Here is a 111662-nt window from a genome sequence, read left to right as displayed (position 1 = left end):
CCTGTTCAAGACCTACGGCGAGACCGGCCAGGGCGAGAAGCGCTACTACCTGCATTCCGACGAGGAAGCCGCGCAGCACAACGAGCGCCTGGGCACCAACCTGGGCCCGGGCGAGTTCACCCCCTGGGAAGAGATCCAGCCGGGCACCGACCTGATGTTCTACGAGGGCCTGCACGGCCTGGTCGTTGACGGTAACGTGAACGCCGCGCAGCACGTGGACCTGGGCATCGGCGTGGTGCCGATCGTGAACCTCGAGTGGATCCAGAAGATCTTCCGCGACAACGCCGAGCGCGGGTATTCCGCCGAGGCCATCGTGGACACGATCCTGCGCCGCATGCCGGACTACGTGAACTACATCACCCCGCAGTTCGGCTACACCGACATCAACTTCCAGCGCGTGCCGACCGTGGACACCTCCAACCCGTTCATCGCCCGTGCGGTCCCGACCCCGGACGAGTCCATGGTGGTGATCAGCTTCAAGGACCCGACGAAGTTCGGCATCGACTTCCCTTACCTGCTGAACATGATCCCGGACTCCTTCATGTCCAACCCCAAAACCCTGGTGGTCCCGGGCGGGAAGATGAGCTTCGCGATGGAGGTCATCCTCGGCCCGATCATCCACGACATGCTGTCGCGTCGCGGCTGATTTGCCGGGAGGCGCCCGCCCGGCGTCTCCCCGGCTCCCGGGAAGTTCCCCAGCCCCGCTCCGGCGGGGCTTTTTTCGTTTCGGGCCCGCCATTCCGCTAGGATTCAGGCTTTAACGGACAGGACGGAGTAGGCGTGTTCGGACTCTTCGGGCCGCGGCCGGCCCAGCAGATGGAGCGCTTTCGCGGCCGCTACACCGGTCGCTCGCTGATCGTTCACCAGGGCTTCACCGGCGACTGGCTGGAGGAGCTCCTGAAGCAGCCGGGCGGCGGCGGGCACTTCCGCATCGACAGCCGCCCGCTGCCACGACGGCGGCCGAGCCCCGTGGAGTGGCTGGTGCAGACCCATATCCTGCCACTGGAGCTGCCGCAGCCCCTGTTTCTCGACGTGCGCGAGGACGCCATCCTGGTCCGTCACCTGATGCGCGGGGACCACGCGGTGCATCCCTCGGAAATCGCCTGGTTCCTGGAAGAACTGGACACCCGCCACCACGCCCGTCTGGTCTTCACCGAAGACGGCGGCCTGAACGCGCACCCCGGCCTGCCGGTCGACGACAACGAGGCCCTCAGCATGCTGGAGCAACTCGGTTTATGACCAATGCCTTTCGCAGTGCCACCGCCCGCGGCGAGGAACCCCGGGCCCTGGCCGACGCCCTGATCGCCGAGCTGGGCGAACAGCCGCCGCGCGCCGGGGATCAGGTGCGTGTCGGTTTCATCTACCTCTCCGATGCGCTCAGCCGCCACGCCCGCACCCTGCTGAAACACCTGCGCGAGGGGCTGGGGGTGGATCACTTCGTCGGCGGCATGGCCATGGCCGTGATCGGCCCGCACGACGAGCTCTACGAACAGACCGGCGCGACCCTGATGATCGGCGAGTTTCCGGCCGCCAGCGTCCGCGTGATCTATCACCCGGTGCGCGGCTTCGACGAGCTCGTGAAGGAACTCGACGGGTTCCTCGACCCGCAGACCCCGGGCCGGCTGATCCTCAACGCCGACCCGCGCATGGAAGGGCTGGAGGGCATCCTGACCGAGATCGGCGAGCGCACCGCCTGGTTCGCGACCGGCGGCGTCAACTCCGGGGACGACGGCGTGGTGCAGATCGCCGACGGCGTCGCCGCCTCCGGCATCACCGGGCTGGCGCTGCGCGACGATGTCGCGATCGCCGCACGCCACAGCCAGGGCTGCACGCCACTCCCGGGCCAGCACGAGCTGACCGAGACCTGGCGCAATATTATCGTGCGCCTGGACGGCCAGCAGGCCCTGCCGGCGTTCAAGGGCATCATCGGCGATGTGCTGTCGCGCGACCTGGAGCGGGCGCTGGGCTACATCCTGGTGGGCTTTCCGATCCCGGGGTCGGACACCGGCGACTACCGCGTGCGCAACATCATCGGGATCGACCTGGACCAGCAGGTGCTGGCCGTCGGCGAGATGCTCGAGCCGGGCTCGCAGATCCTGTTCGTGCGCCGCGACGGCCAGGCGGCCATCGAGGACCTCGAGCGCATGCTGGAGCAGATCCGCGCCCAGGCGCCCAACGGGATTCGCGGCGCGATCTATGTCTCCTGCGTGGGGCGCGGGCGCCACCAGTTCGCCCAGGAAGGCACGGAACTGGGCATCGTGCAGAAACACCTGGGCGACGTGCCCCTGGTCGGCTTCTTCGCCAACGGCGAGATCTTCGCCAACCGCCTGTACGGCTATACCGGGGTCCTGACCCTGTTCACCTGAACCGCCAAGGGGACCGCATGCAATACCGCAAACTGGGACGCACCGAGATCGAGGTCAGCCTGATTGGCCTGGGCACCATGACCTGGGGCGAGCAGAACACCGAGGCCGAGGCCCACGAGCAGCTGGACTACGCCCTCGACCAGGGCGTAAACCTGATCGATGCCGCCGAGATGTACCCGGTCCCGCCGCGCGCGGAGACCCAGGGCCTGACCGAGAGCTACATCGGCAACTGGCTGGCCAAGCGCGGCAACCGCGATCAGGTGGTGCTGGCCAGCAAGGTCGCCGGCCCCGGCATGATCGACTACCTGCGCGGCGGTCCGCAGCTGAATCGCGAACACATCGAGCAGGCCCTGAACGACAGCCTCCGGCGCCTGCAGACCGACTACCTGGATCTGTACCAGGTCCACTGGCCGGCGCGCGCCACCAACTTCTTCGGCCAGCTCGGCTACGCCCACAAGCCGGATGATGCCGCGACCCCGATCGAGGAGACCGCGGCGGCACTGAAGGCGGTGGTCGAGAGCGGCCGCGTGCGCACCATCGGCATCTCGAATGAGACCCCGTGGGGCTTCATGGAGTGGATCCGCGCCCATGACCGTGGCCTGTCCGAGCGCATCGTCTCCATCCAGAACCCCTACAACCTCCTCAACCGCAGCTTCGAGGCCGGGCTGGCCGAGATGGCCATCCGCGAGGATGCCGGCCTGCTGGCCTACTCGCCGCTGGCCTTCGGCATGCTCTCCGGCAAGTACCTGGACGGGGCAAAGCCTGCGGGGGCACGCCTGACGCTGTTCGAGCGCTTCCAGCGCTACAGCAACGAATCCGGCCTGGCCGCCACCGCGGAGTACGCACGTCTGGCGCACGAACATGGCCTGACCCCGTCCCAGCTGGCGCTGGCCTTCGTCAACCAGCAGCCCTTCGTGACCAGCAACCTGATCGGGGCGACCACCATGGAGCAGCTGCGCGAGAACATCGCGACCGTGGACATCACCCTGTCCGACGCCGTGCTGGAGGCCATCGAGGCCATCCACGACCGCTATACCTACCCCTGTCCGTAGGCCACCCCCCATGAACCTGATCGATACGCATGTCCACCTGGACCTGGACGCGTTCGATCCGGATCGCCCGGCCGTGCTGGACCGCGCCCGCGCCGCCGGGGTTCAGGAGCTGGTCCTGCCCGGCGTTACGCGGGCACGCTGGCCGGACCTGGAGGCCCTGTACCGCCAGCACGCGGGCCTGCATGTCGCCTACGGCCTGCACCCGATCTTCCTGCAGGACCATGCGGACGCGGACCTCGACGCCCTGGAGGCCTGGCTGGACACGCACCCCGAGACCATTGCGGTCGGCGAGATCGGGCTGGACGGCTATCAGGAGGGTCTCGACTGGGACCGCCAGTGGCGGTTCTACACGCGGCAACTGGCCATCGCGCGCGAACGCGACCTGCCGGTGATCATCCACAGCCGGCGCGCGCTGGACGCGGTGCTGAAGGGCCTGCGCCAGCAACCAGGCCTGACCGGCATCCTGCATGCGTTCATCGGAAGCCCGCAGCAGGCCCGCCAGGCGGCCGACCTGGGCTTCTGCCTGGGCATCGGCGGCCCGGTGACCTTCGAGCGGGCGAAGAAGCTGCACCGTGTGGTGCGCGACGCGGCGCTGGAGGCCCTGGTGGTGGAGACCGATGCGCCCGATCAGCCCCTGGCCGGACATCAGGGTGAGCGCAACGAACCGGCGATGACGGCCGAGGTCAATCGCCGGCTCGCGGCCCTGCGGGACATGGATCCCGAAGAGATGGCTATAATCACGTCACAAAACGCACGCCGGGTCCTCCGGCTTCCGACCGGTCCCGACGCATGAGTCCCGCCGCCCCCCACAATCCCTACACCGAACGGACCGACCTGCTGCTGGGGCACGAGGTTGCGGCCGGCCTGCGGGACCGGCATGTGTTCATCGCCGGTCTCGGCGGGGTCGGCAGCTACGCCGCCGAGGCCATCGCCCGCGCCGGCGTCGGTCGCATGACCCTGGCGGATCACGACGTGGTGGGCGCCTCCAACCTGAATCGCCAGCTGGTCGCGCTGCGCTCCACCGTGGACCGACCCAAGACCGAGATCATGGCGAACCGCATCCACGACATCGATCCCGAAATCGAGCTCACGATCCGCCACGACTTCCTCCAGCCCGATACCGTCGGCGACCTGGTCCCGGAGGATGCCGACTTCGTGCTCGACGCGATCGACTCCATCGTCTGCAAGGCCGCGCTGGTCGCGACGGCCCAGGCGCGCGGGCAGGGCGTGATCTCGAGCATGGGGGCCGGCGGGCGCATCGACCCCACCGCCGTGCGCGTGGGGCCGCTGGCGGGGACGCGCGTGTGCCCGCTCGCGCGCCAGATGCGCAAGCGCCTGCGGCGCCTGGGCGCGCATCTCGACTACCCCGTGGTGTTCTCCATCGAACAGCCGCGCAAGGGCACCGAACACCGCCCGGTGGGGGACGGCGGCCGGCCGCGTTCGGTCAACGGCACGATCTCCTACCTGCCCGCGATCTTCGGCCTGACCGCCGCCGGCCACGTAATCCAGAGCCTGATCGCCCGCGCCTGACCGCCATACACGGCTCGCTCCGTGACCCCTGCAGCCACAGGTTCCGTCCTGCCCTGTGGGAGCTCAGCCCCCTGAGCGATACGGCGCGGCCCGACCTCATCGGCCAGAGGGCTGGCCTCCTACAGGCCAAGACAACCCAACCCCTACGAAGATGCTATTCGTCGAATACCGCCTCGATGCGGGCCTGGATGTGCTGGTCGGCGTCCGGGCCATACTGCGTGGTGGCGGGATCGAAGCGGTCGCAGAAGGCATAGGCAAACTTCAGGTCCTTCACGCCCAGGGCGCCGAACAGGCGCGCCTCGAAGGAATGGTCCTCCGGGTTCTGGGTCAGCGTGGGCCAGCCATCCGCCCCCGGGGCCAGCGCCGGGCCGAAGAACACCACGCCCGGCAGGTTCTTCAGGCGCAGGGCACAGGTGCCCTCGGTCACCCCGGCCATCGGCAGGAAATCGATGGTGCGCGAAAGGCGCTGCTTGCGGTTGAAGGCGATATCGACCTCGCCGCCGGCCGCGCGGATCGCCGGGGCCTCCGCCTCGAACGCCAGGGTCTCGAGGCCAGCCGCCCGCCAGGCCTCCAGGTCTTGTGCCCCATGGCGGCTGGGCAGGAACAGGTAGGCGGGCCTGGTGATGGCCCGGATCGCCGCCAGCAGGGGTTCCGAATACGCCGGCGCGTTGACCAGGATCCCGCCCAGTTCGAGGTCGTCGATCAGCCAGACCGCCGGCGAACCATCCCCGATGCGGTAAATGGTCCGGTCACGCAGTTCGACCAGCGGCGCGCTGATCACGGGTTCATTCGCCATGTGCGGGCTCCGATGACGGACGGGCGGGACGCGGCTCGATCCCGGCCATGGTGGTCTCGATCCATTCTTCGGCCTCGGCCAGCACCTCCACCGGCTTGCGCCCGGCGGTCTCGATCGGCGGGCCGATCACCACCTCGATGGTGCCGGGGTAGCGGCGGATGCCCTTCTTCGGCCAGAAGCTGCCACTGTTGAGCGCCACCGGCAGCACCGGGTAGCCGGTACGCGCGGCCAGCATCGCGCCGCCCTGACGGTAGCGCCCGTGTTCGCCCGGGGCCACGCGCGTGCCCTCGGGGAACACGATCACCCAGCGGCCCTCGTCGAGGCGCTGCCGGCCTTCGGTGACCAGATTCTCCAGCGCCTGGCGCCCGCCTTCGCGGTCGATTGGCACCGGATCGATCATCGCCAGCGTCCAGCCGAAGACCGGGATGCGCATCAGCTCGCGCTTGAGCACCCAGGTCTGCATCGGGAAGATCGCGACGAAGGCGACGGTCTCCCAGGCCGACTGATGCTTGGACAGCACCACATGCGGGCGCGACGCATCGATGTGTTCGGCGCCACGCACCCGGTAGTCCACGCCACAGGTGACCCGCAGCCACCAGACATTGAAGCGCCCCCACTGCGTCAGCACCCGGTAGCGGATGCGGCGCGAGAACGGCCAGATCAGCGGTGGCACCAGCACGCCGAAGACCAGCATCGAGCTGATGAACCCGAGCTGGAACAGCAGACCGCGGATCAGGGGCAGCATGCGGCGGCGCTATCCCGTGGCCAGGCGGCCGATGTCGGCCACGGTCTCGAACGCGCGGCGCAGTTCACGCAGCAGGGCCAGACGGTTGCGCCGCTCGGCGGCATCTTCGGCCATCACCATCACCTGGTCGAAGAAGGTATCGACGCGATCGCGCAGGCCCGCCAGCTCGCCCAGGGCGTGCAGGTAGTCACCATCGGCCACCGCCTGCTCGACGCCGGGACGCACCGCCTGCAGGCCCTGGTAAAGCTGACGCTCCTCGTCCAGCGCCAGGGCCTCCGGGTCGAGGTCGGCCTCGGCCTCCTCGCCGGCCTTGCGCAACAGGTTGTGGATGCGCTTGTTCGCCGCAGCCAGGGCCTCGGCCTCCGGGCGCTCGCGGAACAGGCTGACCGCGCGCACGCGGCGGACGAAGTCCAGCGGGGTATCGGGCGCGACCGCGGCCACTGCCTCGATGGTCTCGTGCGCCTGGCCCTGCTCCAGCAGGTAGCCGCGCAGGCGCTCCAGGATGTACTCGCGGACCGGCTCCACCGCCTGGTCGGCCTCCGGCACCCGTTCGCGGATCGGCTCCGCCGCGGCCTGCAGCAGCGGGGTCAGGGCCAGCGGCAGTTCGCGCTCGACCAGGATGCGCACCAGCCCCAGCGCGGCGCGGCGCAGGGCGAACGGGTCCTTGGTGCCGGTGGGCTGCTTGCCGATCGCGAAGATCCCGACCAGCGTATCCAGCCGGTCCGCCAGCGCCAGGGCCTGGGCCAGCGGGACGTCCGGCAGTTCGGAGCCGGACTGACGCGGCCAGTAGTGCTGCTCGATCGCGGCCGCAACCGCTTCGTCCTCGCGGTCGTGCAGGGCGTAGTAGCGGCCCATCGTGCCCTGCAGCTCGGTGAACTCGAACACCATCTGGGTCACCAGGTCGCACTTGGCCAGGCGCGCGGCGCGCGCGGCCAGCCCGGCATCCAGCCCCATCAGGCCGGCCAGGCGCTGCATCAGGGCCTCCAGCCGCACGGACTTGTCGCGCAGCGTGCCCAGGCGCTTCTCGAACACCACGGAGTCCAGCGCATCCAGCCGTTCCTCCAGACGCTTCTTGCGGTCCTGCTGCCAGAAGAACTCGGCATCGGCGAAGCGCGGGCGCAGCACGCGCTCGTTACCGTCGCGCACCGCATGCGGGTCCCGCGACTCGATGTTGCTGATGACGATGAAGTGCGGCTGCATGCGCCCGGCCTCGTCGACCACCGGGAAGTATTTCTGGTTGTCCTGCATGGTGGAGATCAACGCCTCCTGCGGGACATCCAGGAAACGCGGGTCGAAGCCGCCGGTCAGGGCCACCGGCCACTCTACCAGTGCGGTCACCTCGTCCAGCAGGTCGGCATCCACCAGTGCGCGCCCGCCCAGGGCCTTGGCCTGTTCGTGCACCTGGGCCAGGATGTTCTCGCGCCGCGCCTCGAACGACGGCTCGACAAAGCCGGGGCTGCGCAGCCGCTCGGCGTAGTCGTTGCCGCGCTTCAGCTCCAGCGCGCCGGGCTGGTGGAAGCGGTGACCATGCGTGGCCCGCCCGGCGGTCTGTTCCAGCACCGTCATCTCCAGCACCTCGGTCCCGTGCAGGACCACCAGCCAGTGCGCGGGGCGCACGAACTCGGTGCGGCTGCTGCCCCAGCGCATGCGCTTGGGCGTGGGCAGGGCTTCGAGCGCGGCCTCCAGCATCTCCGGCAGCAGCTCGCCGAGGGCGCGCCCCGGCTGCATCTGGCGAAAGACCAGGTATTCGCCCTTGTCGGTGGTCTCGCGCTCCAGGCGCTCGACCTCCACGCCGCAGGAGCGGGCAAAGCCCAACACCGCCTTGGTCGGCTCGCCGGCGTCATCGAAGGCGGCGGCCACAGCCGGGCCGCGACGCTCCTGCAACTGGTCCGGCTGCTGCCCCGGGACGTCCGGGAACAGCACCGCCAGCCGGCGCGGGGTGGCGAAGGTCTCGGGCACGCCCGGCTCCAGCCCGGCCTCGCTCAGCCGGTTGGCCAGACCCTCGGCCAGGGCATCACGCAGGCGCGGCAGGGCGGCGGGGGGCAACTCTTCGGTGCCCAGTTCGATCAGGAGTTCGCGGGCTTCAGCCATGTCGGGTCCGTGTCGGGTCCATCACGACCGCGCGCAAGGGCGCGCGATCCGGGAAATAGGGTTCAGGCGGCGTCGGGCTTGTTGGTGTCGTCATCGGCGCACAGCGGGAAGCCCAGGGCCTCGCGCGACTCGTAATACTTCTGCGCAACGTTTCGCGACAGCTCGCGTACGCGCAGGATGTAGCGCTGGCGCTCGGTGACCGAGATCGCACCGCGGGCATCCAGCAGGTTGAAGCTGTGCGAGGCGCGCAGCATCTGTTCGTAGGCCGGCAGCGGCAGGCCCAGCTCGATCATGCGGTCGCTCTCGTTCGCATGCTGATCGAAGGCGGCGAACAGGGCGTCGCGATCGGCATGCTCGAAGTTGTAGGTGGACTGCTCCACCTCGTTCTGGTGGTAGACGTCGCCGTAGGTCACCGGGCGGCCGTCCGGGCCGACGGTCCAGACGAGGTCGAACACGCTCTCCACCCCCTGCAGGTACATCGCCAGGCGCTCCAGTCCGTAGGTGATCTCGCCGGAGACCGGATGGCAGTCCAGCCCGCCGACCTGCTGGAAGTAGGTGAACTGGGTGACCTCCATGCCGTTCAGCCAGACCTCCCAGCCCAGGCCCCAGGCGCCGAGGGTCGGAGATTCCCAGTTGTCCTCGACGAAGCGCACATCATGGGTGAGCGTGTCGAAGCCCAGCGCCTCCAGGGAGCCGAGGTAGAGGTCCTGGATGTCCGGCGGCGACGGCTTCAGCAGCACCTGGAACTGGTAGTAGTGCTGCAGGCGGTTGGGGTTGTCGCCATAGCGACCGTCGGTAGGACGGCGGCTGGGCTGCACGTAGGCCGCGCGCCACGGCTCCGGCCCGATGGAGCGCAGGAAGGTCGCCGGATGGAAGGTGCCGGCCCCCATTTCCATGTCGTAGGGCTGCAGGACCACGCAGCCGTGGTCGTTCCAGTAGTCCTGCAAGCGACGGATCAGGTCCTGGAAGGTGGGGCTGCTGCTGGACGGGGTGCGTTCGTGCGCCATGCGGGATCCCGGGTCAGGGCAAAGCGGACAGTATATCGGCCCGGCTTCGGCCGCGGCCACCGTCAGGGTCAGCGCGAAACACGGAGACGCCCGCGCGAGTCGGCGCTTTCCCTGTGGCGGCAGTCGGTTTTGCGCCAGCCGGGAAGGCGCCCATACTGGAGGCTTGATCCGGTTCGGGAGAGCGGCCCTGAGCGAGCCCCATTCCAATTCGGAACCGACGGTGACGGCGGAGAACGGCCAGCGCTATCGGGATACGCGCCGGGTGACGCTGGTGGGCGCGACCGTGAACAGCTTCCTCGCCCTGGCGCAGCTGGTCAGCGGCTGGCTGCTGAACTCGCAGGCGCTGGTCGCGGACGGCGTGCATACGCTGTCGGACCTGATGACCGACGGTGTCGTGCTGTTCGCCGCGCGCAAGGCGTCCGCCTCCCCTGACCAGGACCACCCCTACGGGCACGCCCGGATCGAGACCCTGGCAACGGTGATCGTCGGGGTCTTTCTGGCGCTGGCGGGCCTGGGAATCGCGTGGGCGGCCGGAAGCCGACTGGTCGAACCCGAGGCCATGACCGGCCCCGCGAACATGGCCATCTTCTTTGCCGCGCTGACCCTGGTGGCCAAGGAAGGCCTGTACCAGTACACCCATCGGGTGGCGAAGCGCCTGCGCTCGCGCATGCTGGACGCCAACGCCTGGCACCACCGCACCGATGCGATCTCGTCGCTGTTCGTGCTGGTCGGCGTGGGCGCGGCGGTGGCCGGCTACCCGTGGGCCGACGCCCTCGCCGCGCTGATCGTGGCGCTGTTCATCCTGCACATCGCCGGGCGCCTGATCGTGCGCGCCGCGGCGGAGTTGATCGACACCGCGCTGGAGCCGGAGAAGGTGGATCGCATCCACCGCACCATCCTGGACGTGCCCGGGGTGAAGGATGCGCACATGCTGCGCACCCGCCGCCACGGCAGCGACGTGGTGGCCGATGTGCACATCCAGGTCGCGCCGATGATCTCGGTCTCCGAGGGCCACCGCATCGCCGACGCGGTGTTCCATTCGGTGACCGACGAGCATGACCGGGTCAACGACATCACGGTGCACGTGGACCCGGAAAATGACGCGGAGCAGGCGCGCAGCTCGACGCTGCCGTTACGGCCGGTACTGGTGGAGGCCCTGCGCGAGGCCTGGGCCGACACCCCGGAGCTGGACGCGGTGGAGCACCTGTCCCTGCACTACCTGGGCGGCCGCGTGCACATGACACTGACCCTGCGCCTTGACGGGGCAACCGCGGCTCCGGACCTGGAGGCGCGGGCCCGGTCCCTGGCCGACCGGCTGCACGCCCACCCGCAGGTGGGCGACATGCTGGGCGAGGTCACGCTACTCTATCGTCCGTGCACTCATTAGGTGCGGCACACCCCGGCAAGCACCATCATGGTGCCTACAAAGCACCATGATGGTGCAGAGCGGATGCGGCGTGGCACCCGGGGTGCCCGTTTTTCGCGCGCCCGGGCCGAATCGGGCCGGATGGCATGATGCCTGCATAATGACCCACGAAGCCGTGCAGGGGCCAACAGGCCGGCCGGTCAAAATCGAAGACTCAAGTGAAGACCAAGGAGATCCCCATGTCCGCAGCCGACGTGCTGAACCAGATCAAGGAAAAGGAAGTGCGCTTTGTCGACTTCCGCTTTACCGACTCCAAGGGCAAGGAACAGCATGTGACCATGCCGGCCCACGACATCGACGAAGAGACCTTCGAGGAAGGCAAGATGTTCGACGGCTCCTCGATCTCCGGTTGGAAGGGGATCAACGAGTCCGACATGATCCTGATGCCGGACGCCGAGTCGGCCGTGATCGACCCGTTCTTCGAAGACATGACCATGAACATCCGCTGCGACGTGGTCGAGCCGGCCACCATGCAGGGCTACGACCGCTGCCCGCGCTCCCTGGCGCGCCGCGCCGAGGCCTACCTGCAGAGCACCGGCATCGCCGACACCGCGCTATTCGGTCCGGAGAACGAGTTCTTCATCTTTGACGACGTGAAGTGGGGTACCAGCCTGTCCGGTTCCTACTGCCGCGTGGACTCCCAGGAGGCGTCCTGGAACTCCGAGCGCGTCTACGAGGACGGCAACATCGGACACCGCCCGGGCGTGAAGGGCGGCTACTTCCCGGTCCCGCCGGTCGACAGCCTGCACGACATCCGCTCCACCATGTGCGAAGTGATGACCGAGATGGGTCTGGAGACCGAGGTGCACCACCACGAGGTGGCCACCGCCGGCCAGTGCGAGATCGGCGTGGGCCCGGCGACCCTGACGCAGAAGGCCGACGAGGTGCAGATCCTGAAGTACGTGGTGCAGAACGTGGCCCACATCCACGGCAAGACCGCGACCTTCATGCCCAAGCCGATCGTCGGCGACAACGGCTCCGGCATGCACGTGCACCAGTCGCTGTCCAAGGACGGCAAGAACCTGTTCTCCGGTGACCTCTACGGCGGCCTGTCCGAGACCGCGCTGTACTACATCGGCGGCATCATCAAGCACGCCCGCGCGCTGAACGCCTTCACCAACCCGTCCACCAACAGCTACAAGCGTCTGGTGCCGGGCTTCGAGGCGCCGGTGATGCTGGCCTACTCCGCCCGCAACCGCTCGGCCTCGCTGCGCATCCCGTTCGTGATGAACCCGAAGGCGCGCCGGATCGAGCTGCGCTTCCCGGACTCCACCGCCAACCCGTATCTCGCATTCGCCGCGATGCTGATGGCCGGCCTGGACGGCATCCAGAACAAGATCCACCCCGGCGACGCGATGGACAAGAACCTCTACGACCTGCCGCCGGAAGAGGAAAAGGGCATCCCGCAGGTCTGCCATTCGCTGGACCAGGCGCTGGAAGCCCTGAACCAGGACCGCGAGTTCCTGACCCAGGGTGGCGTGTTCACCGACGACATGATCGATGCCTACATCGACCTGAAGATGGAAGACGTCACGCAGATGCGCATGACCACCCATCCGATCGAGTTCGACATGTACTACAGCCTGTAAGGCGTCCGCTTCCGGCCCCTCGGGGCCGCGAGGCCATCCGCCGCCGCGCCCTCCGGGGCCGGCGGCTTTTTTGTGTCTGGGGGGTTCCACGGGGACCGGCGGGCCAAGCCCCGTTCGTCATCACCGCCGGCGATGCCGGATCGGGCATTTCGGGCAGCACAAATGAAAGGCCCCGCGGATGGTCGATCCGCGGGGCCTTCTCGTGTGGCACCGGAAGGACTCTCCCGGGCCTCTGACCGTTCATCGGCAATCAGGCGTGCCAGCCGAACTCCTCGGCCTTCTGCTGTGCCAGCGCCGGGATGTCGGTGGCCACGAACTTCTCGTACAGCACCTGCACCCCGATCATGTGGTTGATCACCGCGTCCAGCTGGACCTGGGTCGCGGCCGGGGTGGCCTCGGACTCGTGCAGCTCGAACACTTGGCGCACGCCCTCCGGATCCAGCAGACCGGCCTCCTCGACCTTCTCCGGCGCGAGGTAGCGATCGGCCAGGGCCTTCATCGCCGCCCACTTGACCGGATCGGTATGCGCCGGCGGGGCCATGAACGCGAACTTCTCGCGCTCGTAGAGCACCTTCGGCAGCAGGCCCTTCATCGATTCGCGCAGCACGTACTTCTCGGTCGGGCCCTTGATGCGCATGGTCGGCGGCAGGTGGGCGGCGAACTCGGCCAGGTGGTGATCGAGGAACGGCGGGCGCGCCTCCATCGAGTTGGCCATGTCCATGCGGTCGCCGCCCCAGGTCAGGATCTGGCCTTCCAGCATGGTCTTGATCCAGACGTACTGGGCCTTGTCCAGCGGGTGCCGGCCTTCCAGCATGTCGTTGTCCAGGGCATCGGCGATCGCCTTGCCCGGCTGGTAGCCCTGCATGCGCTCGCGGCGCTTCGGATGCAGCAGGCCCGGCACGTGGTCAGACGCGGCCAGCCACGGCTGCAGGCAGGACGGGGTGAAGCCCATCATTCGGGTGAACTCGGGGTCATCCACCTCGTCCTCGGCCAGCATCGCGCCGGAGACCAGCTCGTTGGACTCGTTCAGCATCTGCTGCCAGGCCTGACGATCGGCCTCCGGCAGGGTATCCAGCCCGTGCAGGAACATGTCGCGGCGGAACGCCGGGTAGCCGCCGAACAGCTCGTCCGAGCCCTCGCCGGTGACCACCACCTTGTAGCCGGCCTTGTTCACGTGGCGGCTCATCAGGAGCTTGGCCACGCCGAGGGTGTTGTAGATGGTGCGCTCGGCGTGCCACAGCGCCTCTTCGAAGTTGTCGTAGAGGTGGTCGGCGTTCAGGGTCATGATGTCCTGATCGGCGCCGACACTCTCGGCCATCTCGCGGGCGATCGCGGTCTCGTCGTAGTCGTCGTTGTCGAAGCCGATGGTGAAGGCCTTGACCGGCGACTGCTGGCTGGCCGAGGCCAGCCCCAGGGTGATGCAGGAGTCGATCCCGCCGGAGAGGTAGCAGGCCACCGGCACGTCGGCCTCCAGGCGCAGCTGGACGGCCTCCATCAGCTTCTCGCGCACGCCCTCGATCCAGTAGTTCTCGTCGGTCTCGCTCTCGGGCGGGCGCTCGGAGGCCAGCGGGAAGTCCATGTCCCAGTACTTCTCCTGGCGGATCTTCAGCTTGCCGTGGGCGCGCTCGACGATGACCATGTGGCCCGGCTTGACCTGCTGGATGCCCTCGAAGGCGGTGGTGCCGGGCACCATGGTCTGCATCAGCTGGTGGTACAGGCCATCATCGGAGAACTGGCGCGGCACATCGGGGTTGGCGAACAGCACCTTCAGTTCGGAGCCGAACACGAAACTGCCGTTGGCCTCGGTGAAGTACAGCGGCTTGATGCCGAAGCGGTCGCGGATCAGGATCAGCCGGTCGTGCTTGCGGTCATACAGCGAGATCGCGAACTCCCCGCGAAAGTGCTTCACCGCGTCCTCCAGCCCCTCGCGCTGGTACAGGTGCATCACCATCTCGGAATCGCTCTTGGTGCGGAACTTCACCCCGCGCGAGGTGAGATCGGTGCGGATGCGCTTGTAGTCGTACAGCTCGCCGTTAACCGCGGTCATAATCTCGCCGTTGGTCATGCAGAACGGCTGGCGCCCGCGGTTCTCGTCGAGGTCGATGATCGACAACCGCGCGTGGGAGAATCCCACACCACGGTCGTCCTGCGTCTTGTAGCCAAAGCCGTCAGGACCGCGGTGATACTGGATCGCGGCCATGTTGACCAGGGTCTGCGGGTCGACCTTGCGGTCCGGGTCGGCGTGAAAGATTCCGGCGATGCCACACATGGCATGTCTCCTTGGTTATCCGTTCGGTGCGAGCGGGGCGCGGCCCGGTCCGTTCCGGCGCGCCACGCCACTCGCGGTTCAGTTCAGTGCGAGGTTCAGTCTTCCGGGGTGTCCATGACCGCGCTGATACGGCGGACCACGCTGGTCAGCAGCGCCATGCGCACGAACACCGCCCCGCGCGCCTGGGCGAAATACCAGTTGTGCGGGGTGTCATCGAGGTCCGTCGACAGCTCCGCACCGCGCGCCAGCGGGTGCATGATGATCGCGCCCTTTTTCAGCGGGGAGTTGCGGTCCAGCTTCAGGCCCTCACCCATGGACTCGAAGGTATCGCCCACCCAGGCGATGGCGTTGATGTACACCACGTCCAGCTCCGGCAGCACCGGGTCCAGCTCGTGCACCACGCGCAGGTTCAGGCCGGCCTCCGCCAGTTCCTCGCGCTGGCCGGGATCGAAGTTCTCGTCCTCGCGCGAGATGATCACGACCTCTTCGATCGCCTCGGGGAACAGGCTCAGCAGGCGCAGCAGCGAGCGCACCGTACGCATGCGCGAGGGCACCCCGATGATGCCGACCTTGATGCGGTCCTCCGGGGCGACCGGGCCGGTAAACAGCTCCGGGCGCCACTTGGCCAGGGTGTAGACGTCCGCCAGCGCCTGGGTCGGGTGCTCGTCGATGCCGTTGCCGGCGTTGACCAGCGGGATGCGCAGGTTCTCCAGCATGTTGTGCGCGGCCTCGCCATCGGAGGAGCGCAGCACCAGCACGTCGCCGTAGTTGTTGAACATCTCGGCGATGTCCGCCAGCGACTCGCCCTTGGCGATGCCGGTGCTCTTGGGGTCGGTGATCGACATCACCGCGCCGCCAAGCCGGTGCCAGGCGCTCTCGAACGACAACCGCGTGCGGGTGGACGGCTCGTAGAACGCGCTGATCAGGATCTTGCCCGCCAGTGGCAGGTGCATCAGGGCAGGCGTGGTCTCGTACTGCGCGGCCAGCCGGAACAGCTGCAGCAGTTCCTCGCGGTTGAACTGCTGGCTGGAGACCACGTGTGCGGCGGCCAGCTTCAGCAGCGGATCCGGGTCTTCCTCCACCGCATCCAGCAACGCCCGCGGCCGGTCGGTACCGGCGGCGCCGTCTTTCGGGTGGAGCACGTGCAGGGGATCTTCGGTGTAGTTCACCAGAGGCGTCCTTTTTTCCAGTCGCGGATAAACAGGGCAATCAGCAGGATCGGGGTCAGCGTCGCCACGCTGGTGGCGATGACCACGATCACGGACAATGCGGTTGTCGAGATGGTCATGCCGGCACCTCGGCGTCGGAACGGGCCAGCCGGCCCCAGTCGAACGGCCGCGGCATCAGCCAGGTGGTCAGCACCATCACCGCCAGCGAGACGGCGGCCCCGACCAGCGCGGCCACGTAGAACCCGATCAGGAAATAGCTGGCCAGCCCGATACCGGACCCCAGTATCATCGACCAGGCGGCACCCTGCGGGTTCGCCTGCTTCCAGTACAGGCCGGCGACGATCGGCCAGATCGCGGAGGCCACGAAGGCCCCGGTGAAGTACAAAAGCTCCGCCAGCGAGCCGACGATCGGGATCTCGCCGCGGTAGCTGGCCGCCAGCCAGGTCAGCAGCCCCAGTAGCACCACGATCACCTTGGTCGCGTGGAACTGGTGCTGCTCGCTGGCCCGCGGACGGATGTGGCCGCGGTAGATGTCGCGGGTCACCAGATCGGACGTGGCCGCCAGCAGCGAGTCGAGGCTGGAGGCCAGCGCGGCGAAGACCACGATGAACACGACGATCGCACCGGTGAGACCCAGCACCTCGGCGGCCACCAGCGGCCCGACCATGTCCGCGGCGGGGACGTTGATCCCCAGCGCCGGCGTAGCCAGCGCGATAAAGCCGGCAACAATCGGGATCGGCAGCCACAGCAGGCCGCCGAAGAGATAGGCCCGAAAGCCCACGTTGCGGCCGAAGGCGAAGGCGCGCGACCACCAGACGTTGGAGTGGAAGATCTCGCCCACGCCGAACAGCAGGTTGTTGAACAGGAACATGATCGCGGCCGGGAACAGCAGGCTCAGCAGTTCCGGGCGCTCTTCCATCAGGTTGAAGTGGATCGCCTCGAAGCCGACCTTGTCGATGGTCAGCCAGGCGATGAACGCCGCGCCCGCGACAATGATGACCGTCTGGATGAAGTCGGTCCCGATGACCGCGCGCAGACCGCCCAGCAGGGTGTAGATCACGCAGACGGTCAGGATCACGGTCATGCCCACGCGATAGTCGATCCCGGCCAGGGCATTGATCAGCACCCCGCCGGCCATCGCCATCGAGACCAGCCAGCCAAAGGCGTAGATCAGCGAGACCACCAGGAACACGCGCCAGGTGAAGGTGCCGAAGCGCAGGCGGATGAAGTCCCCGGAGGTGAAGCCGCGCGGCATCAGCTCGCGGATGCGTCGCGCCAGCGGCGCGAACAGGATCAGGCCCAGCGCACCCAGCGAATACCCGAGCATGCCCCAGACACCAAGCTGCAGCGCCAGTTGCGGGGCGGTCATCGTGGTATTGGCGGTGACCCAGGTGGCCATCGCGGTCGCGGTGGCGAGCGCCAGGCCGACATTGCGGCCCGCCAGCATGTGGTCCTCGGCGGTCTTGTTGCGACGACCCAGCCACCAGCCCAGCACCACCCAGAGGACGCTGAACGCCGCCAGCAGCCCCCAGGCAAGGGAGGTGGGCAGGATGGGGTCGTCGAGACCGGTCACGAGGCCTCCTGCACCTTCTTGATCTCGCGGATCGCCTCGTCCGTGGTCATCACCCGGGCGTAGCGGTCCTTGATGGTGGTGATCGTGGCCTTCTGCATCTCCGGCGTCACCGTGGCCGTGGCGTCGTCCATCAGGGTGACATAAAAGCCCAGGTCACAGGCATCCCGCACGGCCGTGGAGACGCACTCGTTGGAGTACACGCCCACGATGAACAAGGCGGAGATGTTCAGGTTGCGCAGGATGTAGTGCAGGTTGGTGGAGTTGAAGACCCCGCTGGCGGTTTTGTCCAGCACGATCTCGTCCCCCACCGGGGCCACCTGCTCGACGAACTCGGCGTCCTTGGAGCCGGGAGCCGCGTGCAGGTTCAGGCGCTTGTGGCCCGGGCTGCGGTCGCGGCCGTCGCGGGTCAGCGAGCGGATGCGGGTGTGGATCACCTCCAGCCCCTCCTCGCGGAAGGCGTCCTGCAGGCGGCGCACATTGGGCAGCACGGTCTGCTCGAGGCGGTTGAAGTAGTACTCCTGGGCCTCCAGCGGCACACCGGATTCGGCGGAATCCGCGAACACGCCGTGGCCCCGCGCGGCATCCAGGTACTGGAGGTCGATACACAGCAGCGCGACGTGGTGCTCCCGCAGCTCCTGACGCAGGACCGGCGTGGTGATCAGGCTCTCCTGGTACTGCTCGCGAAGCGGGTCCAGGGAGTCGTAGTCGGTCAGGCGGGAGACGTTGTTGTTGTCGGCCATTCCGGGCGTTTCCTTTCGTCGGGGTTTATTGCCGGGCCGCCAGCGCCAGGGCACTTTGCAGGGCCACGTTGGCGCCGATCTCGATGTCCTCCCAGTTTGTCCATTCCGCGGCGGAATGGCTACGCCCCTGGAGGCTCGGCACGAAGATCATGCCGGTACGGGTGATCCGGCTCATGCTCTGGGTGTCGTGGGCCGCGCCACTGGGCATGGTGATGTACTCCAGACCCATGCGCTCGGCCTGCGCCTCGATGGTCTGCACAATGCCGGGATCGCAGCGCACCGGGTCGATCTCGGAGAGCACGTCGAACTCGAACATCAGATCACGCCGACGGGCCAGGCTCGACAGGGTGCGACGGGCCGCATGCGCCAGCGCGGTCAGCACCTTTTCGTCGGTATCGCGCACCTCGAAGGAGAAGGTCGCCACCCCGGGCACCGTGTTCGGCGCCCCGGGCGAGAGCTCTACGCGCCCGATGGTGGCACGCGAATTCGGGCTGCCGTGCTCCTCCAGCAGGCGATCGATCTCGCCGCCGAACTCGGCCAGGCCCTGGAAGGCATCGATGCGCATGTCCATCGGCGTGGTGCCGGCATGGTTCGGCTGCCCCTTCAGGCGCACCTCCCACTTGAACAACCCGGTAATCGCCTCGACCACGCCCACGCTCAGGCCGCGCCGGTCGAGTACCGGCCCCTGCTCGATATGCGTCTCGATGAAGGCATGCAGGGTGTGCGGGTCGCGCCGTGCGCTCAGGGCGTCGTCGGCATTCAGGCCCCAGTTGGCCATGGCCTCGACCAGGGTCACGCCCTCGAGATCCCGGGCATGGCTGATACTCTCCGGGGTCAGCTTGCCGGCCATCGCCTGGGAGCCGAACATGCCACCGAAACGACCCTCTTCGTCGGTGAAATCGATCACCTCCAGAGGGTACTGCAGATCGACCGCGTTCTCCTTGGCCGTGCGCAGCACCTCCAGCCCGATCAGCACGCCCAGCGCTCCGTCCAGCGGGCCGCCCCCGGGCACCGTGTCCAGGTGCGAGCCCATGGCGACCACCGGGCGCTTGCCGTCATAGTCCAGCCGACCATGCAGGTTGGCGGCACCGTCCTGCCAGACGTCCAGGCCGGCGGCCTCCAGGCGACCGCGAAACCACTCGCGCCCGGCGCGGTCGCCCTCGCTGAAGGCGCGGCGATGCAGGCCGCGGTCGGCATCGCGGCCGATCTGCCCGAGGTCGTTGATGTCCTGCTGCAGGCGCTGCATGTTGATCTTGAGATCCGTCATGGAACCCTCCGGAAACGGGTCCGTCCCTGCTACGCGAGGGCGGGGCCTCGAGCGTATCGGCAGGACGGACCGGGTGAATCAGTCGCGCGGACGCCCGCGCAGGATGGCCCCGATCAGGACCAGGAAGACGATCGCGCCCACCGCGAAGAAGCCGAAGGCGCGGGTCAGGCTGTGATGCTCCACCGTGACGGTGGTCTGGTCGGCCCAGGCATCCGCATCCGCGGCGCGCAGGCGGAACCGGTACTCGCCATCGGGCAGTCCGCTGATGACGGTGCTGGTATCACCGCCCTGGTAGATCACGCGGGCATCCGCGTGATCCGGCCCCGAGGCCTGCTCCAGCACCACCGCCGCATCCGCCTCCCAGGCGAGGGTGAACCCGCCATCGGTGGCGCGCTCCGGCGGGGCGTCGAATGCCGGCTGGGCGCCCGCCGCAAGCGGCAGGAAGAACAGAATCGGCAGGAGGGAACGAAGGATGCGCATCGGAACCTCCGGACGGGCCCGGGCTCAGGCCTTGCCGTCGAACGGTTGCAGCCCGGCCCGAGGCTCGGTGGTGTTCATCGCCTCGACCAGCAGGTCGAGGTTCTGGTCGAGTTCCTCCAGACACCCCTTCGGCAGCGACTGCAGGGCCCGGTTCAGTTCGCCTTGCGGCGCGGCCGGGGCCTGGTCCAGCAGTTCGAGGCCGGCATCGGTGACATAGAGCCGCACGATGCGCTGGTCCTTTTCCGGACGGCGGCGCTCGATCAGCCCGCGGTGCTCCAGCTTGTCCAGCAGGTTGGAGGTCGTGGAGGCATGCACCGAGAGCCGACGCGACAGGTCGCTGACGTTAAGCCCCGGCGTGCGCTGCAGCTCCCACAGGGCCCACAGCTGCGAGGCGCTGATCCCACAGGCCCGCTCGACCGTGCGCGAGTGCCCCTGCAGCGCGCGGATGATCACCCGCAACTGGCGGATCACCGAGCGCGCCAGATCCGGCTCGCCACTCGTGCCGGCGGCGGCACCGGATTCGTTGTCGTGTGCCTGGGGCACGGCCTGGGTGGATGTCATCAAAACTTCCCGCAATTGAATCACTCGTTTAGTTATTTTTGTACAAAAATAGTTCCATTGCAACTTACGCACCGGCTGGCGAAATCCCGCCATGGGCTCTAAACAAGTGGATTGGGGAGCCTGCCCCAGCCAGAAGGCCGCCCCGGTAGGCCGGGCGCCGGTCGGCTGAAGGCCCTCGCGCGAGAAAAGGAACACGGGGCGGGTGTCGTGGTCACACCACAGTGCGCCGGGGCTGCGTATCGTGTTTACAACGCATCGGCCCGCGTGGTCCGCAGACCACCGGTTGCAGCCCGGGACGCACCGTGCACTTCGTGTCCGCCCGGTAAGGCCACTGGCGACACCCGAACCGCCTGACCAGAAGAGGAATCGCAATGAAGAAGACGATGAGCTGGACCCTGGCACCCCTGTCCGGTGCCGTTGCCCTGGCCCTGTTCCTGGGCCCGAATGTCGCTGCCGCCGAATACGACAGCATCCAGGTCGGCAACCTGTCGATCGGCGGCGCCCTGCGCGCCAACTACACCGTTGGAGACTACCCAGGCGATGACTATCGCCGGGACTGGGACAAAGGTGGAAATTTCCTTTTAGACACGGCCCGGATCAACCTGGACTACGAAAATGGTCCATGGCTCGGGAAGCTGGAGTATCGCTGGTACAGCGCAGCGGGAGACTCTTACAACATGCTTCACACTGGTTGGGCCGGTTACAACTTCGAAAATGGAAGCCAACTCCAGGTTGGGGTTAATCGTGCTCCCTTTGGCCCAGGCGCCTACGGCGTCTCGAAGAGTTGGTTCTTCGACCAACATTATTACATCGGACTTTCCGACAACATGAATCTTGGTGTCAAGTACACGATCCCGTTCGGCGACTGGACTTGGGATGCGGCATACTATTATTCCGATGCGGGCCATTATTCAGGAAGCTCCAATGACAGTGCCCGGTATTCGTATGACATAGTCAATGAACTTGGCAATGGGTACGAAGAACGAAACCAAGCCAACATTCGGGGCATCTACGCCATTCCAGGAACCAGCCATGAGGTTGGCTTCTCGGCTCAGTACGGCGAACTTGATAGTCAAGGGCCGCAGAGCGACGGGGACATGTTCGCCGTGTCTGGCCACATGTCAAACACTTGGGGCAACTGGACACTGGACAGCCAGCTTACTTACTACAAGTACGACGTTGATGAACACGAAGTGTTCAGCAACAATGGGGAAGTCGTAACAACGGACAAACTTGTACAGTTTGGAGCATACAACTTCGCCAATTCGGTAGCAGCCGAGGGCTGGGTCCCCGCATTGTCACTCAGCTACTTTAAAGAAACACCCTCAATTTCTTGGCTTGACTCGGTCACCCCATATGCGGAATACAGCTCCGTGATCAAAAGCGAGAGCGGCTTCAACGATAGTGAGCTCTTGGTGCTTGGCGCCGCGTGGTCTCGGGGGAACTGGTATATCTATACTGACGTAGCATTCTCCAACGGCAACGAGTTTGTCGGTTTCGACGCGGACTTCTTTGATCGTTTCGGCGAAAACCAAGACGATAATTGGCAGACTCGAGTGAACATCAATTTCGGGTATTACTTCTAAACGGGATAGGTAAAGTTGTCACCCAACGGCCTCGGCCATCGGCGGTGGAGCCCGCACCAACTGGTGCGGGCTTTTTTGCATCCGCGAGATGCAGTTTGCGTGCGACGCGGTTATTCGCGGGCATGGACCGCGGCGAGGTCCGAACGCCCGGGCTGGGGCATGCGGTCGGGATTGGCCCAGCGCATCAGGGCGAAGGCGAGCAGGATGGTGGGGATGCCGATCAGGGCGGAGCTGGCGAAGAACCAGACCCAGCCGATGTGCTCGGCGAGTACGCCCGTGAAGCCGGCGAGGAACTGCCCGGGCAGGGTCATGATGGAGCTGAACAGGGCGTACTGGGTGGCGGTGTAGGCGCTGTTGGTGAGGCTGGAGAGGTAGGCGATGAACACCGAGATCGCCATGCCGCCGGAGAGATTGTCGGCCATGATCGCGAACACCAGGCCATAGGTCTCCGGCCCCAGGGTCGCCAGCCAGGAGAAGGTCAGGTTGGTCAGCGGGGCCAGGATCGCGGTGGCAATGAGCATGCGCATGATGCCGAAGCGCACGACCAGCAGCCCGCCGAGGGCCGCGCCGGTCAGGGTCATGGCCAGGCCGAAGGCGGCCGCGATGTTGGCGATCTCGTCCTTGGTGAAGCCGATGTCCAGATAGAACGGATTGGCCATTACGCCCATGAAGATATCGCTGATGCGGAACACGGCGATGAAGGCGATCACCACCAAGGCGATCTTCCCGAAGCGCTGCCAGAATTCGACGAACGGGCAGATCACCGCGCCGATGAACCAGGCCTTCAGGCCGCGCCACCAGCCCGTATCGGAGGTGTTGTTGAGGTAGTGGACCACGCGGTCCTCGAGGCGGGCCGTGGCGGAGTCGCGCCGGGCCACCTCGGGTTCGCGGACGATCAGCGTGCAGACGACGCCCACCAGCATCAGGGCGGCCATCGCGCCGTAGGAGAGGCTCCAGCTGCCGATCGCAGCGATATGCAGCGCCCCGGCCCCGGCGGTCAGCAGGGCCACGCGATAGCCGAACACGTAGGCGGCGGCCATCGCGCCCTGGCGCTCCTGGCTGACGGCCTCGATGCGGTAGGCATCGATGGCGATGTCCTGGGTCGCGGCGCCGAAGGCCGTGAGTACGGCCCAGACGGCCACCAGCCAGAGCTGCTCCGTCGGGTCGGTCAGGGCGATCCCGGCCAGGCCCAGGATGATCACGGCCTGGGCGAACAGCATCCAGGCACGGCGACGCCCGAACACTCGGGTCAGGACCGGCAGGGCGAGGCGGTCGACCACCGGGGCCCAGAACACCTTGATGCTGTAGGCCATGCCCACCCAGGAGAGGAAGCCGATGGAGGCCAGCTCCACACCAAGGTCGCGCAGCCAGGCGGTGAAGGTGCCGCCGGTCAGCAGCAGCGGCAAGCCCGCGGCAAAGCCGAGGAACAGCATGCCGATGACCCGCGGATGGCGGTAGACCGCCAGGGCCGCGCGCCAGTCGCGGCGCGGGGGCCGTTGCGCTTCGGCGGCGTCGGTCATGCGCGGCACAGGCCCCGGTCAGGGCTGGTAGTCATAGTCGATCCAGAACGGCGCGTGGTCGGAGAAGCGATCGTCGGTGTGGATGTACGGATCGCGCGCGGTGGCGGCAATGCCCGGGGTGGCGATCTGGTAGTCGATCCGCCAGCCCACGTTCTTGGCCCAGGCCTGGCCGCGGTTGGACCACCAGGTGTACTGCTCGGGGCGCTCGTCCAGTCGGCGGAACACGTCGACCATGCCGATCTCGTCGAACAGGTGGTCCAGCCAGGCCCGCTCCTCCGGCAGGAAACCGGAGTTCTTGCGGTTGGACTTGTAGTTGGTGAGGTCGATCTCCTTGTGGGCGATGTTCCAGTCGCCGCAGATGACCCACTCACGCCCGTCCTGCATGCGTTCCGCCAGCCAGGGGCGGAAGAACTCGAGGAAGCGCCACTTGGAGTCCTGGCGGTGATCGCCCGAGGAACCCGAGGGCAGATACAGCGAGACCACCGACAGGTTGCCGAACCGCATCTCGGCATAGCGGCCCTCATTGTCGGCCTCCTCGAAGCCAATGCGGGTGATCACCTCGTCCGGCTGGCGGCGGCTGTACAGGGCCACGCCGCTGTAGCCGGGCTTCACGGCGTCGACATAGACGCTGTGGTAGCCGGGTGGATGGAACGGCTCGCCCTGGATCTGATGGATCTGGGCCTTGGTCTCCTGGATGCAGACCACATCGGCCTCGGTGGACGGGAGCCAGTCGAAGAAACCCTTGCGGGCGGCGGCACGGATGCCGTTGGCGTTCATCGAGAGTATGCGCATGGCGGGGAACAATACCCGTGCGCGCGGGCGCGGAAAAGGCCCCGGGACCGCACGGATGCCGGATCCGCAAGCGGGTGTGTCAGAATACGGCGTTTCACGACCGGAGCCGCCCCGATGACCGCCCACGCCTTTCTGGAATACGCCCTGCAACGCGATGTCCTGCGCTTTGGCGAGTTCACACTGAAGTCCGGACGGGTGAGCCCGTACTTCTTCAACGCGGGGCTGTTCAATCGCGGCTCGGACCTGGCGCGGCTGGGCGAGTTCTACGCGCAGGCGATCAGGGATTCCGGTATCCAGTTCGACCTGGTGTTCGGTCCGGCCTACAAGGGCATTCCGCTGGCCGCGGCGGTCACCGAGGCGCTTTATCGCGACCACGGCATGGACCGCCCCTGGGCCTTCAACCGCAAGGAGGCCAAGGATCACGGCGAGGGCGGCAACATCGTCGGCGCCCCGCTGGAGGGTCGGGTGCTGATCGTGGACGACGTGATTACCGCCGGCACCGCGATCCGGGAATCGGTGGACCTGATCCGGGCGGCCGGGGCCACCCCGGTCGGCGTGGCGATCGCGCTAGACCGCGAGGAGCGCGGCCGCGGCGAGCGCTCCGCGATCCAGGAGGTCGAGGCCGATCTGGGCCTGCAGGTGGTGCGCGTCGCCCGGCTGGGCGACTTGGTCCGCATGCTCGAGGAGACCGGCCGCGCGCCGGAACACCTGGAGGCCCTGCGCGCCTACCGCGCCGAATACGGCGTTTAGGGAGAGGCGTACCGCCGCATCGATGCCCGCCCCGTCGCTGCGAGGAACGCAGCGACGAAGGGCAAAAGCAGCAAAGCTGCGTTGAACGGCCTCAGGCCGACCCGCAGGGCGAGCGAAGCGAGTACTCTCCGACCGGAACCACGGGTGGCTGGATCGGTCCGGTGGCCTTTTTGCAGCGCTGGGCGATTGCTGCGTCGGCTGCGCCTCCTGGTCATGACGGGAGGTTGGGGGATGCGGCGCGGTGCGGCATACGCCGCCCCGGACTACAGGAGCTCGGTGTCGTCGTGCGAGTACGCCGGCGAGCAGCTGCACAGGATATGCAGGGGCTCGGCGCCGGTGTTGCGGATGTTGTGCGGCGTGCCGGGCGCGATGCAGACCGTGTCGCCCACCGTGACCGGGAAGGTCGCCTCACCCAGGCGCATCTCGCCCTGGCCGCGCGTGACGTGATAGAGCTCCTCGGTGCGCGCGTGGCGATGCAGGCGCGTGATCGCCCCTGGCTCGAGCACGGCCTCGGCCAGGCTCTGGGCGGCGTTGCCGTGCACATCGGGGTGCATCAGCTCGCGGATCTCGGAGCCGTCCTTGGTGTCATAGGCCGGGATGTCGGCGTAGCGCGTATGCATCATCGGGCTCACGCGGACTCCGGCACTTCCTCGAGCAGCAGGCTCTGGCCACCCATCGCGGCGGGCTTGGGCACCCCCATCAGTTCCAGCACGGTCGGGGCGACATCGGCCAGGCCGCCGCCGGTGCGCAGGCGCCAGCGCTGGGAGTCGGTGATCATGCACATCACCGGGTAGATGGTGTGCTGGGTATGCGGGGCGCCGGTCACCGGGTCGACGTATTCGTCGCAGTTGCCGTGGTCGGCGGTCACGATCGCGGAGTATTCCAGCTCCCGCGCGGCGTCCAGGACCCGACCGACCTCCTGGTCCAGGGTCTGGACCGCCTGGATCAGCGCCTCGCGCTTGGCGGTGTGTCCGACCATGTCGCCGTTGGCGAAGTTGACCAGAATGAACCCGTAGCGCCCGCTCTGCATCGCCTGGATGGTCTCGTCGGCCACCTCCTTGGCGCTCATCTCCGGCTGCTCGTCGTAGGTATCCACGGACGGCGAGGGGACCATCACCCGCTGCTCGCCGGCGTAGGGCTCTTCCTTGCCGCCGTTGAAGAAGAAGGTCACGTGGGCGTACTTCTCGGTCTCGGCGCAATGGAACTGAGGGATACCGGCGGAGGCGATGGTACTGCCCAGGGTGGTCGACGGGCGCTCCGGGGGGAAGGCAATCGGTGACAGGAAGCGCGGGTCGTACTCGGTCAGGCAGGTTTCCGCCACGGGGTGGAAGTCGCCGCGGTCGAAGCCGTCGAAGTCGTCCATGCCCAGGGCGGCGGTGAGCTGACGCGGGCGGTCGTTGCGGAAGTTGAACAGCACGCAGACCGCGTCCTCGCCCAGCGGGGCGCCGCCGTTGATGATGCGCGGATTGATGAACTCGTCGTCCTCGCCGGCCGCGTAGGCGGCCTCGATGGCCTCGCGGGCGGACCCGACGGACTCGCCCTCGGCATAGGCGATCGCGCGGAAGGCCTTCTCGGTGCGCTTCCACCGCTTGTCACGGTCCATTGCGTAATAGCGGCCACAGACCGTGGCGATGGCGCCGCCGGCGTTGGCCAGTTCTTCCTCCAGCGGGTCGAGGTAGTTCAGCGCCGAGCGCGGGGCGGTGTCGCGGCCGTCGGTGATCATGTGCACCATCGGCCGCGCGCCCTCGCGCTGGCAGATCTCGACCAGGGCGCGCAGATGGCGGATGTGCGAGTGCACGCCTCCATCGGAGACCAGGCCGATCAGGTGCAGGGGCAGGTCGTTGTTGGCGGCCGCCCGGGCGGCGCTGACCAGGGCGTCGTTCTCGTAGAAGCTGCCGTCGGCGATGGAGTCGTCGATGCGCACCAGGTCCTGGTTGATCACGGTCCCCGCGCCCAGCGTCAGGTGCCCCACCTCGGAGTTGCCCATCTGCCCGTCCGGCAGCCCGACCGCGCGGCCACAGGCATCCAGCGTGGTGTGCGTATGGGTCGAGAGATACTCGTCGAGACGCGGGGTGTCGGCCTCGGCGTAGGCATTGTTCAGCTTGGAGGGGTTCACGCCGACTCCGTCCATGACGATCAGCAGGACGGGGCGGCGGGGGGTGGAACGCGGATCGGCCATCGCGGGATCATTACCTGGGTCAATGGGTTACCCGGGTATTTTAGCAACTTCCGATGCTTGGCGGGGCGCCGGGCCGCACAAATCGCGGGCGCCCCGGCCGGTTCAGCGATCGCGTCCCGTGTCATCCGCCTCGGTTGAGGCGTCCCCGGGGTCCGAATCGGCGCCGGGCGGGGTGTCGTCGCCCGCCGTGCCGGACACCGCCGGTTGCTCTCCAGAGCCGGCGGGCGTGCCCCCGGAATCGCGGGCGGCCCGCTGGCGGCGCAGTTCAGCCTGCTCTTCCTCGATGCGGTCCAGCTCGGCATCCATTTCGTCATCGGTCAGCGGGGTGTACCCGGTGCGCGCGGCCGCCGTGGCACTTTCGCCCGCCCCGGCGGCGGTCCCGGTCGTCCCGGATGCCGTCGCCGCCGAACTCGTCGCGGCCTTCTTGCGCGATCCGCCGCCGCTGCCGCCACCCCGCGGCTTGCCACCACCCGGGCCGTCATCATCCGGGCCGTCGTCGTCGCCCGTGTCCGCGTCACCGCCCGCGCCAGCGCGGCGTTCGGCCTTCTTGCGCTCCATGATCCGCGACAGGATCAGGCCGATCTCGAACAGCAGCCACATCGGCAGCGCCAGCAGGGTCTGCGAGATGATATCCGGCGGGGTGAGCACCATCCCCACCAGGAACACCCCGACGATTACGTAGGGGCGCTTCTGCGCCAGCTTGGCCGGGGTGGTCGCCCCCATGGAGACGAGCAGGATGGTCGCCACCGGCACCTCGAAGGCAATGCCGAAGGCGATGAACAGCATGATGACGAACGACAGGTAGCGCGAGATGTCGGTCATCACCGACACGCCCTCGGGCGCGGTGGCGGTGAAGAACGCGAAGATCAGCGGGAACACCACGAAATAGGCGAATGCCATCCCGAGGTAGAACAGCATGGTGGACGAGGCCACCAGCGGCAGCGCCATGCTCTTTTCGTGGGCGTACAGGCCCGGGGCCACGAAGGACCAGACCTGGTACAGCAGGTACGGGATGCTGAGAACCACGGCCAGCAGCAGGGTCAGCTTGAACGGGATCAGGAACGGCGCGGCCACGTCGATCGCGATCATGCTGGTGCCTTCCGGCAGGTGCTGCATCAGCGGGTCGGCCAGCCAGGTGTAGATCGGGTTGGCGAACGGGAACAGGATCAGGAACACCACCAGGATGGCGATGAACATCCTGAGGATGCGGTCCCGCAGCTCGATCAGATGCGTGAGCAGGGTCTCGGTGGCTTCCGGACTCGGCTCGACCCCCGGTTTGGTCTTGCTCATGAGTGCTTGTCAGGGGTCTGGTCGTCGTGAGTGGTGTCGGTCGTCGAGTCCCGCGCAGGGCGCGAGCCCTCGTCCGCGGGATCCGGGGTCCGCGCGGGATCCGGGGTCCGGCGTTCGCGCACCGCCGGCTTCTTGCGCTCCGGACGCGGCCCGTCGGCCGCCCGTGCCTTCTGCTCGGCGGCCAGCGCCGGGTCGTCGGTCATCAGGTTGCCGTCCAGATCGCCCTGTGTGGGCACACGGCGCACCTCGGTCGGTTCGTCGGCTTCGGCGTCGGTATCCGGCGTTTCAGCGTCGCCACCGCGCACCGCCGCGTCGGGGCTGCGCATCGAGGGCTTGTCGCGCACCGCCGGCTTGGCCGGCTTCTTCTCGGCCAGTGCCTTCTGCTCGGAGTCCGAGAGGTGCTTGCCGGTCTTCGGCTGACCCTCGATGTCCTCCCGCAGACCGCGCTCGGTGTCCTCGAACTCCTCGCGCAGGCTGGTCTCGGTCTCGTCCATCATGTTCTTGAGCTGGCGGATCTCGCGATCCTGGCTCTTCAGCATCTTGCGCAGCTCGTCGGTCTGCAGCTCCTGCTCGAAATCCGAGCGCACGCTGTGGACGAAACGCCGGGTCTTGCCCACCCAGCGCCCGATCTCGCGCGCAAGCCCGGGCAGCCGCTCCGGCCCGACGACCAGCAGCGCCACCAGCACGATGATGATGATTTCCCAGAAGCCGATATCGAACATGGACTACCGCCGTTCGAGCCGGGCCACCGCGCCGGGCGCGAGGCTCAGGACTTCTTGTCCGATTGCGAGGCGTCGGAATCCTTTTCGCTGCTCTTTTTGACCTCGGCGTCGACCACGCGACCCTTGTCGTCGGTCTGGTCCTCGACCTCGCGCGTCTCGCCGTCTTCGCCTTCCTTCTTCTCTTCGGCGTCGGGGTCCTTGACCGCCTGGCGGAAGTTCTTCATCGCCGAACCGATATCCCCCCCCATGTTGCGCAGCTTCTTGGTGCCGAACAGCAGCACGACGATGAGCAGGATAATGAGGAGCTGCCAAATACTGATACCACCGATACCCATGGATTCTGTCTCCGGTAAAACAACTTTTGGGTAGCCTGAACGGCGCCAGGCCCATAATCAACTGTGCGGCACGCCGGGTCATGTACATGCTCGCGCCCGGATTGCTCTGGCGCGTGGACCCGACACGGTGACCGCAGTGTAGCCGAGCAACATGAACGAACGCTTTACCGGAGCCAGTCAAAGGCCGCCGGGAGATCATCAGTGATCGGAGCGACGTCCACTCGTTTCGCGCGCGGCCTTCTCCGCGACACCCGACAGGCCGAAACGTCGCGCCAGTTCGTCGAGGACATCGTCCGGGTGCCGGCCGCGCGCCGCGAGCACCACCAGGGCATGAAACCACAGGTCGGCCATTTCCGACACCAGGGCGTCGGTGTCGTCATTCTTCGCGGCGATCAGGGTCTCCGCCGATTCCTCGCCCAGTTTCTTCAGCATCTCGTCCAGGCCGCGCGCGTGGAGCTTCGCCACATAGGACTGCTCCGGGTCGGCCTGACGGCGCTGCTCGATGACCTCGGCCAGTGCGGCGAGCACCTCGGCGCCGGCGGGACGGTTGGGCGCGGACTCGGTCATTGCGTGGCCACCTCGGCATCGTTCGGTCGCACCGGCACACCGGCCGCCGCCATCGCGTCCTTGGCCTCACCCACGGTGTGCTGGCCGAAATGAAAGATACTGGCCGCCAGCACGGCGTCGGCATGGCCCTCGGTCACGCCCTCCACCAGGTGCTGGAGCTCACCGACGCCGCCGGAGGCGATGACCGGGATACCCACCGCGTCGCTGACCGCGCGGGTCAGGGCCAGATCGAAGCCGATGCGGGTACCGTCGCGGTCCATGCTGGTCAGCAGGATCTCGCCAGCCCCCAGGGCCTCCATGCGCTGCGCCCACTCGACTACGTCCAGCCCGGTCTCGCGGCGCCCTCCGTGGGTAAAGACCTCCCAGCGCGGTGGCTCATTCCCCGTGCTGACCTGCTTGGCGTCGATCGCGACCACGATGCACTGGCTGCCGACCCAGTCGGCGGCCTCGCGCACCAGCTCCGGGCGGTGCACCGCGGCGGTATTGATGGAGACCTTGTCGGCCCCGGCGTTCAGCAGGCGGCGGATGTCCTCGACCGCGCGCACGCCGCCCCCGACCGTCAGCGGGATGAAGACCTCGCGCGCGACCGCCTCGACCACGTGCAGGATGGTCTCGCGGTCGTCGCTGGAGGCGGTGATGTCGAGGAAGGTGATCTCGTCCGCGCCCTGCGCGTTGTAACGCCGGGCAATCTCCACCGGGTCCCCGGCATCGCGGATGCCGACGAAGTTGACGCCCTTGACCACGCGGCCGCCGTCGACATCCAGGCAGGGGATGATGCGCTTGGCGAGCATCTCAGCTCCCGGCGGCCGCGCGGGCCTCCTCCAGGGTGAAGGCGCCCTCGTACAGGGCCCGGCCGACGATCGCGCCGGTAATACCGTCTTCCTCGCGCGCCGCCAGGTTGCGGATGTCGTCCAGTGAACTGATACCGCCGGAGGCGATCACCGGCACGCGCACGTTGCTCGCCAGGCGTGCGGTGGCCTCCACGTTGGGCCCCTTCATCATCCCGTCGCGGGCGATGTCGGTGTAGACGAAGGCCACCACGCCGTCGGCCTCGAAGTGCTGGGCCAGGTCGATCACGTCGTGGTGCGAGAGCTTGGACCAGCCATCCACCGCGAGCTTGCCGTCCTTGGCGTCCAGCCCGACGATGATGCGGCCGGGAAACTCCAGGCACAGGTCGTTCACGAAGTGCGGGGCGCTGACCGCGCGGGTGCCGATGATCACGAACTCGACCCCGGCATCGAGGTAGGCCTGTACCGTGTCCTCGTCGCGCACCCCGCCGCCGATCTGGATCGGCAGGTCGGGGAAGGCCTTCGCGATGGCGTGCACCGCCTGGGCATTGCGCGGCTGGCCGGCGAAGGCGCCGTCCAGGTCCACGATGTGCAGGCGTTCGGCCCCGGCGTCCACCCAGCGCTTCGCCATCTCCACCGGGTCCTCGCCGAACACGGTGGAATCGTCCATGTTCCCCTGGCGCAGGCGAACGCACTTGCCTTCCTTCAGATCGATTGCGGGGATGACCAGCATCTTCGACTCCTCACGACGCCCCGGGACCGTCTCCGTCCCAGCGCAGAAAGTTGTGCAGCAGGCGCAGCCCGCAGGCGGCGCTCTTCTCCGGATGGCACTGCATGGTGAACAACGAGCCCCGTGCCAGTGCCGAGGCAAAGGTCTCGCCATAATCGGTGCGCCCGGCCACATCCGCCTCGCGCTCGGGCTGCACCCGGTAGCTGTGGACGAAGTAGAACCAGGGGGTCTCCGGCAGACCGTGCCACAGGGGGTGCTCGCGCACCGGCAGCACGCGGTTCCACCCCATGTGGGGGATCTTCAAGCGGCGGCCATCCGCACCCTCCATCGCAGGGAAGCGCGCCACCCGGCCCGGCAGGATGCCCAGCAGGTCGACCCCGCCGCTCTCCTCGCTGGTGTCCATCAGGATCTGCTGGCCCAGGCACAGGCCGAGGAAGGGCCGGTCCGCCGCCAGTTCCGGCAGCAGCCGGTCCAGGCCGCGCCCGGCCAGCGCCTGCATGGCATCCCCCGCCGCACCCTGGCCGGGGAACACCAGGCGGTCCGCCTCGCGCAGGGTCTCGGGCTCGTCCGTGAGCAGCACACGCTGATCGGCCGCGGCCTCGTGCTCCAGCGCACGCACGACCGAGTGCAGATTGCCCATGCCGTAATCGATGACGGCAACAGTTTCCATGGCCGGGTCTCGTCCTCTGGTTCTTTACAGAGTGCCCTTGGTGGACGGCATCATGCCCGCCGAGCGCGGATCCATCTCCGCCGCCACGCGCAGGGCACGTCCGAAGGCCTTGAAGATGGTCTCGGCGACATGGTGGGCATTGTCACCACGCAGACAGTCGATGTGCAGGGTCATCCAGCCGTGGTTGACCAGGCCCTGGAAGAACTCGTGGAACAGGTCGACATCGAATTCGCCGATGTGCGAGCGACGGAAGTCGGCGTGCATCTCCAGCCCCGGGCGCCCGGAAAAGTCGATCACCACGCGCGACAGGGCCTCGTCCAGCGGGACGTAGGCATGGCCGTAGCGGCGGATGCCCTTCTTGTCGCCCAGCGCCTGCGCCAGCGCCTGGCCCAGGGTGATGCCGATGTCCTCCACCGTGTGGTGGGCATCGATATGCAGATCGCCCTCGGCACGCACGTCGAGATCGACCAGGCCGTGGCGGGCAACCTGATCCAGCATGTGATCGAGGAACGGGATGCCTGTCTCGAGGTGGCTCTGCCCGGTGCCGTCGAGGTTGAGCTCGATGGCGATGCGGGTCTCCAGGGTGTCGCGGCGGACGGATGCGGTGCGTTCAGTCATGTTCCGGTTCAGGCACGATAAAACGCCAGTGTAGCAAGGCTGGCCCGCGCCCGGTATGACTGCGGGACTTATCCGCGCGACCCCAGCTTCGGGCCGACCAGCAAGGCCTCGGGGACAGCCTCCTGGATGGCGCAGGGCAGTTCGCTGCAGATCCCCGGCCGCGCGCTCAGCGAGACCCACAGCGTGTTCAGCTTCAGGTTCAGCTCGACGAACGCGATATCGGCCCCGTAGCCATGGAGGACCCGCTCGATGGCCAGCGCCCGGGCGTGGATCTCGGCGCGCGGGCGCTGGCGCAGACCGGGGATCAGCATCATGAAGTCCGCCAGCCGACGGCCTTCGGCGTCGCGCCGCGGCAGGCGCTGCCACAGGGGCTGGTGGGGTTCGAGGAGCAGGGCCGGGCGCAGCGCGGGTTCGGCATCCGGGTTTCGCGGCGGGGAATGGGGTGGCATGGCTCGTCGCTCGGCATGGGCCTGTCTGGAGTGTAGGCCAGAAAGGCCAGGGTGCGACGGGCCGAACCCGGGCACAAAAAAAGCCGGGGCAAGCCCCGGCTTTGATCCAAGAGCATGAATGCTCCTGATTACCGCACTTCGACCTCGGTCGAGTCGGATTCACCCTTGTTGTCCGTCCAGGAGATGGACACAGTGTCGCCAGAGGCGCCGTCGATCTCGGTCTGCAGGAACGGGTTGCGGGAGACGGTGTAGTTCCAGTTGGCGGTGACGACGGTGGTGCCGTTACGCGCAATTTCCACAGTCTCGATGAAGTGCGGGCCACCGTCATCGTCGGGGACCAGCATGTCGTGGCTCATCAGCGCACGGATATTGATAACGCCGTTGCTTTCCTGGGCGCGAACTCGAATAGACATATCTTAAACCTCCAGTAGTGTTCGGATCAGCGGTTCGGGGTCGGCGTTAGCCGCCGCAGCCACCAACCGTGACCTTCACTTCTTGAACCGTCTTGTACCAGGTGTCGCCGGACTTCACGGCGGCGACCACGTTGGAGGACTCGCCCATGCGGATACGGCCGGAGACGTTCGCATGCGCGCCATCACCCAGGACGTAGTGGGCGGTCAGCGGCTGGTTGTTCAGCTCGACGAACACGGCCATTTCGGTCACGTTGTCCAGGCTGGACTCGATGGACACCGGGACCACGGCGCCATTCTCGGCGATTTCCGGGGCGCTCAGGGTGACGTCACCGTCAGCGATGTCGCTGGAACCGGTCACCGCTTCAAAGGCGGCTTCCAGACCTTCGGCGGCGAAGGCTTCGGACGGCCAGGCGGCAAGCAGCTTGCTCGGGGCGAGCAGACCGGCCCCGACGGCGACACCGACAGTACCGGCGGCGAGAGTGCCTTTCAGGAAGACACGGCGCTTGGTGCTAATCATGGATGATCTCCTCTCATCTTGTGGGTCAGTTCCGGATAATCCGGGACGTCTTCGCGGTGAACCGCTGTGACGCCTGTTGCTTTGGACGGCGACCTGCAGGGGTCTATTCCCTGCGGACCGGAATCCGCCCCCTGACCAGCTTCAGTGGTCTTTTTGCTGGTCTCGCAGATGCATCGTCCCAAACCTCGCTGAATCATTGATGAACGAATCATCGCGATTCGAAATCGGGTGAATTTCATCGGGATGCAACGGCCTGTCAGGGGCCCTGGCACCTGAAGCCAGCGGCGTATCAATGGCACACTATCGCCTTTCCATGCAACGTAGACCCCGGACCCGACCATGTTTTCCTGCAAGGCCCAATGGCTGTTGATCGCCGTGATCGTCGTACTCGGCACGATGCAGATGCTCGCCTCCTGCGGCCAGAAGGGCGATCTCTACCTGCCCGATGACGAGGAAGCCGAGGAGCACAACCCGCAATGATCCCGCTGAAGGACCACTAGATGGACTATTTCGACTACCACGGCGACACGCTGTTCTGTGAGGGTGTGGCCCTGGACGGCCTGGCCGAACTGGTCGGCACCCCGGCCTACGTGTATTCCCGTGCCACGCTGGAGCGCCACTATCGCGCGTTCAGCGAGGCGCTGATCGGGACCCCGCACCAGGTCTGCTTCGCGGTGAAGGCGAACTCCGCGCTGGGGGTGCTGAACGTGCTCGCGCGCCTGGGCGCCGGCTTCGACATCGTCTCCGGCGGCGAACTGGAACGCGTGCTGCGCGCCGGCGGCGACCCGGCGAAGATCGTGTTCTCCGGCGTCGGCAAGACCGCCGCCGAGATGCGCCGCGCGCTGGAGGTCGGCATCCACTGTTTCAACGTCGAGTCCGCGCCGGAGCTGGAGCGGCTGGAGACGGTCGCGGCAGAGCTCGGCATTCAGGCCCCGGTGTCGATCCGGGTGAACCCGGACGTCGATGCCGAGACCCACCCCTACATCGCCACCGGGCTGCGCGAGAACAAGTTCGGTGTGGCGATCGAGGAGGCGCCGGCGCTGTATGCCCGGGTGCGTGACAGCCAGCACCTGGCGGCCACCGGCGTCGACTTCCACATCGGCTCGCAGCTGACCCGCATTGATCCGTTCACCGATGCCCTCAAGCGTGTGCTGGCGCTGGTGGATCAGCTGGCCGAGGACGGCATCACACTCGAACACATCGATGTCGGCGGTGGCCTGGGCGTGCGCTACCGCGACGAGACGCCGCCGGAGCCCGATGTCTGGGCCAGCGCCCTGCGCGAGGTGCTGGGCGAACGAAGCCTGAAGGTGCTGCTGGAGCCGGGCCGCGCCATCGCGGCGAACGCCGGCGTGTTCCTGACCCGGGTGGAATACCTGAAGCACACCGAGGCGCATGACTTCGCGATCGTCGACGGCGCGATGAACGACCTGCTGCGCCCGGCGCTGTACGGCGCCTGGCAGGAGATCGTGCCGGTGGTACAGCGCGACGACACGGCGACGCGGACCTACGACATCGTCGGCCCGGTCTGCGAGACCGGCGACTTCCTCGGCCGCGAGCGCGAACTGGCGCTGGCCGCCGGTGACCTGCTCGCGGTGCGCTCTGCCGGGGCCTACGGCTATGTGATGGCCGGCAATTACAACTCGCGGCCGCGCCCGCCGGAGGTGATGGTCGACGGCGACCACTTCCAGATCATCAACCGCCGCGAGCAGGTGGATCACCTGATGATGCGCGAGAGCATGCTGCCCCAGGATTCTGAAGACGTGGACCCGGATGACACGGACCCGCCCGGGAGCGTGGCCCCGTGATCCCGCGCCAGCCCGAACCGGAGCTGATGCTGGAGCCTGCGCAGGCACGCGCCTACGCCGAGGCCGACTTCGCCGCCCCGCACGAGGGCTTCGTGGATGCCTTCGCCGAGGTCTTCCCGGGCCCGGTGACCGGGCCGGTGCTGGATCTCGGCTGTGGCCCGGGTGACGTCTCGCTGCGCTTCGCCGCTCGCTACCCCGACTGCGAGGTGGACGGCCTCGACGGCGCGCCCGCGATGCTGGCCGCCGGCGACGCCCTGATGGCCGGTCACCCGGCCGCGCGGCGGGTTCATCTGGCCGAGGGCTGCCTGCCCGAGGCCCGCGGCCCGCGCGCCCCGTATGCCACGATCATCAGCAACTCCCTGCTGCATCACCTGCACGACCCCGCGGTGCTGTGGCAGGCGATCCGCCGCGACGGGGCACCGGGGGCAGCGGTATTCGTGATGGACCTGCGCCGCCCGGACTCGACCGAGTCCGTCCAGGCCCTGGTCGCGCAGTACGCAGCCGATGACCCGGACGTCCTGCGGCGCGACTTCCAGCACTCCCTGCACGCCGCCTTCACGCCCGAGGAGGTGCGCGCGCAGCTGGCCGCCGCCGGCCTCGACGGTTTTACCGTCCACGTCACGTCGGACCGCCACATGATCATTTTCGGTCACCTGCCGGGGCACCGCTGATGCGTCTCGAATTCACCAAGATGCACGGGCTGGGCAACGATTTCGTGGTGATCGATGGCATCCGCCAGTCGGTCCGGCTGGACGCATCGACGCTGCGCCATCTCGCGGATCGCCACTTCGGCATCGGCTGCGACCAGGTGCTGCTGGTGGAGGCGCCGAGCGATCCGGCGCAGGCACTGTTCCGCTACCGCATCTTCAATGCCGACGGCTCCGAGGTGGAGCAGTGCGGCAACGGGGCGCGCTGCTTCGCCCGCTTCGTGCGCGAGCAGGGCCTGACCGAGGCCCGCGAGATCCCGGTCGAGACCCTGGGCGGGCGCATCGTGCTGCATGTCGAGGACGACGAGCGGGTGCGCGTGGACATGGGCCGACCCGAGTTCGCGCCGGCGCGCATCCCGCTGGTCGCCGAGGCCGAAGCCGACGCCTACACCCTGGACGTGCAGGGCCACTCGATCACCCTCGGCGCGGTGTCCATGGGCAACCCCCATGCGGTGATCCTGGTCGACGACGTCGCGCGCGCCCCGGTGGCCGAGATCGGCCCGATCATCGAACGCCACGAGAGCTTCCCGCGGCGCGTCAACGTCGGCTTCGCCGCGCTGCGCGACCGCGGCCATGTCGACCTGCGGGTATTCGAGCGCGGAGTCGGCGAGACGCTGGCCTGTGGCAGTGGCGCGGCCGCCGCGATGGCCGTGCTGCGCCGCCGCGGACTGGTCGACGATGACGTCGAGGTGGCCCTGCCGGGCGGGACCCTTGTGCTAAGCTGGGACGGACAGGCCGAGGCACCGGTTTGGCTGACCGGGCCGGCCACCACGGTATTCAACGGCTGGATCGATCTATGACTGGGCAATCCTCCAACGCCTCTGCTGCAGAGACCGCGAAGACCCGCTCGCCGAAAAAGAACCCGCAAGCCCCGATCGGCGCCGCCGACGTCGAGGCCTACCTGCGCGCGCACCCGGATTTCTTCCAGGACCACCTGCCACTGCTGGACATCCTGCGCATCCCCCACCCATCCGGCGGGGCCGTCTCGCTGCTGGAGCGCCAGGTCGCGCTGCTGCGCGAGAAGCACCGCGCGATGGAGCAGCATATGGGCGAGCTGGTCGAGCGCGCCCGCGACAACGAACGCATGGGCCAGCACCTGCACGAACTGGCCAAGACCCTGATGCGCGCCGAAAACCTGGACGCCGTGCTGGCCCTGACCCAGGACGCCCTGCGCAACGAGCTGGGCGCGGAGCGCGTCAGCATCCGCCTGGCGCATCGCAAGGTCGACGACCTGCATGCGCTGGACAAGGGTGAGCTGGGCACCTTCGACCCGCTGTTCAGCCGCGGCAAGGCCCAGTGTGGCCGGGTCCCCGCCGAGATGCTGGATGTACTGTTCGACGATGCCGAGGAGATCGGATCCGCGATCCTGATGCCCCTGGGCGATGATGCCGACCGGATCGGCGTGCTCGGCCTGGCGAGCGAATCCGCGGACCGCTTCCAGCCCGACATGGGCACCTATTTCGTGACCCACATCGGCGACCTGCTGGCCGAGTCGATCCGCTGCCATGTCGAGCGGACCCACGCCGCGGCCTGACCCGGCGACCGGGGACGCGCCCGCGCAGGATGCGGATATCACGGCGTTTCTGGGCCACCTGAGCGACGTTCGCGGCCATTCGCCGCATACCGTCAAGGCCTATCGACGCGACCTGACGCGCCTGCGCGGCCTGCATCACGGCCCCTGGGAGGCGCTCAGGCCGGCCGACATGCGCCGCATCGCCGGGCAACTGGCGCGCCAGGGCCACCACCCGCGCTCCATTCAGCGCTTCCTGTCCGCCGCGCGCGGCTTCTTTGCCTACCAGGTGGAACAGCGGCGCATGCCCGCCAACCCGGCGTCCGGCATGCGCGGCCCCCGGGCCGGGCGCGCCCTGCCGCGCGATCTCGATGTCGACCAGACACAGCAGGCCCTGGCTCCGGCCGAGGGCCCGGACCCGACGCTGGCCGCCCGCGACCAGGCGATGCTGGAGCTGCTGTATTCCTCCGGGCTGCGCCTGTCGGAACTGACCGGGCTGGATCTGACCGATCTCGACCTGGACGCGGGACTGGTGCGGGTGCTCGGCAAGGGCCGGCGCGAGCGCAGCGTGCCGGTGGGGCGCAAGGCGCGGGAGGCCCTGCGCACCTGGTTGCGGCACCGGGGGGACTGGGCAGCGCCGGACGAGCGGGCGGTCTTCGTCAGCCGTCGCGGCCCGCGCCTCGGCAACCGCGCGGTGCAGCGCCGCGTCGCCGAGGCGGGACGCCGCGCCGGGCTGGATGTGCGCCTGCACCCGCACCGGCTGCGCCATGCGTTTGCCAGCCATCTGCTGGAATCCAGCGGCGACCTGCGGGCCATCCAGGAACTTCTGGGCCACGCCAACCTTGAAACCACCCAGATCTATACCCATCTCGACTATCAGCATCTGGCACAGGTGTATGATGCCGCCCATCCGCGGGCCCGCCGGAGAGATTGATCCGGCCGCGATCGCACCCGCCGGGTGAACGATCCCGGGTCGCCGCGACCCAACACCGTGCCCCCGATACACAGCCGGACAGGAGAACCCCGTGGAACAGTTTCGCGGCACCACCATCGTTTGCGTCCGCAAGGACGGCGCCGTCACCCTCGGGGGCGACGGCCAGGTATCCCTTGGCAACACCGTGATGAAGGGCAACGCGCGCAAGGTGCGCCGGGTCTATCACGACCGCATCCTGGCCGGGTTTGCCGGCGGCACCGCCGATGCCTTCACCCTGTTCGAGCGCTTCGAGGGCATGCTGGAGAAGCACTCCGGCAATATCACCCGGGCTGCGGTGGAGCTGGCCAAGGACTGGCGCACCGACCGCGCCCTGCGCAAGCTGGAGGCCCTGCTGGCCGTGTCCGACCGCGAGAACTCGTTCGTGATCTCGGGGAACGGCGACGTGATCGAGCCGGAGAACGCACTTATCGCGATCGGTTCCGGCGGGCCCTACGCCCAGGCCTCCGCCCAGGCCCTGCTGCAGAACACCGACCTGTCGGCGCGCGAGATCGTGGAGAAGTCCCTGAACATCGCCGCCGACATCTGCGTGTATACCAATCACAACATCACCCTGGAGAGCCTGGACGCGGAGTAACGCGCCAGGCCCCGGACGACCCGATCCGACCAAGGCCCCTTTTGCCATGACCGACATGACCCCCCGCGAGATCGTCCAGGAACTGGACCGCTACATCATCGGCCAGGACGAGGCCAAGCGCTCCGTCGCCATCGCCCTGCGCAACCGCTGGCGCCGGCGCCAGCTGCCGCCGGAGCTGCAGCCCGAGGTCACGCCGAAGAACATCCTGATGATCGGCCCGACCGGTGTCGGCAAGACCGAGATCGCCCGGCGTCTGGCCAAGCTCGCCCGCGCGCCGTTCATCAAGATCGAGGCGACCAAGTTCACCGAGGTCGGCTATGTCGGCCGCGATGTCGAATCGATCATCCGCGACCTGGCCGAGGCCGCGGTCAAGCAGCTGCGCGACGAGGCCATCAAGGAAAACCGCGTCAAGGCCGAGGACGCCGCCGAGGAACGCATCCTCGACGCCCTGCTGCCGCGCCCGCGCAATGCCGGCTTTACCGAGTCCGAGCCGGAAGACGCCGGCAGCGAGACCCGACAGAAGCTGCGCAAGCGCCTGCGCGAAGGCGACATGGACGAGCGCGAGATCGACATCGAGGTCTCGCAGAACCCGCAGGGTGTGGAGATCATGACACCGCCGGGCATGGAGGAGATGGCCAGTCAGCTGCAGTCGATGTTCCAGAACCTCGGCGGTCAGAAGACCCGCTCGCGGCGGCTCAAGATCGCCGAGGCCCGCAAGCTGCTCATCGAGGAGGAGGCCGCGCGCCTGATCAACGAGGAAGACCTGAAGGAGCGCGCCATCGAGCGGGTGGAGCAAAGCGGCATCGTGTTCCTCGACGAGATCGACAAGGTCGCCAAGGGCAGCGAGAAATCGAGCGGCGGCGAGGTCTCGCGCGAGGGCGTGCAGCGCGACCTGCTGCCGCTGATCGAGGGCACCACCGTATCCACCAAGCTGGGCATGGTGCGCACCGACCACATCCTGTTCATTGCCTCCGGCGCCTTCCACCTGTCGAAGCCCTCCGACCTGGTGCCGGAGCTGCAGGGGCGGCTGCCCATTCGGGTGGAGCTGGATGCGCTGTCGGCGGACGCCTTCGTGCGCATCCTGACCGAACCCACCGCCTCGCTGACCGAGCAGTACACCGAGCTGATGAAGACCGAAGGCGTGGAGCTGCGCTTCGAGGCGGATGGCGTGCGCCGCCTGGCCGAGATCGCCCATGACGTGAACGCGCGCACCGAGAACATCGGCGCCCGCCGCCTGCACACCGTACTCGAACGCCTGCTGCAGGACGTCGCCTACCGCGCCCCGGACGTGGACGGTGCCGTGATCGTGGACCGCGAATTCGTCGACCAGCGCCTGGGGGATCTGGTCGAGGACGAGGACCTGTCCCGCTACATCCTCTGACGCCGCGCCGTTACTGGGGCGCCCCCGGGCGGTAGGGATCCGGCCAGCCCTCGGGCGGCGGGTGGAAGCGCTTGTAGGCCCAGTTGTACTGTTCGGGGCAGCGCCGCACCAGCGTCTCCACATGGGCGTTGATCGCCGCGGCCGCGCGGGTGAAGTCGCGGTCGGCCACCTCCGGCCCGGCCTCGACCTCGTGATAGCGAAAGCCCCGGCCCCCGGGCAGGCGCTCGGCAAACAGGAAGACCACGTGATCCCCGCGCCCGCGCAGCAGGCGCGGGAGCAGGGTCATGGTCAGGGCCGGGCGGCCGAAGAACGGGGCGTGCTGCCCCGAGGCGCCCTTGGGACTCTGGTCCGGCAGGATGCCGATAATCGCGCCGCGATCGCGGGCCTGCTGGAGGATACGCAGGCCGCTGCGATCGGCCGGGGCCAGCTCGGCGCCGGTGGAGGCCCGGGCCTCGCGCACCCAGCGATCGATCTCCGGCGTCTTGAACGGGCTGTACAGGGTGGCCATGGGCCCGTGGCGGGCGGCGTGCAGACCGGCGAACTCCCAGGATCCGAGATGCGGGGCGCACAGGAACAGGGCCCGCCCGGCGGGCCGGTCGCGCAGGCGCGCGTAGTGCGGCGGCTGGACCGCCAGCGCCTCCAGCGTCTCCGGGCGCGCCTGCCACAACCAGGGGGACTCGGTCAGGGCGCGGCCCATGCCCATCAGGGAACGCCGTCCGACGCGCCGGCGCCAGGCCGGGTCCTTGTCCGGAAAGCACAGCGCCAGGTTGATTCGGGTGATGCGCGCCGAGCGGGTCGGCAGGTACCAGACCAGCGCCCCCACCAGGCCGCCCAGGGCGTGGTTGACCCGCAGCGGGAGGCGCGCGAGCAGGCGCAGGCCACCCCCGATCAGGCGATCACGCAGATGCCGACGTCGGGCCATGTTCGGGGGCTTCGGGTTCGATGGTCGCGGATGGCGGCTCGCGTGGGGGGATGCCGCCTTCGGTCATCAGCGGCTTGAGGGTCGTGCGCAGGTTGCGGAACAGGCGCGGATGCTGCGCCTCCTCCTGCGCCAGGAGCTGTTTCATGTGCTCGCGCTGGGTGGGCATCGCGAAGCAGGCGGGGCAGTTGTCGAGGATCACCGGCAGCCCGGCGGCCTCGGCAAAGTCCCGCGTCTGGCGCTCGCGTACGTAGACCAGCGGGCGGATCACCCGCAGGTCGCCTGCATCGATCGCGTAGTGGGCCTTCATGGTGCGCAACTGGCCGCCGTGGAACGCGCTCATCATGAAGCTCTCGGCGAGATCGTCCAGATGCTGGCCCAGCGCCAGCACGTTGTAGCCGTGTTCCCGCGCGGTGCGATACATCAGGCCGCGCTTCATGCGCGAGCAGAAGGAACAGAACGAGTCGTTGTCCATGTGCGCGTCGGCCAGCTCGGCGATCGGCTCGGACACGAAGTGATAGGGAATGCCGTAGGCGGCGAGATAGTCCATCAGGCGCTGCGGCTCGAAGCCCTCGATCTCCGGATTGATGGTGACCGCGCCGACCTCGAAGTGCACCGGGGCCCGGCGTGCGAGGTTGTGCAGCAGCCACAGCAGGGTCAGGGAATCCTTGCCGCCGGACAGGCCGACGAGGATGCGATCGCCCTCGCGCACCATGTCGAAGTCGGCGATGGCGCGGCCGGCGAGGCGGCGAATCGAGGCGGGAACGGCGGGTGTCTCCATGGGGCCGCAACATAGGCCGCCGCCGCCCGGCACGCAAGCACCGGCATGCCAATCCGGGGAGAGGGCACGCCAGGCTTTGGGGCGCAGCGGGCCGCGCATGCACCGTGGCCGGGCAAGCGTTGCGCCGCCAGGGTGCGGGATCGCGGTGCGGGATCGCGGCGACCGGGGCGCACGCTGGGCCTGCGCGGCGGGTCCCGCCGTGGCATTGGGTTTGCATGAGCTCGGGAACACCCATGTCCACCGGGGACCCCCATGCACGACCGCAAGAGCCTCAGCCTGGCCGCCGAACTGCGGCGGAACATGCGGGCCGAATTCCCCGCAGTGGCCCGGCTGTCGGTCAGTGACCCGGACTTCATGGAGACCATTCTGGATTATGCGGCGCGCTCGCAGTCGAGCCTGGTGCAGGCCGCGGCGCTGACCCTGCGCAGCCAGCTCGAAGGGTCGGGGTATCTGCACGCGCCGCGGCGCGAGCCGCCCGCCGGGACCGACGCGGCGCCATCCGCAGGGGGCCGGCCCACCCACAAACGCCGGGTCTACCGCGGGCGGGTGATCGACGACCCGGAGTAGTCTTTCGCCCGCGGGACTTTTTGGCGACACTCGGGGTTTTGGCCGGAGACCCCTGATGGACGCACTGTACCCCGAGATCGAACCCCACGGGATGGGCCGCCTGGCGGTCGGCGACGGCCACGAACTCTACTTCGAGGAGTGCGGCAATCCCGACGGGATCCCGGTGGTATTCCTGCATGGCGGACCGGGCTCGGGCTGCGAGAGCTGGCACCGGCGCTTCTACGACCCGGAACGCTACCGGATCGTGCTGTTCGACCAGCGGGGCTGCGGGCGCTCGACCCCGCATGCCGGTCTGGAGGCGAACACCACCTGGCACGTGGTCGCGGACATCGAGCGCCTGCGCGAGCACCTGGGGATCGAGCGCTGGGTGGTATTCGGGGGGTCCTGGGGCTCCACCCTCGGCCTGGCCTACGCCGAGACGCATCCGGAGCGGGTGCTGGGCCTGGTGCTGCGCGGGATCTTCCTGTGCCGGCCGCAGGATATCCAGTGGTTCTACCAGTCCGGGGCCGACCGTCTGTTCCCCGAGGCCTGGGCCGAGTACGAGGCGCAGATCCCCGAGACCGAGCGCGACGACATGGTGGGCGCCTACTACCGGCGGCTTACCTCCCCGGAACGCCCGGTGCGCGAGGCCGCGGCCCGGGCCTGGTCGGGCTGGGAGGGGCGCACATCCTGTCTGGTGCCGAACCCCGATGTCATCGCCCACTTCGAGGACCCGGACGTCGCGGTCAGCCTCGCGCGGCTGGAGTGCCACTATTTCATGCACGACACCTTCCTCGAGCCGGATCAGCTGCTGCGCGACGCGGGGCGGCTGACGGGGATCCCCGGGACGCTGGTGCACGGGCGCTATGACGTGGTCTGTCCGGTCAACCAGGCGGTGGCGCTGCACCGGGCCTGGCCACAGGCGCAGCTGGAGATCGTGCCGGATGCGGGCCATTCGGCCGCCGAGCCCGGGATCCTGCGCCGCCTGGTGGCCGCGACCGACCGGCTGGCCGCCGAGCTGGCGGGGCAGGTGGAGCCCGGGACCGGGGGAGCGCGCGCGTGATCGCGGTGATCCAGCGCGTCACCGAGGGCCAGGTCGCGATCGACGGGGAGGCGGTCGGGACTATCGGGCCGGGGTTGCTCGCGCTGGTCGCGGTGGAGCCGAACGACACCGAGGCGGGCGCGGATCGCATGCTGGACCGGTTGCTGGGCTACCGGGTCTTCGCCGACGCCGAGGGGCGGATGAACCGGAGCCTGACCGAGACCGGGGGCGGGCTGCTGCTGGTGCCGCAGTTCACCCTCGCGGCCGACACCCGCAAGGGGATGCGACCGAGCTTCTCGGGATCCGGCACCCCGGAACACGGGGCGGCACTGTTCGACTATCTGGTGCGGCGGGCCGGGGAACGCCACGCACCGGTGGCCAGTGGTCGCTTCGGCGCGGACATGCAGGTGAGCCTGACCAACGACGGGCCGGTCACCTTCTGGCTGGAGGCCCGTGGCCAGTAAGCCGCGACGCGACGGGCGACGGAACCAGAGGGCAAGGGCGGGTTGCACCACGAAGTGCACGAAGGCACGAAGGCACGAAGGCACGAAGAAGGGCGATAGCACCACAGAGGGCCCAGAGGACACAGAGAAGGTCCCGGCTCGCGTGCTGCGGATGCCGTGGCCGCGCCGGCGGCCCGACGAAGGGATTCGCTCCAAGCCCCTCCGTACTTTCTCCGTGTCCTCTGTGTGCTCTGTGGTGACCAAAATGGTTTGCGGGGCCGGAAACGAAGAAACCCGGCACAGGGCCGGGTCTCCAGGGACAGCGCGGGGTTCGCTGCGGGCGCGGATCAGGCCGCGCGGCGCAGGAACGGACGCTGGCCGGACTGGACCGCGCGACGGATGAAGTCGGCACGGCCGGCCTCGCGCTGGTTCAGGTTGTCGGCACACTGCGACGGCTCGTAGGCGGCAGCGGAGAGCATCACTTCCAGCTCGCACAGGTCGACCTTCGGCTGGGTCAGTTCGTCCGGGGTGGTGTTCAGCTTGCGGCCCACTTCCCAGAACATGCGCGGGTTCCAGAGCTTGGTCTGGATGCGCGGGGACTGGAACAGGGTGACGCAGCGGTTGTTGAGCTCTTGCTGATCCATGAGGGACTCCTGTGACAGATTGTTCAAGCGCGCCCGAATCTAGCCGACCCGGGGCGCGAATACAAGCGTTTCCTGATGGAACAAGCGGTTTGGCGCGGCGCGTTATTCGACGGTGACCGACTTGGCGAGGTTGCGCGGCTGGTCCACGTCAGTGCCCTTCAGCACGGCCGTGTGATAGGCGAGCAACTGCAGCGGGATGGTGAACAGGACCGGCGCCAGCCAGGGGCTGAGGGCCTCGTTCTGCGGGAGGCCGATCCAGGTGTCTTCCGGGGCCAGCGCCCGTGCGGCGCTGGATTCGCCGATCACGATCAGCTGCCCGCCCCGTGCCCGGACCTCCTGCAGGTTGCTGGAGAGCTTTTCCAGCTGGGCGTCGTCCGGGGCGACCGCGATTACCGGCATCTCCGTATCGACCAGGGCCAGCGGGCCGTGTTTCAGCTCGCCCGAGGGATAGGCCTCGGCGTGGATGTAGGAGATCTCCTTCAGCTTGAGGGCACCCTCCAGGGCGATCGGGAAATACGCGCCCCGGCCCAGGAACAGGGCGTGCTGGCGTTCCAGCAGGTCCTCGGCAATCCGCGCGATGGGGGTGTCCAGGGCGAGGATCCGCGCGACCTGATCCGGGAGACCCCGCAGGGCCGCGACAGCGGCGGCACGGTCGCTGGCCGGCATCCGGGCGGCCGTCGCGACCTGACCCAGCAGCAGGACCAGGATCCCCAGGGCGGCGAGCTGGGTGGTGAAGGCCTTGGTGGAGGCGACACCGATCTCCGGGCCGGCGTGCGTCATCAGAATCAGGTCGGCCGCGCGCGCCATGGTGCTCTCGGGGACATTGCAGATGGCCAGGCGGGCGAGGAACGGCTCCTCCTGGGACTGGCGCAGCACCGCGAGGGTGTCGGCCGTCTCACCGGACTGGGAGATCACCACAAGCAGCGTGCCGGGAGCGAGGACATGGCGGCGGTAGCGGTACTCGCTGGCGACCTCCACCCGCGCCGGCAGGCCCAGGTGCTCCTCGATCCAGTGGGCCGCGACCATGCCGGCGTGATAGCTGGTGCCGCAGGCCACGATCTGGACGGCGGCGACGTCGGCGAGCCGTTCGTCACTGCCCGGGCCGAGGATGTTTTCGAGGATGGCCGCTTCGCCGAGGCGACCGGACAACGTCTCCTCGAGGGCGTGGGGCTGCTCGTAGATCTCCTTGAGCATGAAATGCCGGTATTCGCCACGATCCGCGACGTTCACCTGGCAACGACTCTCGCGGATGCCGCGCTCGACCGGGGCCCCGCGCGCATCCTCGACCTCGACGCCGGCGCGCGTCAGACGGGCGATGTCGCCGTCCTCGAGGTCGACAAAGCGTTGGGTCACCGGGAGCAGGGCCTGCACGTCGGAGGCGGCAAAGGTCTCGCCAATCCCCAGGCCGAGCAGCACCGGACTCCCGGAGCGGGCGACGATCAGCTCGTCGGGGAAGTCCGCGAACACCGCGGCGATGGCGTAGGCCCCCTGGAGCTCGGCGCAGGTGCTGCGCATCGCCTCTCGCGGGGTGGCACCGGCCTCCAGCGCCTGTTCCAGCCGGTGGGCGATGACCTCGCTGTCGGTCGCCGACACGCAGGGCCAGCCCGCTGCGTCCAGTCGCGAGCGCAGGTCCGCATGGTTCTCGATGATGCCGTTGTGCACGATCGCCACGCGACCATCCCGCGAACGATGGGGGTGGGCATTCTCCTCGCTCGGGGCACCGTGTGTGGCCCAGCGGGTGTGGGCGATGCCCACGCGCCCCTGCAGGCCGGCGGCGACGATGCGCTGCTCCAGCGCCGCCACCTTGCCGATGGCGCGGATGTCCGCAACCGCCCCGTCGTTCACCACCGCCACGCCGGCGGAGTCATAGCCCCGGTACTCCAGGCGGTGAAGCCCTTCCACCAAGACGGGGACCAGGTTGCGCTCGCCGATGCCTGCCACCAGACCGCACATGGGTTAGCTCTCCTTGTTCTTGCTGGTCTTCTTCGGACGCGGCCAGTCGCGGATGGTGCGGGGCCGGGCGCGCGTGAGCGCCAGGGCACCCGGCTCGACGTCGTCGGACAGGGTGGACCCGGCACCCACAGTGGCATCGTCGCCGATGCGGATGGGCGCCACGAGCGCGGTGTTCGAGCCGATAAAGGCCCGTTCGCCGATCTCGGTGTGGTGCTTGTTGGCCCCGTCATAATTGCATGTGATGGTGCCGGCGCCCAGGTTCGCGCCCGCCCCTACCCGGGCATCACCGACATACGTCAGGTGATTCGCCTTCGCTCCCGGACCGAGGGTGGCGTTCTTCATCTCCACAAAGTTGCCGACCCGCGCGCCCGTGCCGAGAACCGTGCCCGGCCGGAGGCGCGCAAACGGCCCGATCCGAGCATCCGCGTCCACCCGCACCCCCTCGAGGATGCTGTGCGCCGCGATCTGCGTGCCCGACCCGATCTGGGAGTCGCGCAGCACGCAGCCGGGGCCAATGTAGACATCATCCGCCAGCGTGACCGTGCCCTCGATCACGACGTTCACGTCCAGGGTGCAGTCCTGCCCGAAGGTGAGAACGCCTCGGACATCGACACGGTCGGGATCGGCCAGTGCCAGGCCGTCGCGCATCATGTCGGCGGCCTGCGCCTGCTGGTAGAGCCGTTCCTGGACGGCCAGCTGGGCGCGATCGTTCACGCCGAGCACCGCGGCCGGATCCCGACTCTCGGCAACCGTGACCGCGGATCCGTCGGCGCGGGCCGCGGCGACCACGTCGGTCAGGTACCACTCGCGCGCGCCACCCGGTGCCGGCTCGCAGGCAGCCAGCCAACGGCGCAGATCGCCCGCCGGCGCGGCCAGGACCCCGGTATTGATCAGATCCACGGCCCGTTCGTCGATCGACGCCTCCTTGTCCTCGACGATTCGCTCGAGGGCGCCGTCCGGGGCCAGGATCAGGCGCCCGTAGCCCCCGGGATCGGCAACACGCGCGGCGAGCACGGTCACCCCATCGCCCGCCGCGCAGGCCTCGAGGTCGGCGACCGGGATCCGCGGCACATCGCCGTAGGTCACCAGCACGCGCGCTGCCTCGGGGACATGTTCCAGCGCGCGAAACACCGCGTGTCCCGTGCCGCGGGGCTCACCCTGATCGATCCAGTCGAGGGGCAGCGTCGATTCCGCGAACGCGGCGCGCACGCGTTCCTGCTGGTGGCTCACCACGAGGTGGCAGGCGGCGGCGTCCAGCGCGGCCGCGCGGTCGAGGACATGTGCAAGGAGGGGCCGGCCGGCGAGGGGCTGCAGGACCTTCGGCTTGCGCGAACGCATGCGCGTGCCCTTGCCGGCGGCCAGTACCACGAGATGGAGGGGTGTCATTTCAGGCATGGCTGCAATGATAAAGGGCCAACCGAGATGGTTGGCCCTTGGGGTAGGTCATCCGTCGCAATTCGCCGGATTATTTCCGGCGCAGCTTCTGGATCATCTGCAGGCGCGCGGCCGCCTCGACCAGTTCCGCCTGAGCCTTGGCGTAGTCGAAGTCGGCCTTGGAATTCTCCAGGGCCTCCTCCGCGCGCTTCTTGGCCTCCAGGGCCTCGGCCTCGTCGAGGTCCTTGGCCCGCACTGCGGTGTCCGCGAGGACGGTTACGTGGTAGGGCTGGACCTCGAGGATGCCGCCGGAGACGAACACCGGCTGCGGCTCGGCGCCTTCCTTTTCCTGGATGCGCAGTTCGCCCGGATTGAGCCGGGCGAGCATCTGGGTATGCCCGGCATATACGCCGACCTCGCCACCTTCGGCGGGCGCGGCGATCATCAGGGCCGTACCGGAGTAGATGGACTCCTCCGCACTGACCACATCCACATGCATATTCATGGGCATAACGCCTTGCTCCTTAGCCGAGCTTCTCGGCCTTCTCGACGGCTTCCTCGATGGTGCCGACCATGTAGAAGGCCTGCTCCGGCAGGTGGTCGTATTCACCGTCGACGATCGCCTTGAACGCACGGATGGTGTCCTTCAGGGACACGTACTTGCCGGGCGCCCCGGTGAAGACCTCGGCCACGAAGAACGGCTGCGACAGGTAGCGCTGGATCTTACGCGCGCGGGCCACGACCAGCTTGTCGTCTTCCGACAGCTCGTCCATCCCGAGGATCGCGATGATGTCCTTCAGCTCCTTGTAGCGCTGCAGGGTACCCTGCACCGCACGGGCGGTGTCGTAGTGCTCCTGGCCAATGATCTGCGGGTCCAGCTGGCGCGAGGTGGAATCCAGCGGATCCACCGCCGGGTAGATCCCCAGCTCGGCGATCTGGCGCGACAGCACGACGGTCGCATCCAGGTGCGCAAAGGTCGTGGCCGGGGACGGGTCGGTCAAGTCATCCGCCGGCACGTAGACGGCCTGGATGGAAGTGATCGAACCCTTCTTGGTCGAGGTGATGCGCTCCTGCAGCACACCCATCTCTTCCGCCAGGGTCGGCTGGTAACCCACCGCGGACGGCATACGACCCAGCAGCGCGGAGACCTCGGTCCCGGCCAGGGTGTAGCGGTAGATGTTGTCGATGAACATCAGCACGTCGCGGCCTTCGTCACGGAAGAACTCGGCCATGGTCAGACCGGTCAGCGCGACGCGCAGACGGTTGCCCGGCGGCTCGTTCATCTGGCCGTAGACCAGGGCCACCTTGTCGAGGACGTTGGAGTCCTTCATCTCGTGATAGAAGTCGTTCCCTTCACGAGTACGCTCGCCCACGCCGGCAAACACGGAATAACCGGAGTGCTCGATCGCGATGTTGCGGATCAGCTCCATCATGTTGACGGTCTTGCCCACGCCGGCGCCGCCGAACAGGCCGACCTTGCCGCCCTTCGCGAAGGGGCACAGTAGATCGATGACCTTGATGCCGGTTTCCAGCAGCTCGGTGGAGCCCGCCTGCTCGTCGAAGGTCGGGGCGGCGCGGTGGATCGACCAGGTCTCCTGGGCCTCCACGTCGCCGGCGTTGTCCACCGGACGACCGAGGACGTCCATCACGCGGCCCAGGGTCCCCTTGCCGACCGGCACGGAGATCGGCTTGCCGGTCGCGGTAACCGGGGTCTGACGCTTCACACCCTCGGTGGTACCCATGGCGATCGTGCGCACGACGCCGTCACCCAGCTGCTGCTGGACTTCCAGGGTCAGGCCGTTTTCCAGGGTCAGGGCGTCGTAGACCTTGGGCACTTCGCCGTGGGGGAACTCCACATCCACGACGGCGCCGATGATTTCGACAATCTTTCCAGAACTCATTTGTTCATCCTCGTAAGTCGTAATTCGTGCCGAGTCGACCGATACGTGACGGCGGGCGCTAGACCGCGGCCGCGCCGCTGACGATCTCGGAGATCTCCTGGGTGATCGCGGCCTGGCGCGCCTTGTTGTAGACGAGCTGCAGGTCCTTGATCATCGTGCCGGCGTTGTCGGAGGCGGACTTCATCGCCACCATGCGCGCGGCCATTTCGCAGGCCACGTTCTCGACCACCGCCTGGTAGATCAGGGACTCGACATAGCGCTCGAGCAGCGTATCCATCACCGGATGCGTGTCGGGCTCGTAGATGTAATCCCAGTGGTGCTTGAGCGATTCGTCCCGGCTCGGCGCCGTCGGCAGCAGCTGGGTCACCTCGGGCTGCTGCGTCATCGTGTTGACGAACTTGTTCTCCAGCAGCACGACGCGGTCCACCTTGCCGTCGCGGAAGTTGTCCAGCACCACCTTGATCGACCCGATCAGGTCGTTGATGTGCGGACGGTCACCGAGATCTTTGGCTTCGGCCACGATGTTGCCGCCAAGGCGCTTGAAGAACTGCAGCGCCTTGTTGCCCACCACGCAGAGATCGACCTCGACACCCTCGTCGCGGTACCGGCGCATCTCGCCGACAGCCTTCTTGAACAGGTTGGTATTCAACCCGCCGCAGAGGCCGCGATCGGTCGACACGATGATCAGCGCCACGCGCTTCACTTCGCGCTCAACCATGAACGGATGCTTGTACTCGGCATTCGCCATGGCGACGTGACCGATCACGTCGTGGATCTTCTGCGCGTAGGGCCGGGACTCTTCCATACGGTCCTGGGCCTTGCGCATCTTGGACGCGGCGACCATCTCCATCGCCTTGGTGATCTTCTGAGTATTCTGGATACTCTTGATCTGCGTCCGAATCTCCTTAGTGCCCGCCATTGCGTGCTCCCGTTACCAGCTGTGCTTGGCCTTGAACTCTTCCAGGGCCTTCTTCAGCTTTTCCTGGATGGAGTCGTTGTAGTCGCCAGTGCTGTTGATTTCGTCCAGGAGCTCCTTCTGCGAGGAACGCGCATAGGCGATCAGTTCCTTTTCGAAGCTCACGACCTTTTCCGCCTCGACGTCGTCGAGGTAGCCCTCGTTCGCGGCATACAGGGAGAAGGCCATCTCGCCAATGGACATCGGCTGGTACTGACCCTGCTTCATCAGCTCGGTCACGCGCTTGCCGCGATCCAGCTGCTTGCGGGTCAGTTCGTCCAGATCGGAGGCAAACTGCGAGAATGCCGCCAGCTCGCGATACTGGGCCAGCGCCAGACGCACGCCACCACCGAGCTTCTTGATGATCTTGGTCTGCGCCGAACCACCCACGCGGGAGACCGACAGACCGGCGTTGATCGCCGGACGGATGCCCGAGTTGAACAGGTCGGTCTCGAGGAAGATCTGGCCGTCGGTGATCGAGATCACGTTGGTCGGCACGAACGCGGACACGTCGCCGGCCTGGGTCTCGATGATCGGTAGCGCGGTCAGCGAACCGGTCTGGCCCTTCACCTCGCCGTTGGTCTTTTCTTCCACGTACTCGGCGTTCACGCGGGAGGCCCGCTCCAGCAGACGCGAATGCAGGTAGAAGACGTCGCCCGGATAGGCTTCGCGGCCCGGCGGGCGGCGCAGCAGCAGGGAGACCTGACGGTAGGCCCAGGCCTGCTTGGTCAGGTCGTCGTAGACGATCAGGGCGTCTTCGCCACGGTCGCGGAAGTACTCGCCCATCGCGCAGCCGGCATACGGGGCGATGAACTGCATCGCGGCCGACTCGGAGGCGTTGGCGGCGACGATGATGGTGTTCTCCATCGCGCCGGCCTCTTCCAGCTTGGCCACCACGGACGCAACCGACGAGGCCTTCTGGCCCACGGCGACGTAGATACACTTAACGCCGGAGTCCTTCTGGTTGATGATCGCGTCGATCGCCACGGCGGTCTTGCCGGTCTGACGGTCGCCGATGATCAGCTCGCGCTGGCCGCGGCCGACCGGAACCATGGCGTCGATCGCCTTGATGCCGGACTGCAGCGGCTGGTCGACGGACTGGCGTTCGATAACGCCCGGGGCGATCTTTTCGATCGGGCTGGTCACGTCGGTGTTCACCGGGCCCTTGCCGTCGATCGGGCGACCCAGGGAGTCCACCACGCGACCGAGCAGGGCCTCGCCCACCGGGACCTCGAGGATGCGGCCGGTGCACTTGACCGTGTCGCCTTCCTTGATGTGCTTGTAGTCACCCAGGATCACGACGCCGACGGAGTCGCGCTCGAGGTTGAGCGCCATGCCGAAGGTGTCCTCGGGGAACTCGAGCATCTCGCCCTGCATGACGTCACCCAGGCCGTGCACACGCGCGATACCGTCGGTCAGGCTGACCACGGTGCCCTCGTTGGAGGCCTCGGAGGAGGCATCGAATTTCTCGATGCGCTGTTTGATCAGATCACTGATCTCGGAGGGATTCAGTTGCATGTTAAATATCCTCTTAGCGACTCAAATTGGCAGCCAGGCGGTTCAGCTGGCCTCGCACGGAGCCGTCGATTACCAGGTCGCCGGCGCGGATGATGGCGCCCCCCAGCAGGGAGCTGTCGACTGAGCATTCGAGATCGACTTCGCAGCCCAGGCCCTTGACCAGGGCGTCGTGGATCTCTTTCTCCTGCGCCTGCGTGAGCTTGCGGAAGGCGGTGACATCGGCGTGCACGCGCTGTTCCGCGGCGGCCTTGAGTTCCTCAAAGGCGTCACGGACGGCGGGCAGGGCCGGCAGGCGGCCGTTCTCCGCCAGCAGGCGCACCAGATTGCCGGCCTCGGCACCGACCTTGTCACCGGCCACGTCCAGCACCAGCTGGGCGCGATCGGCACGCGGGAGCCGCGGGTTGGAGAGGAGACTGTGCATCTGCGAGTCGCTGGCGATCGCCGCCAGCAACTCGAGCTGCTCGGCCCAGCCGGCGAGATCCTTGGCCTCGCGGGCCCGCTCGAATGCCGCGCGGGCGTAGGGTCGGGCGACCGAAATCAGGTCTGACATAACGTCTCCTTAGAGCTTGGCCGCGAGCTTCTTCAGCAGATCGCCGTGGGCCTTGGCGTCAATCTCCTTGGCCAGGATCTGCTCGGCGCCGGCAACCGCCAGTTCGGAGACCTGCTTGCGCAGCTCTTCCTTCGCGCGGTTGAGCTCCTGCTCGATTTCGGATTGCGCCGCTTCCTTGATGCGGTCGCCTTCCTCGCGGGCCGTGGTCTTGCTCTCCTCGACCAGATCGTTGGCACGCTTCTGGGCGGAGGCGACGATCTCGTTGGCCTGCTGTTTGGCTTCCTTGATCACCTCGGTCGCACGCTCCTGGGCGAGCTCCTGCTCTTTCTCGCCGCGCTCCGCTGCGGCGAGACCGTCGGCAATCTTCTTGCGACGCTCTTCCAGGGCGTTGGACATGGGCGGCCAGACGTAGCGCATCGTGAACCACACGAAGACGCTGAACGCGAGCAGCTGGCCGATGATGGTCAGATTGATATTCATCCTGCTACCTCGGGTTGACGAGTGTGAGGGATCCTCGGGACTCGGTCAGCCTCTTAGCCCAGGGCGAACAGAACGTACAGGCCGATACCCACACCGATCATCGGCACGGCGTCGGTCAGACCCATGACGATGAAGAACTGGGTACGCAGCATCGGGATCAGTTCCGGCTGACGCGCGGCGCCTTCCAGGAAGCGACCACCCAGGGTGCCCACGCCGATCGCGGCGCCGACAGCGGCCAGACCCAGGAGCAGAGAGCCAGCCAGAACGATCAGAGCGTTTGCCATTTCCATTTTTGTATCTCCAGTCGAGTGTTGAAACAGTCAGTTGAGTAGGAAGATCGGAATCAGTGGTCTTCGCTGTACGCCATGTCCAGATAGACGACGGTCAGCACCATGAAGATGAAGGCCTGCAGCGGCACCACGAGGATGTGGAAGATCGCCCAGCCGACATGGAGCACGCCGCCGGCCAGACCCAGGATCAGGCCCGCGGAGTACATTACGCCGATCAGGATGAAAATCATCTCCGCGGCGTAGAGGTTGCCGAACAGTCGCAGGGCGAGCGAGGCCGGCTTGGCCAGCAGGTTGATGAACTCCAGGACGAAGTTGATCGTCCAGAAGATCGGCTTCAGGAACACGATGTTGGTCTGGAACGGGATACCCGTGAGTTCCTTGATGAAGCCGACCGGGCCCTTGATCTTCAGCGAGTAGTAGATGATCAGGATAAACACGCCCAGCGCGAGGCCGGCGGTCACGTTGATATCCGTGGTGGGCACGATCTTGAAGTACGGGATGCCCAGCAGATAGGCGATGTGCGGCAGCAGATCCACCGGCACCAGGTCCATCAGGTTGAGCAGGAAGATCCAGACAAAGATGGTCAGCGCGAGCGGCGCGACCATGTCGTTCTTGTGCTTGAAGGAACCACGGACGTTGTCGTTGACGAAGTCCATGGTCATTTCGACGAAGTTCTGCCAGCCGCCCGGGACGCCGGCGGTGACCTTCTTGGCCGCGGCGCGGAACGTCAGGATAAACAGCAGACCCAGACCGATCGACCAGAGCATGGAGTCGACATGGATCGCCCAGAAGCCCATCTCGGCGGCTTCGGTGCTGGTCGAGGCGAAGCTCAGTCCGTTCTCGGGGTGGAGCCCGAAGGTGAGGTTCGTGAGATGGTGAGCAATGTGCTCTTCCATCGTGGGCAGTTCGCTTTCTGAAGCCATGCAGTTATCTCGTCATTGCTTGATCAGAAACCCGGTGCAGCCACCACAGGGGGGCCAGGTGCACCAGGAGGAAGATGCCGAACAGGGCCGGTAGGTCCGGCTCGTCCAGGTAAGCGAACGCCACCCCGAATGCCACCGCGATGATTGCCAGTCGTCCCAGCTGTGCGCCCATCATGCGGGCGGTCAGCGAGCCCACCTGATCGGCTCGATAGGGCCGAAACACGACGACCGCGGCCACGGCGTTGCCGAGGGTCGCGGTCATGCCGCCCACCGCGGCCGAGATCGCCACGATCGGGGGGAACAGGGCCAGAAGCAGGCCCGACAGAATCAGCGTTAAGGCGAGCTGCAGACCCAGCGATTGTAAGGCGTGTCTGAAGCGTCGCGGTGTCATTCAGCGGATGGGCACACCCACCCCTCTCCCAAAAAGTGCGCGTAGTATAAGAGCGCCCTTCTATTAGGTCAAACCGTTATGGGGCTGTAAGCAGGGGTTTGGGCCCGGTGCGGGCGGGGCGCGCGGACGGCGTTGCCGGGCGGATTGGCGCGGGGAGTCCGCGGCCTCTACTGGATGTGTTCGAGGATCCCGTCGAGCTCGTCGAGGCTGTTGTACTCGATGACCAGGCGACCCTTGCCCTGGCGGTTGTAGCGCACCTGCACCGGAGCGCCGAGCTGGTCGGACAGGCGGCTTTCCAGTTGCCGGACTTCGGGCGAGGGTCCGGTGTCCTTCTTCGGCTCCGGGGTGGCGGCCAGGACCTTCTTCACCAGTTGTTCGGTCGCGCGTACGGAGAGGCCGCGCTTGACCACGGTGGCGGCAACCCCCGGCTGATCGTCGAGGGGAACAGCGAGCAGGCAGCGCGCATGGCCCATTTCCAGGCGGCCCTCGTTGACGTGTTCCTTCACGCTGTCGTGGAGTTCCAGCAGGCGCAGCAGGTTGGTCACCGAGGTGCGCGAACGGCCCACGGCATCGGCCGCGGCCTGGTGGGTCATCTCGAACTCCCCGATCAGGCGCCGGATCGCCTGGGCCTCCTCCAGCGGGTTCAGGTCCTCGCGCTGGATGTTCTCGATCAGGGCCATCGCGGCGGCGGCCTGGTCGGGGATGTCGCGCACCACCGCCGGCACGGTCTCCAGCCCCGCGATCTGGGCCGCGCGCCAGCGGCGTTCGCCGGCGATCAGTTCGTAGCCATCCTCCAGCCGCCGGACGACGACTGGCTGCACGATCCCCTGGGCACGAATGGAGTCCGCGAGTTCCGCCAGGGCGGCCTCGGCCATATGCACGCGCGGCTGGTATTTGCCACGCCGGATCTGCTCGATCGGGAGCTGATCCAGGCTGTCGGCTTCGTCGCCGCCGGCCTGGGCGCCGGAAAGGAGGGCATCGAGGCCGCGGCCCAGTCCACGTTTCGCCATGGTCGATCGTTCCTGCAGACAGTCGGTTGGGGGACGGGCGGCGTCAGCGCCGCAACATCTCGCCGGCCAGGGCCAGGTAGGCCACCGCGCCACGCGAGGAGGCATCATACAACAAGGCCGGCTGGCCAAAACTGGGGGCCTCGGCCAGGCGGATGTTGCGCGGGATCACGGTGCGGAACACGCGGTCGCCGAAATGGCCGGTCAGCTGTTCGGAGACGTCCCCGGACAGACGGTTTCGCGGGTCGAACATGGTGCGCAGCAGCCCGGAGATGCGCAGCTTCGGGTTGGGCCCGCGCTGGATGCTCTCGATGGTGCGCATCAGGGCGGTCAGGCCCTCGAGGGCGTAATACTCGCACTGCATCGGGATCACGACGCCGTCGGCGGCGACCAGGCCATTGACGGTAAGCAGGTTCAGCGACGGCGGGCAGTCGACCAGGATGTGATCGTAGTTCGCGGCGGCCGCGCCTAGCGCATCCTGCAGGCGGTATTCGCGGCGATCGGCCTCCATCAGCCGGACCTCGGCCACGGTCAGGTCGCCGTTCGACGGGACCAGGTCGTAGCCGGCCTCGACCCGGTGGGCAGCCTCGGCGACCGTGGCCTGGCCCAGCAGCACCTCGCAGGAGGTGGGGTCGTCGGCATGCTTGTCCACGCCGGAGCCGGTGGTGGCATTGCCCTGGGGATCCATGTCCACCACGAGTACGCGCTTGCCCAGGCGCGCCAGCGATGCGGCCAGGTTAACGCAGGTGGTGGTCTTGCCGACCCCGCCCTTCTGATTGGTGATCGCCAGTGTATCGGTCACGGCTCAGGCTCTCTCGATAATGGCAACGTGGCGCTCGGCCACCTCGCCGGGAATGGTAACCGGATCCACCCGGCGGTACGCCCAGGGCGCCGGCAGGGGGTCATCGACCACCCGCCGCTGTCCGAGCATGGCCAGTACCCGGCCCCCGGGCGCGACGGTGTGCGCGACCCGCGCGAGCATCTCGGCCGGGGCCTTGAACGCCCGCGACAGCACGGTGGTATACGGCGCCTCGGGGTGGAAGTCCTCGATGCGCGCGTGGATCGCCTCGGCGTTCGCCAGACCGGTCAGGCCGATCACGTTACGCAGGAAACGGATGCGTTTGGCCGCGCTGTCCAGCAGACAGAAGTCGCGCTCGCGTTCGGTCGCGGCCAGGATGAACCCCGGGAGCCCGGCCCCGGTGCCCACGTCGAGCACGCGCTCGCCCTGAAGATACGGGCGCAGGGTCAGGCTGTCGAGTACGTGACGTGGAATCAGCAAGGCGGGATCGCGTACCGCGGTGAGGTTGTGCACCCGGTTCCAGCGCTGGAGCTCGGCGAGGTACGTCGCCAGCACCTCGCGGGCGCGGGCATCCAGGTCCCAGGCATCGGCACAGGACGCGAGCCGCGCCCCCCAGTCCTCACTCGCCACTGGCGCGCTGCTCCAAGGACACACTGATCCATGTACACCCTCGCGCTCGAGTCGCTTTTGCGTGCCAACAAGGCGCGGTGACCGCCGTGCAGTCATTCTGCACAAGGGAGCCGCAACGCCGTGCGCGCGCCCGTTTCTGATACCAACGGGCGGCCGAGCCCCTTCGGGGTTGGCACCCCAGGTTCCCCGATCCTGCGTTGCACCGCTTGCGGGTAGAACCACTACCCGCTGCGCGCCGCGCCTGGTCTCGGAAAACCTGGGGTACCAACGCGAGGGTGTACATGGATCAGTGTGTCCTTAGGTGTACGGCCAGGGCCGACAGCGCGGCCGGGGTCACGCCGGGAATGCGCTGGGCCTGGGCCAGGGTATGCGGACGGAATTCGGCCAGCTTCTGGCGGATCTCGTTGGACAGGCCGTGGACCCGGTCGTAGTCGAGACCGTCCGGCAGGGCCGTCTGCTCGGCGCTGGCCTGGCGCTCGATCTCGGCCTGCTGGCGCTCGATGTACCCGGCGTATTTGGCCTGGATCTCGGCCTGCTCGCGCACGTCCGGGGCGCAACCCGCATCCAGTTCCGGGAGGGCCTGCATCAGGGCGTCATAGTCGGCCTCCGGCCGGCGCAGCAGGTCGAGCAGCGTGGCATCCGGGTCCGGGGCCTTGCCGAGGAGCTCGACCAGGGCCGGGCGGCTGCGCTGATCGCGGTCCGGTCGCGTCTGGGCCAGCCGGCTCATCTCCGACTCGATCGCCGCCGCGCGGCGCTCGAACCGTGCCCAGCGGGCATCGTCGACCAGACCGTACTCGCGTCCGATCGGCGTCAGGCGCAGATCCGCGTTGTCCTCGCGCAGCAGCAGCCGGTACTCGGCGCGCGAGGTGAACATGCGGTAGGGCTCCTGCGTGCCGCGGGTGACCAGGTCGTCGATCAGCACGCCGATGTAGGCCTCGGAACGCTGCGGGATCCAGGGTTCGGCGTCCCGGGTCAGGCGGGCGGCATTGAGCCCGGCGACCAGGCCTTGCGCCGCGGCCTCTTCGTATCCTGTGGTGCCGTTGATCTGCCCGGCAAAGAACAGATTGGCCACCTCGCGCGTGGCCAGCGACGGGCGCAGGCCGCGCGGGTCGAAGTAGTCGTACTCAATCGCGTAGCCCGGACGGGTAATACGCGCGCGCTCGAATCCCTCGATGCTCTGCACCAGCGGCACCTGGATCGCATAGGGCAGGGAGGTGGAGATCCCGTTTGGGTAGAGCTCGTGGGTGGTCAGCCCTTCCGGCTCGACGAAGACCTGGTGGCTGGTCTTGTCGGCAAAGCGCACGACCTTGTCCTCGATCGAGGGGCAGTAACGCGGGCCGGTGCTGTCGATCTGGCCGGAATACATCGGCGCCTGATCGAGGTTGGCGCGGATCAGGTCGTGGGTCTTCTCGCTGGTGCGCGCGATATGACAGGGGCGCTGGGCCGGGTGGTCGTCGGCCGAGCCGGTGAACGAGAACACCGGGCGCGGGTCATCGCCCGGCTGCACCTCGAGGCGCGCGAAGTCGACGCTGCGCCCGTCGATGCGCGGCGGGGTGCCGGTCTTCAGGCGCCCGACCGCAAAGGCCATCTCGCGCAGGCGCGCGGCCAGGCGCACGCTCGGCGGATCGCCCGCGCGACCGCCCGGCTGCCGGGTCAGCCCGGTGTGCATCTGGCCGTTGAGGAACGTCCCCACCGTCAGCACGACGGCGTGGGCCTGGAACGCAGTCCCCGCCTCGGTGACCACGCCGGTCGCACGATCGCCCTCCATGGTGATGTCGGCCACCGGCTGCTGGAAGATCTCCAGATTCGGCTCGGCCTCCACGAACTGGCGAATGGCCTGGCGGTAGAGCTGCCGGTCGGACTGGGCGCGGGTCGCGCGCACCGCCGGGCCCTTGCGCCGGTTGAGGATGCGGAAGTGGATGCCGGCGGCATCCGCCGCACGTGCCATCACGCCCCCCAGGGCATCGATCTCCTTCACCAGGTGGCCCTTGCCGATGCCGCCGATCGCCGGATTGCAGCTCATCTGGCCGATGGTCTCGATGTTGTGGGTCAGCAGCAGCGTGCGCGCACCCGCGCGCGCCGCGGCCAGTGCGGCCTCGGTGCCGGCGTGTCCGCCACCAATCACGATGACATCGAATGTTTCTGCCATGACCTCTGCAAGCCCGGCCGGTGGTCGGCCCGAAAACGTAAAATCAGCAGTTTAGCAGGAGTGGCGGCGGCGTCGAAGCGGCCGCATGGGGATCCATGTTTCCCTGCGCCATCACTTGCCGATGCAGAACCCGGCGAAGATCTCGCCGAGCAGGGCCTCGTGGTCCTGGCGACCCAGCAGGGCATCCAGCGCGGCCTCGGCCAGGCGCAGCTCTTCGGCAATCACATCCGGCGGGGCCTGCGCGTCGATCGCGGCCAGGTGGTGGGCGGCCGAACGCAGACCATCGAGATGGCGCGCGCGCACGCTGAATCGCTGCTGCCCGCCCTCGCCGGCACCCAGGCGCTCGACGATCGCCTGCTTCAGTGCTTCGATGCCCGCACCCGTGCGCGCGGAGATGGCGATCCCCTCGCCTGGAAGGGAATCCTTTGCAACGCAGTCCTGCTTGTTCCAGACCGTAAGACGCGGGATCTCGGGCGCGGCCTCCAGATCGGGGACGGCCTCCGGCCGGGTCAGGTCCCGCAGCTCCACGATCAGATCGGCCCCGGTCGCGGCCTCGCGGGCGCGCTCCATGCCGATCCGCTCCACCGGGTCGTCGCTGGCATGCAGTCCGGCGGTGTCGATCAACTCGACCGGGATGCCGTGGATGGCGATCGGCGAGCGCAGCACATCGCGCGTAGTCCCGGGGCGATCGGTGACGATCGCCACCTCACTCTCGGCCAGGCGGTTCATCAGGCTGGACTTGCCGACATTCGGGGCCCCCACCAGGGCCAGACGCAGGCCCTGGGCGAAGTACCGGGCCGGGCGCAGGCGCTCCAGCAACGCGACGATGGTGGCGTGCAGTTCCTCCGCCCGCCGGGCGATGTCCGGGGCCGCCTCGGATTCAAGATCGGTCTCGCCGAAGTCGATCTCGGCCTCGATGACCACGCGCATGTCGCGGATCGCGCGGGAGACCGGCTCCAGCTCCGCGGCCAGCGCACCATCGAGGCTGGAGCGGGCCAGGCGCGCGGCCTCGGCCGTCTGGGCATGAATCAGGTCGGCGACGGCCTCCGCCTGCGCGAGGTCGAGGCGGCCGTTCAGAAAGGCCTGTTCGGTGAATTCGCCCGGCCGCGCGCGGCGGGCCCCGAGATCGACCGACGCCGCGACCAGCGCCTCCAGCAGCACCGGGCTGCCGTGCCCCTGCAGCTCGACCACGTCCTCGCCGGTGAAGGAATGGGGGGCGGGGAAATAGAGGATCAGGCCATCGTCGATGGCCTCGCCACTGGCCGGATTGATGAGGCGGCCGTAGTGGGCATGGCGCGGTCGCAGGCTGTCGCGCCCGGTCAGGCGCCGTGCGATCTCCAGCGCCTCGGCGCCCGACAGGCGCACGACGCCTATTCCGCCGACCCCCGGCGGGGTGGCGACCGCGACGATAGTGTCCGTCACGGTCACGCGGCGCCTACTCCTTCTTCTTTTCCGGGTCCTGTCCAGCCTCGATCTTGCGCGTGATGTACCACTGCTGGGCGATGGAGAACAGGTTGTTGGTGAACCAGTACAGCACCAGGCCCGCCGGGAAGAAGGCGAAGAAGATCGTGAACACGAACGGCAGCGCCATGAAGATCTTCTGCTGCACCGGATCCATCGGCGGCGGGTTCAGCTTGTACTGCACGAACATGGACACGCCCATCAGGATCGGCAGGATGAAGTACGGATCGCGCGAGGACAGATCCTGGATCCACAGCCACCACGGGGCCTGACGCAGTTCCACACTCTCAAGCAGCACCCAGTACAGGGCGATGAATACCGGGATCTGGACCAGGATCGGGAGACAGCCACCCAGCGGGTTGATCTTCTCCTTCTTGTACAGGTCCATCAGCGCCTGGTTCATGCGCTGCTTGTCGTCCTTGTAGCGCTCCTTCAGGGCCTGCAGCTTGGGCGCGACCTTGCGCATGCGCGCCATCGAGCGGTAGCTGGTCGCGGAGAGCTTGAAGAACGCCAGCTTGATCAGGATCGTCAGGATGACGATCGCCCAGCCCCAGTTGCCGACCACCGCATGGATCTTGTCCAGCAGCCAGAACAGGGGCTTGGACAGGAAGGTGAAGATGCCGTAGTCGACGGTCAGCTCCAGACCCTGTGCGATCTGGGAGAGCTCGTCCTGCAGCTTCGGCCCCACCCACAGGCGGGTGGAAAACGCGCCGCTGGAGCCGGCCGGGATCTGGATCGATTCGGAGTGGAGGCCGATCAGGTACTCGTCACCCACCTCGCCCGGCACCGCGCGGGCATAGAGCGCATTGACCTCGTCCTCGCCCGGGACCCAGGCGGACACAAAGTAGTGCTGGATCATCGCGACCCAGCCACCCTGGATGCGCGCCTGGATGGGGTCGTCGCGCAGCGACTCGAAGCGTTCGCGCTCGTAGCTCCCATCGAAATAGGCGGCACCGGTGAAGGTGTAAAGCCACCAGGACTCGCGGTCGGGCGTGGGGCCGTGACGCAGCTGACGGTACTGGCGACCGCTCCAGGTGGAATCCGAGCGGTTGTGGACCTCATAGTCCACCTCGATCAGATGCGAGCCGCGGGTGAAGGTATAGGTCTTGATGACCTCGATCTCGCCATCCTCGGAGGTCCAGCGCAGCGGGACCTCGAGGGTGTCCTGACCCTCGGCCAGTTCGAAGCGGTCCTGGTCGACCTTGAAATTGGCGTGATGCGACGGGGCGCGACCCTCCATGGAACGGTCGTTGACCCGATCATGGGTCAGGCCGCTCTGGGCAACATAGCCCCGGACCCGATGGTCGAACAGGCGCACAGGGACCAGCGGATCGTCCTGCAGGTCCCGCGGATACTGCAGCAGGTCCGCCCGCAGGAGCGTACCGCCACGGGTATCGATCAGGATCTCGTGGGTGTCGGTGCGCACCGTGATCTGGCGGCGGTCCGGCTCCTGCAGCGTACTGACCTTCGGCGCATCGTCCGCGCGCGGCTGGTCCTCCGACTCGAACTGCGGCGCGTCCGGCACATCCTCCGGCCGCGCGTCCGGATCCTCCTCGGCCTGCTCGGCGGTACGATCCGGCTGGGAGGGAGTGCCGTAATCCTGATTCCAGGCCTGCCACATCAGGAACAGGACAAAGGCCAGGGTTAGCCACAGGAGGGGACGAAGGTTATCCATGAGCGCGACTACTTTGAGGGTCGGGTGCTGGGAGAATCGGAACGCGGTGCCGGAACCGGATCATAACCGCCCGGGGACCAGGGGTGGCAGCGCAGGATGCGCCGCAGACCCAGCCAGAAGCCCCGCAGGACCCCGTGGGTCTCGACCGCCTCGACGGTATACGCCGAGCAGGTCGGATAGTGACGGCAATGCGGGGCCATGAACGGCGAGATCCCGTACTGGTAGGCCCGCACGGGCAGCAGGGCAATCTTGCGGGGCAGGCTCATTGCAGACGTTCCAGCAGGCTGTCGATTTCGGCGCGCAATGCGCGTCGCTCGGCGCTCGCCGCGCCACCCCGCGCCAGCACGATCATGTCGAGCGGCGGCAGCTGGGCGCGGCGCACGCGGAACGCCTCGCGCACGATGCGCTTGATCCGGTTGCGGTCCGTGGCATGGCGCACATGCCGCTTGCCGATAGCCAGGCCCAGACGCGCCTCGCCGGTCTCCGAACGGCGATAGAGCAAGGTCAAGTCGCGACCGCGCTGACGCCGGGCATCCTCGAATACACGCTGGTAATCCGCGCCCGTCAGCAAACGGACGCGGCGCGGAAAGGTCTGGATGGCTGGCGCCGCGGTCACGGGAGCCGGCGCGCCGCCCGGTTTACGGGCAGAGGCGCTTGCGGCCCTTGGCGCGACGGGCGTTCAGGACCTTGCGACCACCACGGGTGGCCATACGGGCCCGGAAGCCGTGCGTGCGGGCGCGGACGAGCCGGCTGGGTTGGAAAGTGCGCTTCATGTCGGTTCCCGGTGACGCTTGGTTAAAGGGCGGTGAAAACTATCGCCATCCGGGGACAAAGTCAATCTCGGGGTCGGCAAGCCGCTGGCACCGCGGGGGCCCATCGGCGTAGACTCGGGGACTTCCATTCCCCGCCGCCCCGGAGACAAACGCGTGTCAGCCAATGCCCTGTGGACAGCCTGTCTGGACCGCCTGCAGGGGAAGGTCAGCGAGCAACAACTCAACACCTGGCTAAGGCCACTGCATGCCGAAGAATCGGAGGGCTCGCTGCGCCTGCTGGCGCCGAACCAGTTCGTATTCGAGCACGTGCGCGACCACCTCCTGGCGTCGATCGAGGAAACAGTGGGCGAGCTGCAGCCCGCGAACGACCATTCGGGTCGGCGTGTGCGGCTTGGCATCGGCGGTGCGGAGCTGCCGACGGCCCCGGTCCCCGATCCCCACGAGTCCCAGCGCGAGCGCGCCGCGGCGGAAAAGGCGAGCCCGCCACCCCGTCCCCAGGGCCCGGTCAGCAACCTGAACCCCGCGTTCACGTTCGACACCTTTGTCGAGGGGAAGTCCAATCAACTGGCGCGGGCCGCGAGTCTGCAGGTCGCAGAGAATCCCGGGGTGGCCTACAACCCGCTGTTCATCTATGGCGGGGTGGGGCTCGGCAAGACCCATCTGATGCACGCGATCGGGCACAGCATCCTGGCGCGGCATCCGGAGGGGCGGATCATCTACCTGCACTCCGAACGTTTTGTGGCGGACATGATCAAGGCGCTGCAGCACAACGCGATCGACGAGTTCAAGCAGCACTACCGCTCCGCGGACGCACTGCTGATCGATGACATCCAGTTCTTCGCCGGCAAGGAGCGTTCGCAGGAAGAGTTCTTCCACACCTTCAACGCCCTTCTGGAAGGCCAGCAGCAGATCATCCTGACGTCGGATCGGTATCCGAAGGAGGTCGAGGGGCTCGAGGAGCGCCTGAAATCGCGCTTTGGCTGGGGCCTGACGATTGCGATCGAACCGCCCGAACTGGAGACGCGCGTCGCGATCCTGCAGCGCAAGGCCGAACAGGCCGGGATCGAGCTTCCCACCGAGGTGGCCTTCTTCATGGGCAAGCGCATCCGGTCCAACATCCGCGAACTGGAAGGCTCCCTGCGTCGGGTGATCGCCAACGCCCATTTCACTGGCAAGCCGATCACGCTGGATTTCGCGAAGGATGCGCTGCGCGATCTGCTGGCTGTCCAGAACAAGTTGATTACGCTGGAGAATATCCAGAAGACCGTGGCGGATTACTATCGCGTGAAGGTCGCGGATCTGCTCTCCACCCGACGCAGCCGATCCATCGCCCGGCCGCGTCAGATCGCGATGGCACTGGCCAAGGAACTGACGCAGCACAGCCTCCCGGAGATCGGCCAGGCCTTCGGCGGGCGTGACCACACCACCGTGATCCATGCCTGCCGGAAGGTTGCGGAATTGCGCGAGGCGGATGCGAGCCTGGACGAGGACTACTCCAACCTGTTGCGGACATTGAGCAGTTGAACGCGGGGCATTCCGGTGGGCCGAAACCTGTGGATAAGCTGGGTGCAACACCGGTATGGATGCGGGGAAAAATCGAGGGGGCAAACTGTCCACAGGTTGGCAACAGGCTTCACAGAGGTAGCATAACCCCAAGGGACAGAATTAAGTTTCTGATAAAAAAGAAGATATAGGGTTTTCTTCACAGGGAAGGCGGCCTCTTATTATCACTAGATGAATATCTAAACAGACTAGATACAGGACATCGCCATGGAACTGTCTTTCAATCGCGAGACGATGACCGAAGCGCTGCAACGGATTGTGGGCGCGGCCGAGAAACGATTGACGATGCCCATTCTCGGGAACGTGCGCCTGCGCCCGGATGACCATGGCGCGATCCGGATGGACACCACCGATCTCGAACTCGCTTGGCAGGCCGGCGCCGAGGGCTCAATTCCCGGGGAATGCGATGTTACGGTCTCGGTTCGCAAGCTGCTCGACGTGGTCAAGGCCGCACCGGCCGACAGCGAGATTCGCGCGAAGGTCGAGGGCGAACGCATGACGGTCGGTTTCGGGGGCTCGCGCTTCAGTCTGGCCACGCTCCCGGGGGCAGATTTTCCCGACTGGGAGGCGCGTGGGTCCGAGGTCGTGCTGGATGTGCCGCAGAATCGGCTACGGCGATTGCTCGAGGCCACGATGTTCTCCATGGCTCAGCAGGACGTGCGGTACTACCTGCAAGGGCTTCTCCTGGTCGCCAGTGGCAACAGTCTGCGGGCGGTAGCCACGGATGGTCATCGCCTGGCGCTCGCCGAGGTGGAGCTGGAACAGCCGGTCGAGGAGCGGATCGAACGCATCGTGCCGCGCAAGGCCGTCGCCGAGCTGCGGCGCAACCTGGCCGATGACGACGCGTCGGTGCGCATCGGCTTCGGGGAAGACCAGGTGGTGTTCGAGCTCGGCAGCGCGGTGTTGCGCAGCAAGGTGATCGAAGGACGGTTCCCGGACTACGAACGGGTGATCCCGGCGGATCTGCCGGCGACCCTGCGGGTGGACCGCGAGATCCTGAAGCAGGCACTTGGGCGCGTCGCGATTGTGGCAAGCGACAAGTATCGGGGTGTGCGGATGGTGCTGGGCGAGAGCGGGTGTCAGGTCATGACCCATAACGCCGATCGTGAAGAGGCCCAGGAGTCGGTGGAGGCGGAATACGACGGGGGCCCGATGGAGATTGGGTTTAACCTGGGCTACCTCGCGGATGTGCTGAATGTGCTGGAGACCGACCAGGTGCGGATCGGCCTGCGCGACGGCAACTCGTCCATCCTGATCCAGGCGGAACCGCCAGGCGGGGCACGCTACGTCGTCATGCCGATGCGGCTCTAGGGAAACACCGATCCATGTATACGCTCGCGTTGGTATCCCGGGTTTTCCGAGACCGGACGCGTCGTGCATCGGCTAGTTCTACCCGCCCGTTTCTGATGGATTCGGGGCGCAACGCAGGATCGGGGAACAGGGGGCGCCAACCTCGCAACCGAATCAACGAAGGGGCTCGGCCGCTCGTTTTTAATGACAACGGGCGCGCGCACGGCGTTGCGGCTCACCTGTAGCAGAATGACTGCACGGCCGTCGCAGCGCATTAAACGCACGCAAAAGCGACTCGAGCGCGAGCGTGTCGATGAATTTGTGTTTCCGTAGGCTGGAGGTTGTGTGCTGGAGTCGCTCTGGTGGCAGGGGGTGCGGAATCTCGAGGAGCAGACGCTGGCACTGGGGCCGGGGATCAATCGCCTGATTGGCCCGAATGGCGCGGGAAAGACTTCGGTGCTTGAGGCCGTCCACATGCTCGCGGCGGGGCGTTCGTTCCGGACGCAGCAATTACGGCGGGTATTGCGTACGGGCGGCGAGTCGCTTTGGGTTGGCGGAGAGGTCCGGGACGGGCGTGGCGGTGCGCATCGCCTGGGCGTCGTCTGGGATGGGACGCGGCGATCCCGCCTGGATGGTCGCTGGATGGAGGGCCATGCGACGGTGGCCGAATGGCTGCCGGTGCGCACCCTGCATGCCGGTTCGTTCGAATTGCTGACCGGGGGTCCGGAGGAGCGGCGTCGTCTGCTGGACTGGGGCTGTTTTCATTCAATCCCGGGATACCGTGAGAACTGGCAACGCTGGAAACGCGCCCACGATCAGCGCAATGCGGCCCTGCGCACCGGTGACCGGGCCGCCGCCCGGGAGTTTGAACGCCCGTGGGTGGAATTCGGGGTGGCCATCAGCGAGGCGCGGGCGCGATACGTCGAGGCTTGGGAAGGGGGCACCGCAGAGGCAGCGGAACGATTCGGATTTGGCGACCGGCTGGGCGACCTGGGCTTGCGGGTTCGCATGGGGTGGGATCGGGACCGCAGTCTTGGGGAGGCCCTGGAGCGTAGCCGAGGCAGCGATGAGGAGCGCGGGTTCGCGCAGGTCGGGCCACAACGGGCGGACATCGACCTCCGGCTAGCGGGGCGGGCGGCAGCCGAGGCCTCCAGGGGGGAGCAAAAGCGGGTTGTGACAGCGCTGGTTGGGGGGCAGGCCCGAATGCTGGAACGCGAGTGCGGTCGGGCACCCGTGGTGCTGCTGGACGATGTCGTCTCGGAACTGGACCGGGAGGCGGTGGAGGGGTTGATGGCCGGACTGAGGGTGTCGGGTTGGCAGATCCTGGTGACGGCCGTGGAGGATGCGGTGCCGGGGCTGGTTGGAGCGGACGCGGGCGAATTGTTCCACGTGAAACATGGCCGCGTCACACCGAGCACCCTCGCCTGATCCTCTTCGCTGTCGCGGGCCCATGGACGCCCCGACGCTCCCGCGGCCTCTCGACGCCCCCCCCCCACCGGTCGCCCCCGTCTTTGCGCTATACTGGCGTGTCTGCAACTCGCCGGATGACCACCTGCATGTCCGATATCGAATCCCAAGATCCCGCCGCCTACGATTCTTCCCAGATCCGTGTCCTCAAGGGTCTCGACGCCGTGCGCAAGCGACCCGGGATGTACATCGGCGATACCGATGACGGGACGGGCCTGCACCACATGGTCTTCGAGGTCGTCGATAACTCCATCGACGAGGCCCTGGCCGGTTACTGCGACAGCATCGAGGTCACGATCCACGAGGACAACGCGGTCTCCGTCAGCGACAACGGTCGCGGTATCCCGGTGGATATCCACGAAGAAGAAGGCAAGTCGGCGGCCGAGGTTATCCTCACTGTCCTGCACGCCGGCGGGAAGTTCGACAACAACTCGTACAAGGTCTCCGGCGGGCTTCACGGTGTGGGTGTCTCGGTCGTGAACGCCCTTTCGGAAGAGCTGCGCCTCGAGATCCATCGCGACGGCAAGCGCCACGAACAGACCTACCACCTCGGGGTCCCCGCGGCGCCGCTGGCCGAGGCCGGCACGACCGACCGCCACGGCACCCGCGTATGGTTCCGGCCCAGCCCCGAGATCTTTACCGACATCAACTTTCACTACGAGGTGCTGGCCAAGCGTCTGCGCGAACTGTCGTTCCTGAACTCGGGGGTCCGCATCACCTTGCGCGATCATCGCGACAACCGCGAGGAGACGTTCGTCTTCGAGGGCGGGATTCGGGCCTTCGTCGAGCATCTCAACCAGAAGAAGACCGCGTTGCATCCCACCGTGGTCTATGCCGACCAGATGCGGGATGACTATGCGGTCGAGGTGGCGCTGCAGTGGAATGACTCCTACCAGGAGAATATCTTCTGCTACACCAACAACATCCCGCAGCGCGATGGTGGCTCCCACATGGCGGGCTTCCGCGCGGCGCTGACGCGCACCATCAACCAGTACCTGGAGACCGAAGGCCTCATCAAGAAGGCCAAGGTGGCCACGGCGGGCGACGACATGCGCGAGGGCCTGACGGCCGTACTGTCGGTGAAGGTGCCCGATCCGAAGTTCTCCTCCCAGACCAAGGACAAGCTGGTCTCCTCGGAGGTCAAGCCGATTGTGGAGAGTGTGCTGTCGGACGCCCTCAACAACTTCCTGCTGGAGAATCCGCAGGAGGCCAAGGCGATTACGGAGAAGGTCCTGGACGCCGCGCGTGCTCGCGAGGCCGCCCGCAAGGCCCGCGAGGTGACCCGCCGCAAGGGGGCCCTGGATATCGCCGGGCTCCCCGGCAAGCTGGCCGACTGCCAGGAGAAGGATCCGGCCCAGTCCGAGCTCTACCTGGTGGAGGGGGACTCCGCGGGCGGATCGGCCAAGCAGGGGCGGGACCGTCATTTCCAGGCCATTCTGCCGCTGAAGGGCAAGATCCTGAATGTCGAACGGGCGCGCTTTGACCGCATGCTCGGCTCGGCCGAGGTCGGGACCCTGATTACCGCCCTGGGCTGCGGTATCGGCAAGGAAGAGTACGACCCGGACAAGCTGCGCTACCACCGCATCATCATCATGACGGATGCCGACGTGGACGGCTCCCATATCCGAACCCTTCTGCTCACGTTCTTCTTCCGCCAGATGCCGGAGCTGATCGAACGTGGCCATGTCTATATCGCTCAGCCACCGCTGTACAAGATCAAGCGGGGCAAGCGCGAACAATACGTGCGCGACGAGGCCGAGATGGGCGAGATCGTGATCTCTCTGGCCCTGGATGGTGCCGCGCTTTATCCCAGCCCGGATGCCCCGCCCATTACCGGCGAGGCCTTCGAGGATCTGGTGAAGGGCTACCAGAAGGCCGCCCGCGCGGTCGAGCGCTTGGGCCGCATGTACGACCCGCGCATCCTCTGGGCGATGCTCGAGGCCGACGCCATCCCGGAGCCGCGCAGCGTCACCAATCCGGAGGTGCAGGCCTGGTTCGGCCGCATCCTCGAGGGGCTCTCCAGCGACAAGGCCGGCGCGACGCGCTACAGCCTGGGGGCCGTGACCGACCGCGACGGCCATGCCCAGCTGAGCCTGGACCGGATCGAGCACGGCGCGGCCCTGTCCCAGTACATCAACGACGATACGCTGGCCTCGCGTGATTTCCAGGCTGTGCTGGACCTCTCCGCCCGACTCAATGCGTTGCTGGACGAAGGCGCCTACATGAAGCGCGGCGAGCGGGTCCACCTGATCGAGGGATTCTCGGAAGCCATGGAATGGCTCCTGCACGAAGGCCGCCGCGGCCTGGCCACCCAGCGTTACAAGGGTCTGGGCGAAATGAACCCGGACCAGCTGTGGGAAACCACCATGAATCCCGAATCCCGCCGCCTCTTGCAGGTGCGTGTCGAGGACGCGATCCGGGCCGACGAGATCTTCACCACCCTGATGGGGGACCAGGTCGAACCCCGACGCGACTTCATCGAGACACGGGCGCTGAGCGCGGAGAACGTCGATATCTGACGGGCCCCGCCTCGCCCCGAATGTAGCCCCTGCGCATGGAGGTCCTGGCTGTCATCCTCACGCTGGTGGTCCTGAGCCTCGTCGGCTTCCGGGTGCACACCCACCTGGCAATCCACGAACGCCGGGTGGTATCCGCCTGGAATCGCCTGGACACACTGCTTACGCAACGCAACGGCCTCCTGCACATGATGGGATTGGCCGACCCCGATCCGCTCGTCGACGTCCAGACCGCCCTGCGTGCGCAGGAGGCTGCCCGACGCCGCGGCGATCTCCCCGCGCTGGCCCGAACCGAGCGCAGCATTCGCGCCACGTGGGACACCTATCTATCTAAATTATCAGACGAAAACGAGTTTCCATCGGCGGTTGCCGAGCGCACACCGGAACGCGTTGCGGCCCTGGATCAGGCCATCACTGACGCCCTCGCGCGATACAACGCCGCGGTAGCCGACTTTTCCGCCCTGCGCAGGCACTGGGCCCTGGGTCCGCTGGCGCGCCTCGCGGGCTATCAAACCTTCGATCCCATCGGACCCCCACCGGACACCTCGGCCTGAACCGGCTTGCATCGCCAGGGGGAACACCCTCCCGGGGATGCGGTCCGAATGGCATAATCCGCAGGCAGTCGCGCCCGTATGTTCTGACCGGTTCGCGCGACCCTGGCTCACCCGACCCCTGGAGAGACCGTGTCCAATCCCCTGCTGCAGACCGACCGGCTGCCCGCCTTCCGCTCCATTGAACCCGAACACGTGCTGCCGGCGGTGGAAACCGTGCTGGTCGAGAATCGAACCGAGATCGACCGTCTCGTGGAAGCGGCCGGGGACCTGCCGAGCTGGGATTCGCTGATCCGACCACTGCAGGAACTGGATGCCCGTCTGGATGCCGTCTGGTCCCCGGTCGGCCACCTGAACGCGGTGATGAACGGCCCCGCGATCCGCGAGGCCTACAACGCCAGCCTGCCCCTGCTTTCCGACTATGGCAGCTGGGTTTCGCAGCATCAGGGACTGTACCGCGCCGTCCGTGCCCTGGCCGACAGCGACGAATATGGAGATCTCCCGGCCCCCCGGCGCAAGGTCCTGGACGACATGCTGCGCGATTTTCATCTCAGCGGCGTGGACCTTCCCGAGCCCCAGCGCGACCGGCTGCGCGCGATCAACGCCCGGTTGTCCGAGCTCACTGCTCGTTTCGAGGAGAATGTGCTCGATGCCACCCAGGCGTGGACCTGGCAGACCGATGATCCCGCGGCCCTGGCGGGCATCCCCGAGTCGGATCGCGCCATGCTGGCCCAGAACGCCCGCGACCATGATCAGTCGGGCTTCGTCGTCACCCTCGACATCCCGAGTTACCTCGCGGTGATGACCCATGCCGAGGATCGCGAGCTGCGTTACCGGGTTTATGAGGCCTTCACCACGCGAGCCTCCGATCGCGGGCCGGGGGCCGGCAACCATGACAACTCCGAGATCATGGTCGAGATCCTGCAGCTGCGCGCGGAAAAGGCAGATCTGACGGGCTTCGCCCACTATGCCGAGCGTTCGCTGGCGACCAAGATGGCCACCAGCGCCGAACAGGTCGAAGGGTTCCTGCTGGATCTTGCCCACCGCGCACGCCCCCGGGCGGAACGCGACCTCGCTGAATTGCAGAGCTTTGCGCGGGACGAGCTCCATCTGGAGACGCTGGAGGCCTGGGACATGGCCTTCGCCGCGGAGAAGATGCGCGAACGGCGCCTGGGCCTGAGCCAGGAGATGCTGAAGCCCTATTTCCCCGCCGACCAGGCCGTGAACGGCCTGTTCGGCCTGGTCCAGCGCCTGTTCCAGGTCCGCTTCGAGCCTGACGACAGCGTCGAGACCTGGCATGATGATGTCCGCTTCTACCGTATTTTTGACGCGAAAGGCGCGGAACGCGCCGGCTTCTACTTCGATCTCTACGCCCGCAAGAACAAGCGCGGGGGCGCCTGGATGGATGTCTGCCGCAACCGCTTTGTCTCGGGTGATCGCGCCCAACTGCCGGTCGCGTACATGACCTGCAACTCCACCCCTCCGGTGGACGGCAAGGCCGCCCTGTTCACCCATGACGAGGTGATCACCCTGTTCCACGAATTCGGGCATGGACTCCACCACATGCTGACCCGCGTCGACGAACCGGACATCGCCGGCATCAACGGGGTCGAGTGGGATGCGGTGGAACTCCCCAGCCAGTTCATGGAGAACTGGTGCTGGGAGCGCGAGGCCCTGGACCTGTTTGCCCGTCACCACGAGACCGGGGAGGCGATGCCCGAGGACCTCTACCAGCGTCTCCTGGGCACGCGTCACTTCCATGCCGCCCTGCAGCTGCTGCGCCAGGTCGAGTTTTCCCTGTTCGATATGCGCCTGCACGCCGGTCCGCCCCCGGGCGACGCGGCCGCCATCCAGCACCTGCTGGAGGCGGTTCGGGAAGAGATCGCGGTGGTGCATCCACCAGAATTCAACCGCTTCGCCCACGGCTTTGGCCACATCTTCGCCGGCGGCTATGCCGCTGGCTATTACAGCTACAAGTGGGCCGAGGTCCTGTCCGCGGATGCCTTTGGCCGCTTCGAGGAAGAAGGCCTGTTCTCCCCGGAAGTCGGCGCCGCCTACCTGCACGAGATCCTCGAGGCGGGAGCCTCGCGGCCCGCCGCTGATTCCTTCCGGGCGTTCCGGGGTCGTGATCCCCAGATCGATGCCCTGTTGCGCCACAGCGGCCTGGAGGACGCCGCGTGAAGATCGCCAGCTGGAACGTCAATTCGCTGAAGGTGCGCCTGCCGCAGGTTCTCGAGTGGCTCTCGAGCTCGCGCACCGACATCCTGGCGCTGCAGGAAACCAAGCTGACCGACGAGAACTTCCCCGTGGCCGCCATTCAGGACGCCGGCTACCAGGTGGTGTACTCGGGCCAGAAGACCTACAACGGCGTGGCGATCCTGTCGCGCACCGAGGCGACCGAGGTCGTCACCGATCCGCCCGGGCTCGAGGATGCCCAGCGCCGTATCCTGGCCGCCACCATCGGCGACATCCGCGTGGTCAACCTGTACGTGGTCAATGGCGAGAACGTCGGCACCGAGAAATACGCCTACAAGCTCGACTGGCTGGCACGCATGCGCGACTGGCTGGCCGACGAGATTGCCCGGCATCCGAATCTGGTGGTTCTGGGCGACTTCAACATCGCCCCCGACGACCGCGATGTCCACGACCCCGAGGCCTGGCACGAACGCATCCTCTGCTCAACGCCCGAACGCGACGCCCTGGCGGTCCTCACCGGTCTGGGCCTGGTCGATACCTTCCGCGCCTTCGACCAGCCGGAGGCGGAGTTCTCCTGGTTCGACTATCGCGCCGCGTCGTTCCGCCGCAACCGCGGTCTGCGCATCGACCTGGTCCTGGCCAGCGCGCCACTGAAGGCGCGCCTGCAGGCCGCCGGCATCGATCGCGAACCGCGCTCCTGGGAGCGACCTTCCGACCATGCCCCGGTCTGGGCGGAATTCTCCGACTAGCCGAGACCCCTCACCGGCCCGCCTGACCACTGGGAGCGACCCGTGAAGTACAAGGACCTGCGTGATTTTATCGACGGCCTCGAACAGCGCGGCGAGCTGCGTCGCATCACCCGCGAGGTGGACCCGAACCTCGAGATGACCGAGATCGCCGACCGCGTCTTGCGCGCTGGCGGCCCGGCGCTGTTGTTCGAGAACCCCACCGGATCCGACATCCCGGTACTGGCCAATCTCTTCGGTACTCCCGAGCGGGTGGCCATGGGTATGGGCGAGGACTCGGTCGAGGCCCTGCGTGAGGTGGGACGTCTGCTCGCCTTCCTCAAACAGCCGGATCCGCCCAAGGGGTTGAAGGCCGCCTGGGAGCAGTTGCCGGTCTTCCGAAAGGTCCTGGACATGGCTCCGAAGAAGACCCGCGGGGCCGCCTGCCAGCGCCATGTGATCGAAGGCGACGCGGTCGACCTGTCGACCCTCCCGGTGCAGACCTGCTGGCCCGGGGACGCCGGGCCACTGATCACCTGGGGCCTGGTGGTTACGCGCGGCCCCGAGAAGTCACGCCAGAACCTGGGCATCTATCGCCAGCAGGTGATCGGTCGCAACCGGGTGATCATGCGCTGGCTGTCGCATCGTGGCGGCGCGCTGGATTTCCAGGAGTGGACCCGCGCCCATCCCGGCGAGCCGTTCCCGATTGCCGTAGCCCTGGGCGCCGACCCCGCCACCATCCTCGGCGCGGTCACCCCGGTGCCCGACACCCTGTCGGAATATGCCTTTGCCGGCCTGCTGCGTGGCAGCCGTACGGAGGTTACCCGTTGCATGGGTTCGGACCTCGAGGTGCCGGCGTCGGCCGAGTTCGTGCTGGAGGGCCATATCCACCCGGGCGACACCGCGCCCGAAGGCCCGTTCGGCGACCATACCGGCTACTACAACGAGGTCGACGAGTTCCCGGTGTTCACCATTGACCGGATTACCCACCGCGACGACCCGATCTATCACTCCACCTACACCGGCCGCCCCCCGGATGAACCCGCCGTCCTCGGCGTGGCCCTGAACGAGGTCTTTATCCCGATCCTGCAGAAGCAGTTCCCGGAGATCGTGGACTTCTACCTGCCCCCCGAGGGTTGCTCCTACCGCCTTGCCGTAGTCTCCATGCGCAAGCAGTACCCGGGCCATGCCAAGCGCGTGATGATGGGCGTGTGGTCGTTCCTGCGTCAGTTCATGTACACCAAGTTCGTGATCGTAGTCGATGACGACGTGAACACCCGCGAATGGAATGACGTGATCTGGGCCATCACCACGCGCATGGACCCGGCGCGCGATACCACGCTGGTGGAGAACACCCCGATCGACTACCTGGACTTCGCCTCCCCGGTGTCCGGGCTCGGATCGAAGATGGGCATGGACGCCACCTCCAAGTGGCCGGGCGAGACGGATCGCGAATGGGGGCGACCAATCGCCATGGACGAGGCGGTGAAACGCCGGGTTGACGAGATCTGGGATGACCTGGGGTTATGACGCGTGAGCCGCCGCGCTGTCCGGGCCGGTGGCTGGCTCCTGCCGGGCGTGCTGCTGGCCCTGGCCGGCTGTGCCGCCGTCCCGGAGCGTGACTCGATGCGCGCGGACTCAACCCCTGTCGAGCAAACCCCCACCGCGACCGCGATTGCGCCCGCCCGCATCCGCCACTGGCCGGCCGATGCCCCGGTCGCGGTGGTGATCGCCCTGCACAGCTTCCGCGACCATGCCGGGGCGTATGCCTCCCTCGGTCCGTGGCTGGCCGAACGCGGGTACAGCGTTCACGCCCTGGATCAGCGCGGGCATGGCGCCAGCGAGCCGCATGGGCGCTGGCCCGGGATGCAGCCCGTGATCGAGGATGTGGTTGCGATGGTCCATGCCGCCCGCGCGGAGGATCCGGACCGGCCCGTCTTCCTGCTGGGGGAGAGCATGGGGGGCTCGGCCGCACTGGCGAGCCTCGCGACGTATCCGGAACTCGATGTCGCCGGCGTGATCGCGGTGGCCCCGGGCCTGCGTGGCGGCATACCCGCGCGCGGGTTCTGGGACGCCGCGGTGCGCACCGGCGAGACCCTGGCCGGGGGCCTGACGCTCACCATCGACCCCGACTACGCCGACAGCCTGGACCCCGCCGCGGTGGAGCGATTCGCCAACGACCCGCAGGTCATCCGCCGAGTGCGGTTGGATACCTATGCCGGCGTGGTCTGGCTCGCGCAGTACGCCACCGATTACATCCACCACGTTACGGTCCCGGTGGTCTATTTGTGGGGCGAGCACGACGGGACAATCCTGAAACCCTCGGTATGCGCCGCCGCCCGCGCGCACCCCGGGCATCGGGCGGAGGTCTGGACCGAATCGCACTGGCCGCACCTGCTCCTGCACGCCCCGGACTGGCCGACCACCGCCACCCGTCTGGTCGACTGGATGCAGCGGGTGACGGACGACGCACCGGGCCCGCGGGTTGCGCGGGCTCCCGCCGCCTGCGACTAGTCGCCCAGGTGGGCGCCATCCTCCGGCGCCGCCGACCAGGTCGCGATATCGCGGCCCATCGCCTGTACCGTGCGGCCGAGCACCGAGCACGACCCCTTGAAGCCTCCAAACGCACCGCCACCGGAGAAGCGCCGCGAGGTAAAGCTGGCCTCTTCCTCACCATCGCTGTAGAGCGTGCCGGCGGCCTCGGTGACCTTGCGATGGCCGATCCAGGCATTGCCGCCACTGACCGCGTCGGTCAGTTCCACCACCAGTACCTGACCCCCGGCGGAGGGGTCGACGCTCGCCTCGCGTTCGAAGCGCAGGCCCTGGTCGGCGCCATAGTGGGCGATGAACTCGGAGAACTGTTCCTCCAGGTTGCACTCCTGACGGATATTGCTGGCGATGGTGGCATCGGCACTGTAGGGCACGGAATGGGCAACCCGGATCACCGGTGCGTCCGCCGGGACATCCGCGGTCGCGGCCGGGGCGTCGGCCTCGGCCTCCGCCGCGCGGTCGCGGGAATCGGTGGAACGGGTCTCGTTGGAGGCACAGCCTGTCGCGAGCAGCAGGCCGGCCCCGGCCGCAATCAGCAAATGACGCATGGCATTCCCTTGTCGTTTTTGTGGAACGCACCTGATTCTGCCCAACCCGCTCGCGGGGCGAAACCCCCAGGGCTGGTTCCCGCGAGATCTCCATCCGGGCCACCCGGCGGGATTGCGGTTGCTTGCGTTCCGCTTGCTACTGGCGAGAATGATCGGCTTTCCGCGACCGGGGGTTTCCATGGCGTTCGATGTCACCATTCAGCCCAGTGGCCACGTGTTCGAGGTCGAGGACGACGAGACCGTCCTCGAGGCCGCCCTGCGCCAGGGCTATGCGTTTCCCTACGGCTGCCGCAATGGCGCCTGCGGCTCCTGCAAGGGGCGGGTCCTGCAGGGCGAAGTCGATCACGGACCGACCCGGCCGCAGGGCATCACCGACGCCGAACTGGCCGACGGCATGGCCCTGTTCTGCCAGGCCGTCCCGGTGGACGATCTGGAGATCGAGGTGCGCGAGATCGGCGCCGCCCGGGATATCGTCGTCAAGACCCTGCCGTGCCGTGTGGCGGAGCTGAACCGCCTCGCGGACGATGTGATGGAGCTGCGCCTGCAGCTACCGGCCACCGAACGCCTGCAGTTCCTGGCCGGGCAGTACCTGGACGTGCTGCTGAAGGGCGGCGACCGCCGCAGCTACTCGCTCGCCAACGCCCCGCATGACGATGCCCAGCTGGTTCTACACGTGCGGCAGATGCCGGGCGGGCGTTTCTCCACCATGGTGTTCGAGGAACTCAAGCCCAAGGCCCTGCTGCGCATCGAGGGCCCGCTCGGCAGTTTCTTCGTCGACGAGGAATCGCCGCGGCCGCGCCTGTTCGTCGGCGGGGGCACCGGTTTCGGTCCTCTGAAGGGCATGCTCGATCACCTGGCCGCGGAGGGGCTGGATCGGCCGCACCACCTGTTCTGGGGCGCGCGCGGGGCGGAGGGCATCTATGCCCCGGACTGGCTCACCCGAATGACGGACGAACACGCCGAGCATTTCCGCTTCACGCCGGTCCTGTCCGATACCCCGGCCGAGACGGCCGCCGGTTTTGCCGCGGTCAGCGGCTGGCCGCACGACGCGGTGCTCGCCGAATATCCGGACCTGTCCGGCTTCGACGTCTACATGGCCGGGCCTCCGGCCATGATCCACGCCGCCCGCGAGGCCTTCCGCGCCGCAGGCCTGCCGCCGGAGCAGCTCTACTACGACAGCTTCGAACCGGCCACCCCGGCCGAGTAAACCCGCCGGCGTTCGCAGGGCTTGTTCACCACGAAGCGCACGAAGGCACGAAGAAATTCAAGGGCGAAAAGCCTGAACAGGAAGACGCGAAGAAGGAAGATTTCTTGGCGGCATCAGAGAGTTCCCTGACGCTGGTGCTTGCAAGGCGTTGATCGTTTGGTCAACGCCCAAGCTGTAGAACCTTCCGATCTTCCAGTCTTCCTGTGAAAGGCTCTTGTCGTGGTGGATGATCAGGTGCGGTCCGTGCGTAGTTGGTCTGCCAGGCGGTGGACGGCGGCCAGCATGGCGGTGTCGGTGGGGTCCTCGGCGGTTTCCACCGCGGCCTTGAAGCCGAGTTCCCGCGCGATCTCGGCGATGCGCTCGCTGCCGACCACCAGCGGGGTCTTGCGCAGCCACATGCGGCCCAGCTTGCCGACCATCTCGTAGAGGTTGCGCAGGCCCTCGCCACTGGTGATGGTGATGATGTCGATCTGCCCGCGCGAGAAGGAATACATCAGTTCGCCGGTATCCCCCTCGGGGCGTCCGCGGCGGTAGGCCTCGGCAAAGGTCACCTCGGCGCCGCGTTCCTTCAGCGTGTCGCCCAGCAGCTCGCGCCCGCCGTCCCCGCGGAAGATCACCACGCGCTTGCCGGCCACGTCCTGCATGGCCTCCTGCGCCAACAGCGCCTCGCTGTCGAAACGCCGCGGGGGCAGGATATCCGCCGGGCGACCGAAGCCCTTCAGCTCCTGCGCGGTGCGGTTGCCGATGGCGGCGATCTGCGTGGTCGCGGGCCAGTCGCGTTCCGCCAGTGCCAGGTTGAGTACGCGCTGCACCGCGTTCGGGCTGATAAACACCGCGATGTCGAAGCGGTCCAGCCGCTCCAGGATCTCGCGCAGGTTGGTGGGGTCGCTGGGGGCCAGGATCTCCAGCACGGGGAAACGGATCACCGTTGCGGCCTCCGCCGCCAGCGCCTCGCAAAAGGGCTCGGCCTGGGCGGCCGGGCGGGTCACCAGGATGCCGAGGCCGGCCAGCGGACCCTGACCCTCGGTGGCCACGGCGTTCTCGTCTGCGGATGCGGTCATGCGTCTACCCCTTCGTGTCCTGGCCGTGTTCGCGGTGGGCGGCCGCGAGCAGTTCACCCGCCCCCAGTTCCAGCAGCATGTCCGCGAGGCGAATCCCCAGGGCCTCGGCCTCGCCGCGCGGCCCGTCCACCTGGCGGCGCAGCAGGCGGCTGCCATCCACCGCGCCCACCAGTCCGTCCAGGTGCAGCTGGTCACCGTCCAGCGTGGCATGGGCCGCCAGCGGCACCTGGCAGCCGCCCTCCAGACGGCGGTTGAAGGCGCGTTCGGCACGCACGCGGTCGGCGGTGTCGGGGTCGTTGAGAGGCGCAATCAGGTCGCCGATCGCGCGGTCGCCCGCGCGGCATTCGATGGCGATGGCCCCCTGGCCGACCGCCGGGAGGCTGACGTCCGGCTCCAGGCAGGAGCGGATGCGTTCGTCGAACCCGAGGCGCTTGAGCCCGGCCGCGGCCAGCAGGATCGCGTCGTACTCGCCGGCATCCAGCTTGCCCAGGCGCGTGTTCACGTTGCCGCGCAGGTCGCGCACCTCCAGGTCCGGCCGCCGGGCCCGCAGCTGGCACTGGCGGCGCAGGCTGGAGGAGCCCACCCGCGCGCCCTGCGGCAGCTCGTCGACATGGGCGTAGCGGTTGGACACGAACGCATCATGCGGGTCTTCGCGGTCCAGGATCACGGGGAGTTCCAGCTGCTCCGGGAGCTCCATCGGTACGTCCTTCACCGAGTGCACCGCGATGTCGGCGCGGTCCTCCAGCAGCGCGATCTCCAGCTCCTTCACGAACAGCCCCTTGCCGCCGATCCGGGCCAACGGCGAGTCCAGCACGCGGTCGCCCTGGGTGGTCATGCCGACCAGTTCGACCGGGCGCTCGGGTTCGCGGGCGCGCAGGCGGGCGGCGACATGTTCCGCCTGCCACATGGCAAGCGGGCTCTTTCGGGTGGCGATGCGTACAGGCTTCATGGGTTGTCCGGGCGAGCCACGGCGCGGGCGGCCGGGCGTTCAAAACGCACTAGTATAACGATCATGGCGGTCGGCCCCGAATCCCGCGCGTTTCCCCGGCCTTGATCCGCCGGATGTCCGGGGCGGGCCAGGTAGTCAGGTGCCGTTGCGCAGGTACTCGCGCACCCGCGGGAGCTGGCGGCGGCTGATCGGCATCGGGTCCAGGTCGTCGTGGAACAACAGGCGGTTGTCGGTAGGTCCGAGGGTTTCGATCCCCTTGATCGACGCCTTCACCGCCAGGCAGCCGCGGTGCACCCGCAACAGCGCCGGGCCGTAGAGACTCTCCAGATCCCGCAGGCGGCCATCCACAAAACCCGCCAGGCGCGCGGAACGCGCCATCACGTAGCCGCCCTCGGCGATGAAGATATCGACCCGCTCCAGCGGGACGCGCTCCTCGCGCCGACCCACCGTGATATGCACCTCGTTGGGAAAGGTTTCGACCCGCCCCTGCTTCTGTTGCACCGCGCGCTGCAGCGCCTGTTCCAGCCGTTCGCGGCGTACCGGCTTCAGCACATAGTCGCGCACCCCCGCCTCGAAGGCCTCCAGCGGGAAGCGATCATGGGCGGTGACAAGGATCACGGTCAGCCCCGGGTCGGCGGCATGCAGGCGCCGCGCGAGCTCCAGCCCGGTTTCGCCGGGCATATCGATATCGAGCAGCAGGGCATCCGGCGTGTGCTCTCGCAGGCGCGTCTCGACCTCACCGGCGTGCGCGGCCTCTGCCACCACCCGATGCCCCAGCTCCCGGGCCAGGGCGCTCAGGCGCTGGCGGGCGATGGGTTCATCGTCGGCGACCAGCAAGTCCAGTGGGCGGTCGTTCATGGGGTTCCCTCCCGGGTCGCGAGGGGCAGCCGGATGCGGACCTCGAACGCCCCGTCGCCCCCGTCGGTTTCGAAGTGTACCCGTTCACCGAAGGCATGCTGCAGTCGCAGCCGCACGGCCTCGGTGCCGGTCCCGGTACCCTCGCCGCGGGCCTGCGCGTCCACGCTGTTGCCGAGGATCAGCGTCACCCGGCCCGAGTCCATGCGGCAGCGTACCCAGATGCGGCCCGCGCCGCGCGCCGGGGCGATCCCGTGCTGGATGGCGTTCTCCGCGAGCGGCTGCAGGAACAGCGTGGGCACCGGCACGTCCAGTCCGGCATGGTCGGGACAGTCCCAGTCCAGTTCCAGGCGCTCGCCGAAGCGGGTCTGCTCGATCCCGAGGAAGGCGCGGACCAGCTCCAGCTCCTCGCGCAGCGAGTGGCGGTCCCCGGTGGCGAAGGTGGCGCGGAACAGGTCCGCCAGATCCAGGGTGATCTGCTCCGCCCGTTCCGGGTCACTGCGGCACAGGCCGGCGATGGTGTTCATGCTGTTGTAGAGAAAGTGCGGGCGCAGGCGGGCGCGCATCGCCTGTTCGCGGGCCGCGGCTACGGCCCGGGTCTCGCGCTGCCAGGCCGCCTGCAGGTAGAGGTAGTGCATCGCCACCAGGCTGAGGATGGTCGCCACACCGATTACCGGCCAGCGCAGGGCCGGGTCGGCCAGCACCAGCTCCTCCGCCAGACGATAGACAATGGCCGTGTTGGCGATGGGCACCAGCGGCGGCAGCACGATCTGGGCGATCAGGGGGAGCCGGTGCAGCGGGCGCTTCAGGGCGCACAGGATCAGAAGGCTGGTCAGCGCCACCCAGAAGATGAACAGGGCGTGCAGCGCCAGGGCCGACAGCCAGTCCTGGCCGCCACCGCGCAGCAGGGCGATCGCCAGCGCCAGCAGCACGGCGACCATCAGCACCCGCAGCAGCGTCTCCGCGCTGCAGAAGTCCGGCAGCGGCGACAGCTCCCCGTTGGTCTGCCTGGCGGAGTCCCCCTGGGCCATGCGTCAGTTGCTCCCCTGGTACCGGGCCTCGTTCCGGGGACGTGGTCGTGCCATGTTCACCCCCCCTTTGTGCCCGTATACTTCCGTGTCTTTCCAAGTCCCTTCAGGAAGCACCATGACGCAGGATTCCCCGCACGACAAGCCAGCCGCCACACCCGCCGCCTCCGGCGAGGCCAAGCTGTGGGGCGGACGCTTCTCCGAGCCGACCGATGCCTTCGTCGAGCGCTTTACCGCCTCGGTGGCGTTCGACCGCCGTCTGTATCGCGAGGACATCCAGGGCTCCCAGGCCCATGCACGCATGCTGGCGAAGGTCGGGGTGCTGACCGACGCCGAGGCCGCGCAGATCCTCGAGGGGCTGGACGCGATCCGCGACGAGATCGCCGCCGGTGCGTTCGACTGGCAGGTCGGGCGCGAGGACGTGCACATGAACATCGAGGCACGGCTGATCGAGCGCATCGGTGACGTCGGCAAGAAGCTGCACACCGGGCGCTCGCGCAATGACCAGATCGCCACCGACATCCGGCTGTGGCTGCGTGCGAGCATCGACGACATCCTGCGCCTGATCCGCGGCTACCAGGACGGTCTGGTCGCCCTGGCCGAACGCGAGGCGGAGACGGTGATGCCGGGCTTCACCCACCTGCAGACCGCGCAGCCGGTCACCTTCGGCCACCACATGCTGGCCTGGTACGAGATGCTGGAGCGCGATGCCGAGCGCCTGCGTGACGCGCGTCGTCGGGTGAACATCCTGCCGCTGGGCGCGGCCGCGCTGGCCGGTACGCCGTATCCGCTGGATCGCGAATACACGGCCGACTTGCTGGGCTTTGATGGCGTGACCCGCAACTCCCTGGACGCCGTCTCCGATCGTGATTTCGCCATCGAATTCACCGCGGCCGCGGCGACCCTGATGATGCACCTGTCGCGCCAGGCCGAGGAGCTGGTGCTGTGGACCAGCGCCCAGTTCGCCTTCATCGAGCTACCGGACCGCTACTGCACCGGTTCCTCGATCATGCCGCAGAAGAAGAACCCGGACGTGCCCGAGCTGGTGCGCGGAAAGACCGGCCGCGTCTATGGCCACCTGATGTCCCTGCTGACCCTGATGAAGAGCCAGCCGCTGGCCTACAACAAGGACAACCAGGAGGACAAGGAGCCTTTGTTCGACACCGTCGATACCCTGCTCGGGTCGCTGCGCGCCTTCGGCGACATGGTGCCGAACCTCGAGGTGCGGCGGGAGAATACCCTGGCCGCGACCCGCAAGGGCTTCGCCACCGCGACCGACCTGGCGGACTACCTGGTCGGACGGGGCGTGGCCTTCCGCGACGCCCACGAGGTGGTCGGCCGGGCGGTGCGCATCGCCCAGGAACGCGGGGTGGATCTGGCGGAGCTGCCGCTGGCAGAGCTGCAGGCGATCAGCCCGGCGGTGGGCGAGGATGTCTTCGCGGTGCTGACGCCGGAGGGCTCGGCGGCGGCGCGCAACCTCACCGGGGGGACCGCCCCGGACCAGGTCCGCCGCCAGGCCGCAGCGGCGCGCGAACACCTGGCCGCGCTGGCCCGCGCGGATACCTGACGCAGAGGGCCTTGCCGGACGGACACGGGGAGAGCGCGACCCCGTTCGCCGCGAGCCTTACCTGCGATCCAGCGTGGACTCCAGCACTTCCCAGTGCACGTTGCCGTGGACGACCTCGTAGGCCAGCAGCAACTGGCCATGCGCGGAGTCACCCTCGAAGTTCGCCAGCACCCATTGGTGGTTGAGTACGTGGATGCCGTCGCGGCGGAAGGCGTATTCCTCGCCCGCCGGGGCCTCGTGGGGGATCAGGTCGGTCTGCGGCATCAGGTCGTCGGCCAGGCGCTCATTCGGGCGCACCATGCCGCGGCGTTGCAGGTCCTGGATGTGGGCGTTGGTCAGACCCAGTTCCACCGGGCGCGGGACTTCGTGGCGGGTGTACTGCTGCAGTTGCATCTGCGCCTGCAGCAGGTCGCGGTTGGCCTCCGACAGATCCTGTTCCAGACCGTTGCCGCGGGCGATGTAGATCGCCAGCACGACCACGAAGAACAGCATGAAGCCGAGCCACACCAGGCGTTCGCTGGTCTTCAGGTTCTGCGGCTTGGGGTTGTCTTGTTCGGACACGGGGCTTGCCTCCGGGATGCATGCGGACGGCCGGTGGCCACGGGCCCCGGCCGGGGAATGAACGTGCGACCGCCGTGGGTTCCTGAACCGGGGTCGTTGCGACGCGCATGATAACCCCTGACACCGCAACCTGCCGAGCTGCCCCATGTCGGTCCACGACCCTGCACAATCTGACCTCCCCGATACGGAACTGGAGTGGATCAACCGCTTCGCCCGGTTGCCGGAGGCTTTTTATGACCGGCCCGCCCCGGCCCCGTTTCCCGGCGCCAACTGCCTGGCCGCAAGCCCCGACATGTGCGATCGCCTGGACCTGGACCCGGCCGCGTTGGAGCGCGATCCGTGGTTGGGGGTCTGTACCCGGGGGAGCGAGCTGCCGGGCGCCGAACCCCTGGCATCGGTTTATGCCGGTCATCAGTTCGGAGTATTCGTGCCACAGTTGGGGGATGGTCGCGCCAAGCTGCTCGGCGAGGTCCGAACCGCCCGGGGCGAGACCTGGGAACTGCAGGTCAAGGGGGCTGGGCCAACTCGGTACTCGCGAGGGGCGGACGGTCGTGCGGTTGTCAGGTCCTCGGTGCGCGAGTACCTGGTCTCCGAGGCGATGGCGGCGCTGGGTGTGCCTACCACGCGGGCCGTGGCGCTGTTTGGTTCCAGTCTGCGGGTCTATCGCGAGCGCATCGAACCGGGGGCCATCGTGCTGCGGGCGGCGCCGTCCTTCCTCCGCTTCGGCCATTTCGAGTACTTCCACTACAACGGCTACAGCGCGCGCCTGCAGGAGCTGATCGACTATGCCCTGGCGCACGACTATCCGGAGCTGGTGGATGCCGAAGATCCGGTGGCTGCGATGCTGGAGGCGGTGATTGGACGCACCGCGGAGATGATCGCGGACTGGCAGGCCATCGGGTTTTGTCACGGGGTGATGAACACCGACAACATGAGTCTGGCCGGGCTGACCATCGACTATGGTCCGTTCGCCTTCATGGATGCCTTCGACCCCAGCTACATCTGCAACCACACCGACCAGGGCGGGCGCTACGCCTTCGATCAGCAGCCGCAGATCGCGCAGTGGAACCTGATCCGCCTGGCCGAGACCCTGGTGATTTACTTCGCCGACCCTACCCGGGAGGCGGCGATCGAGCGCGCCAAGGCCTTGCTGGAGGATTTCCAGCCGCAGTACCGCCGTGCCTGGCTCGCGCGCATGCGGGCGAAACTCGGCCTGCAGGCGGCGCAGGAAGGCGACGAGGCCCTGATCCAGGACCTGCTGGCCCGCATGGCGGCCGAGGGCGTGGACTACACCCGATTTTTCCGCCAGTTGCCGGATCTGGAGCAGGCGGAGACGCGCGCGCAGCTGGAATCGGAACTGGAGGATCGGGCCGCCTGGCAGGCATGGTGGTCGCGCTACCAGGCACGCCTGGCGCAGGAAGCCCGGGCGGCGGATGCGCGCCGGGCGGCGATGAACGCGGTCAACCCGAAGTACATCCTGCGCAACCACCTGGCGCAGGCCGCGATCGAGCGGGCCGAGGCCGGTGATCCCTCCGAGGTGCAGCGCCTGCAGCGGATTCTCGCCCGGCCGTTCGACGAGCAGCCCGAGTTCGAGGCCTATGCCGATCTGCCCCCGGCGTGGGCCAGCGGCATCCAGCTGAGTTGTTCGTCCTGACCGGACGGAATGCGTGCGGGGTGTGGAATGAATGCCCCGAGCTTACCCGAGGATGCCGCGCAGGATGTAGAAGTAGACCACCGCGAGGATGGCCCCGGCCGGCAGGGTCACGATCCAGGACAGGAAGATCATCCGCACCAGCCCCAGGTTGATCGCGGCGATCCCGCGCGCCAGGCCCACCCCGAGGATCGCGCCGACCAGGGTGTGCGTGGTGGAGATCGGCAAGCCGGTGCCCGAGGCCAGCACCACGGTCGCCGCCGCCGCGGCCGTGGCCGCATAGCCACGACTGGGCGTGAGCTGGGTGATGCCGGTGCCGACGGTCGCGATGACCTTGTGGCCGTAGGTGAACAGGCCGAAGACGATCCCGAACCCGCCCAGCAGCAGCACCCACATCGGCACGACCGTCTCGGTGCTCACATCGCCGGTCTGGATCACGTCCACGACCGCGGCTAGCGGCCCCACCGCATTGGCGACGTCGTTGGAGCCCAGGGCGAAGGCCATCGCGCAGCCGGTCACCACCATCTGGACGCCGAACACCTTCTCGACATTGGCAAAATGGGAGCCCTCTTCGCCCACGCCCGTGGGGTCGTCGAAGCGCAGGCGGCGGATCGCCATCATCCCGAGCACGACCACCACCGCGCTTACCAGGGTGGCGAAGCCATAGGCCTGCAGCGTCGTCAGGTCCAGCCCGACATGGGTCAGTCCCTTGAACATCGTGACCAGGGCGGTGACGAAGGCCGTCAGGAAGATGTACAGCGGGGCCCAGCGCTTGGCGTTCTTCAGCGGATCGACGGTGTCCAGGATCAGGATCTGCACACTGCGGAACAGGGCAAACGCAATCATGCCGCCGACCATGGGCGACACCACCCAGGACATCGCGATGGTCCCGACGCGCTCCCAGCGCACGACCTCGAAGCCCAGCCCGACCACGGCAAAACCGATGATGGCCCCGATGATCGAGTGGGTCGTGGAGACTGGCCAGCCGAAATAGGACGCGGCCAGGAGCCAGCTCCCGGCGGCCGCCAGGGCCGCCAGCATCCCGTACACGAGCAGTTCGGGGTTGTCCGCCATCAGGCTGGAGTCGACCATCCCGCTGCGGATGGTCTGGGTGACCTCGCCGCCGGCGAGCCAGGCCCCGGAGAATACGAAGATCGCGGCGACAAAGACCGCCTGGCGGATGGTCAGCGCGCGCGAGCCGACCGAGGTACCCATCGCATTGGCGACGTCATTGGCGCCGATGCCCCAGGCCATGAACAGGCCGAAGATCACTGCAAGGCCGAGCAACAGGGTGCTGTATTCCATGCGGTCCTCGGTTCCTTACTTGGTATGGCCTGTTACTTCGCCAGCATCAGTTGCAGGCGGCTGCCTACACGCTGGGCCAGGTCGGCCAGCTCGCCGATCGAGTCGATCACGCGGTACATGAAGATCACGTTAACCGGGGGCAGCTCCGCCTCCTGGGCGAACAGGATCTCGCGCACCTCGCGCTGGGCCTCGTCGGATTCGTGCTCGATCTGGTCCAGCTCGGTGAGGATGCCGTTGACGACCTCGACCTCGTGGCCGCGGAAACCCGCCTCCACCAGCTCGTCCAGTTCGTTGATTGCCCGACCGGCCTGATCGACCGCATCCACACTGCGGTCGAGGAAGCGCTTGATCGGTTCCCGCATGTTGTCGGGGAACTGCATCTGGCGGCCCAGCATCAGCCCGGCGATGTCCTTCGCCATGTTGGCGATGCGATCCTGGATCAGCAGGGTATCCAGCACGTCGCGGCGCGACATCGCCAGCATCATGCCCTTGGGCAGGTGCAGCCGCAGGTCCTTCTTCAGGCGGTCGGCCTCGCGCTCCAGCTTCGCGATCTTGCGCTGCTGCTCGCGCGCGGTCTCCCAGTCATCGCGCGCCATGGCCTCCATGAACGGGGGGAGCTCGGCGATGCAGGCGCGGATCTTCTCCATGTGCGCCTGCAGCGGGCGCACCGGGGAACGGCCAAACAGCTCGAAGACGAAGTTCTTGGGGGACATGGCGGCGCGAAGGTTGTCACAAAGCCATAATCTAACGCAAAACACCGTGGCCCGCGCGGACTTGTTCGTGTCGAGGCCGCCGTTCTGCGCTAGACTCTTGGATCAGAGCTGGGGGTGCCCGCCGTGGATGCGGGCTGAGAGAGTCCCCTTGAACCTGAACCGGTTAACACCGGCGGAGGGAAGCTCGGTCAACGGTCTGCTGTACCCGGGGTCCCTGCCCCCGCGATCGCCCTGCCCGCGCTCCCTTCGCCTCACGCGACAGCAGAGGTCCGATCATGAGCGCCATCCCCGAGTCGTTTGCCCGCAAGACCGCCGAGGTCTCCGCGGAGGTCACCCGCCCGTTCCCGAACTCCGAGAAGCGCTACGTCGAGGGGTCGCGCGCGGACATCCGCGTGCCGTATCGCGAGGTCGCGCAGACGCCGACGATGACCTCCGGCACGCCCGAGGAGAACCCGCCGATCCCGGTGTACGACACCTCCGGCCCCTACACCGACCCCGAGGCGAGCATCGACCTGCACCGGGGCCTGGCGGACCTGCGCGGCCCGTGGATCGACGAGCGCGCGGACACCGAGTGGCTGGACGGCCCGAGTTCGGAGTACGGCCGCGCCCGCGCCGCCGACCCGGAGCTGGCCCGCCTGCGCTTCGAGCACATCCGCCCGCCGCGCCGGGCGAAGTCCGGGGCGAACGTCTCGCAGATGCACTACGCCCGGAAGGGCATCATTACCCCGGAAATGGAGTTCGTCGCCATCCGCGAGAACAACCGCCTCGAGGCGCTGCGCGCCGACCCGCGCTACAAGAAGCTGCTGCGCCAGCACGCCGGCGAGTCCTTCGGGGCGTCCATCCCCGAGGCGATCACGCCCGAGTTCGTGCGTGACGAAATCGCCCGTGGCCGCGCGATCATCCCGGCCAACATCAACCACCCGGAGCTGGAGCCGATGATCATCGGCCGCAACTTCCGCGTGAAGGTCAACACCAACATCGGCAACTCCGCGGTCTCCTCTTCGATCGAGGAGGAGGTCGAGAAGCTCGTATGGTCCGCGCGCTGGGGCGGCGACACCCTGATGGACCTGTCTACCGGCAAGAACATCCACGAGACCCGCGAGTGGATCCTGCGCAACTCGCCGGTGCCGATCGGCACCGTGCCGATCTACCAGGCGCTGGAGAAGGTCGACGGCAAGCCGGAGGACCTGACCTGGGAGCTGTTCCGCGACACCCTGATCGAGCAGGCGGAACAGGGCGTGGACTACTTCACCATCCACGCCGGCGTGCGCTTGCAGTACGTGCCGCTGACCGCCGACCGCGTGACCGGCATCGTCTCGCGCGGCGGCTCGATCATGGCCAAGTGGTGCCTGGCGCATCACGAGGAGAACTTCCTCTACACCCGCTTCGACGAGATCTGCGAGATCATGAAGGCGTTCGACGTCTCCTTCTCGCTGGGCGACGGCCTGCGCCCCGGCTGCCTGGCGGACGCCAACGACGCCGCGCAGTTCGGCGAGCTGGAGACCCTGGGCGAGCTGACGCAGAAGGCCTGGGCGCACGACGTGCAGGTGATGATCGAGGGCCCCGGCCACGTGCCGCTGCAGAAGGTGAAGGAGAACGTCGACAAGGAGCTGGAAGACTGCTTCGAGGCGCCGTTCTATACCCTCGGCCCGCTGGTCACCGACATCGCCCCGGCCTACGACCACATCACCTCCGGCATCGGCGCGGCCAATATCGGCTGGTACGGCACCGCGATGCTCTGCTACGTGACACCGAAGGAACACCTGGGCCTGCCCAACAAGCAGGACGTACGCGACGGCATCATCACCTACAAGATCGCCGCCCACGCCGCCGACCTGGCCAAGGGTTTCCCCGGCGCGCAGCTGCAGGACAACGCACTCAGCAAGGCACGCTTCGAATTCCGCTGGGAGGACCAGTTCAACCTCGCGCTGGATCCGGAGCGCGCGCGTGAATTCCACGACGAGACCCTGCCCAAGGATGCGCACAAGGTCGCCCACTTCTGCTCCATGTGCGGCCCCAACTTCTGCTCGATGAAGATCACCCAGGACGTGCGCGACTACGCCGCGGCGCAGGGCATCAGCGAGGACGAGGCCCTGAAGAAGGGCCTGCAGGAAAAGGCGGTCGAGTTCGTCGAGAAGGGCGCGAAGATCTACCGCGAGGTGTAGGCCAGCGGGGCTGGCCCGGGTCAGGACGCCCTACCGCACCTCGATGCGGTCGCGGCCGTTCTCCTTCGCCGCATACAGGGCCTGGTCGGCACGATCAAAGGTGTCGACCCGGCTCTCGCCCGGCCGGTATTCGGTCACGCCGAAGCTCGCGGTGCGCCGCCCGACCGTCTCGAAGTCGAAGGCATTGATACGGGCCTGCAGGTCACGGGCGACCCCCTGTGCCTGCGTGACGGGCGTCTGCGGTAGCAGCACGAAGAACTCCTCGCCCCCGATCCGGCCGATCGCATCCACCTCGCGCAGGTTCTGGCGCAGCAGGTCCGCGAACTGTCGCAGCACGCGGTCACCGGCACTGTGCCCCCAGGTATCGTTCACCGCCTTGAAGTGGTCGATGTCCAGCAGGATCACCGAGAACGGTTCGCCGTAGCGCTCGGTGCGGGCCCGCTCCGCCTCGAACAGGCGCTCGATATGGGCGCGGTTCCATAGCGAGGTCAGCTCGTCGACCTGCGCCGAGCGTTCCAACTGGCGTTGCTGCAGGAAGCTGTGCTTGCGCGCATGCTCCAGCATGAAGGCACTCAGCGCGCCGAAGCTGAAGGCGGCCAGCACCCACAGGAGATGCAGCTGGATCAGCTCGCCCTGCATGGGATCGCGAAAGGCCGCGACAATCACCAGCGCCACGATGGCGGTGGCGGCCATCGTGGCCGGGCGCAGCGGCAGGCCCGATATTGCGAAGGTCCACATGATGCTGAGGTAGATCTCGGGGGCGAACACCAGGAACTGCGGCGATCCGGTGTTCAGATAGAGATTGGCGCCATTCGCGATCACCGGCGCTACCATCAGCAGGGCCCACATCGGCCGTTGCAGCGGGGCCCGCAGGCTCATCGCGGCCACCGCCAGCAGCAGGCCGGGCACCAGCATCGCATGCGCGACCAGCCGTTCGCTGTGCAGGTCCGCCGCCACAGACTGTTCGACGGCGCTGAACAGGAGGTACATCAGGGCCGTCAGCAGCGCGACATAGCGGACCTGCGGGATACGCGCCTGGCGGTGCCAGGCGTCGAACGCCTGTTGAACCGCGGTGTCTTCCCGGTGCAGCGGGTCCCAGAGGGCGCCGTGGGCGCCTGGTGTTATCCAAGCCATGACTCCTTTTCTGGCCCGAGCCCCGGGCGAGGGTACCTACATGGCGCCGCTCATGCCCCCCATACCCATCAGTCCGGCGCCGATCCCGAAGATCATGCCCAGCACCATCAGGATCAGGTAGATCAGCAGCAGCACACCGAAGATCGTGAAGTAGATCCGCAGGCGCCCGAGCGCGTACTTGATCGCCTCGGGGTCGCCGCTTTCGTAGGCGCGCTGGGAGGCACCGGCGGCCTGCATCAGGACCACGCCGGCCCAGATCGGGATCCACGCGATGATGATGCCGATGATCGACAGGGCGGTGAGTACGCCGGAGATGATCAGCATGATGCCGATCAGTTGCATCCAGAACTTCCCGCGAACGAGTGGTTCGATCAGTCCGCGGAGGTCGGCCCCGCTGGTTGCGTCCTGTTCCATGTTCAGACTCCTTGTCGTATTGGCTGGTCGTGACGGGTGGGTCTCCGGAGCATAGCAGGCCGCCTCATGCTGTGACGCATTCGTTGTTTTGGCGCGTGCAGCCCGTGCATACTCGACCGGGTGCAAGCCCGAAGAGCAGGGCCGGGTCACGGCTCGAGAAGCAGGGGGATGTATGAGCGATCAGGGACGACGCAGGGATGCCGGCCGCAGCGGGCCGCAGGGCACGATGCTGTTTCAGGGGCAGGCCGTGCCCGAGCCGGAGGCGGTAGCCGATCCCGCCGGCGAGGAGACCCCGCCCGGTGGCCATCCGGTGCTGGTGGGGCTCTCCGAGCCCTTCGGCCAGCAGCGCCTGACGCTCAAGCCGGGCAAGCGCTCGGTCGGTCGCCAGGCGGACAACGACATCGTCCTGCAGGAGGGCAGCGTGTCCTCGCAGCATGCCTGGCTGGTCAACGACGGGGGCGAGTGCCGGGTGGTCAACCTGCTCTCCACCAACGGGACCTGGGTGAACGACGAAAAGGTGCACGAGGCCGTGCTGAAGGACGGCGACCATGTCCGCTTCGGGCGTGCCGAGTTCGTCTTCCGCCGCCGCGATGACGGCTCCGATGCCCGACCCGGTGGTGGCCGCCGGTCGCGCTGGCGCTGGCTCGGTATCGCGGTCGTGGTCCTGGTGCTGGCGGTGATCGCGCGCATCCTGCTCGAGACAGCCTGAGGGCCGGGCCCGGCTCCCCCATGCAGCGGATCGGGCGCTACGGGGTCGGCGAGGAGATCGGTCGCGGTGCGATGGCCGTGATCCATCGTGGTTACGACCCGGACATCCGCCGGCCGCTGGCCATCAAATCCCTGCAGCCCGACTACGCCTGCCGCCCCGAGTATCGCCGGCGCTTCCTGGCCGAGGCCCGCGCGGCCGGCACGCTGACCCACCCGGGTATCGTTACCATCTTTGATGTCGGCGAGTCGGATCACCAGCCGTTCATCGCGATGGAGCTGCTGGACGGAATCACGCTCGCGGAATTTGCCGACCAGTTCCGTCCGTTGCTGCTGCGCAATGTCCTGAAGATCGCCATCCAGCTGGTGGAAGCGCTCGATTACGCGCACCGGCATGGTGTGGTGCACCGGGATATCAAGCCGGAAAACATCATCGTCACCAGCGCCACGGCCAATATCAAGGTGATGGACTTCGGCATCGCCCGCACCCTCAGCGATCCCGACTGGCGGGCCGACGATGATGGCTATGTCGCCGGTTCCCCACACTACATGGCCCCGGAGCAGGTGCGCGGCCAGCCCACGGATGCGCGGGCCGACCTGTATTCGGTCGGCGTGGTGCTGTACGAACTCCTGACCGGCGCCACGCCGTTTCGTGGCCACGATGTCGAGACGCTGCTGACCCGGGTGGTCCGGGACCCCGTACCGTCACCCCGAGTCATCGTGCGCGACTGCCCGCAGGAACTGGTCGAGCTGGTAGTGCGCCTGCTGGCGAAAGACCCGGACCAGCGCTATCAGTCGGCGGGCGAACTGCTGGTGGACCTCGAACGCATCGAAGAGCAACGCAGCGAACGTGAGCGGGCCGGGGCGGGCCGCCGCATCGTCCCGTTGCGGCTGCGCTGGGCGGCGGTGATGGGGGTCCTGGTCGCGGTCACGCTGGTCGTCGGCGGGGCCCTGGTCCACCAGAAGCAGAATGCGGTGATGACCGACCTGGCCTTCGACTATGGCTCCACGCTCGCCCAGATCATCTCGGTGGAGAGCGCCGAGGACCTGCTGCTGGAGGACACCATCGCGGTCCAGGGCCGCCTGCGCGACATGCAGGCCAACCGCGAGATCGCCCTGCTGAGCGTGGCGGACCATCGCGGACGGGTGGTGGCCAGCAGCGATCCCGAGGCCATGGGCCAGCCGTATCAGCCGCCGCCCGAGGAGCATCTCCTCCAGCGCCGCGACGGCCAGGCCGTGTGGTCCGTGGCCGGGCCGGATGGCGGGGAGCTGTTCCTGTTCGAGGCCCCGGTGCGCTACCAGGATCACCACATCGGCCAGCTCCAGGTCGGGTTGTCCACCGGGTCGCTGCGTGCGGCCAACGAGGCCACGTTCATGGCCCTGCTGATGCTCACCCTGGTCACGTTGCTCGCGGTGCTGCTGGGGGCCTACGTCCTGGCCCGGCGCCTGCAGGAACCCCTGGACCGCCTGCGCGGGGCCCTGGACCAGATCGGTCAGGGACGGCTGGACACGCGCATCCGGGCCCGGCGTCGGGATGACTTCGAACGTGTCTTCAGTGCCTACAACGCGATGGCGGATTCGCTGGAGGCGCGCATGAAGCGGCGCACGGACGGGGTGAGCGAACCCGGCACCGGCCACGCCGCATCTGCCGGGGACCGGACCCAGGAACTGGCCCCCGAGGATCTGCCGTCCGAGGCGGCCCCGAGACGGACCGGAACCGACTAAGGAAACACTGATCCCTGTACACGCTCGCGTTGGCACCCCAGGTTTTCCGAGACCAGGCGCATCGTGCAGCGGGTAGTGGTTCTACCGGCCCGTTTCGGATGGATTTGGGGCGCAACGCAGAATCGGAAAACCTGGGGTACCAACCCCGAAGGGGCTCGGCCCCCCGTTGCTATCAAAAACGGGTGCGCGAACGGCGTTGCGGCTCCCTTGTGCAGAATGACTGCATGGCGGTCACCGCGCATTAAACGCACGCAAAAGCGACTCGAGCGCGAGCGTGTACAGGGATCAGTGTTTCCTTAACCGTCGAGGGCGTCCAGCCGGCGCTGCAGTTCCAGCGCGCGCAGCCGGTACCCGCGGGCCGCCTCGAACTCGGGGTCGATCGCCAGCGCCTCGTCCCACAGCGCGATCGCGGTATCCAGGTCCTGGTTGCGGTAGCGCACGATGGCCTCTGCATGGAGGGCCTCCTTGTGCTGTTGCTCCAGTTCGGCGTGGTGCTGGCGGGCGCCGGAATGCTGCGGGCCCCGCGCGAGCACCTCGCCGAAGGCCTCGAGCGCCTCCGCGGTGTCCCCGGCTGACCGGGCCTCCAGACCGCGCTGGTACCAGTAGCCCGTTTCGGCCTCGCGCGCCAGGGGCTCCAGCCAGTCGGCCCACTGCGTCTCCGCCTCGGGGCGCTGCCGGGCCCGCTCCACGACCTCCAGGGCCGCGCCGTAACGCTCCGCAGCCAGATCGGCCTCAAGGGCCCGGCGCAGGCCGTCCTCGCCCACCCCGGGGGCGGCATCCGGATCCAGCGCGGTCAGCTGATCGTCCAGGTCGCTGGTGCCGCGTGGCAGATCCGATGCGTCTCGGGGGATGCGCAGCCGCTGCCCGACCAGCAATCGGTCCGGGCGCTCGAGGTCGTTGTACCGAGCGAGGATCACGAAGCGGTTGGCATCCCCCAGGTGTTCGCGGGCCAGTCGGGCCAGGGTCTCACCGGGTTCCACCGTGTGCTCGAAATGCGCCTCGCCGAGTATGGCCCGCGGATCCCCGGAAAGCTGCTCGCGCAGATGACGGGCGGCGTGGTTCCGCGGCTCGTCCGCGAGGACCCGGTCGAGCGCGACCTGTGCCCGGTCCATCTCGCCGCGCTGCAGGAGCTGCACGATCTCGGCGATCTCGAGACGTTCGATCTCCGGTTCTTCCGCTGCCGGTTCGGGCGCGGGGGGTTCCGCAGGCGCCGTTTCCTCCTCGGCCTCCGCATCGGGGTTGAATACCCCCTGCAACTGCGCGCAACCGGGCAGCAGCCCGGCCAGTGCGGCGAGCAGAACGAGGCGTAAAGGCAGGGTGCGGAACTGCGTCATGGCAATATCTTCGGTTCGGGCGCGGTGCGGCGCCCGGAGTATACGATCGGCATCAGTCCAGCGGCCACAGCAGGATCGCCAGCGCCGCGGCGAGCAGCAGCAACAGCGCCAGCGTCGGCTGGATACGGGCCTTCAGGTGCCGGCGCCAGAATCGGCCACGGGGTCGCGCCGCCCGCCAGGTGGCGAGCGCCACGTTGTCGCCGCCGGGCCCGGCGCGCCGCGCCGCCTCGCGGGCCGCCTCGGTGGTCGCGGTGCCCAGATCGGGATGGTCCAGCAGTTCGACGATCGCGTCCGGCGCGAACTGTTCCCAGAAGCCGTCGGAACACAGCAGGAAGCGGGTCTGGGCGGTCACGGGCGCCGCGTCATGGTCGACCTGTATGGGATCGACCACGCCCAGACCCTGCAGCAAGCGATTCTGCTCCGGGTGCGTGGCCATCTCCGCCTCGCGGATCACCCCCTGGTCGACCAGCTGCTGCACCCGTGTGTGGTCGCGCGTGCGGCCCTGCAGGCGGTCGCCCTCGATGTGATACAGGCGGCTGTCGCCGCAATGGGCCCAGCAGGCCGAGTCCGGCGTAACGTACAGGGCCACCAGTGTGGTTCCGGGACGCTGGGCTGGATCGGCGCCGCCTTGTTCCAGCAGGGCCGCATGGGTCTCGTGGAACAGGCTCTCCAGCAGGGCAGGGCCATCCGCGGTCCGCCCCGCGCAGCGATTCCACAGGCGTTCGGCCGTCGCCACGGCCGTCTGCGACGCTTGCGCCCCGCCCTCGTGGCCGCCCATGCCGTCGGCCACCAGCAGCAACGCAGTTTGCCCGTCGGGTCCGTGCAGCACGGTCACCGCATCCTGCTGCTCGGCGCGGCCACCTGTCTCCCTGGCGTATCCGGTTTCCATAGGCATGTAGCCCCGGTGATCCTGTACCCATGATGACCGAGATGGGCGGCCCGCGACAGCCCGGGCCGGGACCCTTTACCCGGTGGCGCCGATCCAGAACTCGATGGAGCGGCCGAGAAACTCGTCCCAGGTCATGTAGTGCGAGCCGTCACAGGAGAAGGTCAGGCTGACCATGCCGTTGAACAGGTTGATGGAGGCGGAGCGCAGGTAGATGGTCTCGTCCGCGTAGCGCAAGGCCTTCAGCCCCTCCAGTACCCGGCCGACCTCGTCCTTCGGGATGAGTGCCTCCTCGGGGTACGGCTCGTGCGGAAACGCCAGGCACACGTCGGGATCGCCGAGGGATTCGTGGGTCAGGATGCGGTAGCGGTACGGGTCCTCGGTGGTCCACAGCGTGGCGCGTGAACTGGAGAAGTGGAATACCCCCTGGAACACCCCGCGCTCGGTGAACAGTTCCTCGATGATGGCCAGGGCCGTATCCATGTTCTGGTCCATCAGGCTCTCGGTACGGCTCTGCAGGAACAGCGTGCCGCGGATGGACGGATCGCCCTTGATCTGCCGCCACTCGTTCGGCTCTTCGTACAGGTCCTCGGAAAAGTCGGGCAGGTTGCGCAGGTCAAAGTCCGCTCCGAGAAAGCCCAGCGCATTGCCGTCGCTGTCGCGAACCAGCTGCAGCGCGGTCAGCGAGGGCCGCCGTCCGAGCAGGCTGATGTAGGCATCCGAAAGCAGAAAGCCCGTCGCCGGCACGACCTCCTTCATGTACGGGCGTTGTGACCGGTCGCGCCCGAAATGCTCCGGCAGTACGCCGCTGCGCGAGATGTTGTCGGAGAGCTGGATGCCCCGGGTATTCAGGGCATAGACGAACGTGGCCTCCGGGATCTGGCGGATAGCCTCTTCCAGAATCGAGTCCAGGTCCTCGCGGCGCGGCCAGACCGCGGACAGCCGACGCGCGATGTTGGCCAGAGGCTCCTGCAGCTTGTTCTCGAGGTACTCGCGCTGGTGCTCGATCGCCTTCTTCAGTTCCGTCATGGTGCGGGGTCGTCTCCTTTCGGTGCGGCGCGGATTATCCCCGATCGGGGGTTTCGTTGTCGTGAAGGGCCTCGTGGCTCCACGCGTTTGGCACTTCGCGTTGCGCAAAAGGTCCGAGCAGGAACCGTGCCGACAAACCTGATGACCGATGCCCGAAACCACAACCTCCCTTACCACCTTGACTGCCCGTGCCGCGCGCCCAGAGGATCTCGATGCCATCAACCGCCTCGTCGCCGAGGCGATTGAGGACTGGCCGTTGCCCGAACGCGTGCGCCGCCTGGCCCTGCCGGCCTACCGCTACACCGAGGCCGACCGGATGTTCCTCGACATGGTCGTGCTGGAGTGCGCAGGCGACGTGGTCGGCGTCGCGGCCTGGGAGGCGGCGGGGGCCCAAGAACTGCCGGAGGGTATACCGGATGGCCTTCTGCTCCACGGCCTCTATGTCGGGCGCGCCGCGCGCGGGCAGGGGGTGGGGCGGCAACTGGTCGAGGCCAGTCGCGCCGCCGCGAGGGAGGCCGGTGTCGCCGGGGTGCTGGTCAAGGCCCAGGCCTCCGCCGCCGGTTTCTTCGCCGCCATGGGCTTCGTCCCGGTGCCGGTCCGCGATCGCGACCGGGATTACGAACAGCGTTACTGGTGGCCGGCGAAGGGCGCGTCCTCTCCGCCCTGAGCTCAGCGCCGCGGGCGCTTGCGGTGCCACTGTCGGGCAAACAGCCCCACGATGATCGCCATGGCCAGAAGGCCCAGGCCCAGCGGCCACGCGTGTTCCGGAGCGCTCAGGAAGTGAAGCAACGAGAACCCTTCGCCATGGCCGTGCCCCGGGTGGGCCAGAGCGGGGCTGCTGGCGAGCGTGAGGACTGCGGGAATCAACGGGCGCATCGACATCGGGGGTTCCTCCTGATTGAACCGGGGGGATCACCATAACGCCCGGCGGCCGCCGCCCTCATGCGCGTGATCCCGTGTCGTCGTGAGCACTCCATCGGGCGGTTTCCGTGGTCCCTCGGCAGGCGCTGCAAACAGCGACTCAGCAGATGCGGGGCAACTGCTCGCCGGCGGGCAGGATCACCCGGCGTTCCACGCCGGTCGCGAGGCGTCGGATGACCGCGGGTTCGCCCGCCTCGGCTTGGCCGATCGCAACGGCCCCGGCCGTCTCCGGTCGTGACCGCAGCACGCTCAGGGCATGTTCGGCCGCGGGTTCCGGCACGGCGGCCAGGAAGCGCCCCTCCGAGGCGCTGTGCAGCGGGTCCAGCCCGAGGATCTCGCAGGCCCCGCGCACGTCCTCGCGCACCGGGATGGCTGCGTCCTCCAGTATCAGGCGGCAGCCCGAGGCGTCCGCCAGTTCCTGCAGCGCGGCCACTGTGCCGCCGCGGGTGGGGTCGCGCAGGGCATGCACGGGCACATCGGCTGCCAGCAGCGCGGCCACTGCCCCGGCGACCGGGGCGCTGTCGCTGGGGATCGGCGGGTCCAGCCCCAGGCCCTCGCGCGCGGCGAGGATGGCGACGCCATGCCGGCCCAGATCGCCGCTGGCCAGCAGCACGTCGCCCGGCCGGATCGCGTCCGGTGCGATCCGTACCCCCTCCGGCACGACGCCCACCCCGCTGGTGTTGAGGTAGGCCCCGTCGCCGCGCCCGCCCTCGACCACCTTGGTATCGCCGGCCACCACCCGGACGCCGCATTCTTCGGCGGCCGCGCTTACGGAGGCGAGGATGCGCCGCAGGTCCTCCAGGGGCAGCCCCTCCTCGAGGATCAGCCCCAGCGTCAGCCAAAGCGGCCGAGCCCCGGCCATTGCCAGGTCGTTGACCGTGCCGTGTACCGCGAGGCGGCCAATGTCGCCGCCGGGGAAGAACAGGGGGCGCACCACGAAGCTGTCGGTGGTCATGGCCAGGCGTCCGTCCGGTATGTCGAGCACGGCCGCATCGGGGGCACCACGGGCCCAGGTGCCCAGCGCCGGCAGGATCACCTCGTCCAGCAGCTTCGCCTGCAGACGGCCCCCACCGCCATGCGCGAGGCGGACCACCTCCGTGGTCATGCCCCGCCCCGGTAGTGCAGGTAGGCGGCGCAGGCCCCCTCGGAGGACACCATCGGCGCGCCCAGCGGGGTGTCCGGGGTGCACTCGCGGCCGAAGGCGGGGCAGTCGGTTGGCCGACGCAGCCCGCGCAGAATCTCGCCGGCGATGCAGGGCCCGTCCGCGCCGGTCGCGGGGGCCGCGATCCCGAAACGCGCGACGGCATCGAAGCGGGCGTAGGCCGGGCGCAGGCCCAGCCCGCTGGCGGGCAGGCGGCCCATGCCGCGCCACTCGCGTTCGACCGGCTCGAACACGCGGCTGACCGCATCGCGCGCGGCCGCGTTGCCGTCGTCGCGGGCGGCCCGGTCATAGCGGTTCTCGACCCGGGCCTCGCCGCGTTCCAGCTGCTCCACACAGGCCCGGATCCCGGCCAGCAGGTCCACCGGCTCGAAGCCCGTCACGACAATGGGCACCCCGAAATGCTCGGCGATCGCCTGATAGGCCGCCGCCCCCTCCACGGTGCAGACATGCCCGGCGGCCAGGAACCCCTGGATACGGTGGTCCGGGTCCGTCAGCAGAGCCCCCATCGCCGGCGGTACCAGCGAGTGCGAGAGCAGCAGCGACAGGTTGGACAGCCCCAGGGCCTCGGCCTGCAGCACCGCGATCGCGGCGGCCGGGGCGGTGGTCTCGAAGCCCACCGCCAGCAGCACCACCTCGCGTTGCGGGTTTTCGCGCGCCAGAGCGACCGCATCCAGCGGCGAGTAGATCACGCGCACATCCCCGCCGGCCGCGCGCGCGGCGTTCAGGTCGCCCAGCGCGCCGGGTACGCGCAGCATGTCGCCGAAGGTGCACAGCATCACCTCCGGGCGGCGGGTCAGCAGTACGGCCTGGTCCAGGGTCTCGGTCGGGGTCACACAGACCGGGCAGCCGGGGCCGTGGAGCAGCTCGACCGCGTCCGCCAGTAGATCGTCCAGCCCGTGGCGCAGGATCGCGTGGGTCTGGCCGCCGCAGACCTCCATCAGCGTCCAGCGCCGGGTGCAGGCCGCCCGGATCGCGTCGACCTGTTGCAGGATCAGCGCCGGATCGCGGTATTCGTCGAGGTGCCTCACGGGCCCTCCGGCGCGGGCGGCTCGTGCTCGGGGATCTCGCGCAGTGCGGCCAGGGTGCGTTCGGCCGCGGCCTCGTCGATGGTGGCGATCGCGATGCCGGCATGTACCAGCACGTAGTCGCCCGGCCCGGCCTCCGGGGTGCAGGCGAGCGACACCGTGCGCGCCACGCCGCCGAACCGGACCTGCGCCTGGCGGAACAGCGGGTCGTCGCCCTCCACCGCGTCGATACGGCCGGGGATCGCAAGGCACATGGGTCAGTCTCCTCCTTCCGGTCGGGCCGGGTGTGCGGCGCGCCGCGCGACCACCGCCTGGCCCAGCGCCAGTCCGCCATCGTTGGGCGGGACGGCCCGTGGCCACAGCGGGCGAAAGCCGGCGTCGCGCAGGGCCGCCACGCAGCATTGCAGCAGATGCCGATTCTGGAAGCATCCGCCGGTCAATGCCACGGTCTCGCGCCCGCCCGCCCGGGCAGCCGCGACCGCGAACCGCGCCAGCGCACCATGCAGCCTTGCGGCGATCGCCCCGGGGGTAGCACCGCCCGCCTGCGCCGCCAGCAGGGCGGTGATCAGCGGGCCCCAGTCCGCCTGCCAGGGCATCGCGTTCTCCAGCTCGAGATCCGGGGCATCCACCACGCCCGGCGCGGCCTCCGCCGCCTGCTGCACCAGCATCGCGGCCTGCCCCTCGAAGCCGGCACCGGTGCGCAGCCCGGTCAGGGCCGCCACAGCATCGAACAGCCGCCCGACGCTGCTGGTCCAGGGCGCATTGACCCCGCGATCCAGGGCGCGGAGCAGGGGTGCCCACTCGGCATCGCTAAACAGCGCCCGGGCCGGGCTGGCCGCCAGGGCCGCCGTATCGCCCGCGAAGTGTGCATGCAGCAGCCCCAGCAGTGCGCGTCGCGGCTCGCGGATCGCGGCCTCGCCCCCCGGCAGTCGGAACGGGCGCAGATGGCCCGCACGCTGCCAGTCACCGTCGGCGTCCACGGTCAGGCACTCGCCCCCCCAGAGCGTCCCGTCCGTACCCAGCCCCGCGCCGTCCCAGACCAGCGCCAGGACCGGGTCCTGCACCCCGTGCTCGGCCAGACAGGCCGCGGCATGGGCGTGGTGGTGCTGCACGGGGAAGACCGGCACGCCCGGGCGCTCGGCGAGTGTGGTAGAGGCATAGTCCGGGTGTCGGTCGCAGGTGATGCGCTCGGTCTGCACGCCGCAGAGCCCGGCCAGCGCGCGGGCCTCGCTGTCGAGGCGGCGCAGGGCCGGATCGCTGTCGAGGTCGCCGACGTGGGCGCCGACCACGACCTCGCGGTTCAGGGCCAGCGCCGGTGCCGCCTTGAGGTGGCCGCCCAGCGCCAGCGTGACCAGGCCGGGCTGCGGCAGCGGGATGCGCAGGGGCATGGCTCCCCGTCCCACGCGCAGGCACTGCGGCTGCCCGGCCGCGATCTGGAACACGCTGTCGTCCAGCGGCCGCGCAATCGGCCGGTCGTGGTCGAGGATGGCATCCGCGATCCCGCCCAGCCGAGCCACCGCCTCCTCGCTATCAATACAAAGCGGTTCGCCGCTGCGGTTGCCGGAGGTGCAGACCAGCGGGATCGCGAGTGCGTCCAGCAGCAGCTGGTGCAGGGGCGTGGCCGCCCGCATCAGCCCGAGACGGTTCAGCCCGGGGGCGATGTTCCCGGCCAGCGGCGCATCAATCTTGCGATCCACCAGCACGATCGGAGCCTCCGGGGCATCCAGCAGGCCCCTTTCCGCATCGGATACGTGGGCCAGACAATCCAGCCAGTCGCCGTCCGGCAGCAACACCGCCAGCGGCTTTTCCGGGCGCTGCTTGCGCGCTCGCAGGCGGGCGATGGCCTCCTCGCGGGTGGCGTCCGCCAGCAACTGGAACCCGCCCGCGCCCTTCAGGGCCAGGATCTGCCCCGCGCGCAGGGCCGCCACAGCGGCCTCCAGTGCCGCATCCCCGGTGGCCTGTTCGGTGCCGTCCGGCGCGCGCAGCAGGAGCCGGGGCCCGCAGTCCGGGCAGGCCATCGCCTCGGCATGGAAGCGCCGATCCCCCGGGTTCTCGAACTCCGCACGACAGGCCGGGCACAGCGGGAAGTCATGAAGGGTGGTGCCGGCACGGGCCCAGGGCAGCGCCGTGGCAATGCTCCAGCGCGGCCCGCAGGCCGTGCAGGCGGTAAACGGATAGCGGTAACGCCGCGCCGCCGGATCGCGGATCTCGGCCAGGCACTCGGGACAGGGGGCGCGGTCCGGGGCCAGGGCCGGGGCGCCGCCTCGGTTCGGCCCCGTAGTGAGCCGGAAGCCGGCTGCGCCGGTGGGGGTTACGGGGCTGACAGAGATGTCATTGACACGTGCGGCCACCGGCGCCTCTTGCGCCAATGCCGAACGAAACGCATCCAGGCGAGCCGCGTCCCCCTCGACCTGGATCACCACGCCCTCGGGCGTGTTGCCGACCGTGCCGGCCAGCGCCAGCCGTTTTGCCAGCGCCGCGACGAATGGGCGAAATCCCACACCCTGCACCCGGCCGGTGACGACCAGGCGCCAGCGCTCCCGCGCCGGGCTAAGTGTCGCGGGCGTGTTCACGCCACGTCCAGGCTCCGCAGCAGGATCTGTTGCGCCTCGGGGTGGGTCTCGTCGTCGGAGGTCTCCACCTCCAGCTCGGCGCCCTCGGCCAGCGTGCCGCGGGTGCCATCCTCGAAGTGCTCGCGAAAATGCTCCGGCGTGATGTGCGACAGCGCGCCCAGCCAGACCCGCACCCGGGTGACCCGCTCGGCGTTGTTATCCGCCGCCACCTGCTCGATCTTGCGCATCAGGTCGGCCATCAACGAAAACTCGTGCATCCGTGTTCCCCTATCCGAAAAAGCAGGCGTACTCGTCTTTCTCCACCACACTCAGCACATCCTCCAGCGAGGCCAGTTCCGGGTGTGGGTCGTAGCCGTGCCACTTCAGGTCTGCCCGTTGCCAATAGAGTTTCCAACGGCCCGATTTGCGCACGAACGTGGCCTTGAACACCGGGTGTTCCATGACCCTTGTGGGAGCATCCATCAGCGGGCGCACTTCGTACAGCACCACGCTTTGGCCTTCGAGACGCCAGACAAGGTCCAGACGGTCTCGAACATGGGCGGGCGGTCGGCGCCTTTCCATGAACCCCTCCATCACTTTTTCAATCCGCTTGCGCTCGAGTTCGCTCAGGGCCATATGTATCCGTTCTCCGTTGCTGTCGGGGCCAATCGCTGGCTAGTCGGGGTCGGCAAAGTGACGATCCCGATAGTTTAGAGTGTGTGCCACGAGACAGCGCTGAAGCGATCCTACGGGCAAGGCTGCCCGTGTCCGGCCAAGTCTCCGTAAAGCGCGACCCCTTCCACCAGCCGACCCCCTCGGGAGACCTCATGCAGATTAACCTCGACACCCCGGATCTGATGACCCGCGTACGGCTGGAGTCGCGCTGGCGTTCGGCCGGCGCCGTGGTCACCTCCAGCCAGACACCGGAGGCGCCTGACCTGGTGGTGGTCGATCTCGGCAGCCGTGGCGTGGAAGCGGTATCGAGCTGGCGCGAGCGCTACCCGGACGCAACGATCCTGGCCTTTGGCCCGCACGTGGAAGGGGCCATGCTCAAGGCCGCGCGCCAGGCGGGCGCCGACGAGGTCGTGGTCCGCGGCAAGGTGGCCGATCGGGTTGCTTCCAAGCTGGGGTGCTGATTGAATCGGAAGGCGTTCGGCCGCGTCATCCGGCGCCCGCGCTCATGCAGAGGCGGTACGGCGTGAGGCGGACAGAGCGCGCAGGCGGCGGCGCTGCATCTTGAGGCGATACTCCAGCTCCTTGAACTGGGTGTGCAGTTCCGTGCGCAGCCAGCGGTCGTTCAGGACCTCGCGCCCGGCCCGCATGTTGCGCGCGTGGACCTCCTGCCACTGGTTCACGATTTCACGGAAGCGCTGGTACTCGCGCTCCAGGGTCGCGCGCCAGTTGTCGTGGATTGCGCCCGCTGTGTCGGCGTTGAGCAGCCGGCGAAACTCGGTGTGCAGCCGCGCGCGCAGGATCTTGAATCGCGGCGTCCAGCGCCGGTCATACACCAGTCCCGTCCAGGCAAAAAGGTTGATCAGCCATTTCGAGGGGTCGTACTGCCACCAGCGCACCCCGTTGCGGTAGTCCGCCTGAAAGGCGTGGTGGAAGTTGTGGTACCCCTCGCCCCAGGTGAGCAGGGCGACCAGGCCGTTGTCCACGGCGGTGTTCTCGTCGCTGTAGGGGCGCCGGCCCCACCAGTGCGCCAGGGAGTTTATGAAGAACGTGAAGTGGTGGCTGAGCACCAGGCGCAGCACGCCGGCCAGCAGCAGCATGCCGACCACATCGCCGAACGCCAGCCCCAGCAGCAGCGGCAGGCCCAGGTTCAGCCCCCATGCGAGCGTCCAGTAATGACGGTGCTGCCACATTACCACCGGGTCCTTCGCCAGGTCCTTCACGCGCGAATAGTCGGGCTCGCTGGTGGGCCAGTTGCGCAGCATCCAGCCCATGTGGGCGTGCCAGAAACCGCGCTTGATCGAATGCGGATCGCGGTCCACGTCATCCACGTAGCGATGATGCACGCGATGCCGCGCGCCCCAGTTGTAGATGCTGTTCTGCAGCGCCAGGGCGCCACTCAATGCCAGCAGAACGCGCAGAGGCCCACGCGCCTTGAGGGTGCGGTGCGCCCACAGCCGGTGATAACCGACCGTGACGCCCAGCCCGCTCAGCACCAGGAACAGCCCGAAGAACAGCCAGGCCGCGCCGCTGAAACCCTGGGTGAACCACCACCACGGCACCAGCGTGACGGCGGCCAGGTTGGTCAGTACGAAGAAAACTGCCGGGGTCCAGGCAATCGGAGGGGAGCGTTCGGACATCGGGGAGACCTGCTGACGATCGGGGCGAGCGAGGGTGCTCGTCCATTCATACTGTATGAGACCACTGCGGGCGCAAAAAATGCCCTTGTGCCGGAAGGCCGGCCCCAGCGACCGGTCGGATGCGGGGCATTCCACCGGAGCCGACGTTCGGCGCCGGGTCTTTCCAACCGTGTCGGGCCTCCCTGTAAGATGTGACGCTTGTTTCGAAGGCCGGCCCGGTCGCTCCCGTGGCCGAATACCCGCCATTGCTGGCCACGTCGAGTCACCGACTACGGCCCGTTACATCCAGCGATCAAAGGGAGTGATTGATGGGCCTCGGTGTTGGACTCGTGGTGCTGGCGGCTTTCTTCTGGGGGTTGTCCGGCGGGATCGGCGGCATCCTGATGGCCGAGGGCTGGGACGCCTTCGTGGTCTCGTTCTACCGCGGTGCCATCGGCCTGCTGTTCGTGCTGATCTGGCTCGCCTGGCGTCCCGGTGGCAGTGGGCTGGGCAGCGGCAAGATGTGGTTCTGGTCGGCCGTGGCCGGGCTGGGTGTAGCCGGCAACTTCGCGTTCTACTTCCTCAGCATCGCGCATGGCAGTGTGGCGGTCGCCGCCACGCTGATGTACTGCGCCCCGGTGTTTGTCTACATCATTTCCTTCGCCCTGAGGCTGGAGACCCCCACCACGCTCAAACTGGTGGCCATCGCGATGGTCATGGTCGGCATCGTCCTGCTCACCCAGATCTACGACACCGGGGCGGGCGGCGTCACCCTGATCGGCGCCGGTGCCGGCCTGTTGGCGGGCCTGTCCTACGCGATCTTCATCTTCGGCTTCAAGTACGCCGGACAGCACGGCAGCCCGCAGGCGATCCTGACGATTGCCTTCGGTGTGCTGGTCATCCTGCTGATGCTGCCGGGCGACAATACCCAGATGGTGGAGGTCCTGAGCACCTCCGACTGGCCGCTGTTCCTGGCCCTCGGCATCTTCGGTGCCGGGCTGTCGTTCGCGTTCTACATCAATGGCCTGCGGACTACAGCCCCCGCCGTTGCCTCGATCGTCGCGATGATCGAACCGGTCACCGCCACCCTGTTCGGCGTGGTGATCCTGCACGAAAGCCTGGCACTGGTTCAGATCATCGGCATGGCCCTGATCCTGGTCACCGTCACCGCCCTCAGCGTGTCCTCCCGCGCCACCCCGCCCCCGGTCCCCGAGCGGGGCCGCGACGCCGAGTAACGTTGTCGCACGGAGTTCCGGATCGCCCGCGCGATCCCTCCTGCCGGGCGGCAGGCCTTTGATGCGCGGGGAGATGCCACGCCGGTCTGCAGGGCTGGTATCCTCGCAGCCTGTTGATGGTGGCCGCTGCGGGCGGTCGCGCACGATCTTTCCGGGCTCGCCCGGACCGAGGATTCTGGAGGCTGCATGAGCAGTACGCACCGACCCACCGATATCCAGCTGCATCAGAAGTCGCGCATCCTGGAGTTGACCTACTCCGACGGGTCGCATTTCGAGCTGCCCTGCGAGTTCCTGCGCGTGTACTCGCCCTCGGCCGAGGTGCGCGGGCACGGGCCGGGCCAGGAGGTGCTGCAGGTGGACAAGGAGGACGTGAACATCACCGCGATCGAGCCGGTCGGCAACTACGCGGTGAAGCTGGTGTTCTCCGATGGTCACGACACCGGCATCTACGACTGGGACTATCTGCACAAGCTCGGCACGGAGCAGGAAAGTCTGTGGCAGGATTATCTGGATCGGCTGAAAGAGGCCGGCCACGAGCGCAAGACGCACTGACAACGGCAGCTTGATGAAAGAAGAACCCGGCAAGACCCACTTCGGCTACCAGACCGTCCCCGAGTCCGAGAAGGCCTCGCGGGTCGGCGAGGTCTTCCATTCGGTCGCATCGCGCTACGACGTGATGAACGACCTGATGTCGATGGGCATCCATCGCATCTGGAAGCGCTACACCCTGGAGCGCACCGGGGTGCGCCCGGGCATGAAGATCCTCGACCTGGCCGGGGGCACCGGGGACTTGGCCGGGGCCTTCGCCCCGCGCGTCGGGCCGAAGGGGCAGATCGTGGTCTGCGACATCAACGCCTCGATGCTGGAGGCCGGGCGCGACCGCATGCTGGACGAGGGCCATGTGGGCAACCTCGACTTCGTGCAGGCGGACGCCGAACAGTTGCCCTATCCGGATGACTACTTCGACCGCGTGACCATCGCCTTCGGCCTGCGCAACGTGACCCGCAAGGAACGCGCACTGGCCGAGATGCGCCGGGTGATCAAGCCGGGCGGGCGCGTGCTGGTGCTGGAGTTCTCGCAGCCGATGGCGCCGCTGCGCCCGCTCTACGATGTCTATTCGTTCAAGATGCTGCCGCTGATGGGCAAGCTGGTCGCCAACGATGCGGACAGCTACCGCTACCTGGCGGAGTCCATCCGCATGCACCCGGATCAGGAGACCCTGGCCGGGATGATGCGCGACGCCGGGCTGGAACGGGTCGAGTACGACAACCTGACCGGCGGCATCGTCGCGCTGCATCGCGGCACAAAACTGTAACGTTTTCATGGCCGAACCCTTCGCTCTGCCCAGTCCGTTCACGGCCCTGATCGAGGCCACGCTGAACGAACACCTGGCGAGCGCGCCGGAGAAGGACCGGGCGCGCCTGGCCGGGCGCGCAATCGCCATCGTGATCGAGCCCCCGGGGCTGGCCCTTTCGCTGGTCGGGGCCGCCGACCGACTGCAGGTCATCGGCGGTGTCGAGGAGCCGGTGGATGTGCAGCTGGCGGGCTCGCCCCTGTCGCTGGCCGCGGCGCTGGGCCGCGACGACCGTTCCGGGCTGACCATCACCGGTGACGCCACCGTGCTCTCCGATCTGCAGCATGCGCTGCGGGATTCCGGAATCGACTGGGAGGGGCTGTTCGAGCGCTTTGCCGGCGCCGGGGCCGCCGGACCGCTGCGCCACCTGCTCGATCAGGCCCGCGGCAGCCTGCGCCACCTCGGCCGCCGCTCCGCCGAGGATACCGCCGACTATCTGCGCGACGAGCTCGAGTGGCTGCCGGCCGGCGGGGCCTTCGAGGCCTTTGCCGAGGACGTCGCCGACCTGCGTGACGGGGTCGCCCGCCTAGATGCCCGGCTGCGCCGTCTGGAGGCACAGTCCTCCGCACCTGACGACCGGCAGTCCTGATGCGCCGCGCGCTGTACCGGGGCCTGCGGCTGTGGACCATTGCGCGGGTCCTGGTGCGCTATCGCCTCGACGTCATCCTGTTTACGCTGAAGCCGCTGCGCCCGCTCAGCTTCCTGCTCTACCTCGCGCCCTGGAACTGGTTTCGCCGTACCGAAGGCACGCGCGGCGAGCGTATCCGCCGCGCGCTGGAGGACCTGGGGCCGATCTTCATCAAGTTCGGGCAGATGCTGTCCACCCGGCGCGACCTGCTGCCGGACGACATCGCGGTGGAGCTGGCCCGGCTTCAGGACCGCGTACCCCCGTTCCCGTTCGAGCAGGCGCGCGCCCTGATCGAGTCCGAGCTGGAGCGTCCGATCGAGATCGCCTTCGCCACCTTCGAGGACACCCCGATCGCCTCGGCCTCCATCGCCCAGGTGCACGCGGCCACGCTGCAGGACGGGCGCGAGGTCGTGGTCAAGGTCGTGCGCCCTGGCATCCTCAAGACCATCCGCGCGGATCTCGAGGTGATGCACCTGATCGCGGACCTGGCCGATCGCTACTGGTCCGAGGCCAAACGCCTGCGCCCGCGCGAGGTGGTGGACGAATACGAAAAGACCGTCACCGACGAGCTGGACCTGATCCGCGAGGGTGCGAACGCCGCCGCGATCCACCGCAACTTCGAGGACAGCCACCTGCTGTACATCCCGGAGATCATCTGGGACTACACGCGCCGCAGCGTGCTGGTGATGGAGCGCATCGGCGGCATCCCGGTGGCCGACATCGCCGCGCTGCGCGAGCGGAACGTGGATCTGAAGCTGCTGGCCGAGCGCGGGGTGGAGATCTTCTTCACCCAGGTGTTTCAGCACAACTTCTTCCACGCCGACATGCACCCGGGCAACATCTTCGTCGATGCCACCCACCCGGACGATCCCACCTACCTGGCGGTGGACTTCGGCATCGTCGGTTCGCTTCTGGATTCCGACCAGCGCTATCTGGCGGAGAACTTCCACGCGTTCTTCAATCGTGACTACCGCCGGGTGGCGGAGTTGCACGTGGAGTCCGGCTGGGTGCCGAAGGACACCCGCGTGGACGAATTCGAGGCGGCCATCCGCACCGTCTGCGAGCCGATTTTCCAGCGCCCGCTGGACGAGATCTCGTTCGGCCAGGTCCTGCTGCGCCTGTTCCAGACCGCGCGGCGCTTCAACATGGAGGTCCAGCCACAGCTGGTGCTCTTGCAGAAGACCCTGCTGAACATTGAGGGCCTGGGCCGCCAGCTGTACCCGCAGCTGGACCTGTGGACCACCGCCAAGCCATTCATCGAGAAGTGGATGCACGAACGCATGGGCGTGCGCGCGTTCATCCGCAACGCCCAGCAGCACCTGCCGCGCCTGCTGGCGCAGCTGCCCGAGATGCCCATGCACCTGGAAAAGGCCCTGACGGTCGAAGAGCAGCGCGCCGAGCGCGACGCCGCTCTGCGCCAGCAGATCCGTGAGCTGGAGGAAGGCCTGCGCCGCCAGAACCGTCGGCGCCACGAGGCCTGGGGGGGCGCGGGACTGCTCGCCTTGGCGGGGCTGGCCACCCAGCTCGACGTGTCCACCTGGCTCGGACTGGCCTGGCCGTCCTGGCCGCTCGGCCTGGTTGGCGCCGCCATGCTGCTATTCGGGCTGCGCCCGGGCCCGTACCGCCGCCCCGTTGATCGCACCTGAACACCACAGGCAGCGTCGCCCGTTCATTCATGGGCCGTGTCGCTGCAGACAGTAGGAGGCCAGCCCTCTGGCCGATGGGGACCTGTCCAACGCCCCATCGGCCAGAGGGCTGGCCTTGTATGTTTACCCGTGGCAGGCCTAGAAAGGGTCTGTCGGGGTGGAGGGACGAAGCTGGCATCTGGCCTGTGGCACAGACGGTAGGAGAGTTCGTCCCACCCCTCACCTTAAACGCCGATAAGGAATCGATCGGCTCGGGACCGACGATAGATGGCAAGCCAGCGTTCGGTGAGGCCCCGACAGACCACTCCAAGCTAGCTCGGGAGGTGTGATGATGGCAACGCATCGGATCGGGGTCGATGTCGGCAAGGCCGAGTTGTGGATCAGTATTGAC

General features: G+C 67.8%; 114 protein-coding genes and 1 riboswitch (1 of these 115 running past the window's edge). Of the genes, 43 read left to right on the top strand and 71 right to left on the bottom strand.

Annotated elements, in window-relative coordinates; genetic code table 11:
- The 6 genes from C996_RS0111965 to C996_RS0111940 all read left to right on the top strand — a co-directional run.
- Positions 1-646, top strand: the 3' portion of a protein-coding gene (locus tag C996_RS0111965) for a phosphoribulokinase (RefSeq protein WP_018867674.1). It extends 245 nt beyond the left edge of the window; only the last 646 of its 891 coding nucleotides appear in the window; its start codon lies off the left edge, out of view; it ends in the stop codon at positions 644-646.
- A 134-nt stretch (positions 647-780) separates the two neighbouring features.
- On the top strand, positions 781-1239 hold the full coding sequence (locus C996_RS0111960) for a hypothetical protein (RefSeq protein WP_018867673.1): 459 nt from the start codon (positions 781-783) through the stop codon (positions 1237-1239).
- Positions 1236-2366: an FIST C-terminal domain-containing protein gene (locus C996_RS0111955; RefSeq protein WP_018867672.1), complete on the top strand. Its 1131-nt coding sequence runs from the start codon at positions 1236-1238 to the stop codon at positions 2364-2366. The genes C996_RS0111960 and C996_RS0111955 overlap by 4 nt, the downstream gene beginning before the upstream one ends.
- A gap of 17 nt (positions 2367-2383) precedes the next feature.
- Positions 2384-3418, top strand: coding sequence for an NADP(H)-dependent aldo-keto reductase (locus C996_RS0111950; protein WP_018867671.1), 1035 nt, complete (start codon positions 2384-2386; stop codon positions 3416-3418).
- Between the two features lie 10 nt (positions 3419-3428).
- Positions 3429-4211: a TatD family hydrolase gene (locus C996_RS0111945; RefSeq protein WP_018867670.1), complete on the top strand. Its 783-nt coding sequence runs from the start codon at positions 3429-3431 to the stop codon at positions 4209-4211.
- Positions 4208-4948, top strand: coding sequence for a ThiF family adenylyltransferase (locus C996_RS0111940; protein WP_018867669.1), 741 nt, complete (start codon positions 4208-4210; stop codon positions 4946-4948). Before C996_RS0111945 ends, C996_RS0111940 begins: the two co-directional genes overlap by 4 nt.
- A gap of 154 nt (positions 4949-5102) precedes the next feature.
- On the opposite strand, the gene C996_RS0111935 is transcribed toward C996_RS0111940, so the two are convergent.
- The 4 genes from C996_RS0111935 to glyQ all read right to left on the bottom strand — a co-directional run bounded on the left by C996_RS0111935 (position 5103) and on the right by glyQ (position 9587).
- Positions 5103-5744 (bottom strand): hypothetical protein, encoded by a 642-nt coding sequence (locus C996_RS0111935; protein WP_018867668.1) that lies wholly within the window; start codon positions 5742-5744, stop codon positions 5103-5105.
- Positions 5734-6489, bottom strand: coding sequence for a 1-acyl-sn-glycerol-3-phosphate acyltransferase (locus C996_RS0111930; RefSeq protein ID WP_018867667.1), 756 nt, complete (start codon positions 6487-6489; stop codon positions 5734-5736). Before C996_RS0111930 ends, C996_RS0111935 begins: the two co-directional genes overlap by 11 nt.
- A gap of 9 nt (positions 6490-6498) precedes the next feature.
- Positions 6499-8580 (bottom strand): glycine--tRNA ligase subunit beta, encoded by a 2082-nt coding sequence (glyS, locus tag C996_RS0111925; protein ID WP_018867666.1) that lies wholly within the window; start codon positions 8578-8580, stop codon positions 6499-6501.
- A gap of 62 nt (positions 8581-8642) precedes the next feature.
- Entirely contained in the window at positions 8643-9587 is a 945-nt protein-coding gene (glyQ, locus tag C996_RS0111920; RefSeq protein WP_018867665.1) for a glycine--tRNA ligase subunit alpha, read from the bottom strand.
- 163 nt (positions 9588-9750) lie between these two features.
- On the opposite strand from glyQ, the gene C996_RS0111915 reads away from it, so the two are divergent.
- Together C996_RS0111915 and glnA are read left to right on the top strand one after the other, a co-directional pair.
- The gene (locus C996_RS0111915; protein ID WP_026279306.1) at positions 9751-10974 is read left to right on the top strand and encodes a cation diffusion facilitator family transporter; all 1224 of its coding nucleotides are present in this window, start codon (positions 9751-9753) and stop codon (positions 10972-10974) included.
- A gap of 218 nt (positions 10975-11192) precedes the next feature.
- The gene (gene glnA / locus C996_RS0111910; RefSeq protein ID WP_018867663.1) at positions 11193-12602 is read left to right on the top strand and encodes a glutamate--ammonia ligase; all 1410 of its coding nucleotides are present in this window, start codon (positions 11193-11195) and stop codon (positions 12600-12602) included.
- A 250-nt stretch (positions 12603-12852) separates the two neighbouring features.
- Here glnA and asnB read toward each other — a convergent pair whose 3' ends face one another.
- The 8 genes from asnB to C996_RS0111870 form a co-directional block, all read right to left on the bottom strand.
- A complete protein-coding gene (gene asnB / locus C996_RS0111905; protein ID WP_018867662.1) occupies positions 12853-14871 on the bottom strand; it encodes an asparagine synthase (glutamine-hydrolyzing) in 2019 nt (672 codons plus the stop codon).
- A gap of 95 nt (positions 14872-14966) precedes the next feature.
- Positions 14967-16040 (bottom strand): aspartate carbamoyltransferase, encoded by a 1074-nt coding sequence (locus C996_RS0111900; protein ID WP_018867661.1) that lies wholly within the window; start codon positions 16038-16040, stop codon positions 14967-14969.
- On the bottom strand, positions 16037-16159 hold the full coding sequence (locus tag C996_RS14825; protein ID WP_018867660.1) for a hypothetical protein: 123 nt from the start codon (positions 16157-16159) through the stop codon (positions 16037-16039). The genes C996_RS0111900 and C996_RS14825 overlap by 4 nt, the downstream gene beginning before the upstream one ends.
- Complete coding sequence (locus C996_RS0111890; protein ID WP_018867659.1) at positions 16156-17613, bottom strand: sodium:solute symporter family protein; 1458 nt, start codon at positions 17611-17613, stop codon at positions 16156-16158. The genes C996_RS14825 and C996_RS0111890 overlap by 4 nt, the downstream gene beginning before the upstream one ends.
- A complete protein-coding gene (locus C996_RS0111885; RefSeq protein WP_018867658.1) occupies positions 17610-18353 on the bottom strand; it encodes a cysteine hydrolase family protein in 744 nt (247 codons plus the stop codon). Before C996_RS0111885 ends, C996_RS0111890 begins: the two co-directional genes overlap by 4 nt.
- Before the next feature lie 25 nt (positions 18354-18378).
- Positions 18379-19620, bottom strand: a complete 1242-nt coding sequence (locus C996_RS0111880) for a Zn-dependent hydrolase (protein WP_018867657.1) — start codon at positions 19618-19620, stop codon at positions 18379-18381.
- A gap of 78 nt (positions 19621-19698) precedes the next feature.
- Positions 19699-20100, bottom strand: a complete 402-nt coding sequence (locus C996_RS0111875) for a hypothetical protein (protein WP_018867656.1) — start codon at positions 20098-20100, stop codon at positions 19699-19701.
- Positions 20101-20124: 24 nt separating this feature from the next.
- Positions 20125-20661 carry a MarR family winged helix-turn-helix transcriptional regulator gene (locus tag C996_RS0111870; protein WP_018867655.1) on the bottom strand — a complete coding sequence of 179 codons (537 nt, stop codon included), beginning with the start codon at positions 20659-20661 and terminating at the stop codon, positions 20125-20127.
- A gap of 371 nt (positions 20662-21032) precedes the next feature.
- Between C996_RS0111870 and C996_RS0111865 the strand changes: the two genes are divergently transcribed.
- Positions 21033-22247 (top strand): hypothetical protein, encoded by a 1215-nt coding sequence (locus tag C996_RS0111865; protein ID WP_018867654.1) that lies wholly within the window; start codon positions 21033-21035, stop codon positions 22245-22247.
- Between the two features lie 110 nt (positions 22248-22357).
- Here the strand turns inward: C996_RS0111865 and C996_RS0111860 are convergent, their stop codons facing one another.
- The gene (locus C996_RS0111860) at positions 22358-23767 is read right to left on the bottom strand and encodes an AmpG family muropeptide MFS transporter (RefSeq protein WP_038035785.1); all 1410 of its coding nucleotides are present in this window, start codon (positions 23765-23767) and stop codon (positions 22358-22360) included.
- Positions 23768-23785: 18 nt separating this feature from the next.
- The gene (locus tag C996_RS0111855; protein ID WP_255349364.1) at positions 23786-24559 is read right to left on the bottom strand and encodes an exodeoxyribonuclease III; all 774 of its coding nucleotides are present in this window, start codon (positions 24557-24559) and stop codon (positions 23786-23788) included.
- A gap of 114 nt (positions 24560-24673) precedes the next feature.
- Between C996_RS0111855 and pyrE the strand changes: the two genes are divergently transcribed.
- On the top strand, positions 24674-25309 hold the full coding sequence (pyrE, locus tag C996_RS0111850) for an orotate phosphoribosyltransferase (RefSeq protein WP_018867651.1): 636 nt from the start codon (positions 24674-24676) through the stop codon (positions 25307-25309).
- Positions 25310-25572: 263 nt separating this feature from the next.
- Here the strand turns inward: pyrE and C996_RS0111845 are convergent, their stop codons facing one another.
- The 13 genes from C996_RS0111845 to soxY all read right to left on the bottom strand — a co-directional run bounded on the left by C996_RS0111845 (position 25573) and on the right by soxY (position 34587).
- Positions 25573-25929: a cupin domain-containing protein gene (locus tag C996_RS0111845; protein ID WP_026279305.1), complete on the bottom strand. Its 357-nt coding sequence runs from the start codon at positions 25927-25929 to the stop codon at positions 25573-25575.
- Between the two features lie 8 nt (positions 25930-25937).
- Entirely contained in the window at positions 25938-27488 is a 1551-nt protein-coding gene (gene gpmI / locus C996_RS0111840; protein ID WP_018867649.1) for a 2,3-bisphosphoglycerate-independent phosphoglycerate mutase, read from the bottom strand.
- A 102-nt stretch (positions 27489-27590) separates the two neighbouring features.
- Positions 27591-28778 carry a twin-arginine translocase subunit TatC gene (gene tatC, locus C996_RS0111835; protein ID WP_018867648.1) on the bottom strand — a complete coding sequence of 396 codons (1188 nt, stop codon included), beginning with the start codon at positions 28776-28778 and terminating at the stop codon, positions 27591-27593.
- A complete protein-coding gene (gene tatB, locus C996_RS0111830) occupies positions 28775-29500 on the bottom strand; it encodes a Sec-independent protein translocase protein TatB (RefSeq protein ID WP_018867647.1) in 726 nt (241 codons plus the stop codon). The genes tatC and tatB overlap by 4 nt, the downstream gene beginning before the upstream one ends.
- 44 nt (positions 29501-29544) lie before the next feature.
- A complete protein-coding gene (tatA, locus tag C996_RS0111825; RefSeq protein ID WP_018867646.1) occupies positions 29545-29835 on the bottom strand; it encodes a twin-arginine translocase TatA/TatE family subunit in 291 nt (96 codons plus the stop codon).
- A 198-nt stretch (positions 29836-30033) separates the two neighbouring features.
- Positions 30034-30402, bottom strand: a complete 369-nt coding sequence (locus tag C996_RS0111820; RefSeq protein WP_018867645.1) for a phosphoribosyl-ATP diphosphatase — start codon at positions 30400-30402, stop codon at positions 30034-30036.
- On the bottom strand, positions 30399-31193 hold the full coding sequence (gene hisF, locus C996_RS0111815) for an imidazole glycerol phosphate synthase subunit HisF (protein WP_018867644.1): 795 nt from the start codon (positions 31191-31193) through the stop codon (positions 30399-30401). The genes C996_RS0111820 and hisF overlap by 4 nt, the downstream gene beginning before the upstream one ends.
- A 1-nt stretch (position 31194) precedes the next feature.
- Positions 31195-31923 (bottom strand): 1-(5-phosphoribosyl)-5-[(5-phosphoribosylamino)methylideneamino]imidazole-4-carboxamide isomerase, encoded by a 729-nt coding sequence (gene hisA / locus C996_RS0111810; RefSeq protein WP_018867643.1) that lies wholly within the window; start codon positions 31921-31923, stop codon positions 31195-31197.
- Positions 31924-31933: 10 nt separating this feature from the next.
- A complete protein-coding gene (hisH, locus tag C996_RS0111805) occupies positions 31934-32590 on the bottom strand; it encodes an imidazole glycerol phosphate synthase subunit HisH (protein ID WP_018867642.1) in 657 nt (218 codons plus the stop codon).
- A 24-nt stretch (positions 32591-32614) separates the two neighbouring features.
- Positions 32615-33208 (bottom strand): imidazoleglycerol-phosphate dehydratase HisB, encoded by a 594-nt coding sequence (hisB, locus tag C996_RS0111800; protein WP_018867641.1) that lies wholly within the window; start codon positions 33206-33208, stop codon positions 32615-32617.
- A 68-nt stretch (positions 33209-33276) separates the two neighbouring features.
- Complete coding sequence (locus C996_RS0111795) at positions 33277-33657, bottom strand: hypothetical protein (protein ID WP_018867640.1); 381 nt, start codon at positions 33655-33657, stop codon at positions 33277-33279.
- 128 nt (positions 33658-33785) lie between these two features.
- Entirely contained in the window at positions 33786-34070 is a 285-nt protein-coding gene (gene soxZ, locus C996_RS13815) for a thiosulfate oxidation carrier complex protein SoxZ (RefSeq protein WP_038035779.1), read from the bottom strand.
- A gap of 46 nt (positions 34071-34116) precedes the next feature.
- The gene (gene soxY, locus C996_RS0111785; protein ID WP_018867638.1) at positions 34117-34587 is read right to left on the bottom strand and encodes a thiosulfate oxidation carrier protein SoxY; all 471 of its coding nucleotides are present in this window, start codon (positions 34585-34587) and stop codon (positions 34117-34119) included.
- A 339-nt stretch (positions 34588-34926) separates the two neighbouring features.
- Here soxY and C996_RS14380 point away from each other — a divergent pair, with 339 nt between their 5' ends.
- The 8 genes from C996_RS14380 (at position 34927) to hslU (ending at position 41558) form a co-directional block, all read left to right on the top strand.
- Positions 34927-35067, top strand: coding sequence for a lipoprotein (locus C996_RS14380; RefSeq protein WP_018867637.1), 141 nt, complete (start codon positions 34927-34929; stop codon positions 35065-35067).
- Positions 35068-35087: 20 nt separating this feature from the next.
- Positions 35088-36392, top strand: a complete 1305-nt coding sequence (lysA, locus tag C996_RS0111775) for a diaminopimelate decarboxylase (RefSeq protein WP_018867636.1) — start codon at positions 35088-35090, stop codon at positions 36390-36392.
- Positions 36389-37063, top strand: a complete 675-nt coding sequence (locus tag C996_RS0111770) for a trans-aconitate 2-methyltransferase (RefSeq protein ID WP_018867635.1) — start codon at positions 36389-36391, stop codon at positions 37061-37063. Before lysA ends, C996_RS0111770 begins: the two co-directional genes overlap by 4 nt.
- Positions 37063-37899 carry a diaminopimelate epimerase gene (gene dapF, locus C996_RS0111765; protein ID WP_018867634.1) on the top strand — a complete coding sequence of 279 codons (837 nt, stop codon included), beginning with the start codon at positions 37063-37065 and terminating at the stop codon, positions 37897-37899. The genes C996_RS0111770 and dapF overlap by 1 nt, the downstream gene beginning before the upstream one ends.
- Positions 37896-38633, top strand: coding sequence for a DUF484 family protein (locus C996_RS0111760; protein WP_018867633.1), 738 nt, complete (start codon positions 37896-37898; stop codon positions 38631-38633). Before dapF ends, C996_RS0111760 begins: the two co-directional genes overlap by 4 nt.
- Positions 38605-39543 carry a tyrosine recombinase XerC gene (gene xerC, locus C996_RS0111755; protein WP_018867632.1) on the top strand — a complete coding sequence of 313 codons (939 nt, stop codon included), beginning with the start codon at positions 38605-38607 and terminating at the stop codon, positions 39541-39543. The genes C996_RS0111760 and xerC overlap by 29 nt, the downstream gene beginning before the upstream one ends.
- Positions 39544-39634: 91 nt before the next feature.
- A complete protein-coding gene (gene hslV / locus C996_RS0111750; protein ID WP_018141092.1) occupies positions 39635-40177 on the top strand; it encodes an ATP-dependent protease subunit HslV in 543 nt (180 codons plus the stop codon).
- Between the two features lie 46 nt (positions 40178-40223).
- A complete protein-coding gene (gene hslU / locus C996_RS0111745; RefSeq protein ID WP_018867631.1) occupies positions 40224-41558 on the top strand; it encodes an ATP-dependent protease ATPase subunit HslU in 1335 nt (444 codons plus the stop codon).
- A gap of 10 nt (positions 41559-41568) precedes the next feature.
- Here hslU and C996_RS0111740 read toward each other — a convergent pair whose 3' ends face one another.
- Positions 41569-42480: a lysophospholipid acyltransferase family protein gene (locus tag C996_RS0111740; protein WP_018867630.1), complete on the bottom strand. Its 912-nt coding sequence runs from the start codon at positions 42478-42480 to the stop codon at positions 41569-41571.
- Positions 42455-43258 (bottom strand): tRNA 2-thiocytidine(32) synthetase TtcA, encoded by an 804-nt coding sequence (locus C996_RS0111735; RefSeq protein WP_018867629.1) that lies wholly within the window; start codon positions 43256-43258, stop codon positions 42455-42457. The genes C996_RS0111740 and C996_RS0111735 overlap by 26 nt, the downstream gene beginning before the upstream one ends.
- Before the next feature lie 252 nt (positions 43259-43510).
- Here C996_RS0111735 and C996_RS0111730 point away from each other — a divergent pair, with 252 nt between their 5' ends.
- Genes C996_RS0111730 through dtd form a run of 3 tightly spaced genes read left to right on the top strand, consistent with a single transcriptional unit; the run spans position 43511 to position 45310 of the window.
- Complete coding sequence (locus C996_RS0111730; RefSeq protein ID WP_018867628.1) at positions 43511-43825, top strand: hypothetical protein; 315 nt, start codon at positions 43511-43513, stop codon at positions 43823-43825.
- Positions 43826-43880: 55 nt separating this feature from the next.
- The gene (gene pip / locus C996_RS0111725) at positions 43881-44867 is read left to right on the top strand and encodes a prolyl aminopeptidase (protein WP_018867627.1); all 987 of its coding nucleotides are present in this window, start codon (positions 43881-43883) and stop codon (positions 44865-44867) included.
- On the top strand, positions 44864-45310 hold the full coding sequence (dtd, locus tag C996_RS0111720; RefSeq protein WP_018867626.1) for a D-aminoacyl-tRNA deacylase: 447 nt from the start codon (positions 44864-44866) through the stop codon (positions 45308-45310). The genes pip and dtd overlap by 4 nt, the downstream gene beginning before the upstream one ends.
- Positions 45311-45636: 326 nt before the next feature.
- Here the strand turns inward: dtd and C996_RS0111715 are convergent, their stop codons facing one another.
- The 21 genes from C996_RS0111715 to rpmH form a co-directional block, all read right to left on the bottom strand.
- On the bottom strand, positions 45637-45933 hold the full coding sequence (locus C996_RS0111715) for a hypothetical protein (protein WP_017943077.1): 297 nt from the start codon (positions 45931-45933) through the stop codon (positions 45637-45639).
- 102 nt (positions 45934-46035) lie between these two features.
- Positions 46036-47886 carry a glutamine--fructose-6-phosphate transaminase (isomerizing) gene (glmS, locus tag C996_RS0111710; protein ID WP_018867625.1) on the bottom strand — a complete coding sequence of 617 codons (1851 nt, stop codon included), beginning with the start codon at positions 47884-47886 and terminating at the stop codon, positions 46036-46038.
- 3 nt (positions 47887-47889) lie between these two features.
- Positions 47890-49272: a bifunctional UDP-N-acetylglucosamine diphosphorylase/glucosamine-1-phosphate N-acetyltransferase GlmU gene (gene glmU, locus C996_RS0111705; RefSeq protein ID WP_018867624.1), complete on the bottom strand. Its 1383-nt coding sequence runs from the start codon at positions 49270-49272 to the stop codon at positions 47890-47892.
- 79 nt (positions 49273-49351) lie between these two features.
- Positions 49352-49771 (bottom strand): F0F1 ATP synthase subunit epsilon, encoded by a 420-nt coding sequence (locus C996_RS0111700; protein ID WP_018867623.1) that lies wholly within the window; start codon positions 49769-49771, stop codon positions 49352-49354.
- Positions 49772-49784: 13 nt separating this feature from the next.
- Positions 49785-51161 carry a F0F1 ATP synthase subunit beta gene (gene atpD, locus C996_RS0111695; RefSeq protein WP_018867622.1) on the bottom strand — a complete coding sequence of 459 codons (1377 nt, stop codon included), beginning with the start codon at positions 51159-51161 and terminating at the stop codon, positions 49785-49787.
- Between the two features lie 58 nt (positions 51162-51219).
- Positions 51220-52080 (bottom strand): F0F1 ATP synthase subunit gamma, encoded by an 861-nt coding sequence (gene atpG / locus C996_RS0111690; protein WP_018867621.1) that lies wholly within the window; start codon positions 52078-52080, stop codon positions 51220-51222.
- Between the two features lie 12 nt (positions 52081-52092).
- Complete coding sequence (gene atpA / locus C996_RS0111685) at positions 52093-53634, bottom strand: F0F1 ATP synthase subunit alpha (RefSeq protein WP_018867620.1); 1542 nt, start codon at positions 53632-53634, stop codon at positions 52093-52095.
- A gap of 13 nt (positions 53635-53647) precedes the next feature.
- Positions 53648-54184 carry a F0F1 ATP synthase subunit delta gene (locus C996_RS0111680; protein WP_018867619.1) on the bottom strand — a complete coding sequence of 179 codons (537 nt, stop codon included), beginning with the start codon at positions 54182-54184 and terminating at the stop codon, positions 53648-53650.
- 9 nt (positions 54185-54193) lie between these two features.
- Positions 54194-54664, bottom strand: a complete 471-nt coding sequence (locus tag C996_RS0111675) for a F0F1 ATP synthase subunit B (protein ID WP_018867618.1) — start codon at positions 54662-54664, stop codon at positions 54194-54196.
- A 53-nt stretch (positions 54665-54717) separates the two neighbouring features.
- On the bottom strand, positions 54718-54954 hold the full coding sequence (gene atpE / locus C996_RS0111670) for a F0F1 ATP synthase subunit C (protein ID WP_012983953.1): 237 nt from the start codon (positions 54952-54954) through the stop codon (positions 54718-54720).
- Positions 54955-55007: 53 nt separating this feature from the next.
- Positions 55008-55850, bottom strand: a complete 843-nt coding sequence (gene atpB / locus C996_RS0111665; RefSeq protein WP_018867617.1) for a F0F1 ATP synthase subunit A — start codon at positions 55848-55850, stop codon at positions 55008-55010.
- A gap of 31 nt (positions 55851-55881) precedes the next feature.
- A complete protein-coding gene (locus C996_RS0111660; RefSeq protein WP_018867616.1) occupies positions 55882-56268 on the bottom strand; it encodes an ATP synthase subunit I in 387 nt (128 codons plus the stop codon).
- A 167-nt stretch (positions 56269-56435) separates the two neighbouring features.
- Complete coding sequence (locus C996_RS0111655) at positions 56436-57278, bottom strand: ParB/RepB/Spo0J family partition protein (protein ID WP_018867615.1); 843 nt, start codon at positions 57276-57278, stop codon at positions 56436-56438.
- A gap of 43 nt (positions 57279-57321) precedes the next feature.
- Entirely contained in the window at positions 57322-58077 is a 756-nt protein-coding gene (locus C996_RS0111650) for a ParA family protein (protein WP_018867614.1), read from the bottom strand.
- A gap of 3 nt (positions 58078-58080) precedes the next feature.
- Positions 58081-58704 (bottom strand): 16S rRNA (guanine(527)-N(7))-methyltransferase RsmG, encoded by a 624-nt coding sequence (rsmG, locus tag C996_RS0111645; RefSeq protein WP_018867613.1) that lies wholly within the window; start codon positions 58702-58704, stop codon positions 58081-58083.
- Positions 58705-58990: 286 nt separating this feature from the next.
- Positions 58991-60853 (bottom strand): tRNA uridine-5-carboxymethylaminomethyl(34) synthesis enzyme MnmG, encoded by a 1863-nt coding sequence (mnmG, locus tag C996_RS0111640; protein WP_018867612.1) that lies wholly within the window; start codon positions 60851-60853, stop codon positions 58991-58993.
- 111 nt (positions 60854-60964) lie between these two features.
- Positions 60965-62281: a tRNA uridine-5-carboxymethylaminomethyl(34) synthesis GTPase MnmE gene (gene mnmE / locus C996_RS0111635; protein WP_018867611.1), complete on the bottom strand. Its 1317-nt coding sequence runs from the start codon at positions 62279-62281 to the stop codon at positions 60965-60967.
- Positions 62282-62288: 7 nt separating this feature from the next.
- Entirely contained in the window at positions 62289-63989 is a 1701-nt protein-coding gene (gene yidC, locus C996_RS0111630) for a membrane protein insertase YidC (protein WP_018867610.1), read from the bottom strand.
- Positions 63990-63997: 8 nt separating this feature from the next.
- Entirely contained in the window at positions 63998-64255 is a 258-nt protein-coding gene (gene yidD, locus C996_RS0111625; RefSeq protein ID WP_017943060.1) for a membrane protein insertion efficiency factor YidD, read from the bottom strand.
- On the bottom strand, positions 64252-64605 hold the full coding sequence (gene rnpA, locus C996_RS0111620) for a ribonuclease P protein component (RefSeq protein WP_018867609.1): 354 nt from the start codon (positions 64603-64605) through the stop codon (positions 64252-64254). The genes yidD and rnpA overlap by 4 nt, the downstream gene beginning before the upstream one ends.
- A gap of 22 nt (positions 64606-64627) precedes the next feature.
- Complete coding sequence (rpmH, locus tag C996_RS0111615; protein WP_018141118.1) at positions 64628-64762, bottom strand: 50S ribosomal protein L34; 135 nt, start codon at positions 64760-64762, stop codon at positions 64628-64630.
- A gap of 153 nt (positions 64763-64915) precedes the next feature.
- Between rpmH and dnaA the strand changes: the two genes are divergently transcribed.
- The 9 genes from dnaA (at position 64916) to C996_RS0111570 (ending at position 77584) form a co-directional block, all read left to right on the top strand.
- Entirely contained in the window at positions 64916-66286 is a 1371-nt protein-coding gene (dnaA, locus tag C996_RS0111610; protein WP_018867608.1) for a chromosomal replication initiator protein DnaA, read from the top strand.
- A 246-nt stretch (positions 66287-66532) separates the two neighbouring features.
- Positions 66533-67636, top strand: a complete 1104-nt coding sequence (dnaN, locus tag C996_RS0111605) for a DNA polymerase III subunit beta (protein ID WP_018867607.1) — start codon at positions 66533-66535, stop codon at positions 67634-67636.
- Positions 67637-67960: 324 nt separating this feature from the next.
- Entirely contained in the window at positions 67961-69043 is a 1083-nt protein-coding gene (locus C996_RS0111600; RefSeq protein WP_018867606.1) for a DNA replication/repair protein RecF, read from the top strand.
- A 128-nt stretch (positions 69044-69171) separates the two neighbouring features.
- Complete coding sequence (gene gyrB, locus C996_RS0111595; protein ID WP_018867605.1) at positions 69172-71601, top strand: DNA topoisomerase (ATP-hydrolyzing) subunit B; 2430 nt, start codon at positions 69172-69174, stop codon at positions 71599-71601.
- A gap of 35 nt (positions 71602-71636) precedes the next feature.
- Complete coding sequence (locus tag C996_RS0111590; RefSeq protein ID WP_018867604.1) at positions 71637-72152, top strand: hypothetical protein; 516 nt, start codon at positions 71637-71639, stop codon at positions 72150-72152.
- Positions 72153-72281: 129 nt separating this feature from the next.
- Positions 72282-74330, top strand: a complete 2049-nt coding sequence (locus C996_RS0111585; RefSeq protein ID WP_018867603.1) for a M3 family metallopeptidase — start codon at positions 72282-72284, stop codon at positions 74328-74330.
- Positions 74327-75094 carry an exodeoxyribonuclease III gene (xth, locus tag C996_RS0111580; protein WP_018867602.1) on the top strand — a complete coding sequence of 256 codons (768 nt, stop codon included), beginning with the start codon at positions 74327-74329 and terminating at the stop codon, positions 75092-75094. The genes C996_RS0111585 and xth overlap by 4 nt, the downstream gene beginning before the upstream one ends.
- A gap of 42 nt (positions 75095-75136) precedes the next feature.
- On the top strand, positions 75137-76600 hold the full coding sequence (ubiD, locus tag C996_RS0111575; RefSeq protein WP_018867601.1) for a 4-hydroxy-3-polyprenylbenzoate decarboxylase: 1464 nt from the start codon (positions 75137-75139) through the stop codon (positions 76598-76600).
- Between the two features lie 3 nt (positions 76601-76603).
- Positions 76604-77584, top strand: coding sequence for an alpha/beta fold hydrolase (locus C996_RS0111570; RefSeq protein ID WP_018867600.1), 981 nt, complete (start codon positions 76604-76606; stop codon positions 77582-77584).
- Here C996_RS0111570 and C996_RS0111565 read toward each other — a convergent pair.
- The gene (locus C996_RS0111565; protein WP_018867599.1) at positions 77581-78168 is read right to left on the bottom strand and encodes a hypothetical protein; all 588 of its coding nucleotides are present in this window, start codon (positions 78166-78168) and stop codon (positions 77581-77583) included. The two genes, C996_RS0111570 and C996_RS0111565, sit on opposite strands and share 4 nt — an antisense overlap.
- A gap of 178 nt (positions 78169-78346) precedes the next feature.
- Here C996_RS0111565 and C996_RS0111560 point away from each other — a divergent pair, with 178 nt between their 5' ends.
- Entirely contained in the window at positions 78347-79375 is a 1029-nt protein-coding gene (locus tag C996_RS0111560; protein ID WP_018867598.1) for a CDP-6-deoxy-delta-3,4-glucoseen reductase, read from the top strand.
- 230 nt (positions 79376-79605) lie between these two features.
- On the opposite strand, the gene C996_RS0111555 is transcribed toward C996_RS0111560, so the two are convergent.
- From C996_RS0111555 to C996_RS0111540, 4 genes are all read right to left on the bottom strand, one after another.
- Positions 79606-80436, bottom strand: a complete 831-nt coding sequence (locus tag C996_RS0111555; protein ID WP_018867597.1) for a uroporphyrinogen-III synthase — start codon at positions 80434-80436, stop codon at positions 79606-79608.
- A 4-nt stretch (positions 80437-80440) separates the two neighbouring features.
- A complete protein-coding gene (hemC, locus tag C996_RS0111550; protein WP_081618404.1) occupies positions 80441-81385 on the bottom strand; it encodes a hydroxymethylbilane synthase in 945 nt (314 codons plus the stop codon).
- A 135-nt stretch (positions 81386-81520) separates the two neighbouring features.
- Positions 81521-82243, bottom strand: a complete 723-nt coding sequence (locus tag C996_RS0111545) for a LytTR family DNA-binding domain-containing protein (RefSeq protein ID WP_018867595.1) — start codon at positions 82241-82243, stop codon at positions 81521-81523.
- Positions 82240-83271, bottom strand: a complete 1032-nt coding sequence (locus C996_RS0111540) for a sensor histidine kinase (protein ID WP_018867594.1) — start codon at positions 83269-83271, stop codon at positions 82240-82242. Before C996_RS0111540 ends, C996_RS0111545 begins: the two co-directional genes overlap by 4 nt.
- A 115-nt stretch (positions 83272-83386) precedes the next feature.
- Here C996_RS0111540 and argH point away from each other — a divergent pair, with 115 nt between their 5' ends.
- Positions 83387-84835 (top strand): argininosuccinate lyase, encoded by a 1449-nt coding sequence (gene argH, locus C996_RS0111535; RefSeq protein WP_018867593.1) that lies wholly within the window; start codon positions 83387-83389, stop codon positions 84833-84835.
- Between the two features lie 57 nt (positions 84836-84892).
- Here the strand turns inward: argH and C996_RS0111530 are convergent, their stop codons facing one another.
- Positions 84893-85396: a hypothetical protein gene (locus tag C996_RS0111530; RefSeq protein ID WP_018867592.1), complete on the bottom strand. Its 504-nt coding sequence runs from the start codon at positions 85394-85396 to the stop codon at positions 84893-84895.
- 145 nt (positions 85397-85541) lie between these two features.
- Between C996_RS0111530 and C996_RS0111525 the strand changes: the two genes are divergently transcribed.
- Positions 85542-87050, top strand: a complete 1509-nt coding sequence (locus C996_RS0111525; protein WP_018867591.1) for a YdiU family protein — start codon at positions 85542-85544, stop codon at positions 87048-87050.
- A 42-nt stretch (positions 87051-87092) separates the two neighbouring features.
- Here C996_RS0111525 and C996_RS0111520 read toward each other — a convergent pair whose 3' ends face one another.
- Complete coding sequence (locus tag C996_RS0111520; protein WP_018867590.1) at positions 87093-88352, bottom strand: inorganic phosphate transporter; 1260 nt, start codon at positions 88350-88352, stop codon at positions 87093-87095.
- Between the two features lie 32 nt (positions 88353-88384).
- Positions 88385-89065 carry a TIGR00153 family protein gene (locus tag C996_RS0111515; RefSeq protein ID WP_018867589.1) on the bottom strand — a complete coding sequence of 227 codons (681 nt, stop codon included), beginning with the start codon at positions 89063-89065 and terminating at the stop codon, positions 88385-88387.
- A 100-nt stretch (positions 89066-89165) separates the two neighbouring features.
- Positions 89166-89263, top strand: a riboswitch (TPP riboswitch).
- 77 nt (positions 89264-89340) lie between these two features.
- Here C996_RS0111515 and thiC point away from each other — a divergent pair.
- Complete coding sequence (gene thiC, locus C996_RS0111510) at positions 89341-91230, top strand: phosphomethylpyrimidine synthase ThiC (RefSeq protein ID WP_018867588.1); 1890 nt, start codon at positions 89341-89343, stop codon at positions 91228-91230.
- A 30-nt stretch (positions 91231-91260) separates the two neighbouring features.
- On the opposite strand, the gene C996_RS0111505 is transcribed toward thiC, so the two are convergent.
- Positions 91261-92364, bottom strand: coding sequence for a diguanylate cyclase (locus C996_RS0111505; protein WP_018867587.1), 1104 nt, complete (start codon positions 92362-92364; stop codon positions 91261-91263).
- Between the two features lie 36 nt (positions 92365-92400).
- On the bottom strand, positions 92401-92778 hold the full coding sequence (locus C996_RS0111500; protein WP_018867586.1) for a DUF5362 family protein: 378 nt from the start codon (positions 92776-92778) through the stop codon (positions 92401-92403).
- 226 nt (positions 92779-93004) lie between these two features.
- On the opposite strand from C996_RS0111500, the gene C996_RS0111495 reads away from it, so the two are divergent.
- Both C996_RS0111495 and C996_RS0111490 read left to right on the top strand, forming a co-directional pair.
- Positions 93005-93487 (top strand): FHA domain-containing protein, encoded by a 483-nt coding sequence (locus C996_RS0111495; protein ID WP_018867585.1) that lies wholly within the window; start codon positions 93005-93007, stop codon positions 93485-93487.
- A 20-nt stretch (positions 93488-93507) separates the two neighbouring features.
- Positions 93508-95208, top strand: coding sequence for a serine/threonine-protein kinase (locus C996_RS0111490; RefSeq protein ID WP_018867584.1), 1701 nt, complete (start codon positions 93508-93510; stop codon positions 95206-95208).
- A 296-nt stretch (positions 95209-95504) separates the two neighbouring features.
- Here the strand turns inward: C996_RS0111490 and C996_RS0111485 are convergent, their stop codons facing one another.
- The 3 genes from C996_RS0111485 to C996_RS0111475 all read right to left on the bottom strand — a co-directional run bounded on the left by C996_RS0111485 (position 95505) and on the right by C996_RS0111475 (position 98457).
- Positions 95505-96542, bottom strand: coding sequence for a LysM peptidoglycan-binding domain-containing protein (locus tag C996_RS0111485; RefSeq protein WP_018867583.1), 1038 nt, complete (start codon positions 96540-96542; stop codon positions 95505-95507).
- Positions 96543-96594: 52 nt separating this feature from the next.
- Complete coding sequence (locus tag C996_RS0111480; protein WP_018867582.1) at positions 96595-97431, bottom strand: PP2C family serine/threonine-protein phosphatase; 837 nt, start codon at positions 97429-97431, stop codon at positions 96595-96597.
- Between the two features lie 75 nt (positions 97432-97506).
- Positions 97507-98457 (bottom strand): PDC sensor domain-containing protein, encoded by a 951-nt coding sequence (locus C996_RS0111475; protein WP_018867581.1) that lies wholly within the window; start codon positions 98455-98457, stop codon positions 97507-97509.
- A 148-nt stretch (positions 98458-98605) separates the two neighbouring features.
- Here C996_RS0111475 and C996_RS0111470 point away from each other — a divergent pair, with 148 nt between their 5' ends.
- On the top strand, positions 98606-99124 hold the full coding sequence (locus C996_RS0111470) for a GNAT family N-acetyltransferase (RefSeq protein ID WP_018867580.1): 519 nt from the start codon (positions 98606-98608) through the stop codon (positions 99122-99124).
- 2 nt (positions 99125-99126) lie between these two features.
- Here the strand turns inward: C996_RS0111470 and C996_RS0111465 are convergent, their stop codons facing one another.
- From C996_RS0111465 to C996_RS0111435, 7 genes are all read right to left on the bottom strand, one after another.
- Positions 99127-99339 (bottom strand): hypothetical protein, encoded by a 213-nt coding sequence (locus C996_RS0111465; RefSeq protein ID WP_018867579.1) that lies wholly within the window; start codon positions 99337-99339, stop codon positions 99127-99129.
- A gap of 139 nt (positions 99340-99478) precedes the next feature.
- Positions 99479-100483, bottom strand: a complete 1005-nt coding sequence (gene hypE / locus C996_RS0111460) for a hydrogenase expression/formation protein HypE (RefSeq protein WP_018867578.1) — start codon at positions 100481-100483, stop codon at positions 99479-99481.
- A complete protein-coding gene (gene hypD, locus C996_RS0111455; RefSeq protein ID WP_018867577.1) occupies positions 100480-101568 on the bottom strand; it encodes a hydrogenase formation protein HypD in 1089 nt (362 codons plus the stop codon). The genes hypE and hypD overlap by 4 nt, the downstream gene beginning before the upstream one ends.
- Entirely contained in the window at positions 101565-101819 is a 255-nt protein-coding gene (locus tag C996_RS0111450; RefSeq protein ID WP_018867576.1) for a HypC/HybG/HupF family hydrogenase formation chaperone, read from the bottom strand. Before C996_RS0111450 ends, hypD begins: the two co-directional genes overlap by 4 nt.
- 3 nt (positions 101820-101822) lie before the next feature.
- Positions 101823-104138 carry a carbamoyltransferase HypF gene (gene hypF, locus C996_RS0111445; RefSeq protein WP_018867575.1) on the bottom strand — a complete coding sequence of 772 codons (2316 nt, stop codon included), beginning with the start codon at positions 104136-104138 and terminating at the stop codon, positions 101823-101825.
- Positions 104135-104395: a hydrogenase maturation nickel metallochaperone HypA gene (locus C996_RS0111440; RefSeq protein WP_018863238.1), complete on the bottom strand. Its 261-nt coding sequence runs from the start codon at positions 104393-104395 to the stop codon at positions 104135-104137. Before C996_RS0111440 ends, hypF begins: the two co-directional genes overlap by 4 nt.
- 10 nt (positions 104396-104405) lie before the next feature.
- Complete coding sequence (locus C996_RS0111435; RefSeq protein WP_018867574.1) at positions 104406-104753, bottom strand: DUF3024 domain-containing protein; 348 nt, start codon at positions 104751-104753, stop codon at positions 104406-104408.
- A 191-nt stretch (positions 104754-104944) separates the two neighbouring features.
- Between C996_RS0111435 and C996_RS0111430 the strand changes: the two genes are divergently transcribed.
- On the top strand, positions 104945-105253 hold the full coding sequence (locus C996_RS0111430; protein ID WP_018867573.1) for a response regulator transcription factor: 309 nt from the start codon (positions 104945-104947) through the stop codon (positions 105251-105253).
- A gap of 42 nt (positions 105254-105295) precedes the next feature.
- Here the strand turns inward: C996_RS0111430 and C996_RS0111425 are convergent, their stop codons facing one another.
- Positions 105296-106429: an acyl-CoA desaturase gene (locus tag C996_RS0111425; RefSeq protein WP_018867572.1), complete on the bottom strand. Its 1134-nt coding sequence runs from the start codon at positions 106427-106429 to the stop codon at positions 105296-105298.
- A gap of 308 nt (positions 106430-106737) precedes the next feature.
- Here C996_RS0111425 and C996_RS0111420 point away from each other — a divergent pair, with 308 nt between their 5' ends.
- From C996_RS0111420 to ubiB, 5 genes are all read left to right on the top strand, one after another.
- Positions 106738-107643 (top strand): DMT family transporter, encoded by a 906-nt coding sequence (locus C996_RS0111420; protein ID WP_018867571.1) that lies wholly within the window; start codon positions 106738-106740, stop codon positions 107641-107643.
- Positions 107644-107829: 186 nt separating this feature from the next.
- On the top strand, positions 107830-108195 hold the full coding sequence (locus tag C996_RS0111415) for a gamma-butyrobetaine hydroxylase-like domain-containing protein (RefSeq protein WP_018867570.1): 366 nt from the start codon (positions 107830-107832) through the stop codon (positions 108193-108195).
- A 13-nt stretch (positions 108196-108208) separates the two neighbouring features.
- On the top strand, positions 108209-108958 hold the full coding sequence (gene ubiE / locus C996_RS0111410) for a bifunctional demethylmenaquinone methyltransferase/2-methoxy-6-polyprenyl-1,4-benzoquinol methylase UbiE (RefSeq protein ID WP_018867569.1): 750 nt from the start codon (positions 108209-108211) through the stop codon (positions 108956-108958).
- Positions 108959-108965: 7 nt separating this feature from the next.
- Positions 108966-109586, top strand: coding sequence for an SCP2 domain-containing protein (locus tag C996_RS0111405; RefSeq protein ID WP_018867568.1), 621 nt, complete (start codon positions 108966-108968; stop codon positions 109584-109586).
- Positions 109586-111271, top strand: coding sequence for a ubiquinone biosynthesis regulatory protein kinase UbiB (gene ubiB, locus C996_RS0111400; protein WP_018867567.1), 1686 nt, complete (start codon positions 109586-109588; stop codon positions 111269-111271). The genes C996_RS0111405 and ubiB overlap by 1 nt, the downstream gene beginning before the upstream one ends.
- The last annotated feature ends 391 nt before the right edge of the window (positions 111272-111662 follow it).

Origin of the sequence: Thioalkalivibrio sp. ALE25 (assembly GCF_000377285.1) — a bacterium.
Lineage (GTDB): Bacteria > Pseudomonadota > Gammaproteobacteria > Ectothiorhodospirales > Ectothiorhodospiraceae > Thioalkalivibrio.
The sequence above is the reverse complement of the archived record's forward strand: the minus strand, read 5'-3'. Positions and strand labels throughout refer to the sequence as shown.

What these genes read in the sequence shown, in the direction of transcription:
- C996_RS0111945 (WP_018867670.1), top strand. Translation starts at nt 3,429, where the DNA reads ATGAACCTGATCGATACGCATGTCCACCTGGACCTGGACGCGTTCGAT.
- C996_RS14825 (WP_018867660.1), bottom strand. Translation starts at nt 16,159, where the DNA reads ATGACCATCTCGACAACCGCATTGTCCGTGATCGTGGTCATCGCCACC.
- tatB (WP_018867647.1), bottom strand. Translation starts at nt 29,500, where the DNA reads ATGTTCGATATCGGCTTCTGGGAAATCATCATCATCGTGCTGGTGGCG.
- C996_RS14380 (WP_018867637.1), top strand. Translation starts at nt 34,927, where the DNA reads ATGTTTTCCTGCAAGGCCCAATGGCTGTTGATCGCCGTGATCGTCGTA.
- glyQ (WP_018867665.1), bottom strand. Translation starts at nt 9,587, where the DNA reads ATGGCGCACGAACGCACCCCGTCCAGCAGCAGCCCCACCTTCCAGGAC.
- C996_RS0111520 (WP_018867590.1), bottom strand. Translation starts at nt 88,352, where the DNA reads ATGGAATACAGCACCCTGTTGCTCGGCCTTGCAGTGATCTTCGGCCTG.
- C996_RS0111465 (WP_018867579.1), bottom strand. Translation starts at nt 99,339, where the DNA reads ATGTCGATGCGCCCGTTGATTCCCGCAGTCCTCACGCTCGCCAGCAGC.
- yidC (WP_018867610.1), bottom strand. Translation starts at nt 63,989, where the DNA reads ATGGATAACCTTCGTCCCCTCCTGTGGCTAACCCTGGCCTTTGTCCTG.
- hisB (WP_018867641.1), bottom strand. Translation starts at nt 33,208, where the DNA reads ATGACTGAACGCACCGCATCCGTCCGCCGCGACACCCTGGAGACCCGC.
- pip (WP_018867627.1), top strand. Translation starts at nt 43,881, where the DNA reads ATGGACGCACTGTACCCCGAGATCGAACCCCACGGGATGGGCCGCCTG.
- C996_RS0111415 (WP_018867570.1), top strand. Translation starts at nt 107,830, where the DNA reads ATGAGCAGTACGCACCGACCCACCGATATCCAGCTGCATCAGAAGTCG.
- lysA (WP_018867636.1), top strand. Translation starts at nt 35,088, where the DNA reads ATGGACTATTTCGACTACCACGGCGACACGCTGTTCTGTGAGGGTGTG.
- C996_RS0111420 (WP_018867571.1), top strand. Translation starts at nt 106,738, where the DNA reads ATGGGCCTCGGTGTTGGACTCGTGGTGCTGGCGGCTTTCTTCTGGGGG.
- C996_RS0111655 (WP_018867615.1), bottom strand. Translation starts at nt 57,278, where the DNA reads ATGGCGAAACGTGGACTGGGCCGCGGCCTCGATGCCCTCCTTTCCGGC.
- dapF (WP_018867634.1), top strand. Translation starts at nt 37,063, where the DNA reads ATGCGTCTCGAATTCACCAAGATGCACGGGCTGGGCAACGATTTCGTG.
- atpE (WP_012983953.1), bottom strand. Translation starts at nt 54,954, where the DNA reads ATGGAAATGGCAAACGCTCTGATCGTTCTGGCTGGCTCTCTGCTCCTG.
- C996_RS0111950 (WP_018867671.1), top strand. Translation starts at nt 2,384, where the DNA reads ATGCAATACCGCAAACTGGGACGCACCGAGATCGAGGTCAGCCTGATT.
- C996_RS0111475 (WP_018867581.1), bottom strand. Translation starts at nt 98,457, where the DNA reads ATGACGGAACTGAAGAAGGCGATCGAGCACCAGCGCGAGTACCTCGAG.
- C996_RS0111700 (WP_018867623.1), bottom strand. Translation starts at nt 49,771, where the DNA reads ATGCCCATGAATATGCATGTGGATGTGGTCAGTGCGGAGGAGTCCATC.
- mnmG (WP_018867612.1), bottom strand. Translation starts at nt 60,853, where the DNA reads ATGGCAGAAACATTCGATGTCATCGTGATTGGTGGCGGACACGCCGGC.
- C996_RS0111955 (WP_018867672.1), top strand. Translation starts at nt 1,236, where the DNA reads ATGACCAATGCCTTTCGCAGTGCCACCGCCCGCGGCGAGGAACCCCGG.
- hslU (WP_018867631.1), top strand. Translation starts at nt 40,224, where the DNA reads ATGACCGACATGACCCCCCGCGAGATCGTCCAGGAACTGGACCGCTAC.
- C996_RS0111560 (WP_018867598.1), top strand. Translation starts at nt 78,347, where the DNA reads ATGGCGTTCGATGTCACCATTCAGCCCAGTGGCCACGTGTTCGAGGTC.
- pyrE (WP_018867651.1), top strand. Translation starts at nt 24,674, where the DNA reads ATGACCGCCCACGCCTTTCTGGAATACGCCCTGCAACGCGATGTCCTG.
- C996_RS0111430 (WP_018867573.1), top strand. Translation starts at nt 104,945, where the DNA reads ATGCAGATTAACCTCGACACCCCGGATCTGATGACCCGCGTACGGCTG.
- argH (WP_018867593.1), top strand. Translation starts at nt 83,387, where the DNA reads ATGACGCAGGATTCCCCGCACGACAAGCCAGCCGCCACACCCGCCGCC.
- ubiE (WP_018867569.1), top strand. Translation starts at nt 108,209, where the DNA reads ATGAAAGAAGAACCCGGCAAGACCCACTTCGGCTACCAGACCGTCCCC.
- C996_RS0111680 (WP_018867619.1), bottom strand. Translation starts at nt 54,184, where the DNA reads ATGTCAGACCTGATTTCGGTCGCCCGACCCTACGCCCGCGCGGCATTC.
- C996_RS0111480 (WP_018867582.1), bottom strand. Translation starts at nt 97,431, where the DNA reads ATGGAAACCGGATACGCCAGGGAGACAGGTGGCCGCGCCGAGCAGCAG.
- C996_RS0111435 (WP_018867574.1), bottom strand. Translation starts at nt 104,753, where the DNA reads ATGGCCCTGAGCGAACTCGAGCGCAAGCGGATTGAAAAAGTGATGGAG.
- glnA (WP_018867663.1), top strand. Translation starts at nt 11,193, where the DNA reads ATGTCCGCAGCCGACGTGCTGAACCAGATCAAGGAAAAGGAAGTGCGC.
- C996_RS0111880 (WP_018867657.1), bottom strand. Translation starts at nt 19,620, where the DNA reads ATGACGGATCTCAAGATCAACATGCAGCGCCTGCAGCAGGACATCAAC.
- C996_RS0111525 (WP_018867591.1), top strand. Translation starts at nt 85,542, where the DNA reads ATGTCGGTCCACGACCCTGCACAATCTGACCTCCCCGATACGGAACTG.
- C996_RS0111540 (WP_018867594.1), bottom strand. Translation starts at nt 83,271, where the DNA reads ATGGCCCAGGGGGACTCCGCCAGGCAGACCAACGGGGAGCTGTCGCCG.
- C996_RS0111855 (WP_255349364.1), bottom strand. Translation starts at nt 24,559, where the DNA reads ATGCGCATACTCTCGATGAACGCCAACGGCATCCGTGCCGCCGCCCGC.
- glmU (WP_018867624.1), bottom strand. Translation starts at nt 49,272, where the DNA reads ATGACACCCCTCCATCTCGTGGTACTGGCCGCCGGCAAGGGCACGCGC.
- C996_RS0111885 (WP_018867658.1), bottom strand. Translation starts at nt 18,353, where the DNA reads ATGGCCGACAACAACAACGTCTCCCGCCTGACCGACTACGACTCCCTG.
- hisA (WP_018867643.1), bottom strand. Translation starts at nt 31,923, where the DNA reads ATGCTGGTCATCCCCGCAATCGATCTGAAGGAAGGCAAGTGCGTTCGC.
- hisH (WP_018867642.1), bottom strand. Translation starts at nt 32,590, where the DNA reads ATGGAAACTGTTGCCGTCATCGATTACGGCATGGGCAATCTGCACTCG.
- soxZ (WP_038035779.1), bottom strand. Translation starts at nt 34,070, where the DNA reads ATGTCTATTCGAGTTCGCGCCCAGGAAAGCAACGGCGTTATCAATATC.
- asnB (WP_018867662.1), bottom strand. Translation starts at nt 14,871, where the DNA reads ATGTGTGGCATCGCCGGAATCTTTCACGCCGACCCGGACCGCAAGGTC.
- tatA (WP_018867646.1), bottom strand. Translation starts at nt 29,835, where the DNA reads ATGGGTATCGGTGGTATCAGTATTTGGCAGCTCCTCATTATCCTGCTC.
- xerC (WP_018867632.1), top strand. Translation starts at nt 38,605, where the DNA reads ATGTCGAGCGGACCCACGCCGCGGCCTGACCCGGCGACCGGGGACGCG.
- C996_RS0111590 (WP_018867604.1), top strand. Translation starts at nt 71,637, where the DNA reads ATGGAGGTCCTGGCTGTCATCCTCACGCTGGTGGTCCTGAGCCTCGTC.
- C996_RS0111860 (WP_038035785.1), bottom strand. Translation starts at nt 23,767, where the DNA reads ATGACCGACGCCGCCGAAGCGCAACGGCCCCCGCGCCGCGACTGGCGC.
- C996_RS0111450 (WP_018867576.1), bottom strand. Translation starts at nt 101,819, where the DNA reads ATGTGCCTTGCGATCCCCGGCCGTATCGACGCGGTGGAGGGCGACGAC.
- C996_RS0111930 (WP_018867667.1), bottom strand. Translation starts at nt 6,489, where the DNA reads ATGCTGCCCCTGATCCGCGGTCTGCTGTTCCAGCTCGGGTTCATCAGC.
- C996_RS0111715 (WP_017943077.1), bottom strand. Translation starts at nt 45,933, where the DNA reads ATGGATCAGCAAGAGCTCAACAACCGCTGCGTCACCCTGTTCCAGTCC.
- C996_RS0111495 (WP_018867585.1), top strand. Translation starts at nt 93,005, where the DNA reads ATGCTGTTTCAGGGGCAGGCCGTGCCCGAGCCGGAGGCGGTAGCCGAT.
- C996_RS0111795 (WP_018867640.1), bottom strand. Translation starts at nt 33,657, where the DNA reads ATGCCACCCCATTCCCCGCCGCGAAACCCGGATGCCGAACCCGCGCTG.
- C996_RS0111470 (WP_018867580.1), top strand. Translation starts at nt 98,606, where the DNA reads ATGCCCGAAACCACAACCTCCCTTACCACCTTGACTGCCCGTGCCGCG.
- atpB (WP_018867617.1), bottom strand. Translation starts at nt 55,850, where the DNA reads ATGGAAGAGCACATTGCTCACCATCTCACGAACCTCACCTTCGGGCTC.
- C996_RS0111735 (WP_018867629.1), bottom strand. Translation starts at nt 43,258, where the DNA reads ATGGAGACACCCGCCGTTCCCGCCTCGATTCGCCGCCTCGCCGGCCGC.
- atpG (WP_018867621.1), bottom strand. Translation starts at nt 52,080, where the DNA reads ATGGCGGGCACTAAGGAGATTCGGACGCAGATCAAGAGTATCCAGAAT.
- C996_RS0111485 (WP_018867583.1), bottom strand. Translation starts at nt 96,542, where the DNA reads ATGACGCAGTTCCGCACCCTGCCTTTACGCCTCGTTCTGCTCGCCGCA.
- C996_RS0111490 (WP_018867584.1), top strand. Translation starts at nt 93,508, where the DNA reads ATGCAGCGGATCGGGCGCTACGGGGTCGGCGAGGAGATCGGTCGCGGT.
- C996_RS0111865 (WP_018867654.1), top strand. Translation starts at nt 21,033, where the DNA reads ATGAAGAAGACGATGAGCTGGACCCTGGCACCCCTGTCCGGTGCCGTT.
- C996_RS0111730 (WP_018867628.1), top strand. Translation starts at nt 43,511, where the DNA reads ATGCACGACCGCAAGAGCCTCAGCCTGGCCGCCGAACTGCGGCGGAAC.
- glmS (WP_018867625.1), bottom strand. Translation starts at nt 47,886, where the DNA reads ATGTGCGGTCTGGTGGCAGGCATCGGCGAGCGCAACCTGGTCCCCGTC.
- atpD (WP_018867622.1), bottom strand. Translation starts at nt 51,161, where the DNA reads ATGAGTTCTGGAAAGATTGTCGAAATCATCGGCGCCGTCGTGGATGTG.
- C996_RS0111440 (WP_018863238.1), bottom strand. Translation starts at nt 104,395, where the DNA reads ATGCACGAGTTTTCGTTGATGGCCGACCTGATGCGCAAGATCGAGCAG.
- yidD (WP_017943060.1), bottom strand. Translation starts at nt 64,255, where the DNA reads ATGAGCCTGCCCCGCAAGATTGCCCTGCTGCCCGTGCGGGCCTACCAG.
- C996_RS0111425 (WP_018867572.1), bottom strand. Translation starts at nt 106,429, where the DNA reads ATGTCCGAACGCTCCCCTCCGATTGCCTGGACCCCGGCAGTTTTCTTC.
- C996_RS0111935 (WP_018867668.1), bottom strand. Translation starts at nt 5,744, where the DNA reads ATGGCGAATGAACCCGTGATCAGCGCGCCGCTGGTCGAACTGCGTGAC.
- C996_RS0111660 (WP_018867616.1), bottom strand. Translation starts at nt 56,268, where the DNA reads ATGACACCGCGACGCTTCAGACACGCCTTACAATCGCTGGGTCTGCAG.
- C996_RS0111500 (WP_018867586.1), bottom strand. Translation starts at nt 92,778, where the DNA reads ATGGAACAGGACGCAACCAGCGGGGCCGACCTCCGCGGACTGATCGAA.
- ubiB (WP_018867567.1), top strand. Translation starts at nt 109,586, where the DNA reads ATGCGCCGCGCGCTGTACCGGGGCCTGCGGCTGTGGACCATTGCGCGG.
- C996_RS0111675 (WP_018867618.1), bottom strand. Translation starts at nt 54,664, where the DNA reads ATGAATATCAATCTGACCATCATCGGCCAGCTGCTCGCGTTCAGCGTC.
- C996_RS0111760 (WP_018867633.1), top strand. Translation starts at nt 37,896, where the DNA reads ATGACTGGGCAATCCTCCAACGCCTCTGCTGCAGAGACCGCGAAGACC.
- C996_RS0111405 (WP_018867568.1), top strand. Translation starts at nt 108,966, where the DNA reads ATGGCCGAACCCTTCGCTCTGCCCAGTCCGTTCACGGCCCTGATCGAG.
- atpA (WP_018867620.1), bottom strand. Translation starts at nt 53,634, where the DNA reads ATGCAACTGAATCCCTCCGAGATCAGTGATCTGATCAAACAGCGCATC.
- glyS (WP_018867666.1), bottom strand. Translation starts at nt 8,580, where the DNA reads ATGGCTGAAGCCCGCGAACTCCTGATCGAACTGGGCACCGAAGAGTTG.
- tatC (WP_018867648.1), bottom strand. Translation starts at nt 28,778, where the DNA reads ATGAGCAAGACCAAACCGGGGGTCGAGCCGAGTCCGGAAGCCACCGAG.
- C996_RS0111545 (WP_018867595.1), bottom strand. Translation starts at nt 82,243, where the DNA reads ATGAACGACCGCCCACTGGACTTGCTGGTCGCCGACGATGAACCCATC.
- C996_RS0111820 (WP_018867645.1), bottom strand. Translation starts at nt 30,402, where the DNA reads ATGACCGAGTCCGCGCCCAACCGTCCCGCCGGCGCCGAGGTGCTCGCC.
- C996_RS0111555 (WP_018867597.1), bottom strand. Translation starts at nt 80,436, where the DNA reads ATGACCGCATCCGCAGACGAGAACGCCGTGGCCACCGAGGGTCAGGGT.
- C996_RS0111870 (WP_018867655.1), bottom strand. Translation starts at nt 20,661, where the DNA reads ATGACATCCACCCAGGCCGTGCCCCAGGCACACGACAACGAATCCGGT.
- hisF (WP_018867644.1), bottom strand. Translation starts at nt 31,193, where the DNA reads ATGCTCGCCAAGCGCATCATCCCCTGCCTGGATGTCGACGGCGGCCGC.
- hypE (WP_018867578.1), bottom strand. Translation starts at nt 100,483, where the DNA reads ATGACCACGGAGGTGGTCCGCCTCGCGCATGGCGGTGGGGGCCGTCTG.
- C996_RS0111940 (WP_018867669.1), top strand. Translation starts at nt 4,208, where the DNA reads ATGAGTCCCGCCGCCCCCCACAATCCCTACACCGAACGGACCGACCTG.
- thiC (WP_018867588.1), top strand. Translation starts at nt 89,341, where the DNA reads ATGAGCGCCATCCCCGAGTCGTTTGCCCGCAAGACCGCCGAGGTCTCC.
- C996_RS0111565 (WP_018867599.1), bottom strand. Translation starts at nt 78,168, where the DNA reads ATGCGTCATTTGCTGATTGCGGCCGGGGCCGGCCTGCTGCTCGCGACA.
- C996_RS0111515 (WP_018867589.1), bottom strand. Translation starts at nt 89,065, where the DNA reads ATGTCCCCCAAGAACTTCGTCTTCGAGCTGTTTGGCCGTTCCCCGGTG.
- rpmH (WP_018141118.1), bottom strand. Translation starts at nt 64,762, where the DNA reads ATGAAGCGCACTTTCCAACCCAGCCGGCTCGTCCGCGCCCGCACGCAC.
- hemC (WP_081618404.1), bottom strand. Translation starts at nt 81,385, where the DNA reads ATGAAGCCTGTACGCATCGCCACCCGAAAGAGCCCGCTTGCCATGTGG.
- gyrB (WP_018867605.1), top strand. Translation starts at nt 69,172, where the DNA reads ATGTCCGATATCGAATCCCAAGATCCCGCCGCCTACGATTCTTCCCAG.
- C996_RS0111740 (WP_018867630.1), bottom strand. Translation starts at nt 42,480, where the DNA reads ATGGCCCGACGTCGGCATCTGCGTGATCGCCTGATCGGGGGTGGCCTG.
- C996_RS0111875 (WP_018867656.1), bottom strand. Translation starts at nt 20,100, where the DNA reads ATGCGCATCCTTCGTTCCCTCCTGCCGATTCTGTTCTTCCTGCCGCTT.
- C996_RS0111845 (WP_026279305.1), bottom strand. Translation starts at nt 25,929, where the DNA reads ATGCATACGCGCTACGCCGACATCCCGGCCTATGACACCAAGGACGGC.
- gpmI (WP_018867649.1), bottom strand. Translation starts at nt 27,488, where the DNA reads ATGGCCGATCCGCGTTCCACCCCCCGCCGCCCCGTCCTGCTGATCGTC.
- dnaN (WP_018867607.1), top strand. Translation starts at nt 66,533, where the DNA reads ATGGAACTGTCTTTCAATCGCGAGACGATGACCGAAGCGCTGCAACGG.
- C996_RS0111505 (WP_018867587.1), bottom strand. Translation starts at nt 92,364, where the DNA reads ATGGCTTGGATAACACCAGGCGCCCACGGCGCCCTCTGGGACCCGCTG.
- soxY (WP_018867638.1), bottom strand. Translation starts at nt 34,587, where the DNA reads ATGATTAGCACCAAGCGCCGTGTCTTCCTGAAAGGCACTCTCGCCGCC.